Here is a 115,343-nt window from a genome sequence, read left to right as displayed (position 1 = left end):
GTGGAACGCATGTTCGACAAGGAAACGAACATCGCGGCCCTCCGTGCGCTGTACCGCTCCGCCTGCCCGCCGCAACGGGCGGAAGGGAGCTGAGAACCCGATGCGCCGCCGCGACCCCTTGTATCTGACAGTCAGCCTGGATGTGGAGGAAGAGGGCCTGTTCGGCGGCCGTTACGCCCGCCGCTCCCCCAGCGTAACCAATACCGCGCACCTCTTCCGTCTGAACCCGCTGCTGGAACGGGGCGTGCGGCCCACGCTTTTCTGCGCCCACAGCGTGCTGACCGATCCCGCTTCACGCGCGATTCTGGCCCGCTTGCGGGACGATGCCGGCGCGGAAATCGGCGCGCATCTGCACCACTGGAACACGCCGCCCCTGCACCTGGAAAACGACGGCGCAAACCTGCCCGACACGGCGGAACGCGTGCCTTCAGCGGCTATGCCCGCGCCACTCATGGCCGCCAAGCTGGACACGCTGTTCCGGGCCGGGGCCGAATTTCAGAGCGCGCCGCTGACCTCCTTCCGTATGGGCCGCTGGGATCTGCACCGCGCGCACTGGCCCCTGCTGGCTCAGGCCGGCGTGCTCTGCGACGCCTCGGTGCGTCCCCTGCACTGCGCGGCCGACGCCGACGCCGACGCCGGGCCGGACCATTTCGGCGCGCCCCCCGATCCCTACTGGGTGCCGGTGGGGGACGGACATATCTTTGAAGTGCCCTTGACGGTCACCCCCCTGCTCCGCCCTCTGCCGGGGCTGCTGGCGGCCCTGCCCGGCAGGGCGGGCAAAACGGCACGGGCGGGCCTGAAAAAATGGGGGGCCCTGGCCCTGTTGCCCGTCTATCACCCGCTCTGGGCCATGCGGGCCGTGACCCGGCTGTTCACGAAACGCGGGGGCCGCGCGCTGTCGCTGACCTGGCACTCTTCGGAAATGCTGCCCGGCGGCACGCCGCATCTGCCCGACGCGGCATCTGTGGAACGCCTGATGGCCAAAATTGAAGCCTACCTGGACTGGCTGCACGAACACTGGGAGGTTCGCAGCCTGACCATGAACGGACTGCGCTGCGCGTTAGGGACCGCGGCGCCCTGTCCGCGGCCCGGCGCGGCATGCGACTGGACAACGGGGAAGGAATAGGGGAGAAGGATTCCGGAAAGGCGAAGCAACCAAGGGGAGCGATTGAGGAGAACCCGCATGACTGAACAGAACCATCCTGTCCCGCCGGAGGCGCGTGACCCTCTTCCCGCCGGTCTGCCGCATGTGGCCTGCGTGCTGCTGTGGTATCCGCTTTTCACCCAGCCGTTCATTTTTCGCGAAGTGGAAGGCCTCAGGCAACATCTGCCGCTGACCGTCTACAGCCTGTACAGCCGCAATCTGCGCCACTGTTCCACGGAAATGCGGGCGGCGGCGGACAGCGTGCGCGCCTTCGGGGCCGGAGCCCTGTTCCGTTTCACCTTGGAAATACTGCTTTTGCTGCTGACCCGGCCTCTGCGCTTCTGCCACTTGTTCCGGCGCAGCCTATTCCATCGCTGGCGCAGTCTGGAAGTACTGGGCGAGAATCTCTGGGCTTTTGGCGCGGGCTGCTATCTGGGACGTCTCTTCCGTGAGGAAGGCATCGACCTGATCTACGCGCCGTGGCCGCGCGGCACGGCAACGGCAGCCTGGGTGGCCGCCGATATCGCGGGCATTCCCTTCGCCACTTCAGCACGCGGCGACAACCTTGAGCCCGCGGACCCGGATCTGGCGGACAAGCTGGGCGCGGCGCTTTTCGTGCGCGCCAACAACGCGGCGGATCAGGCCCGCATTGAGGCCTTCGGTCAGGGTCAGGCCAAAGGCAAGGTGGTTCTGGTTTACAACAGCCTGACCCTGCCGGATTGCCCGGATGGCCCGGATGGCGAGGACGGCGCGCGACGCCTGGAGCATACGCCCGTGCGGCTGCTGGCCTTGGGGCGTTTTGACGTGACCAAGGGATTTGACGTTCTGCTGAAGGCCTGCGGCATCCTGCGGGAACGCGGCCTTGACTTCAGCCTGACCCTGGCCGGAGGCGGCGGCAAGGTCATGGGTCTGGGACATCTGGGCGCGGAACTGGTCAGAATGCGCAAGGATCTGGGGCTGGAAGAGCAGGTCGCCATGCCGGGTCTGATTTCCCACAACGAACTGCCGCGCATTCTGAGCGAGCATGATATTTTCGTGGCCCCCTGCGTGGTGCACGCCTCGGGCCGTCGCGACGGCATCCCCAATACGGTCATTGAAGCCCTGGCCTACGGCCTGCCGGTGGTCAGCACCACGGTCAACGCCCTGCCCGAGGTGGTACGCGACCACGACACCGGCCTGGCCGTGGCCCCCGGCGATCCCGAAGCCCTGGCCCAAGCTGTGCTCTGGCTGGCCGGACACCCGGAGGAAGCCCGGCGCATGGGTCGTAACGGCGCGCGCCTGGCCCGGGAAATGTTCGATCCCCACACCAATAATCTGCGGTTGGCCGAGCTGTTCATCAGCCGGTACGCCCACTGGGAAAAAACATGTGCGGCATAGCCGGCATCTGCCGTGTGGACGGCGCAACCCTCGCCCCGGAGGCCGCAATCAGGGTCAAAGCCATGACCGACTGTCTGGCCCACCGGGGACCTGACGGCGAGGGCCTCTGGCAATCCGGTCCGGTCTGTCTGGGGCACCGGCGGCTTTCCATCATTGACCTGTCCGGCGGCGGCCAGCCCATGCACAGCGCCGACGGACGTCTGAGCGTGGTCTTCAACGGCGAGATCTACAACTTCGCCGAAATCAGGGACGAACTGACGGCGGACGGCGCGCGCTTCCAGAGCAATTCGGACACGGAAGTCATTCTGGAGGGCTACCGTCGCTGGGGCGCGGACTGTCTGGCGCATTTCGACGGCATGTTCGCCTTCGCCCTCTGGGACGCGGAGCGCCGCCGCCTGTTCTGCGCCCGCGACCGTTTCGGCAAAAAACCCTTTTTCTATACAGTGCAGCGCAACGCCCTGTACTTCGCCTCGGAACTCACGGCCCTGACCCGCGTGCCGGAGCTGGCCTTCACAGTGGACCCGCAGGCGGTCATGCGCTACCTGGCCTATGAGTACGTGCCCACGCCCCTGACCATCTACGCCGAGGTCCGGAGCCTGCCGCCCTCCCATCTGTTGCTGCTGGAAAAAGGGCGGATCAGCCTGGGGCGTTACTGGGACATGCCCGTGCCGGACGAAACCGACCCCAGGGACGAGGGCGAACTCTGCCGGGAGCTGAACCGCCTGCTCTCCCGGGCCGTACGGCGGCGCATGGTCAGCGACGTGCCGCTGGGCGTCTTTCTTTCCGGGGGCATTGATTCCTCCATTGTGGCCGGGCTCATGGCCCGGCAGTCCGCCACGCCCATCAAGACCTTTTCCATCGGCTTCACCGAGGCCAGCTACGACGAATCCCGCTACGCCCGCATCGCGGCCAGGGCCTTCGGCACGGACCACCACGAACGGGTACTCTCGGCCGAGGAATGCGCCGACGAGTTGCCCGGCATCGTCAGCCGCATGGACGTGCCCATGGCCGACGCCTCGGTGGCGCCCACCTGGCTGCTTTCGGGCGTCACGCGCGAAAAGGTCACCGTGGCCCTGGGCGGGGACGGGGCCGACGAGCTCTGGGCCGGGTATGAACACTACATCGGCTTCAAGGCGGCGGAGTGGTACAACACCCTGCCCGCCTTCGTCCGGCGCGGGATCATCGAACCTCTGGCCCGGCATCTGCCCGCATCGGCCGGATACATCAATCCGCGCCTGGCCGTGGACACCTTTCTGCGCGGGGCGCACGCTCCGGCCTGGGAGCGCGTGCAGACCATGCTCACGGCCTTTACGCCGGACATGCAGCGCGAAATTCTGTCCGCCCCCTGGCTGGAAGAACATGGCGATTTCCTCCGTCCGGAACGCCTTTTCGCCCCCACCCGCGAACACTACGAGCACTGGCGGCCGGAAAGCGCGGCTGCCCCGCTGGCCCGCGCCTTTCACGTCTATGCCCGCCAGTTCATGCTGGACGACATCCTGGTCAAGGTGGACCGCTGCTCCATGCTCCACTCCCTGGAAGTGCGCGCGCCCTTTCTGGACCGGGATGTGGCCGAATTCGCGGCCCGGCTGCCCGTGCGCCACAAACTGCACGACTTCAAGCGCAAATATCTGCTCAAAAAAGCCTTTGCCGACCTGCTGCCGCCGGAGATCCTGCACCGCAACAAACGCGGCTTCCAGATTCCCGTGGCGGCCTGGCTGCGCGGGCGGATGCGCCCGCTCATGGAAGACCTGCTCGGCGAAACGCGCCTGCGCGACCAGGGCATTTTCAATCCCGCGGCCGTGCGCGCGCTCATGGACGCGCACATCTCGGGCCGGGCGGATTTGCGCAAGCCGCTGTGGACCCTGCTGGTCTTTCAGCTCTGGTGGCAGGCCAGGCGGGCCTTTTAGCCGCCGGCGGCAAAAAACCGCGCCCGGCGCGAACCTTGTCAGTATAAACCTAATGCTTATAGTATAGTGGTGTTACGGTACGGAAAATGCCCCGCGGCACAGCTTGAAGACAAGGAGAATATGTAATGACCAGCCAGATAAAAACCGTTTTACTGCTGGCCCTGCTTTCCGGCATCATCATCGTGCTGGGCGGCCTGATGGGCGGCCGCACCGGCGTGATCATCGCCTTCGGCCTGGCCCTGGTGATGAATGTGGGCAGCTACTGGTATTCGGACAAAATCGTGCTGTCCATGTATCATGCGCGGGAACTGGCCCCCGAGGAAGCGCCCTATCTGCACAGGATCGTGGAAGAACTGGCCGTCAACGCGGGCATTCCCAAACCGCGCGTCTGCGTGGTGCCGGAAGAAGCCCCCAATGCCTTCGCCACGGGCCGCGACCCGCAGCACGCGGTGGTGGCCGTGACCGAGGGCCTCATGCGCCTGCTCTCACCCGAGGAACTGCGCGGCGTGGTGGCCCATGAGGTGGGCCATATCGTCAACCGGGACATCCTCATCCAGACCGTGGCCGGGGTGCTGGCTTCGGCCATTGTGACCCTGGCCAACATCTTCCAGTTCACGGCCATTTTTGGCGGCAACCGCGACGGCGAAGGCGGCGGCAACCCCATCGGCGCGCTGGTCCTGGCCCTGCTCGCGCCCATTGCGGCCGGTCTGATCCAGATGGCCATTTCACGTTCGCGTGAATATCTGGCCGACGACACGGGCGCGGCGCTCTGCGGCCAGCCTCTGGCCCTGGCCGGGGCCCTGGCCAAACTGGGCGCGGCCAGCGGGCAAATTCCCATGCGGGAGGGCAATCCCAGCACGGAACAGATGTTCATTGTGGCTCCGCTGTTCGGTAACGGCGGCATGGCCAACCTGTTCAGCACGCATCCGCCGCTGGAGGAACGCATCCAGCGCCTGCGGGCCATGGCGGCCCGGCGCTGACTCCTTTCACCATCCGTTTCACAACAAAGGTCGAGGTTATGAAATCACGCGCCCTTCCGGGAATCATGCTGGCTCTGCTGCTCGCCGCCTGCGGCGGCAAAAGCGCGCCTGTGGAGCAAGCCGCTCCCCAGCCTGCGCCCTGCCCCTTCGTCTATGTCTACGCGCCGGGCAATTACATTATCGACATCGCCGGAGGCGCGGATGTGGTGTTGGACCCCATGGCGCAGGATTTTCCGCTCTTCTGCGCGCCCACGGACGCCCGCGCGGCGCTTAACGCCGAAATCGCGGCGGGCCGCCTGCCCGCGGGCGACTGGCGCATCTACCGGGTGGAAGGCCAGTTTGACGATCTGGCCCAGAAATCCGGCCCTAACCAGTACTCGCTCAAGCGCATGGCCCCCATTGTGGACTGGGTGACGGAAAATATTTAGCGTGGATTTCCACGTTGAAACGGCTCTGAACGCGGCGCCAAGCGCGCGAGAAGGCCCGCTCCTGTACCGAGGAACGGGCCTTTTTTGATTTGCAACAGCGCCGGAGTAAGGTACTCCGTTCTATGACCGATAGTCCGAATTCAGCGTCACATACTCATGTCCCAGATCCGAGGCCTGGAAGGTATAGCCGCCGGGGCCGCCGCCCAGGTCAATCTCCACGTCCACATCCTTGGCCTTGAGCAACTCGGCCAGCTTTTCCTCCTGATCGTCATTGACCGGACGGCCCAGACGGAAGCGCTCCACCCCGCAGAGGCGCAGGCCCACCTTGGAGGGATCAAATTGCGCGCCGCTGTACCCCACGGCCGTGACAATGCGGCCCCAGTTGGCGTCGCCGCCGTAGATGGCCGTCTTGACCAGCTGGGAATGGCCCACGCTGCGGGCCACCAGTTCGGCGTCCTTGTCGTCGCGGGCTCCGGTCACCGTGATGTGGATGACCTTGCTTGCGCCTTCGCCGTCCATGACCAGCATGTGCGAGACCGTGCCCAGAATGGCCGTCAGGGCCTCCTCCAGCAGAGCCAGATCCGCTTCGGAGCGGGCGGCCACGCCGGACGCGCCGTTGGCCAGGCCCAAGATGGTGTCGTTGGTGGACGTGTCGCCGTCCACGCTGACCCGGTTGAAGGTCTTGTCTACGGCCCGGCCGAACATGGCCTGCCACGGCGCGCGCTCCACGTCGGCGTCCGTGAGGGCCACGCAGAGCATGGTCGCCATGTTGGGGCAGATCATGCCCGCGCCCTTGGCCATGACCGTCAGGCGCGCCGTGCCCCCGGAAAGCGTCACCTCGCGCATGGCGAACTTGGGAAAGGCATCCGTGGTCATGAAGGCACGAGTGAAGCCCTCGGCGTCGCGGCTGCCCAGGCTTTGAACCAGGGCGGGCACGGCGTCGCGCCAGAGATCCATTTTGAGATGCGCCCCAACCACGCCGGTGGAAACGGGCAGAATTTCCCGCGGCGTCAGGCCCGCGGCCTCAGCCACCATCTTCTGCGTGGCCCGACAGTTGTCCAGGCCTTCCTCGCCGGTGCAGGCGTTGGCCTGGCCGGAATTGGCCAGCACCGCGCGGGCCGTGCCGCATGTGCCGAGGATTTCCTGACAGACCAGGACCGGCGCGGCCTTGAACAGGTTTTGGGTGAACATGCCGGCCAGCACGCAGGGCCGGTCGGAAACAATCAGGCCCAGGTCGTCGCGGCCCGCCTTCTTGAAACTGGCCGCCGCGGCTCCGGCTTTGAAACCTTTGGGAAGATCGTCGATCATGGAACGCCTCGTGCGTGAAGGTGAGAAAAAGCTTTGGGGGAAGGAAACCTTGTTTCAACAAGGTTTCCTTCCCCCAAGCCCCCATCCTTCCAAAAACTTTTATCCGGTCCGCGTACAGCTTCAAAAGCGCTGCACTCGCTCCGCTCGACGACGGAAGAACATCCAAATAAAAATTTTAGGGGGTAGGGGGTCGGGGGAGGAGACCTTTTTTAAAAGGGGCCCTCCCCCGCAAAAAAACATCTTCAAGCCATTAGTTCTTAGCCTTTTGAATCTCTTCAGCCAAGGCCGCAGGCACGCGTTCGTAATGGTCGAACTGCATGGTGAAGGTGGCGCGGCCCTGAGTGCGCGAACGCAGGTCTGTGGCATAGCCGAACATGGAGGCCAAGGGCACCTGGGCACGCACGCTCTGCGCGCCGCCGGCGCGGGCTTCCATGCTCTGCACGCGGCCGCGACGGCCGTTGAGGTCGCCCATGACGTCGCCCAGATATTCTTCGGGCGTGACCACTTCCACGTCCATGATGGGCTCCAGCAGCACCGGACCGGCCTTGTGCATGGCGTCCTTGATGGCCATGGAACCGGCCACGTAGAAGGCCTGTTCCGAGGAGTCCACTTCGTGATAGGAGCCGAACACCAGGTTGACCTTGAGGTCAACGCAGGGGAAGCCCGCCAGTACGCCGGACTTCATGGCGTCCTGAATGCCCTTGTCGATGGCCGGGATGTATTCCTTGGGAATCACGCCGCCGGTGATCGAGTTGATGAACTCATAGCCCTTGCCCGGATTCGGCTCCACCTCAATGACGCAGTGGCCGTACTGGCCGCGGCCGCCGGACTGCTTGGCGTGCTTCATGTCCGACTTGGAGGGCTTGGAGATGGTTTCGCGGTAGGCCACCTGAGGCTTGCCCACATTGGCGTTGACGTTGAACTCGCGGGTCAGGCGGTCCACGATGATTTCCAGATGCAGTTCGCCCATGCCGGCGATAAGGGTCTGGTTGGTTTCCTCGTCGCCCTTGACGCGGAAGGAGGGGTCTTCCTTGGCCAGCTTGTTCAGGGCGGCGGAAAGAGCGTCACGGTCGGCCTTGGTCTTGGGCTCGATGGCCACTTCAATGACCGGTTCGGGAATATTCAGGGATTCCAGAATCACTTCGCGCTTTTCATCGCAGAGCGTGTCGCCGGTGGAGGCGTTCTTCAGGCCCACCAGAGCTACGATGTCGCCCGCGCCGGCCCACTTGATGTCCTCGCGCTTGTTGGCGTGCATCTTGAGGATGCGGCCGATGCGTTCCTTCTTGCCGGTGTTGGCGTTGTACACGCTGCTGCCCGATTCCAGGCAGCCGGAATAGATGCGGAAGAAGGAGAGGTGCCCGATGAAGGGGTCGGAAAAAAGCTTGAAGACCAGACCGGCCAGGGGCTCCTTGTCGTCGCAGTGGCATTCGATGATTTCATCTTCCTTGCCGGGCACGTGGCCGGTCATGGGCGGAATATCCACGGGCGAAGGCAGATAGTCCACCGTGGCGTCCAGCAGAGGCTGCACGCCCATGTTGCGGAAGGCCGAACCGCAGAGCACCGGCACGATGTTGCGGGCGATGGTGGCCTTGCGGATGCAGGAGATGATCTCCTCTTCGCTGAGGGTTTCCCCGCCCAGATACTTTTCGAGCAGGGCTTCATCCTCTTCGGCCACGGCTTCCAGCAGTTCGTGGTGTTTTTCGTCAAAGAGGTCCTTCAACTCGGCGGGCACGTCCTCCTCGACGAATTCAGCGCCCTTGGTGGTCTTGTCGAAACGGATGGCCTTGCCGCGCACCAGATCCACCACGCCTTCAAACTTGTCCTCAGCGCCGATGGGCAACTGCAGGGGCACGGCCTTGGCGCCCAGACGGTCGTGGATCATGTCCACGCAACGGAAGAAATTGGCGCCGATGCGGTCCATCTTGTTCACAAAGCAGATGCGCGGCACGTGATAGCGGTCGGCCTGACGCCAGACCGTTTCGGACTGCGGCTCCACGCCGGCCACGGCGTCGAACACGCAGACAGCGCCGTCCAGCACGCGCAGGGAGCGCTCCACCTCAATGGTGAAGTCCACGTGGCCGGGGGTGTCGATGATGTTGATGCGGCAGTCCTTCCAGAAGCAGGTGGTGGCGGCGGAGGTAATGGTGATGCCGCGCTCCTGCTCCTGCTCCATCCAGTCCATGGTGGATTCGCCGTCGTGGGTTTCGCCGATTTTATGGGAAACGCCGGTGTAAAAAAGGATACGCTCGGTGGTGGTTGTCTTGCCGGCGTCAATATGGGCCATGATGCCTATATTGCGCTGTTTGTCTACGGGAACAGTGCGGGACACGGTATTTCCTCCATACTGCGGAAGGGGTGGTACCAAACCGACGCCGCTTCCTTGCGGACGCGGCGTCGGCGGCATGCGAATCTGATCGTGGCGGCCTTACCAGCGGTAGTGGGAGAAGGCCTTGTTGGCGTCGGCCATGCGGTGGGTGTCTTCACGCTTTTTCACCGCGCCGCCGCGACCGTTATAGGCATCCAGCAGTTCGGCGGAAAGTTTGGCGGTCATCCCTTTTTCACCGCGCGAACGGGAATAGTTGATCAGCCAGCGGATGGACAGGGAGACCTGACGCTCGGGACGCACTTCCATGGGCACCTGGTAGGTGGCGCCGCCCACGCGGCGGGCCTTGACTTCCATATGCGGCTTGACGTTGTCCAGGGCCTTTTCAAAGGCGCGCATGGGATCTTCGCCCGTCTTTTCAGCCAGGGTTTCCAGGGAGCTGTAAAAAATCTTTTCAGCCGCGCCTTTTTTGCCGTTATACATCAGCCGGTTCACGAATTTGGTGACCAGACGGCTGGAGTACAGCGGATCGGGCAGCACTTCCCTCTTGGGAACAGGACCTTTACGAGGCATGGGGTTTCTCCTTCATGCGTATATTGCGGCGTCACCAACCCCGCGACGCGCCGGCGCCCAACCTGAAAGCGGGCGGCCGTGGCGCGGCGCATGGCGCACGCCGGACGGATGGTCAAAAGTGAACGGAATCGAAAACCTACTTGGGTCGCTTGGCGCCGTACTTGGAACGGCTCTTGCGGCGGTCGGCCACACCGGAGGTATCCAGGGTGCCGCGCACGATGTGATAACGGACGCCGGGAAGGTCTTTCACACGGCCGCCGCGGATGATCACCACGGAGTGCTCCTGCAGGTTGTGGCCTTCGCCGGGGATGTAGGCCGTCACTTCAATGCCGTTGGTCAGGCGCACACGGGCGACCTTACGCAGGGCCGAGTTCGGCTTTTTCGGGGTGGTGGTGTAAACGCGGGTGCACACACCGCGACGCTGCGGGCAGGCCTGCAACGCCGGGGTCTTCTTGCGTTTCACCACGGCCTTCCGCTCAATGCGGATGAGCTGATTGATCGTGGGCATGTATTCCTCCATAAGGAAAGTTACACAGGGAAAACTCCAAGGGGTTGGACATAGCCCAGACGAGGCCGGACTGTCAAGGGGCGCGGCGATTTTCAGCGGGCGGACGCATCTAAAAAATCTTATTTATCGACTTGATCGCCCGAGAGACGGACAAAAAGGGGCAAAGCCACCTTTGTTCCGCCGGAGCGCAGCGCAGGCGGATGGCTGGCGTCGGGAGCATCCTAAAAAATAAGATTTTTCGGTGCCGGCAAGGCTGGTTTTGACGGATAATCACGACAAATAAGAGGCCGGCAAAACTAAAATTAAATCCGTCCGCCCTGCGATTTTCAGCAGGGCGGACGGATAAAAAAGCGGGCTTGTCTCCATCCGCCCTTCGGGCGTCAAGCCTCTCCCCCGCCGCCGTGCGCGCTTACTCCCTGCCGCGCATTTCCATGACCAGAGAATGCAGGGTCCGGGTCTGCGCGGCCAGATCCGCCACGGAGCGCGCCGCGTTGTTCATGGCCTGGGCGGTCTGCCCGGCCACGCTGTCCACCTCGTTGATGGCGTCGGCCATCTCGCGGCTGGAGGCGGCCTGCTCCTCGCTGGCCGTGGCAATGGCCCGCACCTGGGTGGCCGCGCCGTCCACAATGGCGACGATTTCGCGCAGGGCCTCGCCGGACCTGCCGGTCAGTTCCGTAGCCTGCTCAATGGTCTGCACGGTCTCGTCCACCTGGCGCATGTTCTTGTCCGCGCTCTGCTGGATGGCGCGCACGGCATTGTCCACATCCGTGGTGGACGCCATGGTTTTTTCGGCCAGCTTGCGCACCTCGTCGGCCACCACGGCGAAGCCGCGCCCGGATTCGCCCGCGCGCGCCGCCTCAATGGCCGCGTTGAGAGCCAGCAGATTGGTCTGGTCCGCGATATCCGAAATCACGCCCATAATCCGGTTTACCGCCTGGGCGTGCTGGCCCAGGGTCTGCATATCCTCTTTGAGCTGACGGGATTGTTCCTGCACGCTGCGGATGCTCCGGGTCACATCCAGGACGACGTCCGCGCCCTCCTCGGCCTTCTGACGCGCATCGGCGGAAAGCTCCGCCGCGGAGGACGCGTTGCGGCTCACCTCAATCACCACGGAACTCATCTGCTCCATGGCCGAGGCGGTTTCGGAAATCTTGCGGGCCTGCACCTCAGCGCCCTGCTTGGACTGAATAATGCCGGTGGACAGCTCGCCCGAAGCACGGTTTGCGTTGCTCACCACATCTTCAATGCGTTGGCAGGCCTCCAGAATCAACTCGTTTTTGGCCGCCGACTCCCGAGCGGCCTCCTCGGCCGAGGTCAGGGCCGCTTCGGCTTCCCGGCTTTTGGCCATGGCCATATCGGTCTGTTCGCGGGCTTCCTCAATTTTATGCTTGAGCGTGCCGACCATCACGCCCAGCGCCGCGTTCAACTGGCCTACTTCGTCTTTCTGAATGATGCGCGGCTCACGCAGATTGCCGCCTGCCACTTCCTGGGCGTAGAGCACCAGGGCGCGCAGGGGCCCGGCGATGCTGCGGGTGAGGAACACGGCCAGCAGCACGCAGACCAGCAGGATGCCGCCGCTCATCAGCAGGGCCACGCGCCGACTCTGAACGAGGGTGTTGTCCAGGGTGGCGTTGGAGCGGGCGAGATCCTCGTCCACCAGCTTGATGGCCTTGCCCAAGCCCTCGCGGATCAGGACCAGGTTTTTGGCGATTCCTTCCCTGTACCGCCTCTGGGTGGCCGCGGCATCGCCTTGTTCATGGGCTTCGATAATCCCCGGCACAGAGGCGTGCAAACCCAGATGCGGCTTTTCCAGCGCGTCCAGAATCGGAGCCACGGCGGGCAGGCGCTGCTCCAGCTCCCGGCGGCCGTCGCTGTAAAACCATTTTCCAAAGGCGCACTGGCGGCCGTCGGTGACCACATTGAGCTTGGTCACCGTATCATCCAGAATGTAGGCCGCCACCTCGCCAGCCCAGATGAAGTGGGCATTTTCCGCCTTGAGCAGAGTCAGTTCGGACTCGCTGCTGCGGTCCAGATCGTCGGACACCCCGGCAATGTTCTCAATGATGTTGAAGTTGTAACAGGCATACAGGCCGAACAACAGGACAATGCCGCCAAAAGCGATGCCCAGCTTGTAGACCAAGCGGATGTCTTTCCAGCGCATAACCTCTCCTGAGGAAAATATGGGAGCCTTCGCCGCGCGGAGGCGCGGCTGACCCTCTTGTTCTGCTATACGGCGGGCTTTGTCCAGGGATTAGAGCGGGACTCGATATTTTTTTCCGGCTCAGAACGAAAAAGGCAGGCCGATCAGAATTTTGAAATCGTGCTCGGACTGGAAGCCGTTTTTGTACACGGACCAGCTGGGCGCGTCCGTGCCGTTGCGGTATTCCGTGTAATGCAGCTTGACGAAGGCTCCCGCCAGCGGGCCGTCGGGCTTGACGTAGCCCAGATCGCCGCTCACGGCCCATTCCCGCAGGCGCTCGGACGCGCCCCAGCCACGGCCGTCCCAGCCCACGGCCCCGCTCACGCCCAGGTAAAAGCCCGGCACGGGCAGGATATCGTCCAGCCGCCGTTCCACGCCCGCGAACACGGCTTTTTCGTCGTCCGCGTTCCAGTCCGAACGATTGTCCCACCAGACCTCATACGCGCCCTTGGCTCCGCCGCTGCGGTCCGCCAGGCGGTAGGCGAACTGTCCCTGGCTCCAGGGACCGGACATGGGCGCGCTGGTATAGGTGCCTTCCAGGCGAAAGGTCCACATGTCCAGCTCATAGAGGCCGAAAAGGTAATGCTGGAGGGCGATGCCGTCGAAATTGTCATTGACGCCGCCGTCATCGTCGCTGTCGGTCATGGCGTAGAGGTGGTAGCCGAATTTCAGCCGCCCCGGTCCCGCAGGCAGCTCCCAGCTGCTTTTGAAATGCGCGTTGTGCAGATGCCCCGGCGACTGCCCGTAGGCCGCCTCCAGAGTGATGCCGCTGTCGAAGGCGTAGCGCGCGCCCAGGCTCCAGACGCCGGGCAGATGGCTTTCGCCGTCGTTTTTCATCAGCTTGTACTCGTCCAGGAACCAGGGGGCCTTGTAGGTGTCGGCCAGCATGCCGGCCACGGAAAAACGCCCGAAATCCAGGCCCGCGTTCACGCCCCGCCAGGAACCGGGCATGATGGACCAGTTCACGCCCAGCACGCCGGGGCCTTCGGGCTGAAGCCAGCCAACGCGCAGCCAGGCCGGACCGGCCTTGGCCTTGAGCGCGGCCTTGTAGATGGAAAGACCGCTGAGCGTGAAATGCCTGCTCCAGTCCGGATGCCAGGGATCCCGCCAGGGCTCGAAGCCCATTTCGTGGTCCGGCGCGCCGTAATTGAACAGATCGTGAGAGGTGAACACGCCGAAATCAAAACCCAGGTGATCCCAAGCATAGCCGGAAACCAGATCCAGATTGGCCTGAAGAGAGCCGTGGCGCAGATTGGTGCGGTAGGTCTTGCGTTCCACGTCGTAGCGCCGGCGGTCGCGGCCGAAGAAATACAGGCCGCCGCTGACGCGGGCGTCATGCCAGAAGGGACGGAGCGGACTGTCCGCGAACAGGCCGGGCGGATCGGCGACCGCGTGCTCCGCGCTGTCCAGGGGTTTCACGGAATCCGCGAGATTCGGGGGCGTCGCGGCGACGGGGGTGGGTCCCGGCAGGCACAACAGGCCCAGAAGGCAGCACAGAACCGCCGCCAGCCACACGCCGTGCCGCTGCCTGCGAAAATCACCCGGAATGCGGCTACCGTGCCGTTGCGCCACAGGCTAAGGCTCCCTGACGGAAGTCGGCCGCGCCGCGCCGGAGGCGGCGGAAAAGCCGCCTCCATCACAAAGGGCATGATTCGCCTGAATATAGGCCAGACATTCCCGTTCGGGCAGGGACGGGCTGTAGCGCCAGCCCTGGAAGATGTCGCAGCCTTCTTCGCGCAGGATGGCGACCTGTTCGTCATTTTCCACGAATTCGGCCACGCAAAGCATGCCCCGCGCCCGGCAGAGGCGGGTGATGGAAGTCACGATATCCCGGCAGATGGGGTTGGTGACCAGTTCCTTGGTGATCTCGCCGTCGATCTTCACGTAATTCACCGGGAACTGCTTGAGATACTTCAACGAGCTGTGGCCCATGCCGAAGTCGTCAATGGCGATGGAAAAACCCAGATCATGCAGGCGCGTCAGCACCCGGCTTTCCGGCGAACCGGAGTCCAGAGCCCTGGATTCGGTCACCTCCAGGCTCATCAGCGCGGGCGGCAGCCCCCAGCGCCGGGTCATCGCCATGAACTGTTCCGGCAGGGAGTCCTGCAATTGCAGCGCGGAGACATTAACCGCCATGCTCAGATCCGTCAGCCCCGCGTCCAGCCACCGCCTGCGCGTACGGCAGGCGGTTTCGAAAATCCAGAGTCCCATGGGCCGGATCAGACCGGATTCCTCGGCCAGGGTCACGCCCACAGGCGCGGGAATAGCCCCGTAAACCGGATGCCGCCAGCGCAGCAGGGATTCCACGCCCACCACCCTGCCGGTCAGGGCGTCAACCTGGGGCTGATATTCCAGGGAAAGCCCCCGGGCCTCGCGGCTCCCCTCTTCCAGATCCGCGATCAGGCTGCGGGCCAGGGTGCCCGCGTCGTCCTGCAGACGGCTGTAAGGCGCGCCGTCCCCGGCGTAAATCCTTTCGGCCAGGGTGGCGAAGGCCGCATTGGTGCGCCGGATGTTGACCTTGTTGGTCAGCACCACAAAAGGCGCGTAAATACAGATGCCCAGAGAGAGATTCAGCAATTGCAGCAGGGTGCCGCTCAGAGAGCCGGTGGTCAGATAGCCGTTGAGCAGAACGGGCGTGGTCCATTCCAGGGCCACGCTCGCGCCCGGCACCAGACCGTAGCTTGCCGCCAGATAGCTGACGCCGGCCAGTAGCAGCGGCGTGCACACAAAGGGAATCAGCATCAGGGGATTGAGCACCACGGGCAGGCCGAACAGCAGGATTTCATTGATATTGAACACGCCCGGCAAGAGGGAGAGGATGCCCAGCCCCCGGCTGGTGCGGGTCTTGCCGAACAGAATCAGCGCGCCCGCCAGGCAGATGCTTGACCCGGAACCGCCCATGAACACGAACACGTCCATGAAATTTTTGGTCATAATGTGCGGCAGGGGCAGACCAGCGGCGGCGGCCGCTTCATTGGCCAGCATGGCCGCGCCGTAAATGTCGTGGGTGATGGGGTCCAGCACGTTGGCCCCGTGGATGCCCATGAACCAGAGCACATGCAGGGACAGGATGTAGAGCAGGCTCCGCTCCAGGCCGTCATGCAGGGCGTCGAAGGGCAGACGGATGTAATGATGGGCCAGTTCGTGCACGGACGAACCCGCGCCGTGCAGCAGCGCGCCCACGCCGGCAAAGACCAGCAGGGTCAGAATACCGGGCAGAAAGGAATTGAAGGTCCGCGGCAGGGCGATGTCCGGCGCGCCGCCGCGCAAGTGCAGATGGAGTTGCTTGAAGGAAAAGAAAAACAGAAACAGCCGGGTGGAGGCCAGGCCCACCAGCAGGGCCACAAAAAGACCGGCAACGCCGAACCAGCGCAGATATTCCGGTGAGGTCGACTGCGGGAAAAGACAGAACAGGGCCGCCAGATTAACAAGCCCGGCAATGACCGGGTTGGCCCGGAAAATCCGGCTGCCGCTGTTGAACTGGTCCACCAGGTGCTGGCCGATGGAAAAAACCAGACTCAGGGACATAATGGCGAACGTGCCGCTGTAGAGCGTCTCGCCGAACAGGGTCCAGCGCGGACCGAAACAACGGACCATGAAATCCTTGTAGGCGGCAAGGGGAAAGCTGTTCAGCAGAATCGCCAGAGAGCCCAGGAACATGAAGGGCAACATGACGATGAGCGCCGAACGGACAGCGGCCAGGGTGGGAATGCCCGCCGCCTTGTCGGCCAGAAAGAGCGCCGGGCTGACCAGGCGGTTTCGGAGGATGGCGGCAGCATCCGTCAGTTTCACATTCACGGGAACCCTTGGGCGCGGCGGACATCCCGCGCTGGACGGGCGAAGCCATGGCAACAACCCTGGCGGGGCTGACTTCGGTTGGTGGACGCCCGGCGCGGCTGTCCGTAAAAATGACGCAACAAAACACCCCACAGCGGGATATCCCGTTGTTGCACCGAAAAGCTTCTCTCAACATAGCGATAGGCCGTGCTTTGTCAATGCGCAACGCGGCGTTTGCCAGGGCCGGAGCATCTCGTTTCGGCGTTTGCCGGCCTTTTATGTTTGCCGGGATGCTCCGTCGAAACCAGCCGTCCATCCGCGCTTCACTCCTGCGGGGCAAAGACGGCCCTGCCCTTTTTGTTCGCTCCCGGGCTATGGGATCACTCTACATAAAGATTTTTCAGATGCGTCTGTCCCGCGGCGTTGGGAACGCCGTCCACGGCTGAAACGCGAAACGCACGCGACAGGGTTCAAACGCCGGAGGCGCTTCTACGGACAGGGCGTCAGAAACGAGGCCCGCTCCTCGCGCACAATGCCCAGCACTTCCTCCAACTGGGCTAGGCTCGGGCGGCCGTGGTTGCCGGACAGCAGGCGCAGCAGGCTGTCCACGGTCTCCAGACGGGTCGCGGCGAAGCGCGCGTCGCCGAGCAGGCCGCGCCGCGCCAGCAATTCCACCAGCTTGCCCTGGTTGGTGCTCAACGCCGCGTGCACCTTGTGGAGCGGCTCCAGAGTGTCGCTTTCGGCGGCGGCCAGCACCATGACGGACGTGGTGTACAGGCGTTCCAGAAAAAGACCGTACAAATGCGCTCCCAGCAGGCGCAGGTTGGCTTCGCTTTGGGAGGCGGCCCGCAGCATGGCCCGTACCTGGGCCTCGCTGCGCCGCACGATGATTTCCCGCCCGGCGGCGCTGGTGGGATTTTTGGCCAGGATATTTTTTTCCTTTTGCGTCAGGGCGGGCAGATGGGTCGCTGGACTCAGCTTGCGCAAGAGACGGTTTTCGCGCGCCGCGTCCTCGGCCTTGCCGAAGAACAGGGCACAGGCCTGATCCGAAGCCGCCATGCCGCTGAGCACCGCCGCCTGATCCCAGTCGCCGGGCTGGGGGCAGATGCCGTTGGGCACGGACAGTTCCGCCTGATAAGCGAAACCCGCGGCCTTGAGCAGGCCGATATCATCCAGGCTCTGGCGCAGCGCGCGGATGTCCAGCAGGGGACGCATCTCCGCGACCACGGCGGCGGGTCCGGCCTGTTCGCCGGATCTGGCTGTGTTCACGGAAGGCAGGGCGATGCCCTCTTCCAGACCGGAACCGGGGTCGTCGGTGTCCGGCGCAAGGGCGGCCTCCCTGTCCCAGCCCGGGGCCGGATGCGCCTCGCGGTGTTGCGCGCTGACGGCCCCTCCGGCGCGTGACGCGGACTGCCCGCCCGGCGTCTCCCGCGCGGCCGACGTGGACGCGCCGAGACCGGCGGCCCGCGCGGGCGCAAGCGGCGAACTCAGACACAGGGCGAGACAAAGCATCAAGGCAAGACATGAAAAATAAAATGCGGAACGCGGCATGCTTCCTCCGGGCGAGTGCGCCGGCCCATCCACGCAGGGTCCGTGCGCCACTGGAGCAGATTACCGTTACAAAGGCACATCCTTTAAAGACGCCCACTAATGACGCGGCCCGGCTCTTTTCAGGGCCGGGCCGTCATGATTACTCTTCGGCCAGAGCCTCGGCGAAACGGGCTCGCAAGGCCTGCAATTTGGCCTTGGCGTCCAGCAGCTGCCCGGCGCGTTCGCGCTCGCGCGCCACCACTTCGGCCGGGGCGCGGCTCACGAAGCTCTCATTGCTCAGCTTCATGTTCACGCCCACCACGTCCTTTTCCAGCTTGGTCAGTTCCTTGTCCAGACGGGCTAGTTCACCGGCCAGATCCACGGCCCCGCGCAGGGGCACGATGACCTGACAGCCCTGGACCACGGCCGAGGCCGAAGCTTTGGGCGCGTGCACATCCGCCCCCAGCTCAAGGGATTCCAGACGGGCCAGCGTCGTCATCAGGCCCCGGTTTTCCTCCAGCAGGGCGGCCTGCTCCTCATCCGCGGGATGGAGCAGCAGACCCACCTTGTGGCCGGGGCTGATGCCCAGCTCGGCCTTGATGGTGCGCACGGCCACGATCACGCCCTGGATCAGTTCCATGCGACCGGCCTCGGCCTCGCGCGCGCAGCCGGGCCGCAGCGGCGGGTAGGGTTCCAGGGCCAGATCCGTGGGCCGCTCCCCGGCAGGCACGGGCAGAGCGCGCCAGATCTCGGCGGTGACAAAGGGCATGATGGGGTGCAGCAGCACCAGCAGCTCGCGCAGCACCAGCCAGAGCACATACTGGGCCGCGGCCTTGCGCACGGGGTCATCGGACTGCATGTCCGGCCCCATATCCGGTTTGACCAGTTCCAGATACCAGTCGCAGAACTCGTTCCAGAGGAATTTGTAGCCGACTTGGGCCGCATCGTTGAAGCGATAGTCCGTGAGGGCCTGGTCCATGTCCAGTTTGACCATCTCCAGACGGTGCAGAATCCACTGGTGGTGCAGGCCCTGTATGTTTTCCAGGTTCACGGACGCGGGCGCCTGCTCCGGCAGATTCATCAGGGCGAAGCGAGCGGCGTTCCAGAGCTTGTTCACAAAATGGCGGTAGCCTTCGATGCGCCCTTCGGACAGGCGGATATCCCGGCCCATGGCCGCGAAGGCCGTCAGCGTGAAGCGCAGGGAGTCGCAGCCGTATTTTTCGATCATCAGCAACGGGTCAATGACGTTGCCCGTGGATTTGGACATCTTGCGGCCGGTGGCGTCGCGCACCAGGGCGTGCAGGTAGACGTCGCGGAAAGGCGGCTGCTTCATGAAGTGCTGGCCCATCATCATCATGCGGGCCACCCAGAAGAAAATAATGTCAAAGCCCGTGACCAGCACCGAGGTGGGATACCAGCGCGCCAGCTCCCTGGTCTGTTCCGGCCAGCCCATGGTGGAGAACGGCCAGAGCGCCGAGGAGAACCAGGTGTCCAGCACGTCCTCGTCCTGTTCCAGATGGTCCGAGCCGCACACCGGGCAGACGTCAGGCGCTTCCTCGGCCACGATCAGCTTGCCGCAGGCCCGGCAGGTCCAGGCCGGGATGCGGTGGCCCCACCAGATCTGGCGGCTGATGCACCAGTCGCGGATGTTGTCCAGCCAGTGGTAATAGGTCTTGAGCCAGGATTCCGGGAAAATTCTGGTCAGTTCCGGCACTGCGGCGCGCGCGGCCGGGGCCATCTTGGTGGCGGCCACGAACCACTGGGTGGAAACGTGCGGTTCCACCACCGTATGGCAGCGGTAGCAGTGGCCCACGGCGTGCTCCAGTTCGGCCACGCCCACAAGATCTCCGGCGGCCTCAATGTCCGCCACGATCCTCTCCCGGCACTCCTGCTTGGACAGGCCCGCGTAAGGCCCGGCCTCGGCCTTCATCACGCCGTTTTCGTCAATGACCTGCACGAATTCCAGATTGTGCTTTTTGCCCAGCATCCAGTCGTTGTGGTCGTGGCAGGGCGTCACCTTCAGCGCGCCGGTGCCGAATTCCCGGTCCACGTAACTGTCCGCGATGATCGGCACTTCGCGCCCGAGCACGGGCACGCGCGCGGTCTTGCCCACCAGGTGGGCGTAGCGTTCGTCCTCGGGGTGCACGCAGACGGCCGTGTCGCCGGGGATGGTTTCGGGCCGGGTGGTGGCGATGACGATGGAGCCGGAACCGTCCGTGAGGTGGTAGCGCACGCTCCAGAGCCTGCCCTTGCTCTGCTCGTGTTCCACTTCGTCGTCGGCCAGGGCCGTATGGCAGCGCGAGCACCAGTTGATGATGTAATCGCCCTTGTAGATCAGGCCCTCATCGTACAATTGCACGAAAACCTTGCGCACCGCCGCCGAAAGGCCCTCGTCCATGGTGAAACGCAGGCGCGTCCAGTCCACGGAAGCGCCCAGGGCGCGGATCTGATCCAAGATGCGGTGGCCGTAATCCTCGCGCCATTCCCAGACCCGTTCCACAAAAGCCTCGCGGCCCAGGTCCCGGCGGGATTTGCCCTCCTTGGCCAGAGCGCGTTCCACCACGTTCTGGGTGGCGATGCCCGCGTGGTCCGTGCCCGGCACCCAGAGCACGTTTTTGCCCTTCTGGCGGGCGTGACGGCAGAGCACGTCAATAAGCGTGAGATTCAGGGCATGGCCGATATGCAGCGCCCCGGTGACGTTGGGCGGCGGAATGACGATGGAATAAAGTTCGCCGGGCGCGTCCGGATCGGGCGTGAAAGTTTTCGCCTCTTCCCAGTGCTTGCGCCACCGGGCTTCCACGTCATGGGGCTCATAGCCCTTGGGGAGGGTATCCGCCATCTTGCTTTCTCCGTAAAAGGCGGCGATAGTGCCGGCTTATGCAGCCCGCGCAGCCGATCCATATCTTATGGGACGCATCCCACATCTGGGGCCTGATGGCCTGGCGCGCACTGCGCGCGCTGGGACTGTCCTGCCGCCTGGTTAAGGGCCAAGAAATAGCCGAAGGCGCGCTTTTAGGCAAGCCGGGTTCCCGCCGGGACGCCGGGCGCGCCGCTCCGCCTCCGCTGCTGGTGGTCCCCGGCGGCAACGCCCGCCTCAAGGCCCTGGCTCTGGGCGAGGCGGGGCGCGCCGCCGTGCGCGCCTATCTGGAACGGGGCGGCAGCTATCTGGGCTTCTGCGGCGGCGCGGGCCTGGCCCTCAGCCACCGCGACCCGCGCGAGGGACTGCAACTCTGCCCCTGGTCCCGCGCCGCCTATCCCCAGCGCCTGCACCATCTGATTTCCGGCCATGTGCGGGTGTGTGCCCGCTCCGGTGAAGAACTGGCCCCGCCCGGAAACGCCCGCGACAAAGACGGTGCGGTCCTTTCCCTGCCGGTCTGGTGGCCGGGACGCTTCGCGGCGGAAAATACGGAAGGGGTGCGCGTGCTGGCGGCCTATACCGCTCCGGACGCGGACTTCTGGCTGGCGGACCTGCCCCTGCAACGCATCCCGGCGCACGTCTTCGAGGCATGGCAGGCCCTCTACGGAGTCAATCTGTCGGCGGATTTTCTGACCAACCAGCCCCTGGTGGTCAGCGGCGCGTACGGGCGGGGCCGCTACGTGCTGAGCTATTCGCATCTGGAAACCCCGCAGAGCCCGGACGCCAACGCCTGGCTGGCCCATCTGCTGCGCCGTCTGGCCGGCCTGGAACCCGGGCGGGAGCTGGTGCCGGGCTGGGAGCTGGGCGAACCCGCCCCGGCCTGGCCGGACTACAAATCCGCCGCGCCCCTGCTGGACGCCCTGCGCCGGACCCGCGCCCTGCTGGATCTGGCTGTGGAGCACCACCTTTTTTTCCGGCGCGCGCCCTGGCTCTGGGGCTGGCGCACGGGCCTGCCCGGCGCGGCCTGCAACAATCTGCACGCGGCGCTCTGCACCGCCGTGAGCAGCGCGCCCTCCGGGTGGGCGCTGGACTACTGGCGCGGCATCCGCCCCCGCTTCGCGGAACTGGCCGCGCTGTTCGCGGCCGGGGCCGAGGGCTATCTGCTGGCCTGCCGTCTGGCCGAAACGCTCTCCCCAACCCTGCCCGACGCCGTGGACAAACGCGGTCTGGACAATCAGCGCGAGGCCCTGTTCGGGCATCCCATGCACGGCGGCGGCCTCATCGAGGAACTGCTGGCCATGACGGAAGAGCTCATCTATCTGTCGCAGGACGCGCCCGGCGCATAAGCCCCCGGCGTCGGAATCAGGCGTCCCGCTTCCGGCGCATGAGCCTGTCGGTCAGCCTGTACATCCGCGCCAGATCCACGGGTTTGGCGAGATGGGCCGACATGCCCGCCTCATGACAGGAACGGACGTCTTCATTCAGGACGGCGGCGGACATGGCCACAATGGGGACGCCCCGCCCGTCGGCGCGGCCCAGGGCGCGGATGCGCCGGGTGGCTTCCAGCCCGTCCATCACCGGCATTCTGCATGTCCATGAAAATCATGTCGTAAAGGCCTTCCGGCGCGGCCGCGAAAATTTCCACGGTCTGGCGACCGTCCTCGGCCTCGTCCACAACGCCGCCGACCTCAGTCAGAAGCGCCACGGCTATCTCGCGATTCAAGGCGTTGTCATCCACCAGCAGAAAACGCCTGCCGCTGAAGTCATATGCCGCCACGACGGCCGGAAGATCCCTTTCCTGCTGATGGTGCGTTTTGGCCATGCATTCTTTCAGGATATGCAAAAGATTGGACTTCATCAGCGGCTTGCAGATAAAACCGTCCACCCCCGCGCTCAGGGCCGCCTCTTCATACTCCGTCCAGTCATAGGCCGAAATCAGTGATGATCGTCACCTGCGGCCCCACACAGGCCCGAATCAACCGGGCGGTTTCAATGCCGTCCACATAATCGTATTCAGCGCGCACCGCGGCCTCCACGATCTCTGTGCGCCGGAGCTCGTTGACATTGCGGCTGAGCAGCAGGACGCGGTCCGGCTCGCCGCGCGCGTCCGTCAGCAGACTGAGACAGGCCTCATGCCATTCAAAGCCGAACAGGCCGTTGCGGAAACGCATCTCAAACTTTTTTTCCCGACAGCCGGAGGCGGCCATGCCGCGTAGCGCCTCCATGGAGAGCACGGCATCCCATCCGGCCCGGTCGGAGGGATAAACACAGCTGTCCGCATAGAGCCGGAACAGTTCGCTGTACGGCCCGGGAATTGTCCACCAGTTCACGCAGAGTCAGGCCAGATAGGTTCATGCAGTTCTCCCGGCATTCCGCAGAATATGGATGTGTGAAGCTGGAAAAACAGGCCGCTTTTTCAGAAGCGCGGCGCACTGTCGGCCGCAGTTACCTCAAAAAAAGGGGGGTACAGTTTTTTTCAGCGCTTCAGATCATCCCCAGCCGCATGAACAGCCAGACAAAACCGGTCAACGTGAACATGCTCAGGCCGTTAGAGAGCACAGCCGTGAGTGCGGCCTCCTCGGGCACGGCGCTGTAGACTTCGGCCAGCACCGTAGCCACCAGAGCCGTGCCCGTGCCGCTCATGATCACGCCGATGGCCAGCCAAGCCCCGGAAATGCCCAGCAGCCACATAATGCCCCAACAGAGCAAGGGGTGCAGCAACAGCTTGCAGGAAATCAGCCAGACCTGACGCAACGCCGCGTGCCCCTCGGCCCGGCGCAGGGCCAAGGCCAGTTTCTGTCGCAGGTCCAGGCCCAAGGCCAGCAACATGCAGGGGGCCGCCGTATAGCCCACCAGACTGATGGTGCGGTCGAGCGGCGCCCAGAGTCCCAGGCCGGACAGGGACAGGGCCGCGCCCGCCAGGGTTCCCAGCAGGATGGGATTGCCCAGCACGAAAAGCCGCAGCAGAGCCATGAATCCGGAACGGGAACCGTCGCCCCAGGCCGCCGCGCCTGCCAGCATGTCCAGCCGGGCCTGGCCCATGATCATCACGATATTGGGCGTCAGGGTGGCCAGACCCGCGATGAGCAGGGCCTCCTGATTGCCGGGCAGCAGATTGGTCACAATGGGCAGGCCCACAAAAGCCGTATTGCAGGCGCTGCAACTGAGCGCCGAGATCACGGCCGGGCCTGTGCCGCGACGGCAGACGAGGCGGTCGCCCCAGTAGCCCAGAGCGAAAACGATCAGCTGCGAACCGATCAGGCCGAGCCAGAAGCCGCCGTGGGTCAGATCGCGAGGATGCGCTCCGGCCAGAATATGCAGAATCAGCAGCGGCAGGGCCAGTTTGAGCACATAGACGCCCAAGGCCGCGCCGGCGCTCTCGGGCAGCACGTCCCGCGCGCGCAACAGCACGCCCATGCCGATAATCAGAAAAATGGGAACAACCGCGAACAAGGCTTCCAGCATGACCCCCTCCCCCGCGTCGCCTGACGGACGCATTCCCGCCGCTGCCGCAACACGTGGCAGCCGGACGACGGGAGTGATCATGGACCTGGAGGAAAAGCTTGTCCAGCAAGTATTGTTTGAACAATCAAACAGTACCCAGGAGAGGGTCCTCCCCTTTTCAGAGCCTGTGGCGTCAGCGCACCTTGAAGCCACCCGCTCTTCAGCATAACCCCGCGCGGCGGCGTCATTTTGCTGCAACGCCGCCTTCCGCGTCCCGCGCTCTTCCGTCTTTCCTCATACCCCGCGGCATTGTTTGGGCAAACAAGCAAAACTTGCCGACGAACAAAAAAAGTTTATAATGAAAACTTTCGGACAAACGGCATGGACGAGCGCGCAAGGGACGTATTCAGAAGCAACGGCAAAGCCCGCTTTTTTGGGGCTTCCCGTCTGTGGAGCAGAGTTATGCTGAACGAAATGGTGAGGAACTACGGCACACTGGGCAAAGGACTCAGCGCGCGCGACAATATTGTCATCAAGGGCATGAAGGCCCTGCATCTGCTCGCGGCCACGGCCTGGGCCGGCGGCGCGCTTTCCATGCAGGCGCTCAGCTTTCTGCGGCTGTCGTCGGCCGACCCGGAATTTGCCGCGCAAGTAGCCGTATGTCTGCATTTTGTGGACACCTGGGTGGTCATGCCGGGGCTGGCGGGCTGTTTGCTGACGGGCCTGTTCTACTCCAGCTGCACGGCCATTGGTTTCTTCAAATTCGCCTGGATCGGCTACAAATGGCTGATCAGCCTCTGCGCGGGCTTCTGGGGAACCATGTTCTGGGGGCCGTGGGGCGACGACCTCATTGCGCGGCTCGTTCCTCTGGGCCTGGACGGGCCACTGCGTTTCGTGCGCGCCTGCATTCTGCCGGAAAGCATGTGGGAGGGCGCGTTGCAATTGGCCATCATTCTTTCCATGTGCCTGATTTCCGTATACCGGCCCCTTTCCTTTCATCCCCTGCACGATAACCGCCACCATGCGGCCTGACGCCGTGCGGCCCGCCGAAGCTCCCCCATTATGGACATCGCATCGCTTATCCGCACCGTGCCCGATACCCCCAAGCCGGGCATCCTTTTTTACGAATCACGCCCCTGCTGAAGTCCGGGGCGGCATTTCGCCATGTGACCGACCTCATGTACGAGGCGGCGCTGCCGTGGCAGCCGACCGTCGTGGCGACGGTGGACGCGCGCGGCTTTCTTTTTGCCGCGCCGCTTGCGCAACGTCTGGGCGTGGGGCTTGTGCCCGTGCGCAAACCCGGCAAACTCCCATACAAGACCATTTCCGCGTCCTATGATCTGGAATACGGCTCCGCCACGCTGAATATGCATACGGACGCCCTGACCCCGCGGGACAGAGCGCTGATCGTGGATGACGTTCTGGCCACCGGAGGAACGGCGGCGGCGACCATGAGCCTTGTCCGGCGGCTGGGAGCCTCCGTCGCGGGCTGCGCCGTGCTGCTGGAGCTTGACGCCATGGGCGGGCGCAAGGCGCTGGAAGGCGTGCCGTTTTTCACCGTGCTGCACGTCTAGAACGCGGCACCGGATTTCGGGACAGCCAAAGAAAGGAAGAACGCGCCGGCTTCAGGCTCTCTGTATCGTTACCGATCCGGGCGTACTGATGACACAGCGCCGCCGCCCGTGGGTTCCAGGGGCGGCGGCGCTTGTCTGACAGCGTTTTTTTTCAAAAAAACGTCTTTATATTTTCCTGACTTCCGTATACCAGGCCGCCGCTTCGGCCAGCAGTTCATTGGTGCGCGCGGCCAAGGCCTGCGGGTCCTTGAGGTAGCCGTCCAGCAGCAGGCTGGCGTCAAAAAGGCTCCGGGTCATTTCCGCCAGGATCCGGTCCTGCCCGTCAGCCTTGAACATGCGCAGCATGTTGCGCAGCAGGGGATGATCCCGGTTGACCTCCAGCACCTTGACCGGCAGGGAGTCGTCCTTCTGCATGACCTTGAGCAGTTTTTCCATGGACGAGCTCATGCCGCCGTCGGGCGAAACCAGCACCGCCGGACTGTCGGCCAGGCGGTGCGACACGCGCACTTCCGTCACCTTGTCGCCCAGAATTTCCTTCATCCGGGCCAGCAGCTTGTCAAAGGAAGTATTGTCCTCCTCGGAGAGCGGCGCGGCGGCCTCTTTTTCCGGCTTTTCCTTGTCCGCGAAAGAGGCCAGGGCGTCGTCGGCCGCGTTTTCAGCGGCCTTGAAGTCCCATTCCTTATATTTGCCCAGCCCTTCCATGACGAACTCGTCCACGGGTTCAAAAAGGTAAAGCACCTCAATGCCCTTCTTGCGGAAAAGCTCCATGTGCGGATTGAGCCGCGCGGCCTCGCGGTTGGGCGCGGCCACGTACCAGAAGGTCTTCTGGCCTTCGGGCGCGCGGGCCATATATTCGTCCAGGCTGGTCAGGGCGTCGGCGTCGGGCAGGGTGGAGGAATTGAAGCGCAGCAGGGCGCTGACCCGCTCCCGGTTGGGGAAGTCATGATAGCCCAGCTTGAAGATCTTGCCGTGCAACTGCCAGAAGCGCTTGTACTTCTCCGCATCATCCTTGGCCATTTTTTCCAGATGGCTCAGGGTCTGCTTGACAATGACCTGATTGATCTTGCGCAGGAGCACGTTTTCCTGAAGCGTTTCGCGCGAGATGTTCAGGGGCAGGTCTTCGGTGTCCACCACGCCCTTGAGGAAGGCCAGGTATTCGGGGATCAGCTCCTTGTTGCGGTGCTGGATAAGCACGCGCCGGGCATAGAGATCCAGGCCCCAGAAGTCGCGGTCCGCGCCGAAAAAGTCCTGGCCGGAATCCGGGATGTACAGCAGGGCGTTGAACTGCACGGGCGCGTCCACGGCGATATGCTGCACGTCCAGGGGAGCCTTGGCGTCATAGCTCAGGGCCTTGTAGAAATCGTCGTACTGCTCCTTGGTCACGGAGGACTTGGGCTCACGCCAGAGCGCGGGCTGGGTGTTGACGCGCTCGCCGTCCACAAACACCGGGAAGGGCACAAAGGCCGAATGTTTGCGGATGGCCGACTCCACCCGGAATTTTTCCAGAAATTCCACGGCGTCGTCCTTGAGATGGGCCTTGACCACGGTGCCGCGTTTGGGTTCTTCGGCGTCAAAGGGCTCCACACTGTACGAACCCAGGCCGTCGCTGATCCAGACATGGGCCTGGGCGTCCTTTTCAAAAGCCGGGCGCGAGGTCACTTCCACCCTGTCGGCCACCATGAAGACCGAGTAAAAACCCACGCCGAAACGCCCGATGATGTTGGCCGCGTCGGCCGCCGCGGCTTCGCCATCCGCCGCGCCGCCGTCTTTGCCGTCGCTCTTTTCCTTGCCGGAGCGGGATTCGGCGGCCAGACCGGCCAGAAACTCCTCGGAGCCGGACTTGGCGATGGTGCCCAGATTTTCGGCCAGCTCCCCGGCGGTCATGCCCAGGCCGGTGTCGGCGATGATCAGGGTTTTGGCGTCCTTGTCGATGCTGATCCTGATTTCCAGGGGCAGATCCGGCTCGCGCGGGCTTTCGCCCCGGTTGACGCGGAAGCGCAGCTTGTCCAGGGCGTCCGAGGCGTTGGAAATAAGCTCACGCAGAAAAATTTCCCGGTTGGTGTACAGGGAATTGGTAAGAATATGCAGCACCTTGCGCACTTCGGCGCGGAATTGGCGGGTCTTTTTGCCGGCTTCGGCCATGACGAACCTCCTGAAAAAAATTATTTTTAAAATAAGACCGGTCCGCCCCGCGTCAAGGGCAAACCGATATTGGTAACTCCTTGCCTTTTAAGCGGTATCACGCTATCTGGCTAAAAGAAGTCGTAAGGAGGGCTTATGGACGTCGTGATGCTTTCACGGCTGCAATTTGCTGTAGCCGTTTTTTTCCATTTTATTTTCGTTCCGCTCACTTTGGGGCTTTCCGTGATTCTCGCCTGGATGGAGACACGCTATGTGCGCACCGGGGATGAGATCTGGAAACGCCATGCCAAATTCTGGGGCAAACTTTTTCTCATCAACTTTACTCTGGGCGTGGTGACCGGCATCACCCTGGAATTCCAGTTCGGCACCAACTGGTCCCGCTACTCCGAGTATGTGGGCGACATTTTCGGCTCGCTGCTGGCCATTGAAGCCACGGTGGCCTTCTTCCTGGAATCCACCTTCCTGGCCGTCTGGCATTTCGGCTGGAACAAGCTGGGCAAAAAGGCCCACTGCGCCTGTATCTGGCTGGTGGCCATCGCGGGCAACCTCTCCGCGCTCTGGATTATCCTGGCCAACGGCTTCATGCAGCACCCCGTGGGCTATGTGATCAACGAGGCCGCCGGACGGACCGAGCTTTCCAACTTCTGGGACGTGGTCTTCAACGGCTATGCCTGGGGCATGTACGCCCACACCGTGCTGGCCTCCTGGGCCGTGGGCGGCTTCTTCGTGCTGGGCGTCTCGGCCTGGCATCTGCTGCGCAAGAGCAATACCGAGTTCTTCCGCCGCTCCTTCCGGATGGTCGCGCCCTACACCCTGGCCCTCACTCTGATCCTGGCCCTGAGCGGCGACCAGCAGGGCAAGGCCGTGGCCGAGCACCAGCCCGCCAAGCTGGCGGCCATGGAATCCCACTGGGAAACCGCCCGGGACGTGCCCTTCTATCTGCTGGTCTGGCCTGATCCGGAAAACGAACGCAACAGCGTGGAAGCGCTGGGCATCCCCGGCCTGCTGAGCTGGATCGCCTACGAGCACACCGACGCGGAAGTCAAGGGCCTCAAGGACTTCCCCAAGGAAGACCGCCCGCCGGTTTCGCCCGTGTTCTGGTCCTTCCGGGGCATGGTGGCGCTGGGCATGCTCTTCATCCTGCTGGCCCTGGGGGCCACCCTCCAGCGCAAGCGCGAGATGCCCTGCTCCGGCCTGCTCAAGGCCCTGGTCTGGAACATCCCCCTGCCGTACATCGGTCTGATGCTGGGCTGGGCCGTGGCTGAAATCGGCCGCCAGCCCTGGATCGTCCACGGTCTGATGCGTACCACCGACGCTGTTTCCCCGGTGCCGACGAGCAGCGTGGCCATTTCGCTGGGGGCTTTCATCGTGGTCTACTCGGTGCTGGGCATTCTGGATATCTATCTGCTGCGCAAATACGCGCTCAAGGGCCCCGACGCCCAGGAGGCATAAGTCATGTTGGAAACCATCTGGTTCGTGCTCTGGACCCTGCTCTGGGCCGTATATTTTGTGTTGGACGGTTTTGACCTGGGGCTGGGCACCCTGCTGCCCTTCCTCGGCAAAACCGAACAGGAGCGCCGCTTCATGTACAACGCTGCCGGGCCCTTCTGGGACGGCAACGAAGTCTGGCTGATCTCGGCCGGCGGCGTGACCTTCGCGGCTTTTCCCAAGGCGTACGCGGTGATGTTCAGCGCGCTGTATGCGCCCCTGCTCATCCTGCTCTTCGCCCTGATCTTCCGCGCCGTGTCCTTTGAATTCCGCAACAAGGTGGAAAGCGACGCCTGGCGTTCCCTCTGGGACGGCGTGCACTTTGTGGCCAACCTGGCGCCCTGCATCCTGCTGGGCGTGGCCTTCGCCAACCTGTTCATGGGCATTCCGGTGGACGCCCAGGGCGTCTACCACGGCAGCCTGCTCGGGCTGCTGAACCTCTACGGCCTGGCCGGGGGCGTGTTCTTCCTCTGCATGTTCGTGCTGCACGGGGCCATCTGGCTGTCCATCAAAAGCGAGGGCGATCTGCAGACCCGCGCCCTGGCCGCGGCCACCTTCGTCTGGCCCATCATGCTGGCGCTGCTGGTGGCCTTCCTGATTCTGACCGCCTTCTACACCAAGCTGTACGACAACTATCTGGCCATGCCGGTCCTCTTCATCCTGCCCCTGCTGGCCCTGGCCGGTCTGCTGGGCGCGCGCTGCATGCTCAGCAAGGGCAAACTCTGGCTGGCCTGGGGCTGCAGCGCCCTGTTCATCATCGGCGTGACCTTCTTCGGCGTCATGGGCATGTTCCCCGGCATGATCATCTCCTCGCTGGATCCCGCCGCCACGGTGACGGCCTTCAACGGCTCTTCCAGCCAGCTGACCCTGAAGATCATGCTGGGCGTGGCCCTGGTCATGGTGCCCATTGTGCTCATTTACCAGTTCTGGATGTACCGCCTCTTCTCGCATCCGGTGACGGCCAAAGATCTGGACGACCACGCGTATTAATTGCCGGGCTGTGCCCTGTTCTTCAGCAAGCCGCGCCGGAATTCCGGCGCGGCTTTTTACACACGGAGCTCATCATGAAAAAATTCAAGATCATTATGCCGCTGATTCTGGCGCTGGGCCTGTTCGCCCTGGCGGGCTGCGCCCCACGCGACCATGCGCCGCCGACCTTTGAGGAGCAACAGGCCCAGGCGGCCAAGGCGCAGTGCAGCGAGGAAGCCACGGCCATGAACAGCGAAGGCGTGCACAACTCCAGCAATCCGTTCTGGGCCTCGTATTTCGAGATGTGCATGCACCGTCTGGGCGTGACCGATGCCGAACTGAAAAAAATGTGGTATTGAGGGCCCGCCCCGGCAGGATGGCGATCACGATGCGGCGGCCGCAACGGCGCGGGAAAACGCGGCCATGAGCCTTGCGGCTCTCTGGGGCCTGTTCCTTGCCGCCTTTGCGGCCGCCACGCTTTTGCCCGCCCAGTCCGAACTGGCTCTGGCCGGTCTGCTGGCCACCGGGCATAAACCTGTGTGGCTGCTCATTGCCGTGGCCGCGGCGGGCAATACGCTGGGCGCGGCCGTCAACTGGCTGCTGGGCCGCTGTTGCGTCCGCTTTCAGGACAGGCGCTGGTTTCCGGTCAAAAAGAAAAGCCTGGGCAAGGCCGAAACCTGGTACCGCAGATACGGGCGCTGGTCCCTTTTATTGAGTTGGGCGCCGGTCATCGGCGATCCCCTGACTCTGGCCGCCGGTCTCCTGCGCGAGCCGTTCGGCTCCTTCATCCTGATTGTGGGGCTGGCCAAGCTGGGCCGTTATCTTGTGGTGGCGGGCGCGGCCCTGCGGTGGCTCGCATAGCGGGAGCCATTCTCCCCAACGACAAACGCCCCTTTTCCGTGAGGAAAAGAGGCGTTAACATCAGAATACCGTTAAAAACTACTTCTTCTTGCCGTTCTCGGGCGCGTCGGCCTTGGGCTGCTCTTTCGGCTGCTCCTTTTCCTGCGGCTGAGCGGCGGGAGCCGGGGCCGCTTCAGGCGCGGCCGGTTCGGGCAGCGGCTTGAAATCGATCTTCTGCTTGTTCACTTCAGCGATAACAGCTGCGGTCACGTCCGCCTTGGGATTGAAAGCGGCGGCCACTTCGGCGCTGAGGATGATGTCGTAGCCCTGCTGTTCGCGGTAGGCGTTGAGAACGCGCTGAATGGTGTCATAAAGCAGATTGACCACATTCTGCTGTTCGGCCTGCATGCGTTGCTGCGAAGCCATGTACACGCCCTGCAGTTCTTTCTGCGCGGCCTCGTCCTTGGGATCTTTTTCCAGACGAGCCTGAATGGCGTTGAGTTTTTCCTGCATGCCGCTCTGAAGGCTTTCCAGGAATTTTACGCCGGCCTTGCCCGGCTCGCTGTCGCGCATGATGCGCGCCATATCCACGACCGCCAGTTTGGGTTGAGCATCCTTGGTTTCCGTCTGCTGGCAGGCCAGCAGCATGAAACTCAACACAAAAACCAGCGGCATAAAAAGACGGATTCGCATGGTAATGAGCACTCCTCTCAAAGCGTTGTTGCCTCTGGATACGTTTTTTTCACGCTCAGCTCAACAGTTTTTTCCCCGCGCGGGTCCGGCGGCCCTGGGGACTGTTTCTCAATGGGGTTTTCCGTTGCCCCACAAATTGCGCCGTATCCAAGGCGTCCGGCTGAAAGAGGCACGGGAGCGGCGCCGGGTCGCCCAAAAACTGAGGCCAGGCAACAGCGAACCCGCTGGAACGGAACACCCCGCCAACAACGCCATACCAATGCGGCCAGGAACACCGCGCTGCATACAGCCGCTCGGCCCGACTTATAAGAAAGCAGCAAAAAATTTCCTCAGATTTTCCGCCCTGCCATCTGCACCATATTAAAATAATTACCCGCTCCAGCTTCCATCATGGGGATATCGCCTTGGGCATGAGGATTGGGAGACTTGAGCCATTCCTCCCACGCCTGCCTGCATGAATCCATCTCACGGCAATGCGTTATTGTTATTCCGGGTTCCTTTTCCCATAATGCCCGCCACCAGTTACGGGAATAAAAATACCACTCCGGCGTCCAGAAGGGTTGAATTTCCTCCGGCAGCCGCCCTTCGGGGAAGTCTTGGATAAATCCGGGCACGGCTACCGCCATGAACCCGCCTCTTTTCACAAAAGACAGGAGTTTCGGCAGCATAGCCTCGTTGCCGCCAAAGTACTGGTACGAATCCACGCTTATGATCATGTCGAAATATTCATGGGCAAACGGAAGCTCTTTCGTGGCGTCAACCAGGAAGGGAAATATCTTTGCGTCAAGTCCCAGGCTTGCGAAGCGTTGTGCATTCTCGGCGGGTGAAATCCACAAGTCCGCCGCAAACACCGTCACATCGTATTTTTCCGCAAGCAGGATGGAAGAAAGCCCCGTGCCGCAACCCAGGTCAAGAATGCGCATGCCTGCGGCAAGCGGAAGGAAGGAGGCCAATTCTTCCGTAATGCGCATGGCATTCGGCCCCATCATGGCATCAAGAAGAAAGTTCATGTCATAACTATCTGTAAATATTGTATTCATATTCCACTTCCTGATGCAATAACCTGCCTGATGACACACCAAGCCATACAGAACATCACACGCTTCCTTTTCTTGTTTCAGAAAAGAGAATACGCAGTTGAGATATCAACGCGCTCAGAAAACAATATTGCAGCTATTCGAGGCTGATGACGCCTTTTACCTTCGCTTGTCGGTTTGCCTGAGAAAGGCCCTGGCCTTTTTCATCCCGCCGATATTCTCAAACATCCCGTTCAGTTTTTCGCTTTCAAGCTGCCGGGAAGAAAGTCCGCGATAGCGGGTTTCTCGTTTGAGTTTCTGATAGTTTGCCCAGCGTCTTTCATCCAATGCCCCTGTTTCCAGCGCCCGCTTCACCGCGCAGCCCGGCTCAGCGCCATGCGTGCAGTCATCAAACCGGCATTGCATTGCAAGGTTTTCAATATCCGCGAACGACCGGGACAAATCGACGAACTCCACGCCAAGCTCGCGCATACCGGGGGTATCAATGACAATGCCACCCTGGGGCAAAAGCAGGAGTTCCCTGCGCGTCGTGGTGTGCATACCCTTATCGTCCTGCCCCACCTGTGAAGTGCGCAAGACTTCCTTCCCGGCCAGGAGATTGATGAGCGTGGATTTTCCCACTCCGGATGAACCGATAAAAGAGGCTGTAATGCCCGGCTTGAGATAGGAACGCAGGCCGTCATGCGAGCTTTGATCGTTGATGGAAGTGGTCACGACATCCACTCCGGGAGCCAGAGCCGAGATTTCATCCAGAATATGCGATACGTCAGCGTATAAATCAGCTTTGGTCAGGATAATCACCGGCAAGGCGCGACTGTTCCATGCAACTGAAAGATAGCGTTCCAAGCGGCTTAGATTGTAATCGTTATTCAGCGACATACAGATGAAAACAATATCAATATTTGCCGCAACTAGTTGCGTTTGTTCCTCCAGACCAACCGCTTTTCGGGTAAAGGCACTTTTGCGTTGTAAAACATGGTGAATGACCGCATGGCCCGCATCAGCTTCCGGCAGGCTCAGCATGACAAAGTCCCCCACGGCCGGATAGCGGGACAGGGCAATTGCGTTGTGACGAAATTTGCCGGAAATTTCAGCCAGTTTTTCGCCCTGGTTCGTCATCACCTTGTACAAGCCTTTATGCTGCGAAGTGATTCTTGCCAGATGCCGGTCCGGGTACAATGCGGCCTCGGCAAAAAAGCCATCCCCGGCTCCATAATCAATCAGAATATTCATGCATTCTTTCCTTTTCATCAACGTGGCAAATGATTGCACCTGCAACCATACTACGTATGGCTGTAGTGTACATGCTACTTTTGCTTTCAGAAAAGAAAAAGCGCCCCGACCAGCGTCAGGGCGCCCGAATGCTAGCCGTTTCTGGCGGCATTAATAATCTTGTATATAGCCTTTTCCGACAAAAAATATTCTTCCGCCAGTTCCGCAACAGAACATCCGGCCAGGCGTCTGGACAGAATCTCCCTGTTTCGTGCCTGAAGTGCCTTTTTTGTCTGCGTATTTGCACCCCACGGCAGTTTGTTGTCCGCTCTGCGTGGGATATAAATATACGCTCCGTCTATATACTGCTGAACCGCCCTCAATAAAGAATGCGGCAAAACATCATTTGCTTTTTTATAGCCCATTATGCTCCTCCTAATTGATATCAGGATTGAGCAAGAGCTATTGCCTAAAAATTTATGGTATTATGCAATAGCCCCTGCTATGCATAACGAACAGAATCCGATAAAGTAAACATCAAATTCCCTTGCCAAAAGCGTGTTGAAAATTAAGCGGAATACGATACCGGCCTGTCGGGAACACATCCGCAAGAAGCCGCCGACGCGGCAACAACCAGCCCGGTCGCAATAAAAGGCAATGGCCGGTGCAGAGATAACAGAAAAATCGCTTGTGTCAACACGCCTGGGGCCTGTTTCTAAATTGAGGAATTTTGCCTTTGCAGCGAGGAAAGCAAACTTTTTATGAAAGGAGTATACTCTTAACGGAGTCGACAAAAAGCGCACCTTGCTTAGCCGTCGGCAGCTTCGCCGCCTTACGGATAACGACAGGAGAGATGACGAAGCTGCAAAGCAAAAGAACCAATTAGAGACAGCCCCTAACGCAGTTCGGCATACTGCCCCTTCATCCGCCGCACCTTGGCCACATAGAAACGCGTTTCGCGCACCGGCAGCCGCGCTGTCAGGTCTTCGTACAATTCCTCGGCGCTCATGGCGTTGATCCGCGCCACGGCCTCCCCGCCGGTCTTGCCGTAAAGGCGCAAAAAGCGGTTGGGCCCCATATTGTAGGCGGCCACGGCGCAATATTCGCGCGCCAGCGGGTCGCTCACATCCTGGAAATAGCGGGTCAGCAGAATATGCAGATAGGCCGTGCCGTAACGGATGTTGATCTCGGGCACGCGCAGTTCGTCGAAGCTCACATCGCCGGGGCGGCCGTAGAGAAAACGGTGCACCTCGTCGCTGGCCGTGCTGGGCAGCAACTGCATGAGGCCCATGGCCGATTTGCCGCTGATCAGGGTGGGCGAAAAATCGCTTTCGCTGTGGATGATGGCGTAGACCAGTTCGGTGCTGAGGTGGTAGCGGCGGGCGAAATTCTCCACCAGTTGCTGATAGCGTCGCGCGCGGGAAAACAGGTCGCCGCGCTCGAAATACGCGCCTTCCGGCAGCATTTCCTCAGCCGCTTTTTTGGCGTCCTCAGCCGTGCGCGGGCTCAGCGGCGTGTAGCCGGAAAGCAGGGTTTCCGCCGCCTGCCAGCGCAGGGGACGGCCGCGCGCGTCCAGGGCGTCGCCGTACTGGCGGGGCTGGGCCGTCACCAGCAACGGCATGGACACGCCGTCCAGAGCCAGCAGGGGCGCGAGGTCCGCCGGCGCGGCCGCCTCGTCGAAAAACAGTTCGTCGCCGCCCATGTCCAGGCGGACGCCGCTCTTCTCAAAGCTGATGATCTGCTCCGCTCCGGCCTGTCCCGCCAGCGCGGTCAGGGCGGGATCGTCCTCCCCGGTCCCGCGCGCCGCGTCCGGAGAGGCGGCGGCCCGGCGCACCGCCCAAAGGCGCGTGCCGTCGCCGAGCGGCAGAATAGGCTCAGGCAGGTCCTCGGGCCGCAGGCTGACCACATGGGCGCTGGCCCGGCGGCGCACTTCCGGCCCTTCGCTCTGGGGCACAAAACCCGCCAGCAGGCCCAGCAGAAGCAGGGCGCCTCCAAGGCTCAGCGAAAGAATCACGAGGGTTTTGCGGCGTAGCATAGAGAACATCCTTATGGCAGGGTTCCGGCATGGCCCGTCCAGGCCGTCCGGGGGAGAGGCTGCGCTTTTCTCTTGCAATTCTTTTGCCACGCTAAAAAAACTCTATTATTTCAATTTATTGTCAAGGAAAGAAAAAAATTCACAACCTGTCGGTCAAAAAAATGAACCCCCATTGACCGGATTCATTTTCCGCACTATGCTCAGTGTTCCTGAAAAAGTGCCCGCCCGCCGCGCCAGTCGCGCTGAAATCCGGCGGGCAAACCACCATGCCGCGGAAAAGGCCGGGCCCATCGTGTCGCAACATTCACCACAAGCCATTCGCGAGGAGATCGGGCGTCTTCTGAAATACGCCCCCCCCGAAATGCGCGCCGCCGTGCTGGGCGTCCTGCCCGCGGCCAAACGCACCCTCGACTCCGGCTATCACCCGGAAGTGCGCGGCGTGCCGCTCAAAAGCTGGCGCTGCCTGCTGCATCTGCTCTCCTCCGTGGCCTCCATGCAGAGCGACACCGAAACCCTGCTGCGGGTTTCCAACGACCTGCTGGGCATTGCCGACCACATGGCCCCGCCCGACGAAGTGCTGCGCCAGAGCGCGGAAATCCTGGTCCACGCCCTGCATGCCGAAATGTACGTCTGCCGCCTCAGAAATTCCAGAGGCGAGTGGGTGACCCGCGCGGCCAACAACATCCATGGCCAGAGCATCCCCATCGTGGCCCCCTATCTGGATGAGAATCTGCGCCGCCATCCGGTTATGAGCGCCATCATGGACGGGCACGTGCGCTACGTGGTTTCCAACAATCTTCAGGGGCTGGAGCGCGGCGGCGGCTCTTTCGACTGCGTGGTCTACAAGGAAGGCTACCGTTCGCGTCTGGCCTTTGTGCTGCGCGAGCGCAACAACCGTCCGGCCTTCGGGCTGGTGCAGCTCTACACCAAGCGCGAATACGGCTTCGAGGCCTATGACGAACGTTTTCTCGCCAAATGCGCGCGCATCGTCTCGCTGACCGTGGGCCGCCGCGTGGCCGTGGCCCGCGACACGCTGGAGAAAGCCGCCGGGGCCATGGCCCATTACGGCAACAACGCCCTCAACGTCATGCGCAACCAGGCCGAGTACTGCGGGGAACTGGTGGAGGACATTGACGCAAACCTCACCCGCGCCCTGCGCCTTTCGCGTGAGCTGCTGGCCGAATTTCCCTCGGATTCGCGCGGCCGCCGCCTGGCTCTGGAGCTGGAAAGCATCCTGGCCCGCGCGGACCTCACGGAACTGGCCGGGCATCTGGGCGGCGTGCTGGAAGGCACGCGGCGCATGACCCGGATCATCAATTCCCTGAAAAAATCCGTGGAACGTCCCCGCCTGATGCACTACGCCCTGGGTCACGACGTGCTCAAGTTGGAAGACGACGTCCGGCACGAGGACTGAAATGCACGCCAGAAAAATCCTTCCCTTTCTGTCCACCCTGCACGGCTACAGCTTGGGAGATCTGCGGGCCGATTTCACGGCGGCCTTCACCGTGACGCCCATGGCCATCCCCCAGGCCATGGCCTACGCCATGATGGCCGGGGTGCATCCGCAATACGGCATTTACGCCTGCATGCTGCCGGTGATCGTGGCCGCGCTCTGGGGGTCCTCGCGCTTTCTGGCCGCCGGGCCCACCAACGCCATTTCCATGATCCTGTTTTCCACCATGGCCACGGTGAGCGTGGGCGGCGTGCTGCTGTCCGGCCTGCCCGAAGAGGCGCGCATGCCCTACATCTTCGGCCTGGCCCTGCTCTGCGGGCTGCTTCAGGTGGGCATGGGCCTGGCCCGCCTGGGCGATCTGGCCAACTACATTTCCCATTCCGTCATGGTGGCCTTTGCCACGGGCATGGCCTTTCTGATCGCGGGCAGCCAGATCAAGGCGGCTCTGGGCCTGCCCGGCGCGCAACCGGCGGGCTTTTTCCCCCAGATCTGGCTGGCAATGCGCCAGCTCGACCAGACCAACTGCTGGAGCCTGCTTCTGGCCCTGCAGACCATCTTCCTGATCCTGGTCTTCAGCCGCTGCATCTCCCGGCGTTTTCCCTCCACCCTGGCGGCCCTGGCCATCGCCACCCTCACAGCCATGACCCTCGACGCGCAGAGCAAGGGCGTGACCCTGGTGGGGGCCATTCCCAGCATCGTGCCGCCCCTCTCGCTGCCGCCCGCCCTCAGCCTCGGCCTGTTCAAGGACCTGTTCATGCCCGCCCTGGCCATCGCCCTGCTGGGGGCCGTGCAATCCCTGGCCATCGGCAAACAGATGGCCGCCATCAAGGGCGACAGTTTCAGCGGCAGCCAGGAACTCATCGCCCAGGGACTGGGCAACATCACGGCCGGTCTGACCTCGGGCATACCGGGTTGCGGTTCCTTTACCCGCAGCGCGCCCATGGTGACGCTGGGCGCGCACACCCGCATGGGTTCCGTGTTTTCCGGTCTGCTGGCCCTGCCCATGCTCTTTGTGCTGGCTCCCATGATCAGCCGCCTGCCCATGCCCGCTCTGGCCGGAGTGCTACTGCTCATTGCCGCGCAGAGCATCGACCCGCGCGCCATCCGCCTCTGCCTGGTGGCCACGCGCGTGGACCGCGCTGTGCTGCTGCTGACCTTCGCCGCCACTCTGGTGCTGCATCTGGAGCAGGCCGTTCTGGTGGGCGTGCTGCTCTCGCTGATCCTCTACATTTACAAGACCTCGCACCCGCGCGTGCTCCGTCTGCGGCCCAATGATCCCCTGCTGCGCAACGCGCCGCCGGACATGCCGCCCGGCGTGGCCGTCTATGTCATCGAGGGCACGCTCTTTTTCGGGGCCATCCACGAGTTGGAACGCCAGCTGGAGGAAGTGGACCGCGAGCCCGCCCGCCTGGTGCTGCTGCATCTGACCCGCGTGTTCTGGCTGGACGCCTCGGGCGCGCACGCCCTGGAACAATTCGTGGAACGCTGCTACGCCCGTTCCCTGCCCGTGATCCTGGTGGTGGGCGGCCGCAACGTGCGCGACATCCTCCGGCGCACCGGCATTCTGGACCATCTCAGTTCAGGTTTCGTGGCGGACAGCATGGATCAGGGCCTGCAACTGGCCTCCGGCCTGCTGCAACGGATCACCTGCCGGGGCGACGTCTGCGACCTGCCGCCCGCCGGACAGCCCCAGGCAACGTCCGGGCCTTCCTCCAACCTGAGGTGACTATGCGCGCCGCCAGATTCTTTCCCTTTCTGGAGACCCTGAGGACTTACACGACCCGCGATTTCCGGGCGGACTTCATGGCCGCGCTGACAGTGACGCCCATGGCCATTCCCCAGGCCATGGCCTACGCCCTGATCGCCGGGGTGCATCCGCAATACGGCATCTACGCCTGCATGCTGCCGGTGATCGTGGCTGCGCTCTGGGGTTCGGCCCGCTATCTGGCCGCCGGACCCACCAACGCCATCTCCATGGTGCTTTTTTCCACCATGGCCACGGTGAGCGTGGGCGGCGCGCTGCTCTCCAGCCTGCCCGAGGAAGCGCGCATGACCTATGTCTTCGGCCTGGCCCTGCTCTGTGGGCTGATCCAGGTGGGCATGGGCCTGGCCCGGCTGGGCGATCTGGCCAATTTCATCTCCCACTCGGTCATGGTGGCCTTTGCCACGGGCGCGGCCCTGCTCATCGCCGCCGGACAGCTCAAAACCGTGCTGGGTCTGACCGGTCCCAAGCCCGCCGGATTTTTTCCTCAGATCGGCATGGCCGTTCAGAATATCAATCAGATCAATTACTGGAGCCTGGGTCTGGCCCTGCTGACCATCGCCCTGATCCTGGCCCTGCGCCGCATTTCCCGGCGCTTTCCGGCCACCCTGGGCGCGCTGGCCCTGGTGGGGGCCGTGGGCGCGCTCTTGCAGGTCAAAGAACGCGGCGTGGCCCTGGTGGGCCCCATTCCCAATGTCATCCCGCCCTTTTCCCTGCCTCCGGCTTTCGACCTCACGGCTCTGGGCGATCTGTTCATGCCCGCCCTGGCTATCGCCCTGCTGGGCACGGTGGAATCCCTGGCCATCGGCAAACAGATGGCCGCCGTCAAGGGCGACAGCTTTGACGGCAGCCAGGAGCTCATCGGCCAGGGCCTGGGCAACATCGCCGCGGGCCTGACCTCGGGCATTCCGGGCTGCGGCTCCTTCACCCGCAGCGCGCTGGTGGTCACCTCGGGCGGCAACACCCGCATGGGCACCGTGTTTTCCGGCCTGCTGGCCCTACCCATGCTCTTTGCCCTGGCCCCGCTGATGAGCTGGCTGCCCCTGCCCGCCCTGGGCGGCGTGCTGCTGCTGATCTCTTTCCAGATGATCGACCGGGAGGCCATCCGCCTCTGCCTGGTGGCCACGCGCATCGACCGCGCCGTGCTGCTGCTGACCTTCGCCGCCACTCTGATCCTGGATCTGGAACGGGCCATTTTCGTGGGCGTGCTGCTCTCGCTGGTGCTGTTCATCTACAAGACCGCTCATCCGCGTGTGCGGCGGCTGCGGCCCGACGATCCCCTGCTGCGCAACGCGCCGCCGGACATGCCGCCCGGCGTGGCCGTCTACGTCATTGAGGGCACGCTCTTTTTCGGGGCCATCCACGAGCTGGAACGCCAACTCTACGAGGAAGACCGCGAGCCCGCCCGTCTGGTGCTGTTGCACCTGACTCGCGTATTCTGGCTGGACGCCTCGGGCGCGCACGCTCTGGCCCAGTTTGTGGAGCGCTGCTACGCCCGTTCCGTCCCCGTGATCCTGGTGGTGGGCAGCCGCAATGTGCGTGAAATTCTCCAGCGCACCGGCATTCTGGACTATCTCAGTTCCGGCTTTGTGGCCGAAACCATCAACGAGGGCCTGCATCTGGCCGCCAATCTGCTCAACCGGGTTTCCTGCCGGGATGGCCAGTGCGTATTCCCCGCGCCGGACGGCCCGCCGCCCGCGCCGCCCGCTCCCGTCGCGCCGGGCGGAAGCATTCCCCCGGCCGGGGAAGCCGGAGCGGCGGCCGCGACCGTCCCGGCCGGTCAGTCCCGCACTGTGGCCGACGCCGCGTCGGAGGATGCCGGTCCGAAGGAAGCGGAACGTTCATGAGCAAAACCGCTTCGCTGCCGCGCTGTCCGGCGAATCCCGAAAGCCTGCCCTTTGGCCCGGACAAGCCATGGCTGGCCCCGCTGGCCGGGTACAGCGACCTGCCCTTCCGCCTGCTCTGCCGGGAATACGGGGCCGCCGTCTGCGTGACCGAAATGGTCAGCGCCAAGGGACTGGTCTACCAGAGCCCCGGCACCAACGATCTGCTGGCCAGCCTGCCCGAAGATCAGCCTCTGGTGGTCCAGTTGTTCGGCGCGGAGGCGGATTTTCTGCGCCGGGCCGTGGCCCTGCTGCGCGAGGCGGGCTACGGCTGGTTCGATCTGAACATGGGCTGCTCCGTGCCCAAGGTTTTGCGCCAGGGCGCGGGCGCGGCCATGCTGGGCGACGTGGAGAACAGTCTGGTCGTGGCAAAAGCCATGCTGGAGGAAGCCGGAACGGGCCGGGTGGGCTTCAAACTGCGCCTGGGCCTGGACGCCGCGCGCCCGGTGCTGCCGGAACTGGCCCTGCGCCTGGAAGACCTGGGCGCGGGCTGGCTGACCCTGCACCCGCGCACCGCCCGTCAGGGTTTCGGAGGCACGGCGGACTGGGACGCCCTGACCCGCCTGTCGCCGCGCCTTTCCCTGCCGCTGCTGGCCAGCGGCGACCTGTTCAGCGCCGCCGACGGTCTGCGTTGCCAGGAGCGGACCGGAGCCACAGGCGTGATGTACGCGCGCGGGGCCATGCACGATCCGGCCATTTTCGCCGCCCATCTGACCCTCCGCCGGGGAGAGCGGCCCGCGGAAGCCACGCCCGCCGCCTTGCGGGCCATGATCCTGCGCCACATGGATCTGGCGCGCGCCCTCTGTCCGGGCAAGGCCGCGCTGTGGAAGATGCGCTCGGTGGTGCCGCGCTACGTGCGGGCCCTGCCCGGCGCCCGGGCCTTGCGTCAGCAGCTCTGCCGCTGTACAGATTGGTCGGAGCTCACGGACGCGCTGGAAAATTTTCTGGCCGCCGCTTCTCGCTGATCTCCTCCTTTTCGCCACCGCCGACTCTCAAGGAGCTGGTATTATGGACGTTATCCGCGCCAAAACCGCGGGTTTCTGCATGGGCGTGAGTCTGGCCCTGCAAAAGCTGGACACGGCCCTGGACGAAGCAGCGGCCGTTGAGGGGCCGCAGGGCCGCATCCGCACCCTGGGGCCCATCATCCACAATCCGCAGGTGCTGGCGCACTACGAGGCCAAAGGCGTGCTCTGCGTGCGCGACGCCGCCGAGTTGCGGCCCGGCGACCGGGTCATCATCCGCGCCCACGGCATCCCCCGTCAGGTGGAGGAGCGCGTGCGCGCGGGCGGCGCGCTGGTTGTGGACGCCACCTGCCCCAAGGTCAAAAAGGCGCAGCTGGCCATCGCGCGGGCCACGCGGCAGGGAGCGACCCTGCTGCTCTTCGGCGAGGCCGATCACCCGGAAGTGCGCGGCCTGGTCTCCTACGCCCACGGCCCGGCGTATGTTTTCGGCAGCCCGGAGGAACTGGCCGGGCTGCGTCTGGACCCCGGCCGCGCCCATGTGCTGGCCTCCCAGACCACCCAGGACCGTAAAACCTTCTCCGGTCTGGAAGCGGCTCTGCGCGCCCGATTCCCCGGCCTGACAGTACTCTCCACCATTTGCGACGCCACCCGCGAACGCCAGGAGGAGGCCCGCAGCATTGCCTCCTCGGTGGATGTCATGGTAATCGTGGGAGGCAGACAGAGCGGCAACACCCGCCGTCTGGCGGATGTGGCGGCGTTGAGCGGCATCGACACCTTCCATGTGGAGAGCGCGGATGAGCTTGACGCCAAAAGATTTACGCAAAAAACGCGCGCAGGCCTAACGGCCGGCGCATCTACGCCGAAAAGCCTTATTGATGCCGCTGAAAACTGGCTGGCGTCATTGTAGGCCCGGCACGACCATCCACCGGGCCGCCCCGCGCGCGGAACAAACCGGAATATCGGGGCTTTCCCCGCCGCATCATATGTAAGAGCGTCTTTTCGGAGGCAGTATGGCTCAGACCAATATTCTGCTGGAAGCCGGCACCAATGAGCTGGAAGTGGTGGAATTCTACCTGGATGAGGCCGCAGCGCCCTCAGTTGGAGAGGGTTTAGAGAATGTGGAGGCCGATCCGCAGGCGCCCGCCGACGCGGGCTTCTACCGGGGGTATTACGGCGTCAACGTGGCCAAGGTGCTGGAAATCATCCGCATGCCCAAGGTCACGGAACTGCCCGAAGTGCAGCACCCCAGCGTGCTCGGGGCCTTCAACCTGCGCTCCCGGATCATCCCGCTGGTAGACCTGGCCATGTGGCTGGGCAAGACCCACACCCAGACCGACGAGCAGCCCAAGACCATCGTGACGGAGTTCAATAACGTCACCACGGCCTTCATGGTGTCCGGAGTCAACCGCATCCACCGCATCAGCTGGGAAAAGGTGGAACAGCCCAACAAATACGTGGCCGCGGTGTCCAACAATACGGTCATCGGCGTGGTCAAACTGGAGGAACGCATCGTCTTCCTGCTGGACCTGGAAAAAGTGGTGGCCAACCTCAATCCCAAACTGGGCCTGCGCCTGGACGACCTGGGCGAGGACTGGGACAACACCGGCTACCGGGCTCTGGTGGCCGACGACTCGGCCCTGGTGCGCGAAATGCAGCGCGACCTGCTGGAAAAGGCGGGCTTCACCGTGGAGGTCGTGGAAAACGGCCGCGAAGCCTGGGAACGTCTGGAAGACTTCAAGCGCCGCGCCGAAGAGGGCAACCGCCCCATTACCGATTTTGTGCATGTTATGGTTTCGGACATTGAAATGCCGGTCATGGACGGTCTGAACCTGACCCACCGCATCAAGACCGACCCCATGCTCAAACAGCTGCCGGTGGTGCTCTTCTCCTCCCTGATCACGGACAAGCTGCGTCACAAGGGCGAAAGCGTGGGCGCGGACGACCAGATCTCCAAGCCGGAAGTGACCCAGCTGGCCAAACGGGCCATGGCCCTGATCAGGGACCGGGAACGCGCCCAGACCGAAACAGCCTGATTTTTTTCATATCCCTACAAAAATGTAGCTATTACGGGGAATGCGTCGCGAATTCCCCGTTTTTTGCGTCCGCCCCGTTTGCAATGCCGCATTCTCCGGTGTATATTCGCTCTGACATATTCGGCGACGGAGGGTGCGGAACATGGCTGTTGTACTGGGCACGGCCGGGCATATTGATCACGGCAAGACCTCTCTGGTGCGCGCCCTCACCGGCATCGACTGCGACCGCCTGGAAGAGGAAAAGCGCCGGGGCATCACCATTGAGCTGGGCTTCGCCTGGGTGGACCTGCCCGGCGGCGAACGTCTGGGCATTGTGGACGTGCCCGGTCACGAGCGTTTTGTCAAAAACATGGTGGCCGGGGCGGCGGGCGTGGACTTCGTCATGCTGGTCATCGCCGCGGACGAGGGCGTCATGCCCCAGACCCGCGAGCATCTGGAAATCTGCTCCCTGCTGGGCATCCGCAACGGCTTTGTGGCCCTGACCAAGACCGACATGGTCGAGGCGGACTGGATCGCCCTGGTCAAAGAGGACATCCAGCGCTTTCTGCAAGGCACTTTTCTGGAGAACGCGCCGGTCTTTCCCGTCTCCTCGGCCACGGGCGAAGGCCTGGACGCGCTCCGCGCCCATATCCTGCAATGCGCCGCCGAGCTGCCCCCGCGGCGGCGCGGCGACATCTTCCGCCTGCCCGTGGACCGCGTGTTCAGCATGAAGGGCCACGGCACGGTCATCACCGGCACGGTGATTTCCGGCGCGGTCAATACCGGGGAAGAAGCCCGCTTCATGCCGCCGGACCTGCCCACCCGCGCGCGCGGCCTGCAACGCCACGGCAAGCCCGTGGACACGGTGGCGGCGGGCCAGCGTTGCGCCGTCAACGTGCAGGGCCTGGAGGTCACGGAAATTGAGCGCGGTTTTGTGCTGGCCCGGCCCGGCGAACTTTTCCCCTCCCGGCGCTGGCTGCTCCGCCTGACCTGCCTTTCCTCCGCTCCCCGGCCGTTGCGCCAGCGGGTGGAAATCCATTTTCACCACGGCACGCGCGAATGCCCGGCCCGTGTGGTTTTCCGCGACCGCGACAAGCTGGCCCCCGGCGAAACCGCCCTGGCCGAAGTGCGCTTTGCCGAGGATATGGTGGGCGTGTTCGGGGATCACTGCGTGCTGCGGGCCTATTCGCCCCTGCGCACCGTGGCCGGAGGCGTTCTGGTCAGCCCCCTGCCGCCGGAGCTGCGCCGCAAGGACCCGGAACTGGCCGACAAGCTGAACCTGCTGCGAAACCTGCCCGGCCTGCACGAGCGCGCCTGCAACGGCAAGGCCGAGGAACGCGCGGCCCTGACCCGCGCCGTTCTGCTCCTGCGCGGCAGGGATGGGGCCGACGAGGCCCGGCTCAAGGTCCTCACCGGCCTGCCCGCGTCCGCCCTGGAATCCGGTCTGAATCTGCTGTCCTCCAAGGCCGAGGCCCTCTGCTGGGACAAGGAGAGCCGCCTCTGGATCAGCCAGGCGGCTTTCGCGGACCTGCTGGCGGCCTGCCTGGCGCGCGCGGCGGACCTGCACCGCAAGGACCCGCTCAAACCCGCCTTTTCGCGCAACGCCCTGTCGGCCGGCTGGAGCAAAAACCTGCCGCCGCGCCTGATCCAGAAAGTGCTGGACGCGGCTCTCAAGCAGGGCCGTCTGGCCGTGGAAGGCGAAGGCCTGCGCCTGGCGGAGCATAAAGTCACCCTGGCGGCGGATCAGGCGGGCCTGCGGCAAAAGCTGCTGGAGGCCCATAAACGCGCGGGGCTCACCCCGCCCAACGCCAAGGATGTGCTGGAAGAGCTGGGCGTCAGCGCCAGGGAGGCCGCGCCCGTGCTGCGCCTGCTCTGCGAGGAGGGCGCTCTGGTCAAGGTGAAGGACGGCCTCTACTACGACGGCGCCGCGCTGGGCGGCATTCTGGAACAGGTGCGCCACTGGTTCGCCGATCACGAAAATCTGGATGTGGGCGGCTTGAAGGAAATTCTGGGCCTGTCCCGCAAATACCTCATCGCCCTGCTGGAATACATGGACAATGAACGGATAACCGTACGGGTCGGCGATCAGCGCCGCTACCGGGGACGCTGACTTCCCGGCGGGAACGGCATTTGGCCATAGCGGCTTGGAGGTTGTACTTTTTGCCCCGCGCCAAAAATTTTGCCCTTCGGGCACAAAGAATTTTGCCTGAGCGGCGATGGACCGCCTCCGATGCGGGCAGGGGCCGGGGGGCTTGCGCAGCCCCCCAGGCCCTTTGCAAACCCTGCTCCCCGCATGGCGGGCATTACAATACCCACGCGCGGCGTAAAACGGAACTTGCCCGCGTGCGGGCCGTGCTCCTAAAGCGCCGCGTGCCAATTTCTGGAAAATCCCCCGCTTATTTTTCCGGCCTCCTGATCGCCGGAAAAACCGCGCGTTTCCCCCTCAAGGACACAGGGCATGCCTGTGGAACGGTGTATGTATCAGTCTATAACAATTAAGGAGTAATATATGCCTGAAAAAATTCTCATTGTGGGCGGCGTGGCCCTGGGTCCCAAAGCCGCCTCCCGCTGCATGCGGCTGATGCCCGACGCCGAAGTGACCCTTGTGGACGAAAACGTCTACATTTCCTACGGCGGTTGCGGCATCCCCTACTATGTTTCCGGCGAAATCCAGAATCTGGACGACCTGCGCTCCACGCCCTACCACACCGTGCGCGACCCCGAATTTTTCCGCGCCATGAAGGGCTTCACCGTGCGCAACCAGACCCGCGCCCTGACCATTGACCGCGCGGCCAAGACCCTGCTGGTCAAGGACGTGGTCAGCGGCAAGGAGGAAAAGCTGCCTTACGACAAGCTGGTGCTGGCCACGGGCGCGAGTCCGCGCGTGCCGCCGGTGGAGGGCAAGGACCTCAACAACGTGCTTTCGCTCACCCGCCTGGAGGCCGCCGACGCCATCCGCTCGGCCTGCCAGGAAGGCAAGGTCAGCGAGGCCGTCATCGTGGGCGGCGGCTTCATCGGTCTGGAGGCCGCCGTGGCCCTGGCCGACATGTGGGGCGTCAAGGTCAGCGTGGTGGAAATGATGGACCAGATCCTGCCGGGCGTGCTCTCCCACTCCCTGGCGAAGATGGCCGCCCATGACTGCGAAAGCCACAAGGTGAACGTCTACACTTCCGAAAAAGTGCTCAAGCTGGAAGGCAAGGACGGCGCGGTGAGCAAGGTGGTCACGGACAAGCGCGAACTGCCCGCCCAACTCGTGATTTTTGCCGCCGGTTTCGTCCCCAACGGGCAATTGGCCAAGGACGCGGGCCTGGAAGTGGCCTCCTTCGGCGCGGTGGTGGTGGACGAGCACATGCGCACGTCCGACCCGGCCATCTACGCGGGCGGCGACTGCGTGTGCATCAAAAATATCATCACCGGCAAGCCGGGCTATCTGCCCCTGGGCAGCATGGCCAACCGCCAGGGCCGCGTCATCGGCACCAATCTGGCGGGCGGCGACGCCACCTTCCCCGGCTATGTGGGCGCCTGGGCGGTGAAACTTTTCGAGCTGTCCTTCTGCGGCGCGGGCCTTACCGTGGAACGCGCCCGCAAGGAAGGCTACGACGCCATCGGCGTCAGCGTGGAGCAGCTGGACCGCGCCCACTTCTATCCCGAAAAGAACATGATGAGCCTGGAACTGGTGGTGGACAAGCCCACCCGCCGTGTGCTGGGCATCCAAGGAGCCTGCTCGGCGGGCGACGCCCTCAAGGCTCGCGTGGACGCCGTGGCCAGCGTGCTGCAATACGCCAAGCCCACGGTGGAGGACATCTCCAACCTGGAAATTTCCTACGCGCCGCCCTTCGCCTCGGCCATGGACGTGGTCAACGTGGTGGCCAACGTGGCGGACAACGTGCTGGCCGGGCGCTTCAAACCCGTGACCGGCGACGAATTCATGGAGTTGTGGAAAAAACGCAACCAGAACCACATTTTCTTTATCGACGCCCGCCCGGCCAAGGCCGGTCAGGCCGTTCAGGCCGAGCATCCGGAATGGCACTCCATTCCGCTGGAGGAAATCGCGGCCAGGGTCAACGAAGTGCCCAGAGACCGGCCCGTGGCCCTCATCTGCAATACTGGCCTGCGCGCCTATGACAGCCTGCTGGTCCTGGCCCGCAACGGCATCACCGACGTGGTCAATTCCACGGGCGGCATGCAGGCCGTGGCCAAGATGGGTCTGAAACCGTAAGCCGCCGCTTGCATCCGGCATCCACGGGCTCCGCTCCCGCGTCCCAGGGGCGCGGCGCGGAGCCCGTTTTTTCGTATCTTGCCCGGCCAGGAGGAGGCAGGCATGTCCCGAGCGAAAAACGCGCGCCGCGATTTCCGGCGCAAGGACGATCCGGTCCGCTCCGCGCGGCCGCCCGCCACATGTGAGACGCCGTCCGAAATGCCGGACGCGGACGCGAAAAACGTCTACGGCGTTCCCCGGCGGCTGTTGGGCATCCTGCTTGCGATCATCGCGGCGCTGGGTCTGTTCATGCTCTTCCGGGAACTGCTGGAGGACAGCTTCATGGGCCTGATCCGCATGGCCCGTTCGGACAAACCCATGAGCCTGCTGGAGGCTGCGCCCCGCCTGGGCTTGCTGCTGGGGCGCAAGCCCGCTTCGGTCGAGGAATTCACGGCCTTCTGCCGCTATGCCCGGCCCGGCGAAGCCCTGGAGGTTCTCAAAACACTGCCCGCGCCCGCGCTGGGACAGGGCCTTCCGCTGCATGCCCTGGTGGAAAACACGGACAATCACGCCGTGCTGCTGCGCCTGCTTCAGTCCGATTCGCCCCTGCGCGCCCAAGTCAACGCCCGCGACGCACGGGGTCGCACGCCCCTGCACCTGGCCGCGCGCAAGGCCGATCCGCTCTTTCTGCTGATACTGCGTAACGCCGGAGCCGAACCCAATGTCTACGACGCCTCCGGCATCTCGCCCCTGGCCGAACTGCTGGCCGCGCCGGACGAGGCCGTGGCTCGGCACACGGAGGCCCTGATCAGGGAGGGCATGGCTCTGGGCTATCCGCCGCCGCCCAAGCCTCCGTCAGACCGGGTTGACTCTCCTCGCCAGTGGGCCGTTCCGGGCCATCCGGAAGTGGCTTTGGCGCGCTGGCTGGCCGAACTGTTTTCCCGGCTGAATGACAGGGGGTCCGGCTTCTTCAATCTGGCCGAGCAGATGGAAACCCGCGCGGACAAGGACTATGTGGCCGTTCTGGCCGCCGTGCTCAGGACCATGGGCGTCAACGGCGCTCCCGACACCCTGATTCCCGCCCGCGACCTGCCCGTGCCGCCGCCTTCCCTGGCGGAACGACATTACATGAATGCCCTGTCCCCGGCTCCGCCCACGCCGGATTCCCTGTTGCAAACCGAGCGCCGGGGCCCCGGTGAATGGCGCTGGCTGCACCTCCGGGAAAACACCGGTCCGCGTATGGCGGCCGTCAAATGTCTGTTGCCCGAGGCCCGCTCCGCGACCATTGACTGGCTGTCCGGCCTGGCCGCCGGGCGTCCGGCGGAAGAGCCGCCTCTGAGCATGGAGTGGAACGCCTGGGATATTCCTCCGGAAACCACTGTGGCCCTTGCTGTGAGCATTTTTGGCAAAGACGGGGCTCGGGGCGGCGGCGACCGCTTTGCGCGGCTGGAACGCGACCTGAATGCGCGCCTGCGTCGGCTGGGCCTGGAGGCCTTGCTGCGTTTCAACGCCGAAGCGGAGCAACGCAATCCCGTATTGCTGACCGGACAATTGCTGGACCTCACGCCCAAGGACAGCCTGCGCTCCTGGCTGGACAAGCGGATAAAGGCGCGGGGCAAAAAAGACAGGGCCAACAGCCTGGACACGCTCTGCGCTCTGCGCCTGGAACTGCCGGACACGGCCTGGCGCGCGGTGGGCGGGCATCTGACGGCGGCGGCCTATCTGAAAAAAGTCAGCTTTTCCAAACTGGTCACCCGGCCTCCGGGCTGGTGCCGCCGGGGGAAGAGCTATGAACCTCTGCGGACCTGGGCCGCGCGGCCTCTGGCGGGCCGTCCCGGATCCATCGAAAGGGACAGGGCCATGAGAGACTTTATGGCGGCCCGCAATCTTATAGAAACCGGCCGCAGCGACGGCGGGGCGCGGCGCGCGCCCCGTCCCGCCCGGGATCCCGGCGAGCCGCTGACGGCCGTGGCCGGAATCCTGGGAGAGGTCAGCGCGGAAACAGGACTATGCATGCTGCGGCTGATGCTGGACGCTGGCGCACGGCCGGAACAGGTCAATCTGCACGGCGTCCTGCCCCTGGATGCGGCCCGCGCGGCCGGCGCGCCGCCGGAAGTCCTGCACCGGCTCGAAACCGCCCCCGCGGAACAAGCGCCCGCAACCCGGATTACTCCGTAGCGGCGGCGTCCCCTTCCGCCGCGCCTGCCGGACCGTCCTTCACGGCCTCCGGCCCGAACAGGGCGAACATGGCCTGTTCCACCAGGCGCTGCCCCAGTTCTCGCCGGGGATTGAGCCGGGCCATGACCTTGAGCCCCCAGATCTGGGCCTGCAAAAACCAGGCGGCCCCCTCAATGCTGAAAACGCGGGACAGCCCTGGAGTTTCGGCCAGCGCCCAACTCAGTTCCGTGCGGATGTCGCCCATATGCTTCCGGAGTCGTTCGGCGAACTCCGGTTCGCCGGCATTGGCTTCCAGCACGCCATTGACCAGAAAACAGCCCCGGTGCAGGGGGTCGTCAAAACATTCGATGGCCTTTTCCAGCACGGCCCTGATCCGCGCCTGTCCCGGCGGCATGCCGTGCAGCAGACGCTGCAGATCCGCCAGATGTTCTTCGGCGTAGGCGTCCAGGGCGGCCAGCAGCATGCCCTTTTTGCTGCCGAAGCGGGCGTACAGGCTGGCGGCCTTGGCCCCGGTGCTCTCCACCACGGCGCTGATGGGCGCGTCGAAGCCCAGCTGCCAGAGGCAGTTCACCATGTCCTGTTTAAGTCTGGCGTCGTCATGCAGCGGCGGTCTTCCCATGATCATGCTCCTTGCGCGTGAAAATATCGCTTGACAAGCATAGCGTTTTTTAGTTTTTTAACAATCGTTAAATAATTAATCCGCTTTTTCATTTCGTCCACCTCAACCCGTGAGTGACACCATGAAAAATATCCGCTCCGCCGCCCTGCTTCCGCTCTTTCTGTTCGCCGCCCTGTTGTTTTCCGGCGTTCCCGCCGCCGCGCGCGCCGATCTGCCCGCCAAAGGCGCGCTTAAAGCGCAGGCCACCCAGGCCCTTATCGACAGTCTGGACAAAAATCTGGTGATCATTGACGTGCGCACCCCCGGCGAATTCTCTCAGGGCCATGTGCCCGGCGCCCTGTCGCTGCCGGTGGAGGAACTGCCCGCGCGTCTGGAGGAAGTGCCTATGGACAAACCCGTGCTTTTCGTCTGCCGTACCGGCCGCCGGGCCAGCTATGCCTATGAGATGATCCGCAAGGCCCGCCCCGCGCAACAGGCTCTCTGGTATCTGGACGGCGCGCCCGAGTATCGGGCCGACGGCGCCTACATGTTCCACTGATTATACAGTAATAAGCGGGCGGCCGTGCCGTCCGGAAGGATAGAACATGCGAAACTTTGACGACATCATCATCGGCTTCGGGAAGGGCGGCAAAACCATCGCCGCCGCGCTGGCCGACAAGGGTCGGCGTGTGGCCATGATCGAAAAATCGGACCGGATGTACGGCGGCACCTGCATCAACATCGCCTGCATTCCCACCAAAACCCTGGCGCACGAGGCCAAACTGCTTTCCGGACGCGAGGAACGCGACTTCGCCCAAAAAGCCGCTGACTACGCCTGCGCCGTGGCCCGCAAGGACGAAGTCACCGGTTTTTTGCGCCAAAAAAATCTGGAAATGCTGACCGGCAAGGGCGTGGCCGTGCTCACGGGCCAGGCCTCTTTTGTTTCGCCTCACGAAGTGGAAGTGCGTTTTGCCGACGGGCATGCGGAACGGCTGGCCGGCGAGAACATCTACATCAACACCGGCGCGTACAGCGTGATTCCGCCCATTGAGGGCCTGGCCGAAAGCGCCAACATCCACACCAGCGCCAGTCTGCTGGACCTGAAGCGTCTGCCGCGCGAGCTGGTGATTCTGGGCGCGGGCTACATCGCCCTGGAAATGGCCTCCATGTATGCGGAATTCGGCTCCCGCGTGACCATGCTGGAGTACGGACGGCGCTTTCTGCCGCGCGAGGACGAGGATGTGGCCCAGAGCGTGCGCGCGGCTCTGGAGGCGCGCGGTGTGCGCATATATCTGGGCGTCAGCGCCCAGGCGGTGCGCGATGTGAACGAAGACGGCACGACGCGTACCGAGCTGCGCTGCCTGATGAGCATGCCGGGGGGCGCGGAAGAGGAACGCATCTTCAGGGCCGACGCCGTGCTGCTGGCCACCGGACGGCGGCCGCTGACCCGGGAACTCAACCTGGAAGCCGCCGGGGTCCGCCTGGACGAGCAGGGGGCCATTGCCGTGGACGGGCAGCTGTGCACCTCCCAGCCGCATATCCGGGCTCTGGGCGATGTCAAGGGCGGTCTGCAGTTCACCTATATTTCCCTGGACGACTTCCGCATCGTGCGGGACGCGCTCTGGGGCGAAGGCAAACGCGACATCGCCAATCGCGGCCCCGTGGCCTACGCCGTGTTCATGGACCCGCCCCTGGCCCGCGTGGGCCTGAGCGAAGAAGAGGCCCGTGCCCTGGGCCGGAAGATCAAGGTTGCCCGGCTGCCCGCGGCGGCCATTCCCCGCGCGCGCCTGCTGGGCGAAACCAGCGGCATGCTCAAGGCCGTGACGGATGCGGCGAACGGCGAGATTCTCGGCTGCGCGCTGCACTGCGCGGACGCCGGGGAAATGATCAACACGGTCACCGCCGCCATGCGCGCCGGACGGGACGCCGCCTTTCTGCGCGACATGATTTACACCCATCCTTCCATGACCGAGGCGCTCAATGAACTTTTCGGCCAGATCAGTTAGAGCAATTTCATATTAAAAAATGTGCATTGCTCTGGTGGCCGCGAAAGCGGCAAGCCGCAACCTAGCCCAAAGACAAACCACGCTTTTCCCGCAGGATGGGGGCGGCGTCAGCATTGAAATCGAACACAAATTCAATGCGAATCCGTATCAGGATCTGTTACCCTTGAGCAACACAGACTCCCCGCCACTGCTCCCTCCCGCCTCCCCCACCGCCGGAAACCTCGGGAGGGTTTCCGGCGGCTTCCTGTAGCCCTAGCCAATACGTTGTAATCGCAATAGAAAAAAATTTCACAACCTCCGCGTTTTTTAACTGTTCAATCAAACAATTCTGTGCTATGGCTGCTGACAACAGTTTGGGCGCGGGAAATTTTTCCGGTTTTCGCAATGGACGGGCAGACGCGGATCGGCTAAACTGGTCCATCCCGGACTGACGGCGGGCTTCCGTCCCCGTTGTCCCTGAACGGGCGACATGCCCGGCGCCGACGCCGGATTTCAGCCCGCGCCGATGAAAAAATTTCGTCTTTCGCGCGGCGTTTTTCCGGTTTCGTCAACCTCGCACCTCACCGGGCCTTTCGTGGAGGTCCGGAGCCGACATTGAAACAACATTGCGCGCCCGCGCGGCGCCAAGGAGGAACAGATGGCTAAAATGAAGACCATGGACGGCAATAACGCCACAACGCATGTTGCCTACGCTCTCTCCGAGACAGCGGCCATTTACCCCATCACGCCGTCCTCGGTCATGGGCGAGGTTATGGACGAAATGGCCGCCAAAGGCCGCAAAAACGTGTTGGGCCAGACGGTCATCGTGCGCGAAATGCAGTCCGAAGCAGGCGCCGCGGGCGTTGTGCACGGCATGCTGGCCGGCGGTTCGCTGACCTCCACCTATACAGCTTCCCAGGGCCTGCTGCTGATGATCCCCAACATGTACAAAATCGCCGGCGAACTTCTTCCCGGCGTTTTTCATGTGGCGGCCCGCGCCCTGGCCACCCACGCCCTGTCCATTTTCGGCGACCAGTCGGACGTCATGGCCTGTCGCCAGACGGGCTTCGCCTTCCTCTGCGCCTCCTCGGTGCAGGAATGCATGGACATGGCCCTGGTGGCCCATCTTTCGGCCATCGACTCCAGCGTGCCCTTCTGCCACTTCTTTGACGGTTTCCGCACCTCGCACGAGGTGCAGAAAATCGAAGTCATCGACTACGACGACATCAAGAGCCTGGTGAACTGGGACAAGGTGGAGGAATTCCGCGCCGGGGCCATGAATCCCGAGCACCCGCACGTGCGCGGCACCGCCCAGAACCCTGATATCTACTTCCAGAACCGCGAAGCCGCCAACCTCTATTACGAAGCCGTGCCCGCCATCGTGCTGGAAAACATGAAGAAGGTGGAGTCCATCACCGGGCGTAAATACCACCTCTTCGACTATGTGGGCCACCCGGAAGCCGACCGCGTGATCATCAGCATGGGTTCCTCCTGTGAAGTCATCGAAGAGACGGTCAACTACCTGAACGGCCTCGGCCAGCGCGTGGGTCTGGTCAAGGTGCGCCTGTTCCGTCCCTTCTCCACCGAGCATCTGCTGCGCGCCATCCCGGCCACCGTGGGCACGCTCACCGTGCTCGACCGCACCAAGGAGCCCGGCGCGCTGGGCGAACCCCTCTACCAGGACATCTGCACGGCCTTCCTTGAAAAGGGCGACGCCCCCACCATCGTGGGCGGCCGCTACGGCCTGGGCTCCAAGGACTTCACGCCGGGCATGGCCAAGGCCGTGTTCGACAACATGCTGGCCCTCCAGCCCAAGAACCACTTCACCGTGGGCATCCATGACGACGTGACCAACCTCTCCCTGGACGTGGAAGAGGAAATCGACACCGTGCCCGCGGGCACCGTGCAGTGCAAGTTCTTCGGCCTGGGCGCGGACGGCACCGTGGGCGCCAACAAGCAGGCCGTGAAGATCATCGGCGACAACACCGACATGTACGCCCAGGCCTACTTCGCCTACGACTCCAAGAAATCCGGCGGCTTCACCGTGTCGCATCTGCGCTTCGGCAAGCAGCCCATCACCTCCTCCTACCTGATCACCCAGGCCGACTACATCGCCTGCCACAAGGCCGCCTATGTGACCATGTACGACATCCTGGAAGGCGTGAAGGAAGGCGGCACCTTCGTGCTGAACTCCAACTGGTCCCTGGCCGACCTGGAGAAGCACCTGCCCGCCTCCATGAAGCGGACCATCGCCCGCAAGAAGCTGAAGTTCTACAATATCGACGCCGTGAAAGTGGCGCAGGAAGTGGGCCTCGGCGGCCGCATCAACATGATCATGCAGACGGCCTTCTTCAAGCTGGCCAATGTCATCGACTTCGCCAAAGCCGTGGAGCTGCTCAAGGAATCCATCAAAAAGACCTACGGCCTCAAGGGCGACAAGGTCGTGAACATGAACATCGCGGCCGTTGAAAAGGCCAGCGGCGCTCTGGAAGAAGTCAAATATCCCGCCTCCTGGGCCGACACCACCGAAGGCGCGGAGGTCTGCCACTGCGGCGACGACGACTACATCCGCGAAATCGTGCGGCCCATCCTGGCCCAGCAGGGCGACAAGCTGCCCGTGTCCGCCATGGAGCCCGCCGGTCTCGTGCCCCTGGGCACCACGGCCTGCGAAAAACGCGGCGTGGCCATCAACATCCCCGAATGGCAGACGGCCAACTGCATCCAGTGCTGCCAGTGCTCCTTCGTCTGCCCGCACGCCGCCATCCGGCCCGTGCTGGCCACCGAAGCGGAACTGGAAGGCGCGCCCGCGAGCTTTGAGACCAAGGACGCCATCGGCAAGGAACTCAAGGGCCTCAAGTTCCGCATCCAGGTCTACCCTGAAGACTGCCTGGGCTGCGGCTCCTGCGCCGAGATCTGCCCGGCCAAGGAAAAGGCCCTGGTCATGAAGCCCCTGGAAAGCCAGCTGGACGCCCAGAAGACCAATCTGGAATTCGTCGAAGACCACATCAGCCTCAAGGACAACCTGCTGCCGCGCGACACCGTCAAGGGTTCGCAGCTCCAGCAGCCCTTGCAGGAATTCTCCGGCGCCTGCGCCGGCTGCGGCGAAACCCCGTACGTCAAGGTGCTCACCCAGCTCTTCGGCGAACGCATGCTCATCGCCAACGCCACGGGCTGCTCGTCCATCTGGGGCGCTTCCTCGCCCACCACGCCGTACTGCACCAACAAGGACGGCTTCGGTCCGGCCTGGGGCAACTCCCTGTTTGAAGACGCCGCCGAATACGGCTGCGGCATGGGCTTGGCCTATGTGCAGCGCCGCAACCGCCTGGCCATGCTGGTGGAAGAGGCCCTGAAGGAAGACGGCCTTTCCTCCGAACTCAAGGAAGCCCTTGAAGGCTGGCTCGCCCACAAGGACGACGCCGACGGTTCCCGCAAGTTCGGCGAGATGGTTCTGGCCAACCTGGACGGCTTTGAAAGCCCGCTGGCCCACGAACTCTGGGATATGTCCGACCTCTTCACCAAGAAGAGCGTCTGGATCTTCGGCGGCGACGGCTGGGGCTATGACATCGGCTACGGCGGCCTGGACCATGTGCTGGCTTCCGGCGACGACGTCAACGTCCTGCTCATGGACACCGAAGTGTACTCCAACACCGGCGGCCAGTCCTCCAAGGCCACGCCGCTGGGCGCGGTGGCGCAGTTCGCCGCCGCGGGCAAGCGCACCGGCAAGAAGGAACTGGGCCGCATGGCCATGACCTACGGCTATGTCTACGTGGCCTCCGTGTCCATGGGCGCGGACAAGCAGCAGGTGCTCAAGGCCTTCCGTGAAGCCGAAGCCTACAAGGGTCCTTCGCTGATCATCGCCTACGCGCCCTGCATCAACCAGGGCCTGCGCAAAGGCATGGGCAAGAGCATGGAAGAAGCCAAGATGGCCGTGCTGACCGGCTACTGGCCGCTGTACCGCTACAATCCGGAACTGGCGCTTGAGGGCAAGAATCCCTTCCAGCTCGACTGCAAGGCGCCCAGCGCCAGCCTGCATGAGTTCCTGGAAGGCGAAACCCGCTACGCCTCTCTGGACAAGACGGATCCCGCGGTGTCCAAACAGCTCAAGGACGATCTGGCCAAGGCTTATGCCGAGCGCTACGCCCTGCTCAAGCAGTTGGCGGATCTGCCCTATCCCCAGGTGGATGTGAAGTAGCAAGGTACAAAGAGCCGGTCGCGCGTCCGGGGCCAGCCCGCCGGACGCGCGACCGGCATGCACGAAGCGCGGCCCGTGGCGGGCGGCGTTGCGGTATATGGCACAGACAGGGCGCGGCAGAAAAGCCGCGCCCCTTTTCACATCACGGGGTCCGGCACGGCCGACGACGGCAGCGCCCCGCCGCCGGCATCCAACACCGGCCAAGGAGTTCCTATGAAGCACAACGCACTCTATGTCACGGCCACGGGGCCGCTGACGGGCAAAAGCGCCATCGCCCTGGGTACCATGCAGATGCTCAGCCGCCACATGCGCAATGTGGCCTTCTTCCGGCCCATCATCAACGAGCCGCAGCTGGATGACCGCGATCCGGACATCAACCTCATGCTCGAGCATTTCAAGATCGGCATGGACTATGCCGACACCTTCGCCTACACCCATGCCGAGGCGCGTGAAATCATCAATCAGGGCTCGCGCAACCTGCTGCTGGAAAACATCATCCAGAAGTTCAAAAAAATCCTTCTGGAGCACGACTTCGTGCTCTGCGTGGGCACGGACTTCCTGGGCAAGGACCCGATCTTCGAATTCGAGCTCAACGCCGAAATCGCGGCCAATCTGGGCTGCCCGGTCATGCTGGTGACCAGCGGCGACGAGGCCAGCTCCGAAGAAATCCGCCAGTCCCTGCAAATGACCATGGACAGCCTGGGACCCTACTCCCTGGACGTGGTGGCCACCATCATCAACCGCAGCCACCTTTCCCAGACCGACCTGGACGAACTGCGCGACCAGTTCGGCGAGGACGGCCGCCCGGCGCTGATCTACGCCGTGCCCAATGACCCCACCATCGGCCGGGCCACCATGGGCGACGTGAAAAAAGGCCTCAACGCCGAGGTGCTCTTCGGCGAAAACCGCATGGACACACTGGTGGGCGACTACCTGGTGGCGGCCATGCACGTGGACAATTTTCTCCGCTACATCGCCAAGGACCAACTGATCATCTCGCCAGGCGACCGCACGGACATCCTGCTGGCGGCCATCGCCTCGCGCCTGTCCTCGGCCAAGCCGGACATCGCGGGCGTGCTGCTCACCGGCGGCCTGCGCCCGCCGGAAGAAGTCTGCAAGCTCATTGAGGGCTGGACCGGCGCGCCCCTGCCCATCCTGCTTACCGAGTACCACACCTACCGGACCATCACGGCCCTGCAGGAGGTCTACGGCCTCATCGAACCCGGCGACATGCGCAAGATCAATACGGTGCTGGGCCTCTACGAGCACCACGTCAACGGCAAGGAAATCGCCAGCCGCCTGGTCTGCAAACGCAGCGGCCGCATGACCCCCATGATGTTCGAATTCGAACTCATCGAGCGGGCCAAGAGCGCCAAAATGCGCATCGTGCTGGCTGAAGGCGAAGAGGAGCGCATTCTGCGCGCCACGGACATCCTGCTGCGCCGCGAAGTGGCCGACATCACCCTGCTGGGCAATGTGAACGCCATCCGCCAGAAGGCCAGCGAACTGGGCCTGGAAATCAGCGGGGCCACGCTCATCGACCCGGTGCAATCGCCCAAGTTCGACGACTACGCCCAGACCTATTACGAACTGCGCAAGGCCAAGGGCATTACCCTGGAACACGCCCGCGACGTGATGAGCGACGCCACCTACTACGCCACCATGATGGTCAAGAAGGACGACGCCGACGGCATGGTTTCCGGCGCGGTGAACACCACGGCCCACACCATCCGCCCGGCCTTCGAGTTCGTCAAGACCAAGCCGGGCTATTCCGTGGTGTCCTCGGTCTTCCTGATGTGCCTCAAGGACCGCGTGCTTGCCTTCGGCGACTGCGCGGTGAACCCCAATCCCACGGCCCAGCAGCTGGCGGAAATCGCCGTGGCCTCGGCCCACACCGCCGAAGTCTTCGGCATTGAGCCGCGCGTGGCCATGCTGTCCTACTCCACCGGCACCTCGGGCAAGGGCGCGGACGTGGACGTGGTGGTGGAAGCCACCAGGATCGCCAAGGAAATGGCCCCGGATCTGGCCCTGGAAGGCCCCCTCCAGTACGACGCGGCCATTGATCCCACGGTGGCCAAGACCAAACTGCCCGACAGCAAGGTGGCCGGCAAGGCCACGGTGTTCATCTTCCCGGATCTGAACACCGGCAACAATACCTACAAAGCCGTGCAGCGCGCCGCCCAGGCCGTGGCCATCGGCCCGGTGCTTCAGGGCCTGAACAAGCCGGTCAACGACCTCTCGCGCGGCTGCACCGTGCCGGACATCGTCAATACGGTGGCCATCACCGCCGTGCAGGCCGCGGCGGAAAAAAACGGCAAGAAGTAAAAAAGCAATCTGCTCTAAAAAATGTCCGGGGCGGGAAGGCTGAAGCTCTTCCGCACGGGCATTTTCCCCTCAACACCAAGGCAGGAAAAAGGACGGCATATGAAAGTACTGGTGATCAACGCGGGTTCCTCGTCGTGCAAATATCAGCTTCTGGAAATGGACACGCAGAGCGTGCTCTGTTCCGGTCTTGCCGAGCGCATCGGCCAGACCAGCGGCCGCCTGACCCACAAAATCGCGCCTGACACGGACAAGGAGAGCAAGCTGGTCCGCGAGGCGGCCTTCCCCACCCATGTGGAGGCCATGGAACTGGTCATCGCCCTGCTGACCGACCCCGAGGTCGGCGTGATCAAGGACAAGGGCGAAATCTTCGCCATCGGCCACCGCGTGCTGCACGGCGGCGAATCCATCACGGACCCGGTGCTGGTGGACAGCCACGTCAAGGACATCATCAAGGACTGCTTCCTGCTCGGCCCTCTGCACAACCCGGCCAACCTCATGGGCATTGAAGTGGCGGAAAAGCTCTTCCCCGGCGTGCCCAACGTGGCCGTCTTCGACACGGAATTCGGCATGGGCATGCCCCCGGAAGCCTATATGTACGCCCTGCCCTACGAGCTGTACGAGGAACTCAAGATCCGCCGCTACGGCTTCCACGGCACCTCGCACAAGTACATCGCCCGCAAGACGGCGGAATACCTGGGCAAACCCCTTAACGAACTGCGCTCCATCACCATGCATCTGGGCAACGGCTCGTCCATGAGCTGCGTCAGGGACGGCAAGTGCTTTGACACCAGCATGGGCCTGACCCCCCTGGAAGGCCTGATCATGGGCACGCGCTGCGGCAGCATTGACCCGGCCATCGTGCCCTTTGTGATGGAAAAGAAAAGCCTTTCCCCGGCCGAAGCCGACACCCTGATGAACAAGAAGTCCGGCCTGCTGGGTCTGTGCGGTTATACGGACATGCGCGACGTGCATGCCCAGGTGGAAAAGGGCGACAAACGCGCGGCCCTGGCCCTGCAAATGCTGGTGCGCAGCATCAAAAAGACCTTGGGTTCCTACATCTTCCTGCTGGACGGCAAGGTGGACGCCCTGGTCTTCACCGCGGGCATCGGCGAAAATGACGACATCGTGCGCGCCGCCGTCTGCGACGGCCTGGAGAGCTTCGGCATCAAGCTGGACCTCAAGGAAAACGGCACCCGCAAGCCCGGCGCGCGGACAATCTCTCTGCCGGACGGCAAGATTCCGGTGCTGATCATTCCCACCAACGAAGAATTGCAGATCGCCCTGGCCACGCTGGAAGTGCTGGGCAAATAAGCGCGCCCTTTACGGAAAGCGCGGATAAAGGCCGCCCTTCGGGGCGGCCTTTCAGATTAATGACAAAGCCCGCTTTGCGCGGCGCAAAACCGGAATCCGGCACCCGGCGGGTCCGGGGACAGCAAGCCTCACGGGTGGAGCTTCCTCCGAACTTTGCTCAGAGCGCGGCGCAGCAACCAGCCCGTCGCGCCCGCCGCCAAGCAGGGCAGCCAGACCCAGCGCCACTCCGAAATCAACACCTCCAGTCCCTTCCTGCCGAAAAAAACGTGCAGATTGAGAGGCGAGACCCGGATGGGCCGCCAGTCCAGAAAATACCGGTCCGTGTCGAAGGGCCAGAGCGCGGCCACGCCCAGCCCGCCGTTGGTCATGGCATCCAGCAGAATGTGGCTGGCCGCGCCCGCCAGGGCCACACCGCAGGCCGCCGGGCGGGAGCAGCGCAGCCAAGGGGCCAGCGCCGCGCCAAGCAGTCCCAGGAGCAGCGCAAAGAGCAGAGAGTGGGAAAAGCCCCTGTGCCCCAGCAGGTCCGCGTAACGGATGCCCAGCTTGAAGCCGATCACATCCAGATCTGGAAGAACGGCACAGAACACGCCGAAAAGCAGCAGGCGCGGGGGAACGACGCGAGGGCCCAGGGCCGCCGCCAGGGCCAGCACGGGCGCGGGATGGGAAAATACAGTGGGCATGGAGCCTCCTTTACCGGCGCGCGAGGCGTGCTTGCCGTGCGGCGGCCGGGGCGATGCCAGCCGACGGCGGGAATATCGCCCCGTCTCCGCCGCGCGGCGTTCCCGGCAAAACAGCACGCCCGGCCCGGTCTGTCAAATTTCCCTGTAACGCGAAATTTTCTTGCACCCGGCGGCGACACGGCATATCTAAACATTGTCTAACAATTCCGCAGCTCCCCATCCCGCCGGGAGGAAACCACAGGTTCGCCATGTCACGCAGTTCCCGTCCCCTGCCGTTCCGGGCCACGGCCCGCCTGCTGTCCTTCGTTTTTCTGCTCTGCCTGGCCGCCGCGCCGCTCGGAACAGGCCGCGCCGTCGCGGCTCCGGCCGTGCCGCCCCACGGTTTTGTAGGCGTCTGCTCGGCCATTCTGTATGATCTGGACAACGACGCCATCCTCTTCGAGCAAAACGCCGACGAGCGCATTCCCCCGGCTTCGCTGACCAAGGTGCTCTCCATGTTTCTGGCTCTGGATTACATCAGCGCCGGGCACGCCGCCTTTGACAGCCCGGTGGACGTCAGCCGCGCCGCGGCGCGCACCGGCGGTTCACGCATGGGGCTCAGAAACAACGAACGGGTGCCCCTGGAAGAGCTGCTCATGGGCATGGCCGTGTCTTCCGGCAACGACGCCAGCATGGCCGTGGCCGAATTTGTGGGCGGCTCGGCCCCGGCCTTTGTGAACATGATGAACGTCAAGGCCCGCATGCTGGGCATGCGCGACAGCCGGTTTTGCAATCCGCACGGCCTGCCCGCCCGGGACCAGTACACCACGGCCCGCGACATGCTCACCCTGGCCCGGGCCTATCTGAAAACCTACCCTTGGGCGCTCAAATTCCATAACACCCATGTACTCAACCATCAGGGCCGGGTCACCTGGAACAAAAACCCCCTGCTCGGCCAGTATCCCGGCGCGGACGGCCTGAAAACGGGCTGGGTCAACGCCTCGGGCTATAACCTGATCTTCACGGCCAGCCGTGGGGAAAAACGCCTGCTGGCCGTAATTCTGGGCGCGCCCGACGTGCGCGTGCGCGGCAGCGAGGCCTGCCGCCTGCTGGATGCGGGCTTCCAGGTTCGCGACAATCAGGCCGTATCCGTAGCCGCCGCCCTGCCGCTGATGCCTCTGGAAAACTATCGTCTGGATCTGCGCAAAACCGCCCACGAAGCGGGCCGCCAGTATGCCCAGGCCAAGCCTGAAATGCGTAAACAGGGCAAACACGCCCGCCAGAGCAAAGAGGTCAGAAGCAAAAAACACAAAAACCGCAAATCCGACAAGCAGCGCGCCTCTCGCCAGAGCCGCCAGTCCGCGCAGAATGCGCGGGCCCACGCAGGCTAACTCGCTTCAGCAGAGATCCTGTCCCATACACGCGGAAAGCCGCCTGACATCAGGTGGCTTTCCGCGTTGTAAAACGGGTTCATGCATCAGGCCAGAAAGAGGCGCAAACCGGCGTAGCCCACGGTATGCGACGCGTCGCCCGAGGCAGAGGCCGAAGTGTCGTGAGCGATGAATTCCGCCCTGGGTTGGCCCAGCAAACGGGCGGCAAACAGGGCCAGAGCCAGCGGTCCGGCCCCGCACATGCTGATGCGCTCACGCGCCACCGTGGCCAGCAGGCCTTCGGGGTCGCAGGCCAGAGCCCGTTCCAGGGCCAAGGCATCCTTTTCCACAGTGCGGCGCTCGTCTTCATAGTGGTTCATGTCCGAACTGACAATGACGCCCGCCGATTCCCCACGCGCGCGGCACTCCGCCAGCGCGGCGGCCAAGGCCCGCCCGGCGGCGCTCAGGGCCGCCGCCTGCTGCGTGCCCACGCAGACCGGCACGATGCGCAAGGGCCGCTCCGCGCCCGACGCTACCTGCAGGAAGGGCAGAATCACCTCAATGGCATGCTCTCCCAGATGGGACCGGGTGTCCGCGACAAAGCCGCCGCTGCCTGCATTCGTTTCGATGAGGGCGGCGGCCAGATCCGCATCCACGGTCAGCGGTGCCAGGGGCGTGAGCCACGCGCCCTCGGGCCAGACGCCCAAGGCCTGCCCCTGCCCCGTGTGGTTGGGACAAAGGAGAACCAGGGTGCGCGGCAGGTCCACGCCCGCCAGAGTCGCTCCCAGTACCCGTCCGCAATAGACATAACCCGCGTGGGGCAGCATCAGGCCCCAGGGAGAGGCTGCCCCGCCCCGTTCAGCCAGGGCGGCCCCGCCCTCAAGATACGCGCGCGCCTCCCGCTCCAGAGCCTCGGGCGCGGCGGGGTAAAAACGCCCGGCGGCTATGGGCTGACGGATCAACATAACGCCGCCCGCCTACGCCAAGCCGCCCAACAGCAGATAATGCGTCTCCATGTACTCCAGCAAACCCTCGCTGCTGCCTTCGCGTCCCAGACCGCTGTATTTCACGCCGCCGAAGGGCGTCTCGGCCGAAGCCAGGGTGGCGTCGTTGACGCCCACCATGCCGTATTGCAGCGCCCCGAACAGACGCCAAGTGCGGGCCAGATCGCGGGTGCAGACGTAAGAGGCCAGACCGTAGCTGGTATCGTTGGCCAGGGCCACGGCTTCCTCTTCCGAAGCAAAAGGCATGACGGCGGCCACGGGTCCGAAGATTTCGCCCTGAAAGATCTGCATGTCCCGCTTCAGGCCGGCAATCAGGGTGGGTTCGTAAAAATTGCCGCCCAGCGCGTGACGGTGCCCGCCCGCCAGCAGACGCGCTCCCCTGGTTTCGGCGTCGCGGACCAGACCGTCCACCCGCTCCACGGCGCGGGCGTTGATCAGCGGCCCCATGTCCGTGGCCGGGTCAAGGCCGTCGCCCACGCGCAGGGCCTTGATCCGCGCGGTCAGCCCTTCCACGAAACGCTCATGGATGCCCTCCTGGACCAGAAAACGGTTGGCGCAGATGCAGGTCTGCCCGGCATTGCGGAATTTGCAGGCCATAGCCAGATCAAGGGCCGCCTTGAGGTCCGCGTCGTCAAAGACCAGGAAGGGCGCATTACCGCCCAGTTCCAGGGACATGCGCTTGAGGGTGGGCGCGCAGTCGGCGGCCAGTTGTTTGCCCACCTCGGTGGAGCCGGTGAAGCTGACCTTGCGCACTGCGGGATTGGCCGCGATTTCGCCGCCGATCTCCGACGCCGTGCCGGTCAGCACATTGATGACCCCGGCGGGAATGCCCACGCGCACGCCCAGCTCGGCCAGCGCCAAAGCGCTGTACGGCGTGCGGCCCGCCGGTTTTATCACGATGGTGCAACCCGCGGCCAGGGCGGGCGCGGTCTTGCGCGGCAGCATGGAGAAGGGGAAATTCCAGGGGGTGATGGCCGCCGCCACGCCCACGGGCTCATGCCGGGTAAGGCCCTGCGTGCCCGGCCTAAACGAAGGCGTCACGTCGCCGCAGACGCGGCGGCATTCTTCGGCGAACCAGGGGAAATAGGACGCGCCCTGCAGAATTTCGCCCTTGGCCTCGGCCAGGGGCTTGCCTTCCTCCAGGGTCAGAATCTTGGCCAGATCCTCCAGATTGTCCCGGATGGCCTGTTCCCAGTCCCGCAGGTACGCGCCGCGCTGCAAGGGCGTGAGCGCGCGCCAGGCCGGAAAGGCGGCCGAGGCCGCTTCAATGGCCCGCCGGGTTTCGGCCGCGCCGCATTTGGGCACCGTGCCCAGCTGTTTCTCATTGGCCGGATTGGTCACGGCCAGCACGCTTTTGTCGTCCGCGTCGCACCATTGGCCGTTGATCAGGCACTGCCGGCGGAACAGGCTTTTGTCTTTCAAAATGGCAAGCATGGATTCAGGCATGGAAAACCTCTTTATATTTCATCCGGCGTCGCGCCGGGTTCAGAACAGCATTCTGCCGCCGAGCCAGTGGTGTTTGACGCGTCCGCGCAGGCTCTGTCCCAGAAAGGGAGTATTGCGGCTTTTGGAGTGCATGGTCTCGGGGCCGGGGGTCCAGACCTCGTCCGGATCCAGAAGAAAGAAATCCGCCGGGTCGCCGGGCGCGAAGCCGTTCCAGGACAGACGGAAGATTTCCGCCGGGCCACGGCACCAGAGGCGCTGCAGGTCGGCTTCGGCCAGAACGCCCTCGCGCACCAGACCCCAGGTCAGGCTCACAGCCAGGTCCAGGCCGGTGAAACCGCAGGGGGCTTCGTCCAGAGTGCCTTCCTTTTCATGGGCCGCGTGCGGGGCGTGGTCCGTGACCAGAATATCGATGGTTCCGTCCTTGACGGCCCGGCGCAGGGCCTCGCGGTCCTCGGGACGCCGCAGCGGCGGGCTGACTTTGGCGGCGGTGTTGTAGCCCTCCAGCGCGCTCTCGTCCAGAAGCAGGTAGTGCGGGCAGGTTTCGGCGCTGACCCTGACCCCGCGTGCCTTGCCCCAGGCAATGACGTCCACGGTGAGTTTGCCCGAGACATGCGCGATGTGCACGGGCAGGTGCAGATATTCGGCCAGCATGATATCACGCGCGGCCTGCACGGCCTCGCCCACGTCGGGCTGACCCTTGACGCCCAGCAGGCCACTCACGGCCCCCTCGTTCATCAGCCAGCCACGGGCCAGGCAGGGGTCCTCGCAGTGGTCGATAAAGGTCAGGTCCAGGTCCGCCGCGTATTCCATGATCCGGCGCAGCAGTTCGGCATTCTCCAGCGGGCGGCCGTCGTTGGACACAGCCACGCAGCCCGCCTCCTTCAGTTCCGCCAGAGGGGCCATTTCCTCGCCCTTGAGGCCCACGCTGGCCGCCGCGATGGGGTGCAGGCGCGGGCCGTGCGGATGGCTCAGACGGGCGCGTTCCAGCATGAAGCGGGTCACGGACGCCGCGTCGTTGACCGGCCTGGTGTTGGCCATGCACATGACCGCGCCGAAGCCGCCGTGGGCCGCCGCGGCCAGGCCCGAGGCAATGTCTTCCTTGTATTCGAAGCCCGGCTCGCGCAGATGCACGTGCGCGTCGATGAAGCTGGGCATCAGCACCAGCCCTCTGGCGTCGAACTGCTCACAGCCTTCGGGCGCGGCGTGGCGGCCCGCCGGGGTCATGGTCACTATCTTGTCCCCGTCCACCAGCAGATCCACCGGGGCTTCCAGATGACGGGCGTTTGTAATGCAGAGCGTCATGCGTTTCCTCCGTCATTGCGCGTGGCCAGCAGATAGAGCACGGCCATGCGCGTGGCGACGCCCGCAGCCACCTGATCAAGCACCAGACTGGCGGGCGCGTCGGCAATCTCATTGGAAATCTCAAGCCCCCGGTTCATGGGGCCGGGATGCAGCACCTTGGCCTCGGGCCGGGCCAGCTCCAGATGGGCCGCGCCCAGGCAGAAGCGGCGCGAATACTCCGCCAGATCGGGCAACAGGCCGGCCTGCTGGCGCTCCAGTTGCAGACGCAGGCACATGACCGCGTCCACATCGCGCACGGCCCGCCCGAGGTCGGAAAAGACCTCCACCGGCCAGTTTTCCACCCCGGCGGGCAGCAGGGTGCGCGGCGCGCAAAGCCGGACCTTGACCCCCAGCAGGTGCAGCAGATGCACGTTGGAGCGGGCCACCCGGCTGTGGGCGATGTCGCCCAGAATCAGCAGGCTGCGGCCCGCAAAGCTGTCCCCCCAGGCCTGGCGCAGGCTGAAGCAGTCCAGCAGAGCCTGGGTGGGATGGGCGTGCCAGCCGTCGCCGCCGTTGACGATGCCGCAGGGCAGCAGGTCAGCCATGAAGGCCGCCGCGCCGCTGCTGGAATGCCGGATGACGATGACGTCCGGCCCCATGGCCTGCAGGGTCAGGGCCGTGTCCTTGAGGCTTTCGCCCTTGTTCAGGCTGGAACCGGACTTGGCCAGGGAATAGGTGTCGGCGGAAAGGCGCTTGCCCGCCACGTCAAAGGAGGTTTTGGTGCGGGTGCTGTTTTCCACAAAAAAAAGCACCACGGTCTTGCCCTTGAGCGTGGGCACCTTCTTGACCGGGCGGCGGTTGATTTCCTGAAAGCTGGCGGCCAGATCCAGCAGATGGCGGACGTCTTCGCCGCTCAACTGGGTCACGTCCAGCAGGTCCTTGTGCTGCCAGTGATAGCGGTTGTCGGTATTCATGGGCGTGGGGACTGAAAGTTAAAAAAAAGCCCCGCTGGAACCAACGGGGAACAGATCGGCGCGCGGCCGGGCCGCATCGGCGCGGACTCGGACAGCAGCCCGGGACGGCGCGAGGCATGGGCTTTACACAACTTCATGGCCAAAAATGTTAGGCGCGCGGCGGGCCTTTGTAAAGGAAAAATCCGTAGCGGACAGGACCGGCCCCCCCTCAGAAAACCTTCAGCCCGTGCAGCAGGATGATGACGATCAGCAGGGGCGTCAGCGTGCGGCAGGCCCGGCGCAGCAGCCGCGCCAGTCCCTGCAGGGGCAGATTGCCGCTGTTGGTCAGGGCGGCGACGAATTCCCGTTCCGGCCAGACATAGCCCGCGAACAGGCTGGTCAGCAGGCCGCAGACCGGCAAAAGCAGATTGGAGGTGGCGAAGTCGTAAGCGTCGAAAAAGGAGAGGCCGAAAACCGTCCACGACGACCAGATTCCCGTGGAGAGTGTGGGCGGAACGCCCAGCGCGGCCACGCCCAGGGTCACCAGCAGGGTGGCTCTGGGACGGGGCAGTTTGCAGGTTTCCAGCAGCCAGGCCACGGGAATTTCCAGCAGGCAGAGCATGGCTCCGGTGGCGGCCACGGCCGAGAGCACGAAAAAAAGCGCGGTGAAGAACTGCCCGCCGGGCATGGAGGCGAACACCGCCGGAATGGTCAGAAAAAGCAGGCTGGTGCCCGCCGTGGGTTCAAAGCCGAAGCTGAACACCGCCGGAAACACGGCCACACCCGCCAGCAGGGAGACCAGCAGATCGCAGACCATCACCCGCAGGGCCAGGGCGGGTACGTGGGTGTCGGCCTGGAAATAGCTGCCGTAGGTGATCATGCAGCCAAAGCCGATGGACATTTTGAAAAAGGACAGGCCCATGGCCATCAGCACCACGTCGCCGTCAATGCGCGCGAAGTCGGGCATGAAGAGAAAGCGCAGGCCCGCCTGAGCGTTGGGTAGCGTGAGGCTGCGGATACAGACCGCCACCAGCAGCAGAAACAGCAGGGGGATCAACACCCGCGTGACGCGCTCAATGCCCGCCGAGGCTCCGCGCATGATCACGGCCGCGATGCAGCCCAGCACCAGCCACTGCCAGAGCAGGCTTTCCCACGGGTTTGCCAGCAGATCCCCGAAAATGCGGGCCGCCGCTTGCGGGTCGGTGGTGGCCACGCCGCCGCTCACGGCCTTGGGCACATAGGCGAAGACCCAGCCCGCCACGTCGCTGTAAAAAGCCAGAATAAGGGCGGCGGCCAGCACGGACAGGCCGCCCGTGATCCGCCAGATCCGCGCGGACGCCCCGGACATTCCAGACAGACCGGGTCGGGGCGGAGTCAGCATGACGAAGGTTTTATAGGCGTTGGCGCGGGTGCGCCGCCCCATGATCATCTCCACAATCATCAGGGGCAGGGCCACAACCAAGGTAGAGAGCACGTAAATCAGCAGAAAGGATGCGCCGCCGTGCTGCCCGGTGAGGGCGGGCACCTTCCAGATATTGCCCAGGCCCACGGCCGAACCCAGCGTGGCCGCCAGAACCCCGAGCCTGGAAGCGAAAAGATCGCGTTTCCCCTGTGCCGCTGCCGCCATAGCTCCTCCCGAAAAACAGCCGTCACGCGGCTATACCGCCGCGTCCAGCAGCAGATTGTCCCTGTGGATGACTTCGGGATAGTGGGCGTCGCCCAGAATGGCTGCCACTTCGTGACGTTTGAGGCCCATAATTTTTTTGAGGTCCGCCGCACTGTAGTTGGAAAGCCCCACCCCCAGGCTCCGGCCCTCGTGCAGCACGCGCACCAGCGCCCCTTTCTGGAACGCGCCCTCCACCTGGCGCACGCCGCCGGGCAGCAGGCTGCCGCCTTTGCGCAGCAGCGCCTGCGCCGCGCCCGCGTCCACAGTCACCCCGCCCGCCGGTTCCGACTGATAGGCCAGCCAGAATTTGCGGCGCGGTATGGCATGCCCGGCCGGGCGCACCCAGGTTCCGGGAATCGGCGTCGCGCCGGAGTCCGCGCCCGCCGCGAAGGCACGGCTTAGCACGTCGGGCGCGCGGCCGGGCAGAATCAGGGTGGGCACGCCGATCTGGGCGGCGCGCCGCGCGGCCAGCAGTTTGGAATACATGCCGCCTGTACCCACCGACGTTTTGCCGCCGCAAAGCTGGCCGAGATCCAGGGCCGCCACGTCGTCAATGTGCTCCATGACCGGCGCGTCGGGTTCCCGCTGGGGATCGGCGGCCAGCACGCCGGGCGAGGACGTCAGGTTGACGAAGAGATCCGCGCCCGTGAGATTGACCAGCAGGCTGGCCAGGCAGTCGTTGTCGCCGAATTTGAGTTCGCTGACCGACACCGTGTCGTTTTCATTGACAATGGGCAGCACGCGCCACTGCAACAATTCCGCGAAGGTATTACGGGCGTTGAGAAAACGCTGGCGCGAACGCAGGTCGTCGCGGGTCAGCAACACCTGCGCCGTGGGCATGCCATGAACGTGAAAAGCCGTATCCCAGGCCTGCATGAGGCGGCCCTGACCCACGGCCGCCGCCGCCTGCCGGGCCGCCAGGCCCGTGGTTTCCACCTGCCGGCCGCGCGCGGCCAGGGCTGTGCGTCCGGCGGCCACCGCGCCGGAGGAGACCAGCACCAGACGCCGCCCGTCGGGCAGGCCCGTTCCCGGCGCGGCCAGCCGGGCCAGCTGCCCGGCCAGACTGTCCAGCACAGCGGCGTTGAGCCCTTGCGCGTCGGTCAGCACGGCGCTGCCCACCTTGATCACCACCACACGGGCCTGCGCCAGCACCCGCGCCCGCTCCCGCCGCCAGTCCTCCGGCCTTTCCATCGCCGCCTCCACTGCAACCGCACTTGAGCAGATTCCCTTTGAAACGCAATGCTTTTTCAAAGGTTCATTCAGCCGAAAAGCGCGGTTTTCGGCTGAATCCACGCCGCTTCGCGACGCGCCGCACAAGATGCGGCGTCAGAGCATTTCAACTTTGAAATACTCCGGATACAGAGCATACGCATTTTGAAACGCGCGCCGCTTCCGGCCCGTCTTCCTCACTCGCGCGTGTAGATCACCTCAATATCCGGAAATTCCTCGTCCTCTTCCGTCTCTTCCAGTTGGTGGCGCAGCAGCGGCTCATGCCGGGCCAGTTCATCACGCAGCCGCCAGAGCTCGGCAATCAGCGGTTCCAAGCCCTGCGCCTCCCGGGCGGAAATGAAGAAAATCCTCCGCTCGTCGGCCTCGGCACGGGCTTTCAGGGCCTCCAGGCGCTCCGCATCCGCCAGATCAATCTTGTTGATCACCTCAACCTGTCCCCGTTCAGCCAATACCGGATCAAAACGCCGCAATTCCTCATTGACCAGCTCGAATCCGGCCCAGGGGTCCGCGTCGTCCACATCCTCGATGCTCAGCATATGCACCAGAAAGCGGGTGCGCTCCACATGCTTCAGGAAACGGTGCCCCAGCCCCTGCCCGGCGTGCGCTCCTTCAATGAGTCCGGGAATGTCGGCAATGACCATGCGCTTGTCCGGGTCCACTTCATCGATCATCACGCCCAGATTGGGCGTGAGCGTGGTGAAGGGATAGGCCGCGATCTTGGGCCGGGCCGCCGAGATCCGCGAAATGAGCGTGGACTTGCCCGCGTTGGGCAGGCCGATAAGCCCGGCATCGGCCAGGATTTTCAGCTCCAGCCGCAGGGTCAGCTCCTCGCCGGGTTCGCCGGGTTGGGCGAAACGCGGCGCGCGCATGGTGGAGGATTTGAAATGCTCGTTGCCCTTGCCGCCGCGCCCGCCGCGCGCCGCCAGCACAAGGCTGTCCGGTTCGCTGAGGTCGGCCAGCAGGCGTTCGCCTTCCGGCCCCTCGGCAAAAACCAGGGTGCCCACCGGCAGGCCCAGCACCAGGTCCTCGCCCTTTTTGCCGTCGCACTGGCTGCCCTGGCCGGGCTGGCCGTTGCGGGCCTCGTAAAGCCGCTTCAGGCGGAAGTCGTACAGAGAAAGCAGGCGGCTGTCGGCCCGCAGATACACGGAGCCACCGTCGCCGCCGTTGCCGCCGTCCGGGCCGCCGCGCGGCACAAACTTCTCGCGCCGGAAGGACAGGCAGCCGTGGCCGCCCTTGCCCGCCCGGACCTGTATTTTCGCTTCATCCACAAATCGCATAGTGTGCCTCTGATCCACCGGCGCATCGCGGCTCCGGCTTGTATATAAATCGTGGCCGCCGGCCGTTCAACGGCAAGCGGCGTCAGTATGTCCGTAAAAATGCAAAAAGGGAAGGAACCGCGCCCGAGTGCGGCTCCTTCCCCAAACAAATTCCACGCGGCCGCGAAGTTATTGAGCGGCCGCTTCCACATGCACGCGCGTCAACACGCGACGTTTGCGGACATATTTTTCAAAGCGCACCACGCCCTCCACCTTGGCGAAGAGGGTGAAGTCCCTGCCCATGCCCACGTTGTTGCCGGGGTACACAACAGTGCCCAGCTGACGCACGAGGATGTTGCCGGCCAGCACACGCTGACCGCCGAAACGCTTGACGCCGCGGCGCTGACCCGCGCTGTCGCGGCCGTTGCGCGAAGAACCGCCTGCTTTCTTATGAGCCATGATAGCCTCCTGAGCGCTGAGCCATCAAAACGCGCGGCCCGCTCCCCCTCGGATTCCGGCCCGGGACGCGATCACTGATCGCCGCCGGGCGGGGACCGAAAAAAACGGACGCTCGCTCCGAAAAGCCAGCCTAGCTGTTGATGCTTTTGACGCGAATGGTGGTGCAGTCCTGACGGTGCCCGCGCAAGGTCTTGGAATCCTTGCGACGACGGCGCTTGAAGACCATGACTTTGGGGCCGCGCCCCTGTTCCACCACTTCCGCCGTCACGGCGGCGCCGGCAAGATAGGGAGCGCCGACTTTGCAGTCCGCGCCGCCGACCATCAGCACCTTATCCAGAGTAACGTCGCTGCCGGTCTGGGCCGCGAGTTTTTCCACAACAATCTTGGAACCTTCTTCGACGCGGTACTGTTTTCCGCCGGTCTCGATAATCGCGTACATGATCAACCTCCAAAAAGAGAAAGGTATATTTGCCCGATCAGACGAAAAATGTCAAGGCCTCGTCCGCAATCATTTCAGACAAATTCCGCCCGTGCCTGTCCGGACCGGCCTTGGCAAAACCTCCCCGGCGCTGCTATCCTGTCCGGCATGAGCGAAATTCTCACTGTGACCGTGGACAGTCTGGCCCACGACGGGCGCGGCATCGCCCGCGTGACGACGGACGGGAACGACGGGCGCGGCGCGGCGGTCTTTGTGACCGGCGCGCTGCCGGGGCAGATCGTCCGGGCGCGGGTTGTCCGCCGCAAGACCCGCCTGCTGGAAGCCGACCTGCTGGACGTGCTGCGCCCGGCAGCGGATGCCGTGCCGCCGCTCTGCCCGCATCAATCCGTCTGCGGCGGCTGCCCCCTGCAAATCATACCCTACCCGGCGCAGTTGCGCTGGAAGGAAAACCTGGCTCTGGAAGCCCTGAGCCGCATCGGGCGTCTGGACCGTACTCTGCTCAACAGCGTGTGGGAAGCCCCGCGCCCTTCGCCGGACCACACGGCCTTCCGCAATAAAATGGAATTCGCCTTCGGCCCGGGCGCGGACGGCGGCCTGGTTCTGGGCCTGCGCCGCCGCGGCGGCGCGGAGGTCGTGCCCGTGCCGGACTGCGTTCTGCCGCCCGCCGGAGCGCGGGACATTCTGGAGGCGGCCCGGAGCATGGCGGAAACAAGCGGCCTGCCGCCGTATGTCGCGCCCGCTTCCCGACGCAACGCGGGACGGAGCAAGGGCATTGACGCCGCCGGGGCACACGGCTTCTGGCGCTTTCTGATCTTGCGGCACGGGCAGAAAGGCGACGACCCCGCGCCCCGCTGGTGGGTCCTGTGCGTCACCAGTCCCGGCGGCGCGGCGGGCCGGACGGCGGCGCGCGCCCTAGGCGAACGTCTGCTGCAACGCTTCCCGGACCTGGCCGCCTTCATCCATGAAGAGCGGCAAAGCCCCGACCCCTTGGCGGCCGGGGAGCGCCGTGTGCTCTGCCTGAACGAACGGGGGCGGGAAGAGGCTGAAGCCGCTCTGCTGCATCTGCCCTTGGGCAGCCGCCTGTTCGGCCTGGACGCGGCGTCCTTCTTTCAGGTCAATACCGGGGCCGCGCAAAGTCTGGCCCGTCTGGCTACGGAAATGCTGAACGCCGGAGGCGTGGAAAAAGGTTCATCCCTGCTGGATCTGTACTGCGGCGTGGGCGCGCCGGGCCAGTTGCCGGCCCCCGCCTTCGAACGCCTGATGGGCCTGGAATACGACAGGCGCGCCGTGGCGCTGGCCCGGCGCAATGCGGAACAGGCCGGTCTGACGCACTGCCGTTATGAAGCGGGTGACGCGGCGGTTCTGCTGGAGCGTCTGCGGCGCGACCGGTCCGCCGCCTGGGATACGGTGCTGGCCGATCCTCCGCGCGCCGGACTGGCGCCCAGAGTTCTGGACAGCCTGCTCAAGCTGCGCCCCCGGCGCATCCTCTATATATCCTGCAACCCGGCCACGCTGGCGCGGGACGCCCAGGCGCTCCAGACGCATTATGAGCCGGCGCGTCTGACGGGCGTGGATCTTTTTCCGCATACTCCGCACCTGGAATGCCTCAGTCTCTGGCGGCTTCGGGGCTGAACGCGCGGCGGAAATATGCGCAGATGCCGAATGTTTCGGCGCAAAGCCGTTGACGCGCCGCCGAGGCTGTGATAATTTACACAGCGTTAGGGGTTTTACAGCGTGCGGAATGTACGCGCCGCTGACATTCGCGGAGGCGGCCCGTGTCATTCAAAGACATTCTCAAACAACAGCAGAGCGGCATGGAAGCCCTGGCCACCACCGGGGTCATCGGTCTGCATCTGGTCAGCGGGCCGCTGGTGGGTTTCGCCATCGGGTACGGCCTGGATTACTGGCTGGGCACAGGCCCCTGGTGCAAATTGTGCTTTCTGTTGCTGGGCATTGCCGCCGGTTTTTTGAACGTCTACCGCGACACGCAGCATCTTTTGAAAAAAATTGCGGCCGAAGACGCCCGCCGCAAGGGGCTTGTCCCGCCGCCCGATACGCCGCCCACGGATGAGGCTTCCACGGCGCGGCGGACGGCGGAAACGCAACAAAGCGGAGAGACGGATGGCCGTGCAGGCGCTGAGAACCATGACGCACAGCCTTGACGCCTGGCTCTGGCGGCGGGGCATCAGCCACCCGGTTATCCGGCCGCTGGTGCGGAACGAACTGCTGCTGACGGCCCTGTTTCTGCTGGGCGGCGGCATCGCCTTCGCCGCGACGCCCTGGTTTTTCTGGTTCGGCGTGGGGCTGGGCATCATGGCCCTGACGTTCTGGAGTCTGGCGCGCTTTTTTCTGCGCGCGGGTCTGGGCGAGTACAGCACGGCTTTTCTACGCGTTGTGCTGTTGCGCTGGGGCGGCAGACTGCTACTTCTGGCCGGGTTGCTCTACCTGGCGCTGGTAGTCTGGAAAGCGCCGGTGACGGCCATCCTGGGCGGCCTGACCGCCGGGGCGGTCACAGCCCTGCTCACCTTTGCCGTGGTTTCGCGCGAAGGCCGGGACGCATCCGGCCGGGGTTGAGCGCCGCCCTTGGCGGCACGTCAAACGGGGCGATATTATTGGGGAAAAGGCTGCGGGCATTCGCGCCGCGCGGTCTTGGAAAACACGGTTCAGCTTGTTTCACACAGGAGGCTGGCTCATGGCAGGTGGTTTGCCGCATCCGGTATTGCTCTCCACATTTATGGGCATGGACGAGATCACCCTGGGCGGGCAGGTGATCGAATTCAAACACGTCTTTTATTCCTGGGTCTGTATGGCCATCCTTTTCACGGTGGCCTTCATCATGCGCCGGCGGCTGACCCTTGTGCCGGGAGGACTGCAGAATTTCTTCGAGGCGCTGATTGATACCATTGAGCGTTTCGTCTGTTCGACCATGGGCGAAGTGGGACGCAAGTACGTCCCCCTCCTGGCCGGTATGTTCATCTATATTTTCGGCATGAACCTCATGGGCCTGATCCCCGGTTTCGACGCGCCCACAGCCAATCTGAACACCACGGTCTGCATGGCGCTCTTCGTCCTGGTCTACTACAACGCCGTGGGCCTGATGCGCTGGAAAAGCCATTACATTCATCAGTTCACCGGGCCGTCCAAGTTTCTCATTCCGCTGATGTTCCCGCTGGAAGTGGTTTCGCATCTCTCCCGGCCGGTTTCTCTCTCCCTCCGTCTTTTCGGCAACATCCGGGGCGAGGAAATCGTCATGGTTCTCTTCTTCGTCATGGCCCCCCTGCTGGGCACCCTGCCCATCTATGCCCTCTTCCTTCTGGGCAAGACCATGCAGGCCTTCGTCTTCTTCATGCTGACCATGTTCTACATCAAGGGCGCTCTGGAAGGCCCTGAACACTAGAAACACGCATTACCGCTCTCCCGCGGCCCGGAAAAGGGGCCGCGGGTGGAGCGCCGCAGCAGCCGCCCGAGCACGCGGCCCGGAAAACGGCATAAAACTGCTCGCATCTTGGGGGAATGGTCGCACGCGACCCAACAATAAACCAGTGGAAGGAGTGCTCTCATGCGTAAATTTCTGATGATCGCCCTGAACACCGTGGCGCTGCTGGGCTTGGCCAGCATGGCTTTTGCCGCCAATCAGCTTGACTCTGCCGCTCTGGGCTATACCTGCCTGGCCGCCGCTCTGGGCATCGGCATCGCCGCTTTCGGCTGCGGCATCGGCATGGGCCTGGGCCTCAAGGGCGCCTGCGAAGGCGTCGCCCGTAACCCTGACGTCAGCGGCAAGATCACCGGCACCATGATTCTGGCCTTCGCCTTCATCGAATCTCTGGCCATTTACGCCCTGGTCATCAGCTTCATCCTGCTCTACGCCAATCCTTACGCGTAGTCCGCATTCGACCGCAGCAAAAGGGAGGCTTCGGCCTCCCTTTTTTATTGCCGTGGAACATTTTTATTTTATATAGCCAGCCAGCATATCCGGGCTTATATGCCCGCCTCCGCTCCAGCCAAGACATGTACTCCAAAAAATTACTCCTCGTATTATATCAAATAAATGGCTGACAGACAGACATTAGAAAAGAAACCACGCCCGCAGCTCTGCGCCCAAAGTTGTTTGCCTTTGAAAAAATCTGCCTTTTCAAAGAATTTTTCACTGAAATTAATAAATTTTAGCTAATCAATCATTATTTCGGCAAATTGCACACTACCACGAAGCACAGAGCCGTTTAATATTGAAACGCCCTAGCCACCCGTCTCGATTTTCACCTTATTAAGAAAATTAGCGTCTTGCCATAATGGCTAAACAAGCACAGGATGCGCGCCTCCGCCGGGCCTGCGGGAAAGCCCGCTTGCACTGCGGTCTGTTTTCAAGTATTCTGAGTAATACTTTATTTCACAAGTCAACATTAACGAATCCATTTCGAGCAATAAAGGCACCGCCCATGGTCACGCAACCCAAAAGCAAGCATATCCCCCGCGCCACCATCCAGCGCCTTGCCACCTATGTGCAGGTGCTTGAAAATTTCGCCCGCGACGATGTGGAAGTCATTTCGTCCAATCCCCTGGCCGAAGCCTGCGGCGTCAACGGTTCTCAGGTGCGCAAGGATCTGGCCTACTTCGGGGAATTCGGCATCCGTGGCGTGGGCTACCATGTGACATCGCTTATTGCGGCCATCACTTCGGCGCTGGGCGTGGACCGCGAATGGCGCATGGCCCTGATCGGCGTAGGCAACCTGGGCAAGGCCATCCTGAACCACGGCGAATTCCGCGCGCGTGGCTTCAACATCGTGGGCATCTTCGACTGCGACCCATTCAAGATCGGTGAAATCGTGCATGGTCTGGAAGTGCATTGCACCAAGGACCTCAAAAGCATGGTGGTCGAACTCGGCATTGAGATCGGCATCATCACCACCCCGCCGGAACGCGCCCAGCGCGCGGCCCAGCACCTGATGGACGCGGGCCTGACCTCCATTCTCAACTTCGCCCCCGCGCGGATCAAGGTGCCGGAACGCGTGCATGTGGAATATGTGGACTTCTTCCACCATCTGTACGCGCTGGCCTTCAATCATACCCAGGCCCGTTATTGAGCGGATATGCCTCACGACTGAGCAGGGCCGGAGGCCGTTTTCTGGACGCTCTGGCTTTTCTGAGCCGTCTTGCGCCGCCCCGGCCCTGCAACGCGCGGTCCCTGGCCGCCTGCGTGCCGTGGTTCGCGCCCGCGGGCCTGGTTCTGGGCAGCCTGTACACGTTGGCGGCCTGGCTGTTTCTGACTCTTCTTTCCGCATCACCCGCCACGATGCTTTTTTCCGGGGCAGTCTGGCCTGCCGCCGCGCTGGCGGCCTGGCTCTGGCTGGCTCTGGAACTGTGGAGCACGCGCGGCCTGCACTGGGACGGGCTGGCCGATCTGGGCGACGCCTGTGGCAGCGGCGCGACCGGCGCGCGGTTCTGGGAGATTCTGCGTGACAGCCGCCTGGGGGCCTTCGGCGCATTGAGCCTGCTGCTGATTTTCAGTGGCCAATGGCTGGCGCTGACTTGGCATCTGGCAGCCGGACACTGGCTGCCGCTCGTCCTGGCCCCGGCCTGGGGCCGGGCCTGCGCGGTCTGGCTGGCCGCGTCCGCGCCGCCCCATGACCCGGATTCTCTGGGCGGCCTGGCCTGCGCCGGGGCCGGTCCGGCCGTGCGCCGGATTTACCGGCTGGCGGCCTTTCTGCTGACCTGTCTTTTAATGGCGCTGGGCCTCAGTCTCTGGCAGGGACTGGTCCTGCTTGGAGCGCAATACTGGCTCACGCGCCGCCTGGCCGCCACGGCGCGACGCCAGGGCGGACTTTCCGGCGACTTTCTGGGCGCGGCCATCGAACTGGGGCAGTTGTGCTTTCTGCTGGCAACGCTGTAGAATAAGGTCAGGCGGCGCATCGTGCCGCCAAAACCAAGGAGTACAGCATATGAACTTCAAAGAACTGGTGGAGGCGGCCCGCACCTGCCGCCGTTTTGAAGAGGACAAGCCCCTGAGCATGGCCGATCTGGACTGGCTGGCGGATTGCGCGCGCATGGCCCCTTCGGCTCGCAATGCCCAGGAACTGCGTTTCATTCTGGTGGGGCCGGGCGAAACCTGCCAAAAACTGTTCAGCCTGACCCGCTGGGCCGGCGCGCTCAAAGACTGGGGCGGCCCGCATCCCGGCGAGCGGCCCACGGCCTTCATCGCCGTGCTCATGCCCGAAAGCGGCAAGGAACTGCTCTGCTACGATACGGGCATCGCCTGCCAGACCATCCAGTTGGCGGCCACCAGCCGGGGCTGGGGCTGCTGCATCATCCAGGCCTTTGATCACAAAGCCGCGCCGGAGTTGCTGGGCGTGCCCGAGGGCATGAAAATCGCCCTTGTGCTCGGCCTTGGCGTGGCCAAGGAAAAACGCGTGCTGGCTCCCATGCCCGCCGACGGTTCCTTCGGCTACTGGCGCGACGCGGAAGGCGTACACCATGTGCCCAAGCGGCCGCTGGACGAATTGGTGCTCAAACGTTTCTGAGCCCTGGCCTAAGCGCGTCACCGGGCTATTCCGGCGGCGCGCTTAGGCATCAGCGTCCGTCTTGCCGTAACGCTCCAGCCAGTGGCCGAGCAGTCCTGCCAGATACGTGTCTCCGTCGGCATAGGCCTTGCGCCGCGCCCTCTGGACCAGAACACGCCGTGACGGCTCATCCTTCCGCGCAGCCTGCATATATTCCTCTATGCCGCGCGCGAATTGCGCCATCTGCTCGTGCAGGCCTGCCTTGCGCAGCAAGCGCAGCAGGCGGTTCCTCACGTCCGGCTGAGAAAAAAAATGCATGGCGCGCACACCGGCCGCCAAAGCTTCGCGCCGCTTCCCTTCAGCCTCCAGTTGATCCATAAGCAACAGCCAGCCCCCGCGCCAGAGCGGTTCACGCTCCAGTTGCGCGGCGCAGGCCGCCGCATCAAAATCCGTCCCGCTGAAGGCCGCGCCCAGCTCACGCTCTTGTGCTTCGGGCAGAGCCAGCCAGCACGAAAGCGTGGGACCGATGCGCATTTCATAGCCGTCCAGACGGGCCAGGCAATGCATATCCGCCTGAATATTCTGCACCCGGCGCTGATAAAAAAGTCTGCTGTTTTGCAGATCGTACTCAAAACGGCCCGGCGTCTGGCTGGTGTGGTGGTACAGCACGCTTTCCCCGGCGACAGTCAGACTGTAACCACGATCGGTCAGCGCATAGCAGAGATCCAGATCCTCAAAGCCGTTTTGGTAGCCCTCGAAAAATCCCCCGCACTCCGCAAAAACCTCTCGCCGGATCACCAGCGCCGCGCCGGTAATGGCCTGCAAAGGACGCTTCTTGCGCAAGACAGGGTGGTTGCCGGGAAAGTGCTCGTAAAGATGGCTGACTTTACAGAAAGGTGAAAACGTGACGCCGCAGTGCTGAGCCGTACCGTCGGGATAGAGCAGCAACGGTCCGGCCGCGCCCAGTCGCGCATCCTCGAAAGCCGCGCGTAGCGGCGGCAGCCAGCCGGGCGTGCAGGTGGTGTCGTTGTTCAGAAAAAAGAGCAGATCGCCGTCGGCGGCGCGCGCGCCCAGATTGCAGGCTTTGGCGAACCCCAGATTTTCCGGCAGGCGCAACGCCCGGAAATCCGCGCCCCAGAGACGTTGCCCCAAGGGTTCAAGCTCACGGGTCGTGGCGTCCGTGGAACCGTTGTCCACCACCAGCACTTCCAGATCCTCGCCGATGGAACACTCCGCCAGAGAGCGCAGACAGGCCGCCGTCATCTCCCAGAGATTCCAGGCCGGAATAATTACGGAAACGCGCATGACCGCCTCGCTTTAGCCGCTCAGGCCATACTGTCCCGCTCCCGGTGGAACTTCCGGGCGACGGCCACAAAATTGGGCGCCCAGCACGGCACGGCGGGCGCGAAAATATGGGTATACGCGGCCCAGACCCGGCCCCGCGTCAAGCCGTCACGGGCCGCGCCGTCTATATGGCCCATGCCCTTGCCCCGCGTGAGTTCCAGAGCACAGAGGGGCGCGTCCTTTTCCCACCGGCAATGCGAATAGTGAAATTCATGCCCGCGCAGAACCAGGCCTGACGGAAAAAAGGGATTCTCGCTCCGCACCGTGCCCTGCACATAGCCCAGGCCTTGCGGTCTGGCGCAGAACCGGGCCGTCACCGGAAAAACATTGCTCATGGGCCAGAGCCTGCCTTCACGCTCAATGCCTTGGGCCAGCAGCATGAAACCGCCGCATTCCGCATAGATGGGCAGTCCTCTTTCGGCCAGGCGGGCCAGAAGAGGCAGACGCGGCGAACGGCTCAGCTCCGGCGCGCAGTCTTCGGGAAAACCGCCGCCCAGATAGAGGCCGTCCAGATTCCGCCAGGGGTCAAGGGGGTTGGGGGCGTCCCCGTTCGCGCCGTCCAGCAGGGAAAGGCGGACCAGTTCCGCGCCCGCGTGAGACAAAGCCTCGAGATTTTCCTGGTAATAGAACCAGAGCGCCGCGTCGCGCACATAACCGATGCGCGGGGCCGGAAGCTCCACCGGAGCACGATCGTGGTCCACGGGTCCGGAGAGGACTTCCACCCCGCTTCCGGCACTGTCCTCCACGTCCCCGGTCTGGTCCGCGTCCGCCAGAAGCGGCGCTGCCCGGGCCGCCGCCAACACCTCTGCGAGGTCCAGGTGCTCACGCGCCAGAGCGGCCAGTTCGTCCAGTCGGCGCTGCGCGTCTTCGGCCAGAGCGTCGCCGTGGCAGGCTATGCCCATATGCCGTTCGGGCAGGGGATTCTTCGCCAGGCGCGGCAGCGCGCCCAGCACGGGCAGGTCCGTATAGGTTTCGAGGGCGTGGCGCAGCACGCTTTCATGCCGGGCCGACCCCACCTGATTGAGCACCACGCCGCAAAACCGGAGGCCCGCTTCGAAATTGAGCATGCCCTGAACCAGCGCAGCCGCCGTGCGGGTCATCTTGGTGCAGTCCAGACTGAGCAGAATGGGGCACGCCAGAACGCGGGCCAGCTCCGCCGTGGAGCAGGAACCCTCCACGTCCAGACCGTCGAACAGGCCCCGGTTGCCCTCCACCAGCCCCAGCGCATCCCGCCCGCCGCCTGCCAGCGGGGCCATGGCGCGGACAAAAAGCGCGCGTAGCCGCGCGGGCGGCAGAAAAAAGGGATCCAGATTGGTGGCCGGCCGCCCGGCGGCCAGAGCCAGCCAGGCCGCGTCGATATAATCCGGCCCCTTTTTAAAGGGCTTGACCGCCACCCCGGCGGCGGACGCGGCCCGCGCCAGCCCCAGGGTGAGCAGCGTCTTGCCGCCCCCGCCGGACAGCGCGGACACGCAGAGCCGGGGCAGAGAGATGGAAAACTCCGGCGCGGTGGAGGAAAGAGCGCCCATAAGCCTCCGGAAGGGGGCCGTCTCCCAAAAGACGGACTTTGTTCCCTGGCAAGACAGAAGCCCATTGCAGGCCAGGGATGGTACTCTTACGGTACAGACCTGGACCGTAATGGGCTTCGAACGCAGTCCAGGGAGCAAAAAGCGCTGTTGGAGAGCCCCCTTAATGTTTGAAGGAGCGCTGGCCCGTAAAGACCATCGCCACCTGCGGCTGCGCCTCATTACAGGCCATGATCACCTCGGCGTCGCGCAGCGAACCGCCGGGCTGGGCAATGGCCGACACGCCCTGGGCCACGGCGGCGTCCACGCCGTCGCGGAAGGGGAAAAAGCCGTCGGAAACCAGGCGCGAACCCGACAGTCCGCCGCGCGCCTCGGCCGTGCGCGCCTCAATGTCGGCCAGCTTGCCGGCCAGAGCCGGATCTGCGGCAGCCTTCTGCTTCAGCTCGTAAAGCGAAAGCCCCAACTCGCGGAAAGCCAGGGTGTCAGCATACTTGGTATAGGCCTTGTGCACGGCCAGCTCCACGCACCCCACGCGGTCCTGCTCGCCGGTGCCGATGGCCAGGGTGGCTCCGTCGCGGGCAAAGATCACGGAATTGGAGGTCACGCCCGCTTCCACGGCCCAGGCGAAGCGCAGATCGGCCAGTTCGGCCTTGTCCGGCGCGCGCGCCGACACCTCAAGGCCGTCCTTGGTGGAGGCCGTGGCGGGCAGAAAGTCCGCGTCCGTAAGAATGCGGTTCACAAAAGATTTCTGTACGATGATGCCGCCGTCGGCCAGACTCTTGATGTCCAGAAAGGCCGAACGCGTCAGTTCTTCCAGACGTCCCAGACCGGGCAGTTCCATGATGCGCAGATTCTTGCGGCGTTTGAGGACCTCCACCACACCGTCTTCAAAGGCGGGCGCGGCCACCACTTCGAAATAATTGGCCGCCACCATTTCGGCGGCCTCGCGGGTAAAGGGCCGGTTGACCACCACCGCGCCGCCGAAGGCCGCGATGCGGTCGCACCAGAACGCCCGCTCCAGGGCCACGGCCACGCCCTCGTCGGTCCAGGCCGCGCCGCAGGGATTATTGTGCTTGAGAATCGCGGCGGCCGGGCGTTCGGCAAGGTATTGCAGAATATTGGCCGCGTTGTCCACGTCCGTGAGGTTGGTCTTGCCGGGATGCTTGCCGGCCTGGATCATCTGGGCCTCGGTGAGGGCGGAGACGATGCCGTTGCCCGGCCCGCGCCAGCTCAGGCCGCCGCAGCTCAGGGAGCCTTCCTTCAGAGCGTAAAGCGCGGCGGGCTGATCGGGATTTTCGCCGTAGCGCAGGCCTTTTTCTTCCTGATCCAGGGTCCAGACGCGCTTCTCATAGACGAGTTTCTCCTCGCCCAGAATAATGGTCATGGTTTCGGGAAAAGCGTCCTTGCGGACGGTGCTGTACATGGCCTTGAGATCCGACATGCTGCCTCCGATGTTGTGGCCGGTCGTGGAAGGAGCCTGCATAGCACAAAACGCCCGCCGGGGCCAGACCCGCCCGGCCCCGCCCGCCGCTCCCGCGTTGACGAAGCCGACGCAACAACATACAAACAGCCCGACGGGAAACTGGCTGTGGATCCCGCGAGAGCGGACGGCCATGGCGTCGATCCGGCACTCTCACCACGCTGCCCTGGAGGTCACATGGAAAAACTGCTCGCCCGGCTGGCACAACAACTGGACGCCATCGACGAAGCCTCGCTCATGTCGCTGTGGAGCAAATACGCCACGGCGGCCAGCCGCTTCGAACCCACCAAACGCTGGGAGGAAGCGGCCCTGATCTTTTCGCTGATTCAGGCCAAACGCTGGAAGAACCAGTTGTTCAACTACTACTGGTCGCGGCAGAGCCGTCCTGACGCGCAGGACCCGGCCGGAGCGACGGAAGGCCTGGCGCCGGATTTCGAACTGGAGCTCGCGGACGTTCCGGCCGCCAACCAGAGCGACCGGCACGAAGAAAACGCGCGGCGCTGCCGGGTTTTGGCCTTCCGCCCCGCCGTGGCCGACGGCGATGCCGATGCAACAAAGCAGGACGACTAGGGCAATTTCACGTTGAAATCGCTCCAGCGGCTTTTCCCCTCTCTTGTCCGCCTTTCCCGGAAACGGCGTCCCTGCGCCGCCGGTATTTGACTTGCCTTGCCATCCGGGATAGGTATCATTACGGCTTTGCGTGCCGTGCCGCCCTTGGGCGGCGCTTTCGCGGGCGGTCCGGCTGTTTCAAGGCGGATGCGCCCTTCCCGCGCGTGAGCCCGCATCTTACTGAACTACGGATTATTTATACGTTATCGATCCGGGCCCGTGAGTGGAACAAAACGGTTTTCCGCTCACTGACGCCGCCAATGGCGGCGCATCGGCCTTGGGGCCGATGCTTACTGATTTGTCCGAAAATCAGTACAACCAGACCGCCGCGAGCGGACTTCCAGGCAGGTGAAACCATGGCGAATACGGTCATCATCGGCGCGCAGTGGGGCGACGAGGGCAAGGGCAAGATTGTGGACATGCTCAGCGCCCAAAGCCAGGTCATTGTCCGCTTTCAGGGCGGCAATAACGCCGGACACACCATCAAGGTCAAGGGCGAGGAAACCATCCTGCACCTCATCCCTTCCGGCATTCTGCACGACGGCAAAACCTGCCTGATCGGCAACGGCGTGGTGCTGGACCCGGCGGTCTTTCTCAGCGAGGCGGATCACCTGGCGGCCCGCGGCATTGACGTGTCCCCCGCGCGTTTGGGCATCAGCAAGAAAACCCATCTGATCATGCCCTACCACAAAAGCCTGGACAAAGCCCGCGAAGTCAAGCGCGCCGGGCACAAGATCGGCACCACGGGCCGGGGCATCGGCCCCTGCTATGAAGACAAGGCCGCCCGCGTGGGCCTGCGCGCCGGGGATCTCGCCGATCCCGGTCTGGTGCGCGAAAAGGTGCGCCACGCCCTGCTGGAAAAGAACGTCCTGCTGCGCGATCTCTACAAATTCGACCCCCTGGACGAGGCGGCGGTCTGCGACGAACTGCTGGGCCTGGCGCCGCGCCTGCTGCCCTATCTTACGGACGTGGACGCCCGCATCCACGAGGCCATGCTGGCGGATCAGGACGTGCTCTTCGAGGGCGCGCAAGGCATCCACCTGGACATCGACCACGGCACCTATCCCTTTGTGACCTCCTCCAATACCGTGGCGGGCAACGCGGCGGCGGGCAGCGGCGTGGCGCCCACGGCCCTGAACCGCATTGTGGGCATCGTCAAGGCCTACACCACACGCGTGGGTTCCGGCCCCTTCCCCACCGAACTGCTGGACGACACGGGCAGTTATCTGCGCACCAAGGGCCATGAGTTCGGGGCCACCACGGGCCGTCCCCGCCGCTGCGGCTGGCTGGACGCCGTAGTGCTGCGCGAAACCGTGCGCCTCAACGGCCTCACGGACATTGCCCTGACCAAGCTGGACGTGCTCCAGAACCTTCCGGCGCTGCAAATCTGCGTGGCCTACGAATACGAAGGCCACCGGCTGGAATATCTGCCGCAGGAGGAAGGCGCGCTGGGCAAGGTGACGCCCGTTTACGAAGAACTGCCCGGCTTTGAGGACGACATTTCCGAATGCGCCTCTTTCGAGGAACTGCCGGACACGGTGCGGGGCTACATCCGCCGCATTGAGGAACTCACCGGTGTGAAGGTCTCCATGATTTCGGTGGGCGCGGACCGCCGCCAGACCATCGTGCGCTGAACCCGCGCCAGGCGGCAGCCATGAACGCAACCCTGCTTCCCGCCGTGGCCGATCCGGCCTTCGACCGGCTCAAGGCCGTGCTGAACCGGTTGGGCGGCGCGCCGCCTCAGGTGCTGCTGCTGGAAGGCGGCAGCGAGGAACAGCGCCTGGATCTGGCCCGTTACTGGGCCGCGCGCTGCAACTGCCCCCAGGCCGCAAGCCGGGAAGACGGCGCGCCCTGTCTGGCCTGCCCGGTCTGCCTCCAGATCGCCTCGGGCGAGTATCTGGATCTGGCCGCCTATGACGGGCGCATCAGCAACCGCGAGGATGAGGAAAATCCCGGTCTGGTGCGCTCCTTCAACATGCAGCGGGTGCGTGAGCTGAAAAGCCGACTGCGCGACGCGCCGCACGGCCAGGGCCGCCGGGTGGTGCTGCTCATGGGCTTGAACCTGAACCGCGACGAAGCGGCCAACGCCCTGCTCAAAGCCCTGGAAGAACCCTCGCCCACCACGGTTTTCGTACTTCTGGCTCCGCAACGGGAACAGCTTCTGCCCACTCTGGTGTCGCGCTCGTTCTGCCTGACCCTGCCCTGGCCGGACAGCCGGGCGCGCGACGCGGCCCTGGCCCCTTGGGAAGAGCTGCTGGCCGCCTTTCTGCGCGACGGACAGGGTTTTCTGGACAAGGTTTCCGCACGGGGAGCCATGGACCCAGCCCTGGCGGGACGCCTGCTGCTGGCCTGCCAGAAATCCCTGAGCCGCGTGCTGGCCGACGAGGCCGAAAGCCCGCTGGACATCAGCCTGGCCGCTCTGGACGCGCGCGGCCGGGCCGTGTGCTGCCGCTGGCTGGCCGAAGCGCAGGACATGCTCCAGTACGGCGTCACGCCCGCCCGTGTGCTGGAGGCCCTGACCGCGCGGCTTTTCGTGCTGCGTCAGGACGTTGCGGGCAAGCCGTCGCAGAGTCATTGACGCATTTCATGCCCGAACCGCTCACGCCCCGCGCGTCAGTCTGAGCCAGCCCAGCAAAGCCGCCCCGGCCGTCAGGCAGGAAATGGCGCCCGCCGCCGTTACCGCTCCGTCCCAGAACGGCAGGGAGCAGAGCAGCATGGAAAAGCTGCCGCAAAGCAAAGCCCCGCTGTTGATGAGCGAGGTCACCGCGCCGTTGTCCCCCCGCACGCAATTCATCAGCAGAACCGTGGAAGGCGGCCGGATGGCGCTGCCGCAGAAGCTTATGGGCACATACAGCAAGGCGAAACGCCACGGTCCGCTGTCGCCGAAGAGCAACAGCAGGCCTCCGGCCAGACAGACCAGCAGCAGATGGGCGGCAATGACCGCGTCCCGCCGCCAGTGCCGGAAAAGCCGCATGTGCAGCAGGGGGCCCAGCAGGCTCATGCCCGCGTTGAAGGCGAAAAACCAGCTGTACTCCTGCGCGGACAGGCCGAACCGGCTCTGAAAGACATAGGACGAAACCGCCAGATAGGCCATGAAAGGCATGCTCATGGCGGAAAAGAGCAGGAGCGGCGCGCCGAAACCCGGCGTGCGCAAGACCACGAAAATCCGCCCCAGGGCGCGGAAGACCGAACCCTGTGTGGCAACGGCGCGAGTTTCCCGCAGGGCCAGGCCGCCGGCCAGGGCCAGCAGGCCGCACGCGGCCAGACACCAGAAAATGCCCCGCCAGTCGGTGAACAGCAACAGGCCGCCGCCCGCCACCGGAGCCAGCATGGGAGCCAGGATGGTCACGGTCTGAATCCAGGTGACGACCTTTTCCATGGCCTTGCCGCGCAGAATGTCCTTGACCACGGCCAGAGACATGGCGCTGACCGCGCCGCTGCCCACGGCCTGAAGGCCGCGCCAGAACAGCAACGGGCCGATGGAAGCGGCCAGGGCGATGCAGACGCTGGACAGGACGTAAAGCGCGCTGCCGGTCAGCAGGACGGGCCTGCGGCCGTATTTGTCGCTGAGCGGACCCCAGACCAGCATGGACAGGGCGAAGAGCAGCATAAAACTGCTCACCGTAAGGCCGGCCAGACTGTAGGAAGTGTCCAGGGCCTCGGCCATATGCGGCAGGGCTGGCAGATACATGTCCGTGGAAAGCGGGGCGAAGGCGCTTAAAAAGGCCAGATAGGCGATCAATCGGCGGTTGCCCCAGGCGAAGACGCGCCTGGACATACGGGGGACTCCTCTCGCGCGTCGCCTCGCGCCGCAACGGGTCCAAGGCATGCCGCGCAAAACAGACAAAAAAGCCCCCCGCCACAAGGGGAGCTTTTTTGTCATGCAGGTTTTCCGGAAAAATTGTCGGCAGCGCCCGCGCGGGGCGCTATTTCCATAAGTTGCCGTATTTGGCCGCTATGCCGTCGGTGCGCTCCACCAGCCTGTCCACCAGGGCGTCCAGATCGTCGTAATTGACCGTGCCCACTTCCCTGGCCAGCAGGTAGCCGAGATAGCCCTTGCCCTGACTGAACACCCAGCACACGCCGTACACCGAGCCCACGCCAGGACGGCCCGGAAATTCCGGGGCGGTGCTCACCAGCAGCCGCAGCTTGGGCATATCCTTTTCTTCGTCGTCATTGAGCGTGAACAGATTGCTCTGATTGAAGCGTTCCTTGAGCCTGGTGCCCAGGCGCGCGCCAATGCTGTCCGTGCCCTCAAGCTGCACGCTGACCACGGAAACGCGGTCCGCGCCCTTTTCCGGCTTGTCCTGTACGGGTTTGCCCGCCTGCGGCGCGGCGGCGGTGGCGGCCATGGAATTGCCCGCCAGAGCCAGAACGCAGACAACAGCCAGAATGCGGAAAATGTTTTTCATGTATTTTTCCCTCGGAGAAACAAAACTATGGTCAGCCCGCCGTGCCGGAAAACCCGGAGCAAAACGTGCGGAGCGCGTCTGTCTGTGAAGAGTCTACACAATCTTTAGAAAAAGGCCAAGGGGTGGAAAGGGGGGCTTCCCCAGGAAGACGTATCCGCAGAACGCGCAGAGGACGCACAGAACCGCAGCCCGGCGGCATATCCCCGTAAAATCTGCGCCGGGCGCGCCCTCCTCACTCTTGAGCCGCGCGCGCGGAAAGGCTACACTGCGCCAATTCTTCCCGAGCGAAATCCATCCGCAAGGAGCAATCCCATGCAGCGCACACTCATCATTGACGCCCTCAACGCCGAAAAGGCGCGGAACGACATCACCCTCTGCGGCTGGGTGCGCACCCGCCGCGACGCCAAGGGCTTTTCCTTTGTGGAGATCAACGACGGCTCCTGCCTCGCCAACATGCAGTGCATTGTGGACGAGGGCACCGAGGCCCACGCGGCTCTGGGCGAAGCCAATACCGGCGCGGCCCTGGCCGTAAGCGGCGAACTGGTGGCCTCGCCGGGCAAGGGCCAGAAATGGGAAGTGCGGGCCAAAGGCGTCACGGTCTTCGGCCTGGCCGATCCGGAAAGCTTTCCCTTGCAGAAAAAACGCCATACCGACGAATTCCTGCGCGGCATCGCCCATTTGCGCGCGCGCACCAACAAATACGGGGCGGCCTTCCGCATCCGTTCCGAGGCCGGGCGCGCGGTGCATGACTTTTTCCACGGGCGGCGTTTCGCCTGGGTGCACACGCCCGTGCTCACCGGTTCGGACTGCGAGGGCGCGGGCGAGATGTTCCGCGTCACCACCCTTGCGCCGGGCGAAAAAAACACGGACGGCGACTTTTTCAACCGTCCCTGCAATCTCACCGTGTCCGGCCAGCTGGAGGCCGAGGCGCTGGCCCTGGGCCTGGGGCGGGTCTACACCTTCGGCCCCACCTTCCGGGCCGAAAACTCCAATACCCCGCGCCATGCCGCCGAATTCTGGATGATCGAGCCGGAAATGGCCTTCGCGGACCTCACGGACCTCATGGAACTGGGCGAAAGCCTTACCCGCCACGTCATCGAGCACGTGCTGTCCCACTGCGAGGCGGACGTGAAGCTCTTTGACAATTTCGTGGACAAGGGCCTGCTGGAGCGCCTGCACGGCATGCTGCGCCAGCCCTTCGCCCGCGTGCCCTATGCCGAGGCCATCCATATTCTGGAGGACAGCGACAAGGAATTCGCCTTTCCCGTGACCTTCGGCGTGGACCTGCAAACCGAGCACGAGCGCTATCTGGCCGAGGAGCACTTTCAGCGGCCGGTCATCGTCTATGATTATCCCAAGGAAATCAAAGCGTTCTACATGCGTCTCAACGACGACAACGAGACCGTGGCGGCCATGGACATGCTGGTGCCGCGCATCGGCGAACTCATCGGCGGCTCCCAGCGCGAGGAACGCCTGGACCGCCTGGAGGCCCGCATCCGCGAACTGGGGCAGAAGCCCGAGGACTACTGGTGGTATCTGGATTTGCGGCGCTTCGGCAGCGTGCCGCACGCGGGCTTCGGCCTGGGCTTCGAGCGCCTGCTGATGCTGCTCACGGGCATCACCAACATCCGCGACGTGATTCCCTTCCCGCGCACGCCGGGCAATCTGGAGTTTTAGGCGCAGCCCTCAATCACAACCGCCCGCCTTGTGGATGCACACAAGGCGGGCGGGTTTTTTATGTTCCGTGGTATTCCGGCCGGGCCGGATCAGATATCCTTGTAGCGGCCGCCGTTGGCCGCCGAGCTGACCAGATAAGCGTAACGCCGCAGCACCGGGTAAGGGCAGTCCTTCCTGGGCCGGACCAGTTCGGCCCGGCGCTTTTCCAGTTCCGCCTCGTCCACCAGCAGATCCAGCTTGCGTCCCGGAATGTCGATATGGATCATGTCGCCCTCGCGCACCAGGGCGATCACCCCGCCGTCGGCGGCTTCCGGCGAAATATGGCCGATGGCCGCGCCGTTGGTGCCGCCGGAGAAGCGGCCGTCCGTGAGCAGGGCCACGTCCTTGCCCAGGCCCATGCCGGTGATGGCCGCTGTGGGCGAAAGCATTTCGCGCATGCCCGGCCCGCCGCGCGGGCCTTCGTAGCGGATCACCACGCCGTCGCCGGGCTGGATCTTGCCGTCCAGAATGGCGTGCATGGCGTCCTCTTCGGATTCAAAAACCCTGGCGCGCACGTCGCGGCGCATCATTTCCGGGGCCACGGCGGACTGCTTGACCACCGCGCCGCCCGGCGCAAGGCTGCCGCGCAGGATGGCGATGCCGCCCTGTTTGGAATAGGCCTGCCCGATGGGATGGATCACGTCCGGATCCTCAATATGGGCATTGAGCGCCTTGAGGTTTTCGCCCACGGTTTTGCCGGTGACGGTCAGGCAGTCCTTGTGGATCAGGCCCAGCTTGTCCAGTTCGCTCATCACCGCCGGGATGCCCCCGGCATTGTCCAGATCGACCATGAAATGCTTGCCCGCCGGGGAAAGCTTGCAGAGGTTGGGGCTTTTGCGGCTGACCTCATCGAAAACTTCCAGGCCCATATCCAGACCCGCCTCGCCGAACACGGCGGGCAGATGCAGCACCGTATTGGTGGAGCAGCCCAGGGCCATGTCCACGGCCACGGCATTGGCCACGGATTCGGGCGTGACAATGTCCAGGGGGCGGATGTTGTTCTTGAACAGATCCATGACCCGCATGCCCGCGGTCTTGGCCAGGCGCACGCGGGCCGCGCTCACCGCCGGAATGGTGCCGTTGCCGGGCAGGGCCACGCCGATGGTTTCGGCCAGGCAGTTCATGGAATTGGCCGTGAACATGCCCGCGCAGGCTCCGCAGCCGGGACAGGCCCGCTCGGCCATGCGTTCCAGTTCGTCCTCGCTCAGAGTGCCGCTGCGCACCCGACCCACGGCCTCAAAAACCGTAATCAGGTCGCCGCGCGTGTGCGGCCCGAGATTGCCGGGCAGCATGGGCCCGCCGGAAACCAGCACCGAAGGCAGGTTCAGGCGCATCATGGCCATGAGCATGCCGGGCACGCATTTATCGCAGTTGGGGATGAAGACCAGAGCGTCAAAGGCGTGGCCCCGGGCCATGATTTCAATGGAATCCGCGATGAATTCGCGCGACGGCAGGGAAAAACGCATGCCCTCGTGGTTCATGGCGATGCCGTCGCACACGGCGATGGCCGGGAACTCCAGGGGCGTGCCGCCGGCCATGCGCACCCCGGCCTTGACGGCCGAGGCCAGAGAGTCCAAATGCATGTGGCCGGGCACCACCTCGCTGGCGGCGTTGACCACGCCCACCAGGGGGCGCTCCATTTCCTCCCTGGTCAGGCCCAGGGCGTAGAGCAGGGAACGGTGCGGGGCTTTTTCCAGCCCGCTCTTCATCTTTTTGCTGCGTGCATCATCCATGGCGGCAATCCTTTGAGGTAAAGAACTCACGACCCGGCGCAATCACGGCGCAACGGGCAACGGTCCTGTCATACGGCAAAAGTCCGCGCCCGTAAACACGCGCGGCGCGGTGAGGGCAGGGCCACGGGCGCTGCAACCGGGAGTCAAGCCTCAGGCCGTGGCCGCCGGGCCGGAATAATGCACGTGCACAAGCCGCAAGCCCTGACCGGGCCGCCGGACATAAACCTGGCTTTCGCGGCCGCTGGTGCGCCGCTCCGCGCCGCCTTCCCGCAGCGTCGCCGTGAATTCCCAGTCAAATTCCGCCACCGCCGCGTCGCCGTAAACATGGATGACCGGCTCGCCCGTGAGCCGGAGGTCGCGCGTGGAAAACCTTTTGGCCATGGTATTCCGGTAAAAATTCTCCCTGATCTCGTCCCAGCCGCGCTCATGTCCGCGCGGATGGATAAAGGAGGTCTCCGGCGCGACGGCCCAGACCTGTGCCGCCAGTTCCGGCTTGTCCGCGTGGATGATGGAATTGCGGTACATTTCGATTTTCTCGCGCAGTTCCTGCCCGGCATTGTCCTGATGGCTCATGGCGTTCCCTCCGGATTCGCGCGCGGCTCCGGCGCTGATGCCGGGACCGCGCGACGGTTGCTGTTAGAATGTTCCCTTGCGGGGCGGATTGCCGGAAAAGTCGGCGATCACATACTCGCCGTGCTCAAGACAAATGGAAGTGAACACCGGATTGTCCGCGCTGCCGTAAATGCCCTTGATCAGCGGCTGGGTGTCCAGAACGCGCTCCTTCACGGCCCTGTCGTCCGCCAGCGTCATTTTGCCCGTCAGGCGCAGCCAGGTCATGTCCGGCTTTACGGCGCAGATTTCCACGGCCGGATTGGCCTGCATCTGCTTGAAGACATCCTTGTCCCTGGCCGTGCAGAACCAGAGCTTGCCGTCCTGCTCAAACTGGTACTGAAAGGCGCGCACTCTGGGCTGCGCGCCCTCCACGGTAGCGATAAAGCACATGGGCGCTTCAGACAGAATCTGCGTGATTTCCCGCAATTCCTTACTCATGACGTTCTCCTTGCGACGGGGGCGACGTTTCGTCCCGTTTCAGATTTTCCAGCACCTTGCAAAGACCGTTGACGCAGGCCTCTTTTTCCTCCCGGCTCATGCCGTCCCAGGCCGTGCGCAGCATGTCAGCGGAGATCTCCTCCTGCAGGCCGCGTAGGCTTTCGCCCCTGGCGGTAAGCGCGATGCGCTGCACCCGCGCGTCGCGCGGATCAGCTTCCCGGCGGCAATACCCACGTTCCTCCAGCGTGTTGATCAGGCCGGTGACCGTATTCTTGCGCCTGTCGATGGCCGTTGCCAACGCGCCCATACTCAGCGGGCCATGCGTGAACAGGGCGTGCAGCACCGCGCCGTGCGCGGGCAGCAGGTCCGTGACGCCGCGTCCGGCCAGGGCCTTGAGCAGAAAGGCGTTGGCCTGCTCGCGCACGGCGGCGGTCAGGGCAATGATGGCGTCGGTACTGTGTTCCATGCTGCTTTCACTCCAATTTGTTCTGCGCAGAACTAATTTACAGGGCCAAATTAGTTCGCCCACGAACTAGTGTCAAGGTTTTTCTCCGGCGATAAAAAACGTTGTGTTCCGGCCAGTCTTCCGCCGCGAGCGGGCGGCGTTCGCCGCAAAAAGCCCTTTAGGCTTTTCGAGAAAATGTGTAGATTGCCCGCATGCAAAGCTCCACGCCCACTCTGGCCCGCCGTTATGCGTTCAAGCTGCTGGCCAATGTGGCCTCCGTGCCGGTGTACCTGGCCATGGAGGCTATCCTGCCGCGCGCTCTGGGCCCGCGAATGTACGGCAATTACAGCTTTGCCACCAATCTTTTTCAGCAACTTTCCGGTTTTCTGGACATGGGCACCTCCACCTGCTTTTACAACGCCCTGTCCCGCCGCCAGAACGAAACCGGACTGGTGGGCTTTTACCTGCGCGTCAGCCTGCTGGTGGCCCTGATCAGCCTGCTGGCCGCGCTCTGCATGCTGATTCCGCCGGTGGGCGAAGTGCTGATGCCCGACGTGCCGCTCTGGCTGGCGCCCCTGGCCGCGCTCTGGGCCTTCCTGACCTGGTGGGGCCGTGTGCTGCGTTCCATGAACGACGCCGTGGGAGCCACCGTGTCCTCGGAAATGGTGCGCACCGTGGTTTCCCTGCTGGCCGTGGTCCTGCTGGGCGCGCTGTTCTGGGGCGACTGGCTGAACATCCACAGCCTCTTCGCCCAGCAATACCTGATGCTCGGGGCCACGGCCCTGGGCTACTGGCTGGTTACGCGCCGCCACTGGCGGCAGCTGGACGTGCGGGTGCATTTTCGCCCGGACAAGGCGCGCAACCGCGCCTACTGCCGCGAATTTTTCGACTACAGCCACCCTCTTTTCGTCCAGGCCCTGCTCTCCTTTCTGCTGCTCGCCGCCGAACGCTGGCTGCTGCAGTGGTTTGACGGCAGCGCGGAGCAGGGTTTCTTCGCCCTGTCCCAGAAAGTCAGCATGGCCTGCTTTCTCTTTGTCTCGGCCATGACGCCCCTGGTCATGCGCGAGCTTTCCATCGCCTGGGGCCAGAAAGACCGCGAGGCCATGGCCCGCCTGCTGACCCGCTTCGCGCCCCTGCTCTATGTGGTGGCGGCCTATTTTTCCTGCTTTACCCTGGCCGAAGGCCCGGCCCTGGTGAATATCTTCGGCGGCGCGGAATTTACGGCGGCCATCCTGCCCGTGCAGATCATGGCCCTCTACCCCCTGCATCAGGCCTACGGCCAGCTGGCCGGATCGGTCTTTCACGCCACGGGCCGCACCCGCGTGCTGCGCAACATCGCGGCCCTGGAATGCGTCTACGGCTTCGCCACGGCCTGGTTTCTGCTGGCCCCGCCGGAGCTGCTGGGCCTCAACCTGGGGGCCGTGGGTCTGGCCCTGAAAACCGTCTGCGTGCAGTGCCTGACCGTGAATCTCTACCTCTGGCTGGCCTCGCGTTTCATTCCCCTGAATTTCCGGCGCAATCTCGCCCATCAGATCTGGAGTCTGGCGGCTCTGGCCCTGCTGGCCTTCGCCTGCCGCCAGCTGACCATTGATCTGGGCTTCGGCGACCTGGATTCCTTCGGGCGCTTCTTCATCTCCGGCGTGCTGTACAGCCTGCTCTGCCTCGTCCTCTGCCTGGCCGTGCCCCAGATGCTGGGGCTCTCCCGCCGGGAACTGCGCGAGCTGTTCATCCGCCTGAAGAAATCCCGCCGGACAGCGCCGTAGGGCTGCCGACAACGTCGGCACAATCGCCGCGAAGCGCGGGTTTGTCATCAGTCCGTCATAAGACTGCTTGCATTCTTGCCGCGCCGGGACTATCGTTTTTTCTACCGGCTGGGGGAGCCCATTATGGCTGAGAAAGGGTGTTCGCGCCCTGACCCCTAGAACCGCGCATGCGCGCGGCTCTGCACCTGACGCAGATAGTGCTGACGAAGGGAAGCTGGCCGACCTGCCGCCGCAGGTTCGCGCTCGCCCGCAGACATTCCGGTTTGCGGGCTTTTTTGTTTTCCGGAGGGTTGGACATGGATGTGATCGTCAACGGCGAAACCGAAACCTGCGCCGAGGCCGCCAGCGTGGCGGACCTGCTGCAAACGCGCGGGCATGACCCCAAAACCGTGGTGGTGGAGCACAACGGGAACATCGTCTCCGCCGCCGCGTTCGCGGGCACGCGGCTGCGTGACGGAGACAGGCTTGAAATCGTGCAGTTTGTGGGCGGCGGCTAACCCGGCCTTCCCCTTTTTCCGTCGGCCGCGTCAGGTTTCGCAACGCGTCTTGGCCGCAGAGGCGGCCCCACTCCACACGGCGCGCCGCCTGCCTTTCTCAGCGGCGAAAAAAATTTTAAAGTCGGTTTTTTCTTTTTTCGGCTCAGACATATCATGACGGAGAAAATAGATGAATGATCCCTTTGTGGTCGGCGGCGTGACCCTCAAAAGCCGTCTGTTCATCGGCACGGGTAAATACAGTGCCGACAGCCTAATCCCGGCCGTGGCCGAAGCCTGCGGCGCGGAGGTCATCACCGTGGCCATGCGCCGGGTGGAAAAAGGCCAGCAGGGCATTACGGCCCACATTCCCAAAACCATGCGCCTGCTGCCCAACACCTCGGGCGCGCGCACGGCGGACGAGGCCGTGCGTCTGGCCCGCCTGGCCCGCGCCGCGGGCTGCGGCGACTGGGTCAAAATCGAGGTCATTTCCGACACCCGCCACCTCCTGCCCGACGGCTATGAAACCGCCAAGGCCACGGAAATGCTGGTCAAGGAAGGCTTCACCGTCCTGCCTTACATCAATCCCGACCTCTATGTGGCCCGCGCCTGTGTGGAGGCCGGAGCCGCCGCGGTCATGCCGCTGGGAGCGCCCATCGGCACCAACCGGGGCCTGCGCACCAAGGAAATGATCGCCATCCTCATTGAGGAACTGAACCTGCCCGTGGTGGTGGACGCGGGCATCGGCCGCCCCTCCCAGGCCTGCGAGGCCATGGAAATGGGCGCTGCGGCCTGCCTGGTGAACACGGCCATCGCCTCCGCCGACGATCCCGTGCGCATGGCCGGAGCCTTCAAGGCCGCCGTGGAGGCCGGGCGCAACGCCTGGCTGGCGGGCGCGGGCACGGTCAGGGCGCGGGGCGCGGGCGCGGAAGCCTCCTCGCCGCTTACGGGTTTTTTGAGATAGAGCATTTTCACAAGGACCACACAGATGGAAAATTTCCAGGAATTTTTGCAGGCCTGGCCCGCTGAACGCCGGGCTCAGGGCGCGTCCGAGGCCACTTCGGACAAGGTGCTGGCCGTGCTGGACAAGGACACGCTGCAACCCGCCGACTTTCTGACCCTGCTCTCGCCCGCCGCCGGGGAACACCTCGAGGCCATGGCCCGCAAGGCGCACGACCTGACCCTGCGTTATTTCGGACGGGCCGTGAACATCTTCACCCCGCTGTACATTTCGGACGTCTGCACCAACCAGTGCCGCTACTGCGGCTTCAACGCCAAGAACAAGCAGCCCCGCCGCCACCTCAGTGTGGACGAGGCCTACGCCGAGGCCAAGGCCATCGCGGACATGGGCTTTCAGCATATTCTGCTGCTCACCGGCGACGCGCCCAAGCTGTCCTCGCCGGAATACATCGCCTCGGTGGCGCGGCGGATCAAACCGCTTTTCGCCTCCGTGGGCGTGGAGGTCTACTCGCTCACCGAGGCCGAATACAGCCTGCTGATCAAGGCGGGCGTGGACTCCATGACCATGTTTCAGGAGACCTACAATCCCGAACTCTATGGCTGGCTGCACCCCGTGGGCCCCAAGCACGACTACGGCTTCCGCCTCAACGCGCCGGAACGCGCGGCGCGCGCGGGCATGCGCTCTCTGGGCGTGGGCGCGCTGCTGGGTCTGGAATCCTTCGAGCAGGACGCGTTCTGCACAGGCCTGCACGCCTGGTGGCTGCAACGCAACTTCCCCGGCGTGGACGTGAGCGTGTCCATCCCGCGCATCTGTCCGCATGAAGGCGAATTCGACGTGCAGCATGGGGTGGACGACCGCCATCTGGTGCAATACGTCACGGCGACGCGCTGCTTCCTGCCGCGCGCGGGCATCACCTGCTCCAGCCGCGAAAGCGCCTTCATGCGCGACCATCTGGTGCCGCTGGGCGTCACCCGCGTGTCCGCGGGCGTGTCCACGGCTGTGGGCGGCAGGGCCACGGAAGACAAACACAATCCCGGCCAGTTTGAAATCACCGACCACCGCAGCCTTGCGGAGATGATCGACGCTCTGGCGGGCAACGGCTATCAGGCGGTGATCAAGGACTGGGAAGATCCGGCGGCGTAACGCCGTCAACGGCGCGTTTGCGAACGCGCGTTTTTTCAGCTCTGCACGCGGGACCGCGCCAATGCCAATGCCGGATGTGGAAGCGCTTCTGAAGCGACACGGATTTCCCCTGTATATATATGCCAGGGGGGTGATCTCCGGGCAGATCGCCCGGCTGAAAGACGTCTTCAGCGGCTTCGACATCCTGTATTCCATGAAGTGCAACCACAACGATGCCGTCTGCCGTCATATCACGGCGGACGGCATCGGCATTGACGCGGCCTCAAGAAATGAAGTGCTGGCGGCACGGGTTCTGGGCGTTCCAAGGGATAAGATCCTGTTTTCCGCCCCCGGCAAAAGCGATGAGGATCTGGCGGAAACGCTGGATGACTGTCTGATCATCGCGGATTCCTACAACGAGCTGCGACGCATCGACGCCCTCTGCGCCGGACGGGGCATAGTCCGCCCGGTCGGCTTGCGCGTCAGTCCGGCCATTGCCTATGGTCCGGGGCTTTGCCCGGCCGTCTGTCCCGGCCTGCCCGACAAGTTCGGCGAAGATGAGGAAGAGCTGCCCGCGTATGGGGATTTTTTGCGCGGCCTGAAGCACGCGCGTCCGGCGGGCATCCATATCCATGTGCGCAGCCAGGTGCTCAGCGCCGAAGCTCTGGGCGCGTGTTTCGAGCACGCGGCGCGCTTGGCGCGCGTCTGGAACCGCGATCTGGGCCTGCCCCTCGAGTTTGTCAATTTCGGCGGCGGACTGGGCATTCCCTACGTCGAAGACGCGCCGTCCCTGGACCTTGCGGCCTTGCGCGGGTATCTGGCGGGCCTGCTGCGGACCCCTCCGCGCGACGGCGACGCCCCGGTGCGCCGCTATATGGAAAGCGGCCGTTTTCTGGTGGGCAAGGCGGGCATCTTCGCCACCCGGATTGTTGACGTCAAGCGCTCGCGGGGCAAGACGTTCGTCATCGCGGCGGGCCTGCTCAACCATTTTCTGCGCCCAGCCATTGCCGGACTGCTGGCCGCCCTGCCGCTCGAACGGGCCTACGACGGCCCCTGCGAACCCTTGTGGAGCGGCCGCGGCACGGTGGCTCCCAAGGCCTTCGGTCGGCCCGCGCCCGCCCGGACCGTCACGGTCTGCGGCAATCTGTGCACCGCCATGGATACCGTGGCCCGGGACATCGTTCTGGAAAACGCCGTCGTGGGGAATGTGCTGGTCTTTGAAAACGCGGGCGCGTATGCCGCCGCGCTGAGTCCGCACGATTTTTCCGGCCGGCCGGGGGTAAAGGAAATCCTGTGGGGCTGAGAACCGCCCGCGAAGCGCAAAGGAAATGCTATGGGTAACAGTCTGCGCCAAGGCCTGAGCCGCTACTTTTTGCCGGAACAACTGAACAAACTGCGCGCCGCGCGCGTGGGGCTGGCCGGGGCCGGGGGTCTGGGGTCCAATGCGGCGCTCATGCTGGCGCGCTGCGGGGTGGAGGACCTGCTGCTGCTGGACGACGACGTGGTGGAGCCCTCCAACCTCAACCGCCAGCAGTACTGGCCGCGCCATCTGGGCAGGCCCAAGGTGGAAGCCCTGGCGGAGGTGCTGCGCGAGCTGAACCCGGACATCCGGGTGGAGGCGCGACGCCTGCGCCTGAGTCCGGCCAATCTGCCGGACATCCTGCCCGCCTGCCCCATCTGGGTAGAAGCCCTGGACGACGCCGAGGCCAAAACCATGCTGGTGGAACACGCCCTGCTGAACGGCCGCATGGTGGCCAGCGCCTCGGGCATGGGCGGCTACGGCGGTCCGGCCATGCAGAAACGCCGCCTGGGCCGTCTGACCCTGGTGGGGGATTTCAGCACCGACATCCTTACGGCGCCGCCCCTGGCCCCGCGCGTGACCGAGGCCGCCGCCCTGCTGGCCGACGCCGTGCTGGAGTTCGTGCTGGGAATGGACGAATAAGGCCGCGCGGCGGGTCAGGGCAGAGGTTTGGCGGAAATTTCGCGGTAAACGCCCCTGGCCGGGTCAAATGCAATGACCCGCTCCGCCCACGGCTCGCCGGACTCGCGGAAACCTTTGCCCCCGGACAAATCCGGAGCGATGACGCGGAAAGCATCCCAAGAGCGTCCGGCGATGCCGCGTTGTTCGACCCTCACCGCCGGACCCGAAGCCGAACTGTAACCCGCGCTGAAAAAGCCGAGCGGCGTGTAGAAATTATCCCCGCAACCCAGAAAAAGCTGGGCAGCCCACAGATCCAAATGCGGGTCTTCGTTGAGGATGAAATCCATGATGCCGTCATGGTTGAGATCCGTGGGAACGACATTGCGGGTTTCGCCCTTGTACGTGGATTTCAGTTGCTGCTGCCGGGGCCAGTTTTCCCTTTTTTTATACGTCGTCGCGAGCCGCTCCGGGTCAAGAGGCAGAACGGTGATAATTTCCAGCTCTTCCCAGCGTTCCTTAGCTTCCTCCGCACCGACGCGGGCCTCGGGCCTTCCCACCCGGCGGATGTCCGCCGCGAGCCGGGCCACTTCGCCGGGCTCGACTTCTTTCCGCTCCCCGGCGTACTTCAGGTCTTCCAGCTCCCGCGCTTTCCCGGCGTCGTCATAGGACATCAGCTCCAGATAAAAGAGCGGGGCGTCGGCGGGCATACCCGCGCCCCGGCATTGCGGCGATCTGGAGGCCGCGTCGGCCGCGCCGCACAGCAGCGCCGTCTGCGCCAGCAGGACCAGCAGGACCGCAACAAGGCCGCGCAAACGCCGTGAATGAGCAAGAACCCCGCGCTCCATACGGTTTCCCTTCAAATGGCGGCTGCACTGATTGCGAAAAGACGGTCCGCGTGCTCTCAGGCCGTCGCCGGCCCTTCTGCCCGCAATTGTTCCAGCACATTGGCGTCGGCGGGCAGAAAGCCCAATTCCAGGGCCTCGGAGGGCGTCACCCAACGCAGATTCTGGCCTTCCGCCGGGCAAGGTTCGCCGCGGAAAGCCATGACGTGGAAAAAATGCAGGCGCACCCGGAAGCCCCGCTCGGCGTAGCTGTGCTCCAGGCTCTGCCAGAAACGGGATTCACGCACGCCGATGCCCAACTCCTCGGCCAGTTCGCGGGCCAGAGCCTCGGACGGCGTCTCGCGCGCTTCCAGTTTGCCGCCGGGAAATTCCCAGTAGCCTTCCAGGGGCTTGTCCGTGGGCCGCTGCGCGGCCAGAAAACGTCCGCCCCGCCAGATGATGCCCGCCGCCACCTCAATGAGCTGCGGGCCGTCGCTCTTTTCCGTCATAATATGCCCTTGTCCGAGGCAAATTTTTTCAGCCTCTTACTGCAAAAAGCCTTTAGCAAACCCCTCCAGAAACCAGAGGGCAATCAAACCAAACAAGCCCTCAGCGATCAACATACAAGCAAGATTAATGTACCGGGCTCGCCATGCGAGGAGAATGCCCCCTATAAACCAGGCCAACGGCGTCACATAAGGCGTCACACAACGAAGGCTCTCCATTGTCCCCACAAAAGCAAACGGATAGGCTATAATGGACATGACCGCCAGTTGCCACACCCACGAGGTTTGCGCGGCAGGCGCGCTTTCTCTGTCCTGTGCAGCATCTATTTCGTCGTCGGCCATCACATCCTGCTCACTCAGTCCCGGCTTTGATGGTCGCTATTTTTTCTTCCAGGCCCGCCATTTCTTCCAGCAGGTCCTCGCCGCGCCGCTTGCATTCCTCAAAACGTTTGAGCAATTCGCCGGAACGGCTGTGGTCCGCGTACACCTCGGGATCGGCCAGTTGCGCTTCCACCGCGCCCTGTTCGTCCAGCACGCGGGCCAGTTCCTCTTCCAGGGCTGTGTATTTGCTTTGCAGGGGCTTGAGTTCCTTGTGCAGGGCGTTACGCCTTTCGGCCTGTTCGCGCTTGAGGCGCTTCTGCTCCTCGCGCGACAGGACAGGCGCGGCCTCCCCCATTGTTTCGGCCTTGAACTTCGGCAGGCCCGCCGCGCTCAGGGCCGCGCCACCCTTGCCCTCCGTTCCCGCGAGGCGTGCCCGACGCGCCGCGTCATAGGCCGCGAAACCGGCGTGCACCGTGAGGCCGCGCTCGTTCAGCTCCCAGGCTTCGGCCCCCACCTGCGAGAGCAGCCAGCGGTCGTGGGCCACCATCAGCAGGGTGCCGCTGAATTTTTGCAGGGCCGCGACCAGCGCCTCGCGGCTTTCCAGGTCCAGATGGTTGGTGGGTTCGTCCAGCAACAGAAAATTACAGCGCTTCAGAAACAGGCTGGCCAGGACCAGACGGCTTTTCTCGCCGCCGGACAGGGCGCTGACCTGGCGGTCGAAGTACTCCTGCCCCAGCAGGAAGAGGCCCAGCACGCTCATGAGCTCCTCTTCCGTGGTATGCGGGTCCGAAAGGCGGCGGATTTCGCCCAGCACCGTGGTATCCGGGCGCAGGGTGTCCATCTGGTGCTGGGTGTAATACCCCAGGCGCATCTGGGAAGCGGTGACAAGATTGCCGCCGCAACGCTCCAACTGCCCGGCCAGCAGCTTGAGCAGGGTGGACTTGCCGCAGCCGTTATGCCCCACCAGAGCGATGCGGCTGCCCCGGTAGAGAGTAAAGGTCAGCGGCGGCCACATGCTTTTGCCGTCCGGAAAATGAAAGGCCAGATCGGCGGCGGCCAGCACGATTTTTTCCGAGTGTGGAGCCTCGGGCCAGGAAAACGCCAGCTCCCGGCGCTTGGGTTCGGGCCGGTAGTCTTCCAGCTCTTTTTCCAGCTTCTTGGCCATCTTCTGGCGCGATCCGGCCTGGCGGGCCTTGGTGGCCTTGGCCCGGAAGCGCTCCACAAAGGCCATCTTGCGGTTGAGTTCGTCCTGAAGGGCGCGGGCCTCGCGCTCGCGCTGGGTGTTGTACTCCTCCTGCAAAACCAGGAACTGGGTGTAGTTGGCCTTGCGGAACACCGGCCGGGACAGCCCCAAGTAGAGCACGTGCGTGCCCACATTGTCCATGAACATGCGGTCGTGGGCCACAAAAACCAGCGCGCCCTTGAAGTCCAGCAGAAAGGATTCCAGCCATTCCACGGCTTCCATGTCCAGATGGTTGGTGGGCTCGTCTAGCAGGAGCACGTCGGCTCCGGCCGTGAGCACGCGGGCCAGCTTGGCCCGTTCCCGCCAGCCGCCGGAGAGCTGGCGCAGGGTGCGCCCCCACTTGGCCTCGGAAAAACCCAGCCCGGACAGCACGGCCTTGGCCCGGTGCTCGGGATTGTAGCCGTACATGGCCTCCAGTTCGCTCTGGCGGTGCATCAGCGCGGTGAGCCGGCTTTCGTCGCCGGATTCGGCGGCCTGCTCCCACTCGGCCCAGAAGTCGTTCCAGTCGTGCAGCACGTCCAGCACAAAAGTCAGCAGGGGGGTATCCAGAGCCTGCTCGGACAGTTCCTGCTCCACAAAGCCCAGGCGGCAGCCCTTGGGCAGCAGCACCCGGCCCCCGTCCGGGGATTCCACCCCGGCCAGCAGACGCAGCAGGGTGGATTTGCCCGTGCCGTTGGGTCCGCAGACGCAGAGGCGCACGCCGGAATCCACCTCCAGCGAAAAATTGCTGAAAATGTCCCGGCCGCCGAACGATTTGGAAAGTTCCTGAATGGTTATCTTCACAGCCAGCCCTCGCGCCGGTAGCCTTCCACGGCCTCGGCCATGCCTTCGGCCAGGCTGACCCGCGGCGCGTAGCCCAGCTCGCGCCGGATGCGCGACGCGTCGCAGAGCCAGCCCGTCTGCCGGGCCTCGCGGTATTTGTCCAGATTCCAGTTGGGCGCGCGCGCCGGGGTGCGGCCCGTGAATCCGCGCGCCAGACGCGCCCACAGCAGACCGCCGCAGGAGGCCAGCCCCGCCGTGACGGCCATCAGCGGCAGAGGCAGATGGAGCACACACAATTTGCCGCGCCCCAGAGCCTCGCCCATGACCCGGCAGAAGCGGGACATGTCGTACAGCCCGCCGTCGTTGACGTGGTACACGCCGCGCGCGGCGGCCCCGCAGCAGAGCAGCACGGCCTGGGCCATGTCCCGCGCGTGCACGGCGGAAACCGGAAACTCCCGGAACGCGCCGGGGCTCACGGCAAAGCCCCTGGCCGCGCCCTTGAACACGGGCAGCAGGCCCCTGTCGCCGGAGCCGTAAATTATGGGCGGGCGCAGGGTCACCAGCCGGTCCCCCAGGGCGCGGCCCAGAATCTGCTCCACCAGCAGCTTGGACCAGCCGTAGGCGGAGACCGGCGCGGGCAGCACGTCGTCCGCCACGCCGGGCGGGCAGTCCGACGGGCCGCTGGCCGCCAGGCTGGACACCAGCACGAAGCGCGCCGGGCCGCCTTGGCCGGAGCCTTGTCCGGCCGCATCCACCTCGGCCAGAGCGTTAACGATGACGCGCGCGGCCAGGGCGTTGGCCCGCAGATAGTCCTGCCAGCCCAGGCCGAACAGCAGGGCCGCCATATGGATGACCACATCCTGTCCGGCCAGAGCGGCAGCCAGGCCGTGCCCGGTGCCCAGGTCAGCCCGCGCCACAGCCACGTCGCCGGGCAGATGTTCCGTACGTGAGGCCGCGCGGGTCAGGCAGGTGACGCGCGCGCCGCTTTCCAGCAGGCGCGGCAGGAGATGACGGCCCACAAAACCCGTGCCGCCGGTAACCAGCACCTTTTTGCCGCTCAGGTGGGAAAAACCTTGCTCCGAGGGTGCGCTCATACGGCGATCTCCCGGCGGTAAATGCGGTAGCGCTTGGTGATCCGGCCCGAAAAATCCTCAATAAGATCGTCCACGGCCACATTGTCCTCCAGCACCCAGGAGCCCTCCACCCACTGGAAGTCCGGCTTGCTGCGGGCTTTTTCCAGCATGAAGTCCAGCAGCAGCAGAGGCAGGCCCAGCAGGCGGAACTCCTCCTTGATGCCGAACAGCATGATGCGGTAGCCGCCCCGGATTTCCGCGCGCGCCTGCCACCAGTGCCAGAGCGCGGACAGCCCCAGCTTGCCGTTGAGGCGCTTGAGCAGAGGATTCATGTCCGGCAGGGCCACCATACCGGCGGCGGGCTCGTTGTTATGAAAAAAGAGCACGAAGAATTCCGGGTCCAGCACGCTTTTGAGCTCTTTGACGTGGTGTTCGGCCTCGCCGTCGGACAGGGGCGAAAAGCCCCAGTTCTTGGCCCAGGATTCGCGGTAGATGTCCAGCATGATCCGGATGTCGGCGGCCAGTGTAGCCTTGCCGGAGGTACGGCAGGTGAAGCGGGCCTCGGCCTTGAGGCGGCCCACTTCCTCCCGCAGCCAGTCCGGCGGCGCGAGGCGTTCGCGTTCAATGAGATAGGCGAAGAGATCCTGCTCCTTGCGCAGATGCCAGCCCTCCAGCAGTTCCGCGTAATAGGGCGGATTCCACGGCATCATGATCACCGGCGGCAGCTCGAAGCCGTCCACCAGCAGGCCGCAGGTGTAATTGGCGGAAGGGTTCAGCGGCCCGCGCATGAAACGCATGCCCTGTCCGGCCAGCCAGTGCCGGGCTTCATCAAGCAGGGCGTGGGCGGCCTCCGGATCGTCCAGGCATTCAAAAAAACCGAAGGCTCCGCAGGCTTCCCCAGCATAGGCATTGTATTTTTCATCCACAATGGCCGCAATGCGACCCACGGGCCGTCCGTCGCGCAGGGCCAGAAAAAGCTCGCGCCGGGCCGACTCCCAGAAGGGATGCGCGCCTGGCGTGAGCAGTTCGCGGTCCTGGCTTTTGATAGGCGGCACCCAGAGGGGCTGGTCCGCGTAGACGGTCCAGGGCAGATCCACGAAGGTGGTCAGATCCTGTTCGGAACGGACCGGAATGATGCTGACGGCCATGCGTCCTTAATCCGTAAGCAGCGCGCCGCGCAACTCGGCCGGAGAACGCGCGCCCAGCCTTTTGCAGGCCGCGGGCAGTTCCGCCGCCAGGGCGAAGGCGCTGTCCGGCCGCATGAAGTTGGCCGTGCCCACCTGCACGGCGGCGGCGCCCACCAGAATGAATTCCAGCGCGTCCTCGGCGCTGACGATGCCGCCCATGCCCACCACAGGAATTTTCACCGCCCGCGCCACCTGCCAGACGCAACGCAGGGCCACGGGCTTGATGGCCGGACCGGACAGGCCGCCCACCACATTGGCCAGGGACGGACGCCGCGTGCGCAGGTCCACGGACATGCCCAGCAGGGTGTTGATGCAGGAGATGCTGTCCGCGCCCGCGTCTTCCACGCTGCGCGCCATGAGCGCGATATCCGTGACATTGGGCGAAAGCTTGACCATCACATGCTTGTGCGGCGCGCGCTCGCGCACGGCGGCGGTGACGGCGGCGGCCAGCCTGGGATCCTGGCCGAAGAGCACGCCGCCCTCCCTGACGTTGGGGCAGGAGACGTTGACCTCCAGCGCGGCCACACCCTCCTCGCCGTCCAGACGGGCGGCCAGTTCCCCGAATTCCGCCGGAGATGTGGCGTACATATTGACAATGACCGGCGTTTCGCGCCAGGGCAGCCGGGGCAGCTTGTCCCGGCAGAAGGCCTCCACCCCGTCGTTCTGCAGGCCCACGGCATTGAGCATGCCCGCCGTGGTCTCCACAATGCGCGGACAGGGATTGCCCTCGCGCGGCTGAAGCGACAGGCCCTTGACCACAATGCCGCCCAGAGCCGCCAGATCGCCGTAGGACGCGAACTCCACGCCGTAACCGAAGGTGCCCGATGCCGTGAGCACCGGGTTTTTCAATTTGAGATCGTGACTTTGCCCTTTCAGGGTGACGGAAAGATCCATGCTGTTTCCCGATGGTGTAATCAACATTCGTTCAACGGAATAAAGCAGCCGCGCCCGATCCGCCCGGCGCGGCTGAATTATGTTCGCTGGCAAGGAAAACAGGCTTTTTATGGAGGGAGTGTACTCTTATGGCACTCAACCGGAATAAAAAGCGACGTTTGACAAAGCCAGCGGGCAAAAGGCAGTCGCGCCTACAGTTCGATGTGGTGGGACCAGAACACCGGCCCCTGATTGCACACCTGAATCAGGCCGCCGCGCTTGGCGGGCACCGGCCAAGCCTCCGTGGTGCGGACCACGCAGCCCAAGCAGGCCCCCACGCCGCAGCCCATACGGTTTTCCAGCGAAAGCTGGGTGCGCACGCCCAGCTCCCCGGCAAATTTCTGCACGGTACGCAAAAAGGGCAGCGGCCCGCAGGCCAGCACCAGGCCGTTCTGCTCCGCGTATTCGCGCATGCGCTCCTGCAGGGAAAAAATGAAATTGTCCAGATCGCCGGGCGTGTGCTCGCGCAGACTGTCCAGGGGCACATGCTCGTTGATGCTGTCCACCGGGTAGCAGCTGAGCGGCTCGCGGTGGCCGAAAAGCATGGTCACGTTCCAGGGTTTGGGGTGCTCGTTGACGTAGCCCACAAAGGGCACGATGCCCATGCCCCCGGCCAGGAGCAGGGTGGGCGTGTCCGGCTCCACGGCGAAGCCGTTGCCCAGCGGGCCCCAGACCCGCACCGTGTCGCCGGCCTTGAGCTCGGCCATGCGCCGGGTGCCCCGGCCCTGTACCTGGAAAAAACAGATCATGTGACGGGCGGTCATGTGGCAGATGCCCAAGGGGCGAGCCCAGGGAATTTCCAGGCCGAACGAGGTGGGCCGGACCATGACGAACTGGCCGGGACGCCACTGCTCCCATTCGGGATGGGTCAGACGCAGGGCGAAGAAACGGCTTTCCTGGCCGGTCTGGCCGAAAGGCACCAGATCCAGCACCGTAAGCAATGAAGAGCGCGGTTGGGACATGTTCTGGTGTATAAACCCACTTGCCAAGGCGGTCAACCGAGCCCACGCGCGGGGCGGACGGGGAACAGGGCTTTTCATGCGCGGCACGACGCTGTAGCATGGGCGCGCGCCCCCTGACGGGGGGCGCAGGAGATAAAGAATATGCAAACAATCTATGCCGCCCGTCGCGACCGGCTGCGCCGGGCCATGCGCGCCAGGGGTCTGGACGCCCTGCTGGTCAGTCAGGCCGCCAACCGTTTTTATCTTTCGGGTTTCGAACTCCACGATCCGCAGTGCAATGAAAGCGCGGGCCGTCTGGTGATCACGGCCGACGGCCGGGACTGGCTGGCCACGGACGCCCGTTACCTGGACGCCGCCGGCCGCCTCTGGGACAGGGACAGCGTTTTTATTTACGGCGGCGACGCGGCCAGAGATCTGCACAGCCTGCTGCGGCGCTGCGGCGGGCGTGTGGGTCTGGAGGCGCGGGGCGTCAGTCTGGCCTTTGCCCGCGCCTTGAGCCAAGCCGGGGCCGATCCACGATTCGAGGCCGCCGACGGTCTGGTGGAGCGCTTACGCCGGATCAAGGAACCCTGCGAAATCGCGGCCCTGGAACGCTCTTTCGCGCTCAACCACAAGCTTTTGCAGTGGGTGGAAGGCCAACTGGAACCGGGGAGGACTGAAGCTGAACTGAGCTGGGCCATTGAACGTTTTTTCCGTGAGAACGGGGCCTCGGAGCTGGCCTTTGCCAATATCGTGGCCGTGGGCCGCAACGCGGCCCTGCCCCACGCCATTCCCGGCGCGGACGCGGTCACGGAAAACTGTCCGGTGCTCGTGGACGTGGGCTGCCGGGTGGACGGCTATTGCTCGGACCAGACCCGTACCTTCTGGGCGGGCGACGCGCCCACGCCGGAATTCAGGCGCACCATGTCTCTGGTGCGCGAGGCCCAGGAAGCGGCCCTGAAAAAAATGCGGCCCGGCCTGCCCCTGGCCGAAGCCTACGCCCTGGCCCGCGCGGTCTTTGAAAAAGCCGGGGTGGCGGACGCCTTCACGCACGGCCTGGGCCACGGCGTGGGCCTGGAAACCCACGAGGCCCCCAGCCTGTCCCCGCGCGCCGAAGGCCTGCTGGAACCGGGCATGGTGGTCACGGTGGAGCCGGGCCTGTATTACCCGGCCTGGGGCGGCGTGCGCTGGGAATATACCGTTCTGGTGGAAGAGGACGGCGTGCGAATTTTGTAACTGACATGCTGAAGTAAAGGAGTCCGCATGGCGGCGATTTTTCTGGTGGGAGCCCGCGCGGCGGGCAAAACCACAGTGGGTCTGGAACTGGCCCGCCTGCTGGCCTGCCCTTTCACGGACACGGATCAGCATCTGCGCGAACGCCTGGGCCGCACAGTGGCCGAAGTGGTGGCCGCCGAGGGCTGGCCGGGCTTCAGGGCCCGCGAAAGCGCTGCCCTGCGTGAGGTGGCGGATTCACATGCCTTCGGCGATGTGGTCGTGGCCACGGGCGGCGGCATGGTTCTGAACCCGGAAAACCGCCGCTTCATGCGCGACCACGGCACTGTCTTTTATCTGGCGGCCCCGGCGGAAGCCCTGGCCCGGCGGCTGGCCCGCGACCCGCTGGCGGCGCAGCGCCCATCGCTGACCGGCCTGGATATTGTTGAGGAAATGCGGCAGGTGCTGGCCGAGCGCCGCCCTCTCTATGAAGAGGCCGCGCACCACATTCTGGACGCCACGGCGGAACCGGCCGACGTCTGCGCGGCGGCCCTGCGCCTGCTGGACATGGCTCCGGTCAAAGCCTGAAGCCGGGCCGATCCATGTCCAGCGGCCCCCCGCCCCTCATTTCCGTCATCATGCCCGTATACAACGCCGCCCCCGGCCTGGAGGCGGCGTTGGCCGGATTATGGGCTCAGCGCCCCGCTCCGGACGCGCCCCTGCCCCCTTTTGAAGTGATCGCCGTGGACGACGGCTCCACGGATGACGGCCCGGCCCTGCTGGAGGCCGCGGCCGCGCGGGAAACCCGGCTGCGAGTGCTCCGCCGTCCCCATCAGGGCATCGCCAAGGCGCTCAATGCCGGTCTGGCCGCCGCGCGCGGCGTCTACCTGGCCCGCATGGACGCCGACGACACGCTCCACCCGGAGCGCCTGGCCCGGCAGGCCGCGCATCTGGACGCCGACTCCGCCCTGCACCTTTCGGCCAGTTGCGTGAACTTCGGCGGCGACGCGGTTACAGCCCACGGCTTCGCCCATTTCGTGGACTGGCAGAACAGCCTGCGCACGCCTGAGGATATCGCCCGGCAGCGCTTCCGCGATACGCCGGTCTGCCACCCCTCGGTCATGTTCCGGCGTGAAGCCGTGGAACGCTGGGGCGGCTATGCCGACGGGGACTTTCCCGAAGACTGGGAACTCTGGCTGCGCTGGCTGGACGCGGGCGCGCGCATGGAGAAGCTGTCCCCGCGCCTGCTGACCTGGAACGACCTGCCGGACCGGGCCACCCGCGCCGACGCCCGCTACCGCGAGGCGGCCTGCAACGAACTGCGCGCCTTCTGGCTGGCCCGCGCACTGGCCCGCGCCAACCCCTTTCATCCCGAGGTCTGGGTGCTGGGCGCAGGGCGCATGGCCCGGCGGCGCCTGGCTCCGCTCTGGCAGCACGGCATACGGCCCGCGGCCTACATCGACATTGACCCGCGCAAGATCGGCAACCGCGTGGGCAACGTGCCCGTGCTGCCCCGCGCGGCCCTGCCGAAACCGGGACGCTGCCGCATCCTCAATGCCCTCACGGCCCACGGCGCGGCGGAAGAGGCGGCCCGCTGGCTCGAAAGCGCGGGGCATGGCCCGGACGACTGGCTGCTGGTTTGAGCCCGAGCTCGCCCCTTTTTGCTCCACCGCCCGTAAATCCTTTACCACCGCGTGTTTTCCGCTTTTCAGCTCCGTCGCCGGACAAACTTTTTTGTGAAGTTTGCGAAATTTGTCACCAATACCCTTTGACATAACAGGCCTGTAGGGCTATGGTGCAAGGGCTTTATGTATCAAATCCTTCACACCGCCATTTCTTAGGGAGGATGGGCATGCTGGATCTCAATATCACGCTGGTTTTTCAGCTGGTGAACTTCTTTATCGCCATCTTTGTGCTCAATATCCTCCTGATCCGGCCTATCCGCACCATTATCAAAAAACGCAACGGCGTCATGGACAACCTTGCCGGTGAAGCCGACAATTTTGAATCCCAGGCCGCCGAACGCCTCGCCAACTACGAAGCCGAACTGGCCCGCGCCCGCCAGGACGCCGGCCTCACCCGCGAAGAAGGCCGCAACGCCGGCCTGACGGAACAGCAGAGCATTGTGGGCACCGCCCAGAAGAGCGCCCGTGAAATTTTGGCCGACACCCGCCGCAGTCTGCGGGAGCAGGCCGAAGCCACGCTGAGCGAGCTGCGCAATCAGGTGAGCGATTTTTCCGCCCGCCTGGCCGACCGTCTTATCAAGAACTGAGCTTCGGTTTTTACCGCGGTTTCCGGCTTCCCGCGGAGACGGCGCATCCGCCGGTCCCGTGAAGACCGACAAACCGCAGCCGCAAGGCAGCATGTTTACAAGGTACTGTGGTGCTCCGCAGGATCATTTCTCAGACCGTAGGGGGTGTGTTTTGAGCAAATGGAAACACTTCGGGTTTGTCCTGCCGCTGGCGCTGGCCGTTGCCGTGATCGCCACGGAAGCCGCCGCCGCTGAAGCCGGGCACGCCGCGCCGCGCTGGGGCGATTTCGGCTGGCGCGTGCTCAACTTCGTGATCTTCGCGGGCATCCTCTGGTATTTCGTGGGCGGGCTGGCCAAGAAATTCTTCAAGGGGCGCCGCCAGATGATCCGGGAAACCCTGGATGATCTGGAAGAACGCCGGGCCAAGGCCAAAGAGCATCTGGCCGCCGTGGAGGCGCGCATCGCCCGTCTGGATGAGGAGCGCAAGGCCATCCTGGAAGAAAGCCGGGCGCAGGCCGAGAACCTCAAGCAGGGCATTATGGAAGAGGCGCGCCGTCAGGCCGACCAGATTGTGGAGCAGGCCCGCCTCACCGCCGAGAATGAAGGGCGTTCCGTGCTGGCCGAGGTGCGCGCCGCCCTTGCCGACGAAATCGTGGACGCGGCTGAAAAAGCTCTGCGCGACAAGCTGGGCGCCGCTGAACACGACAAACTTATCGCCAACTCCCTTAACAAGGTGGTGCTCCATTGACTGACACCGTGGTTGCACGCAGATACGCCAACGCGATATTCGCGTTAGGCCGGAAGGAAGGGGACGACGCCCTCACCCGGCACGGGGATTGCCTCGCTGCCCTGGGTGAAATGATCGCCGTCGCGCCGGGACTGGACATGACGCTGAAAAGTCCGGTCATCAGCGTGGATGAAAAAAAGGCGGTCATGGGCAAATTGCTGGACAAGCTCAAAGCCGACCGGATCATGCGCAATTTCTGTTTCCTGTTAGCCGACAAGGAACGCCTGGCCTTCCTGCGCGAGATCGCCAACTGGTACGGCAAGCTGCTGGATGAGGCCAAAGGCGTAATCCGCGGACGGCTGACCACCGCCGTGAAACTTTCCGCCGCCAAACAGGCTGAGCTCAAGGCCGCGCTGCAGGAAAAAAGCGGCGCCGACATTGAGCTGACCTTCGCCGTGGACAAAGACATCCTTGGGGGTATGGTGCTCAACATGGGAGATCGGGTGCTGGACGCAAGTCTGCGCGCGCAATTGGGGATCCTGCGGGAGACTTTCAAGAGGGGTGAATAGCACATGCAGATCAAAGCGGAAGAAATAAGCAAGATCATTGAGGATCAAATCCAAAACTACGAGCAGCGCGTGGAAATGAGCGAGACCGGCACCGTCCTCTATGTCGGTGACGGCATCGCCCGGGTCCACGGCGTACAGAACGCCATGTCCATGGAACTGCTGGAATTTCCCGGCGGCGTCATGGGCATGGTGCTCAACCTCGAAGAGGACAACGTGGGCGTCGCCCTGCTCGGTTCGGACGTGGGCATCAAAGAAGGCGACCCGGTCAAACGCACCGGCAAGATCTTCTCCGTGCCCGTGGGCGACAAGGTCATGGGCCGCGTGCTCAACCCTCTGGGTGAGCCCATCGACGGCCTTGGCCCTATCGAATCCACGGAAGTGCGTCCTGTGGAAATCAAGGCCCCCGGCATCATCGCCCGCAAAAGCGTGCATGAACCCATGCCCACGGGCCTGAAGGCCATCGACGCCATGACGCCCATCGGACGCGGCCAGCGCGAGCTGATCATCGGCGACCGCCAGACCGGCAAAACCGCCGTGTGTATCGACGCCATCCTGGCCCAGAAAGAAACCGACATCCACTGCTTCTATGTGGCCATCGGTCAGAAAAAGGCTTCGGTGGCCCTGGTGGCCGACACCCTGCGCAAGTACGGCGCGCTGGAATACACCACCATCATTTCGGCCACGGCCTCCGACCCGGCTCCGCTGCAGTACATCGCGGCCTACACCGGCTGCACCATGGCCGAGTACTACCGCGACAGCGGCAAGCACGCCCTGATCGTTTACGACGACCTTTCCAAGCAGGCCGTGGGCTACCGCCAGATGTCCCTGCTGCTCCGTCGTCCCCCGGGACGTGAAGCTTTCCCCGGCGACGTCTTCTACCTGCACTCGCGCCTGCTCGAACGCGCGGCCAAGGTTAACGACAGCCTGGGCGCCGGTTCCCTGACGGCCCTGCCGATCATTGAAACCCAGGCTGGCGACGTCTCCGCGTATATCCCGACCAACGTGATCTCCATCACTGACGGTCAGGTCTATCTGGAACCGAACCTGTTCAACGCCGGTGTGCGTCCGGCCATCAACGTGGGCCTTTCCGTGTCCCGCGTGGGCGGCGCGGCCCAGATCAAGGCCATGAAACAGGTGGCGGGCACCATGCGCCTGGACCTCGCCCAGTACCGCGAACTGGCGGCTTTCGCCCAGTTCGGTTCGGACCTGGACAAGGGCACCAAGGCCAAGCTGGACCGCGGCGCGCGTCTGGTGGAGCTGCTCAAGCAGCCCCAGTACCAGCCCATGCCCGCCCAGGAACAGGTGGCTTCCATCTGGGCCGCCACGCACGGTCACATGGACGATGTGCCGGTGGATCAGGTCCGCCGTTTTGAGACCGAGATGCTGACCTTCCTGCGCGACACCAGGAAGGACGTGCTGGACGCCATTAAAGACAAAAAAGTCATTGACGAGGCTGTGGAAAGCGCGCTCACCGAAGCCGTTGCCGCCTTCAAGCAGGGCTGGCAGGCCTGAGGCCGCCAAACGGGAGACCTGACATGCCTTCACTCAAAGACGTAAAAATGAAGATCGTAGGGGTCGGCAAGACCAAGCAGATCACCAAGGCCATGAATATGGTGGCCTCGGCCAAGCTGCGCGGTGCCCAGTCCCGTATCGAGCGCTTCAGACCCTACGCGGCCAAATACCGCCAGGTGCTCGCCGAATTGTCGCGCAAGGTGGAGGGCAACGCCCACCCCCTGCTGGCCGAGCATGAGGAAAAGAAAAACTGCGCCATCGTCATGGTCACTTCGGACCGCGGCCTGTGCGGCAGCTTCAACGGCAACATCATCAGCGCCGCCCTGAAGCTCGCCAAGGAGAAAACCGAGGCCGGCATGCAGGTCAGTTTTACCTGCGTGGGCCGCAAGGGCCGCGACGTGGTGCGCAAAAGCGATTACGCCATGCTCACCGCCTACGGCGACCGCATGGGCAGCATTGACTTCCCCTTGGCCAGCTCCGTGGCCCAGGAAGTCATCCACGGCTATGAAACCCTGGCCTTTGACGAAGTCTGGCTGGTTTACGGCGAATTCGTGTCCATGGGGCATCAGCCGCCGCGCACGCTTTGCCTGCTGCCGTTGAAGACGCCGGAGGCCGAGGAAATCGCTGAGGAAGCCGGGGAGGCCCGTTGCGAGTACGTGTACGAGCCGCATGAGGAAAAGCTGCTGGCGGAACTTCTGCCGCGTTACGTCAAGGTGCAGGTCTACCGTGGCCTTCTGGACACCTCGGCCAGCGAGCACGCCGCCCGCATGGCCGCCATGGACAACGCCACGCGCAACTGCAACGAGATGATCAACATGCTGACCCTGCTTTACAACAAAACGCGGCAGGCCTCCATTACCAGCGAACTCATCGACATCGTCGGCGGCGCGGAAGCGCTGAACGGTTAAGGAGCCAAACATGAGCAAAAACATCGGTAAAGTCGTTCAGGTTATCGGCGCCGTGGTGGACGTTGAGTTCAGCGACGGCAACCTGCCGAATATCTTCACCGCCCTGGAGATAAAAAACCCGAACAACAGCGACGCTCCGGAGCTGATCTGTGAAGTGGCGCAACATCTGGGCGACAATGTGGTCCGCACCATCGCCATGGACGCCACCGAAGGTCTGGTGCGCGGCATGGACGTGGTGGATACGGGCCAGCCCATCATGGTCCCCGTGGGCAAAGCCGCGGTGGGCCGCATCCTGAACGTCATCGGCCGCCCGGTGGACGAACTGGGGCCGGTCAATGCCGAGAAGTACTACCCCATCCACCG

Annotated in this window: 102 protein-coding genes (2 of these 102 only partly in view); 56 read left to right on the top strand and 46 right to left on the bottom strand. The window is 64.1% G+C overall.

Annotated features, from left to right (window positions below):
* The 6 genes from FYJ44_RS03210 to FYJ44_RS03185 form a co-directional block, all read left to right on the top strand.
* Positions 1-93: the 3' portion of a glycosyltransferase gene (locus tag FYJ44_RS03210; RefSeq protein WP_154509093.1), read on the top strand. It extends 1,239 nt beyond the left edge of the window; 93 of the gene's 1,332 nt are visible here — the last part of the coding sequence; the start codon falls outside the window, past its left edge; it ends in the stop codon at positions 91-93.
* 7 nt (positions 94-100) lie between these two features.
* The gene (locus tag FYJ44_RS03205; protein WP_229772470.1) at positions 101-1,126 is read left to right on the top strand and encodes a polysaccharide deacetylase family protein; all 1,026 of its coding nucleotides are present in this window, start codon (positions 101-103) and stop codon (positions 1,124-1,126) included.
* A 57-nt stretch (positions 1,127-1,183) separates the two neighbouring features.
* Positions 1,184-2,521 (top strand): glycosyltransferase family 4 protein, encoded by a 1,338-nt coding sequence (locus FYJ44_RS03200; RefSeq protein WP_154509091.1) that lies wholly within the window; start codon positions 1,184-1,186, stop codon positions 2,519-2,521.
* Positions 2,509-4,428 (top strand): asparagine synthase (glutamine-hydrolyzing), encoded by a 1,920-nt coding sequence (gene asnB / locus FYJ44_RS03195; RefSeq protein WP_154509089.1) that lies wholly within the window; start codon positions 2,509-2,511, stop codon positions 4,426-4,428. The genes FYJ44_RS03200 and asnB overlap by 13 nt, the downstream gene beginning before the upstream one ends.
* Positions 4,429-4,553: 125 nt before the next feature.
* Positions 4,554-5,408 carry a zinc metalloprotease HtpX gene (locus FYJ44_RS03190; RefSeq protein ID WP_154509087.1) on the top strand — a complete coding sequence of 285 codons (855 nt, stop codon included), beginning with the start codon at positions 4,554-4,556 and terminating at the stop codon, positions 5,406-5,408.
* 38 nt (positions 5,409-5,446) lie between these two features.
* Entirely contained in the window at positions 5,447-5,836 is a 390-nt protein-coding gene (locus tag FYJ44_RS03185; RefSeq protein ID WP_154509085.1) for a DVU_2496 family lipoprotein, read from the top strand.
* Between the two features lie 120 nt (positions 5,837-5,956).
* On the opposite strand, the gene argJ is transcribed toward FYJ44_RS03185, so the two are convergent.
* From argJ to FYJ44_RS03140, 9 genes are all read right to left on the bottom strand, one after another.
* Positions 5,957-7,141 (bottom strand): bifunctional glutamate N-acetyltransferase/amino-acid acetyltransferase ArgJ, encoded by a 1,185-nt coding sequence (gene argJ, locus FYJ44_RS03180; RefSeq protein WP_320860727.1) that lies wholly within the window; start codon positions 7,139-7,141, stop codon positions 5,957-5,959.
* A gap of 253 nt (positions 7,142-7,394) precedes the next feature.
* Positions 7,395-9,473 carry an elongation factor G gene (fusA, locus tag FYJ44_RS03175; protein ID WP_288230054.1) on the bottom strand — a complete coding sequence of 693 codons (2,079 nt, stop codon included), beginning with the start codon at positions 9,471-9,473 and terminating at the stop codon, positions 7,395-7,397.
* Between the two features lie 96 nt (positions 9,474-9,569).
* Positions 9,570-10,040 (bottom strand): 30S ribosomal protein S7, encoded by a 471-nt coding sequence (gene rpsG, locus FYJ44_RS03170; RefSeq protein WP_154509081.1) that lies wholly within the window; start codon positions 10,038-10,040, stop codon positions 9,570-9,572.
* A 136-nt stretch (positions 10,041-10,176) separates the two neighbouring features.
* On the bottom strand, positions 10,177-10,548 hold the full coding sequence (gene rpsL, locus FYJ44_RS03165) for a 30S ribosomal protein S12 (protein ID WP_008683436.1): 372 nt from the start codon (positions 10,546-10,548) through the stop codon (positions 10,177-10,179).
* Between the two features lie 409 nt (positions 10,549-10,957).
* On the bottom strand, positions 10,958-12,709 hold the full coding sequence (locus FYJ44_RS03160) for a methyl-accepting chemotaxis protein (RefSeq protein ID WP_154509079.1): 1,752 nt from the start codon (positions 12,707-12,709) through the stop codon (positions 10,958-10,960).
* A gap of 120 nt (positions 12,710-12,829) precedes the next feature.
* On the bottom strand, positions 12,830-14,320 hold the full coding sequence (locus tag FYJ44_RS03155; RefSeq protein ID WP_288229738.1) for an OprD family outer membrane porin: 1,491 nt from the start codon (positions 14,318-14,320) through the stop codon (positions 12,830-12,832).
* Positions 14,321-14,323: 3 nt separating this feature from the next.
* The gene (locus tag FYJ44_RS03150) at positions 14,324-16,546 is read right to left on the bottom strand and encodes an EAL domain-containing protein (protein WP_326833662.1); all 2,223 of its coding nucleotides are present in this window, start codon (positions 16,544-16,546) and stop codon (positions 14,324-14,326) included.
* A 468-nt stretch (positions 16,547-17,014) separates the two neighbouring features.
* Positions 17,015-18,076: a hypothetical protein gene (locus tag FYJ44_RS03145; protein WP_229772469.1), complete on the bottom strand. Its 1,062-nt coding sequence runs from the start codon at positions 18,074-18,076 to the stop codon at positions 17,015-17,017.
* 139 nt (positions 18,077-18,215) lie between these two features.
* Entirely contained in the window at positions 18,216-20,894 is a 2,679-nt protein-coding gene (locus FYJ44_RS03140; RefSeq protein WP_154509077.1) for a valine--tRNA ligase, read from the bottom strand.
* 38 nt (positions 20,895-20,932) lie between these two features.
* On the opposite strand from FYJ44_RS03140, the gene FYJ44_RS03135 reads away from it, so the two are divergent.
* The gene (locus FYJ44_RS03135; protein WP_154509075.1) at positions 20,933-22,258 is read left to right on the top strand and encodes a BPL-N domain-containing protein; all 1,326 of its coding nucleotides are present in this window, start codon (positions 20,933-20,935) and stop codon (positions 22,256-22,258) included.
* 16 nt (positions 22,259-22,274) lie between these two features.
* On the opposite strand, the gene FYJ44_RS03130 is transcribed toward FYJ44_RS03135, so the two are convergent.
* Positions 22,275-22,487 (bottom strand): response regulator, encoded by a 213-nt coding sequence (locus FYJ44_RS03130; protein ID WP_195840936.1) that lies wholly within the window; start codon positions 22,485-22,487, stop codon positions 22,275-22,277.
* Between FYJ44_RS03130 and FYJ44_RS14410 the strand changes: the two genes are divergently transcribed.
* On the top strand, positions 22,468-22,854 hold the full coding sequence (locus tag FYJ44_RS14410; RefSeq protein ID WP_195840935.1) for a hypothetical protein: 387 nt from the start codon (positions 22,468-22,470) through the stop codon (positions 22,852-22,854). The genes FYJ44_RS03130 and FYJ44_RS14410 overlap by 20 nt on opposite strands.
* On the opposite strand, the gene FYJ44_RS03120 is transcribed toward FYJ44_RS14410, so the two are convergent.
* Positions 22,835-23,242 carry a hypothetical protein gene (locus FYJ44_RS03120; protein ID WP_154509069.1) on the bottom strand — a complete coding sequence of 136 codons (408 nt, stop codon included), beginning with the start codon at positions 23,240-23,242 and terminating at the stop codon, positions 22,835-22,837. The two genes, FYJ44_RS14410 and FYJ44_RS03120, sit on opposite strands and share 20 nt — an antisense overlap.
* Before the next feature lie 154 nt (positions 23,243-23,396).
* Complete coding sequence (locus FYJ44_RS03115) at positions 23,397-24,377, bottom strand: AEC family transporter (RefSeq protein ID WP_154509067.1); 981 nt, start codon at positions 24,375-24,377, stop codon at positions 23,397-23,399.
* A 441-nt stretch (positions 24,378-24,818) separates the two neighbouring features.
* Between FYJ44_RS03115 and FYJ44_RS03110 the strand changes: the two genes are divergently transcribed.
* Positions 24,819-25,388 (top strand): hypothetical protein, encoded by a 570-nt coding sequence (locus FYJ44_RS03110; RefSeq protein WP_154509065.1) that lies wholly within the window; start codon positions 24,819-24,821, stop codon positions 25,386-25,388.
* Positions 25,385-25,930 (top strand): adenine phosphoribosyltransferase, encoded by a 546-nt coding sequence (locus tag FYJ44_RS03105; RefSeq protein ID WP_326833664.1) that lies wholly within the window; start codon positions 25,385-25,387, stop codon positions 25,928-25,930. Before FYJ44_RS03110 ends, FYJ44_RS03105 begins: the two co-directional genes overlap by 4 nt.
* A 165-nt stretch (positions 25,931-26,095) precedes the next feature.
* On the opposite strand, the gene htpG is transcribed toward FYJ44_RS03105, so the two are convergent.
* Positions 26,096-28,072 (bottom strand): molecular chaperone HtpG, encoded by a 1,977-nt coding sequence (gene htpG / locus FYJ44_RS03100; RefSeq protein WP_154509063.1) that lies wholly within the window; start codon positions 28,070-28,072, stop codon positions 26,096-26,098.
* Between the two features lie 135 nt (positions 28,073-28,207).
* Between htpG and FYJ44_RS03095 the strand changes: the two genes are divergently transcribed.
* The 4 genes from FYJ44_RS03095 (at position 28,208) to FYJ44_RS03080 (ending at position 31,390) form a co-directional block, all read left to right on the top strand.
* Positions 28,208-29,524, top strand: coding sequence for a cytochrome ubiquinol oxidase subunit I (locus FYJ44_RS03095; RefSeq protein WP_154509061.1), 1,317 nt, complete (start codon positions 28,208-28,210; stop codon positions 29,522-29,524).
* A 3-nt stretch (positions 29,525-29,527) separates the two neighbouring features.
* On the top strand, positions 29,528-30,550 hold the full coding sequence (gene cydB / locus FYJ44_RS03090; protein WP_154509059.1) for a cytochrome d ubiquinol oxidase subunit II: 1,023 nt from the start codon (positions 29,528-29,530) through the stop codon (positions 30,548-30,550).
* A gap of 74 nt (positions 30,551-30,624) precedes the next feature.
* Complete coding sequence (locus FYJ44_RS03085; protein WP_154509057.1) at positions 30,625-30,888, top strand: hypothetical protein; 264 nt, start codon at positions 30,625-30,627, stop codon at positions 30,886-30,888.
* A gap of 64 nt (positions 30,889-30,952) precedes the next feature.
* Positions 30,953-31,390 carry a YqaA family protein gene (locus tag FYJ44_RS03080; protein WP_154509055.1) on the top strand — a complete coding sequence of 146 codons (438 nt, stop codon included), beginning with the start codon at positions 30,953-30,955 and terminating at the stop codon, positions 31,388-31,390.
* A 78-nt stretch (positions 31,391-31,468) separates the two neighbouring features.
* Here FYJ44_RS03080 and FYJ44_RS03075 read toward each other — a convergent pair whose 3' ends face one another.
* The 5 genes from FYJ44_RS03075 to FYJ44_RS03055 all read right to left on the bottom strand — a co-directional run bounded on the left by FYJ44_RS03075 (position 31,469) and on the right by FYJ44_RS03055 (position 36,346).
* A complete protein-coding gene (locus tag FYJ44_RS03075) occupies positions 31,469-32,062 on the bottom strand; it encodes an OmpH/Skp family outer membrane protein (protein WP_154509053.1) in 594 nt (197 codons plus the stop codon).
* 329 nt (positions 32,063-32,391) lie between these two features.
* Positions 32,392-33,102, bottom strand: a complete 711-nt coding sequence (locus FYJ44_RS03070; protein WP_154509051.1) for an SAM-dependent methyltransferase — start codon at positions 33,100-33,102, stop codon at positions 32,392-32,394.
* Between the two features lie 156 nt (positions 33,103-33,258).
* Complete coding sequence (rsgA, locus tag FYJ44_RS03065; protein WP_154509049.1) at positions 33,259-34,332, bottom strand: ribosome small subunit-dependent GTPase A; 1,074 nt, start codon at positions 34,330-34,332, stop codon at positions 33,259-33,261.
* Between the two features lie 131 nt (positions 34,333-34,463).
* On the bottom strand, positions 34,464-34,736 hold the full coding sequence (locus FYJ44_RS03060; protein ID WP_154509047.1) for a CD3324 family protein: 273 nt from the start codon (positions 34,734-34,736) through the stop codon (positions 34,464-34,466).
* 470 nt (positions 34,737-35,206) lie between these two features.
* Positions 35,207-36,346, bottom strand: coding sequence for a transglycosylase SLT domain-containing protein (locus FYJ44_RS03055; protein ID WP_154509045.1), 1,140 nt, complete (start codon positions 36,344-36,346; stop codon positions 35,207-35,209).
* Positions 36,347-36,542: 196 nt separating this feature from the next.
* Between FYJ44_RS03055 and FYJ44_RS03050 the strand changes: the two genes are divergently transcribed.
* From FYJ44_RS03050 to FYJ44_RS03010, 9 genes are all read left to right on the top strand, one after another.
* Positions 36,543-37,760, top strand: a complete 1,218-nt coding sequence (locus FYJ44_RS03050; protein ID WP_229772468.1) for a hypothetical protein — start codon at positions 36,543-36,545, stop codon at positions 37,758-37,760.
* A 1-nt stretch (position 37,761) separates the two neighbouring features.
* Positions 37,762-39,525 carry a SulP family inorganic anion transporter gene (locus FYJ44_RS03045; protein WP_154509043.1) on the top strand — a complete coding sequence of 588 codons (1,764 nt, stop codon included), beginning with the start codon at positions 37,762-37,764 and terminating at the stop codon, positions 39,523-39,525.
* Between the two features lie 2 nt (positions 39,526-39,527).
* Entirely contained in the window at positions 39,528-41,408 is a 1,881-nt protein-coding gene (locus tag FYJ44_RS03040; protein WP_154509041.1) for a SulP family inorganic anion transporter, read from the top strand.
* Positions 41,405-42,409, top strand: a complete 1,005-nt coding sequence (locus tag FYJ44_RS03035; RefSeq protein ID WP_154509039.1) for a tRNA dihydrouridine synthase — start codon at positions 41,405-41,407, stop codon at positions 42,407-42,409. The genes FYJ44_RS03040 and FYJ44_RS03035 overlap by 4 nt, the downstream gene beginning before the upstream one ends.
* Before the next feature lie 43 nt (positions 42,410-42,452).
* Positions 42,453-43,313: a 4-hydroxy-3-methylbut-2-enyl diphosphate reductase gene (gene ispH, locus FYJ44_RS03030; protein ID WP_154509037.1), complete on the top strand. Its 861-nt coding sequence runs from the start codon at positions 42,453-42,455 to the stop codon at positions 43,311-43,313.
* A gap of 103 nt (positions 43,314-43,416) precedes the next feature.
* Positions 43,417-44,439 (top strand): chemotaxis protein, encoded by a 1,023-nt coding sequence (locus tag FYJ44_RS03025; RefSeq protein WP_154509035.1) that lies wholly within the window; start codon positions 43,417-43,419, stop codon positions 44,437-44,439.
* Positions 44,440-44,581: 142 nt separating this feature from the next.
* Positions 44,582-46,528, top strand: coding sequence for a selenocysteine-specific translation elongation factor (selB, locus tag FYJ44_RS03020; RefSeq protein WP_154509034.1), 1,947 nt, complete (start codon positions 44,582-44,584; stop codon positions 46,526-46,528).
* A 399-nt stretch (positions 46,529-46,927) separates the two neighbouring features.
* The gene (locus FYJ44_RS03015) at positions 46,928-48,637 is read left to right on the top strand and encodes an FAD-dependent oxidoreductase (protein WP_154509032.1); all 1,710 of its coding nucleotides are present in this window, start codon (positions 46,928-46,930) and stop codon (positions 48,635-48,637) included.
* A 102-nt stretch (positions 48,638-48,739) separates the two neighbouring features.
* A complete protein-coding gene (locus tag FYJ44_RS03010) occupies positions 48,740-50,794 on the top strand; it encodes an ankyrin repeat domain-containing protein (protein WP_154509030.1) in 2,055 nt (684 codons plus the stop codon).
* Here the strand turns inward: FYJ44_RS03010 and FYJ44_RS03005 are convergent.
* Positions 50,784-51,413 carry a TetR/AcrR family transcriptional regulator gene (locus tag FYJ44_RS03005; protein WP_154509028.1) on the bottom strand — a complete coding sequence of 210 codons (630 nt, stop codon included), beginning with the start codon at positions 51,411-51,413 and terminating at the stop codon, positions 50,784-50,786. The genes FYJ44_RS03010 and FYJ44_RS03005 overlap by 11 nt on opposite strands.
* 121 nt (positions 51,414-51,534) lie before the next feature.
* Between FYJ44_RS03005 and FYJ44_RS03000 the strand changes: the two genes are divergently transcribed.
* The 5 genes from FYJ44_RS03000 (at position 51,535) to FYJ44_RS02980 (ending at position 61,205) form a co-directional block, all read left to right on the top strand.
* Positions 51,535-51,951, top strand: a complete 417-nt coding sequence (locus FYJ44_RS03000; protein WP_154509026.1) for a rhodanese-like domain-containing protein — start codon at positions 51,535-51,537, stop codon at positions 51,949-51,951.
* 46 nt (positions 51,952-51,997) lie between these two features.
* Entirely contained in the window at positions 51,998-53,398 is a 1,401-nt protein-coding gene (locus tag FYJ44_RS02995; protein WP_154509024.1) for an FAD-dependent oxidoreductase, read from the top strand.
* A gap of 637 nt (positions 53,399-54,035) precedes the next feature.
* On the top strand, positions 54,036-57,569 hold the full coding sequence (nifJ, locus tag FYJ44_RS02990; protein ID WP_154509022.1) for a pyruvate:ferredoxin (flavodoxin) oxidoreductase: 3,534 nt from the start codon (positions 54,036-54,038) through the stop codon (positions 57,567-57,569).
* A 213-nt stretch (positions 57,570-57,782) separates the two neighbouring features.
* Complete coding sequence (gene pta / locus FYJ44_RS02985; RefSeq protein WP_154509020.1) at positions 57,783-59,894, top strand: phosphate acetyltransferase; 2,112 nt, start codon at positions 57,783-57,785, stop codon at positions 59,892-59,894.
* A gap of 99 nt (positions 59,895-59,993) precedes the next feature.
* Entirely contained in the window at positions 59,994-61,205 is a 1,212-nt protein-coding gene (locus FYJ44_RS02980) for an acetate kinase (protein ID WP_154509018.1), read from the top strand.
* A 128-nt stretch (positions 61,206-61,333) separates the two neighbouring features.
* Here the strand turns inward: FYJ44_RS02980 and FYJ44_RS02975 are convergent, their stop codons facing one another.
* On the bottom strand, positions 61,334-61,885 hold the full coding sequence (locus FYJ44_RS02975; RefSeq protein ID WP_154509016.1) for a metal-dependent hydrolase: 552 nt from the start codon (positions 61,883-61,885) through the stop codon (positions 61,334-61,336).
* A gap of 248 nt (positions 61,886-62,133) precedes the next feature.
* Between FYJ44_RS02975 and FYJ44_RS02970 the strand changes: the two genes are divergently transcribed.
* Positions 62,134-63,255 (top strand): D-alanyl-D-alanine carboxypeptidase family protein, encoded by a 1,122-nt coding sequence (locus FYJ44_RS02970; protein ID WP_154509014.1) that lies wholly within the window; start codon positions 62,134-62,136, stop codon positions 63,253-63,255.
* A gap of 86 nt (positions 63,256-63,341) precedes the next feature.
* Here the strand turns inward: FYJ44_RS02970 and amrB are convergent, their stop codons facing one another.
* The 9 genes from amrB to rplU all read right to left on the bottom strand — a co-directional run bounded on the left by amrB (position 63,342) and on the right by rplU (position 72,968).
* Entirely contained in the window at positions 63,342-64,199 is an 858-nt protein-coding gene (gene amrB, locus FYJ44_RS02965) for an AmmeMemoRadiSam system protein B (protein WP_154509012.1), read from the bottom strand.
* A 12-nt stretch (positions 64,200-64,211) separates the two neighbouring features.
* On the bottom strand, positions 64,212-65,684 hold the full coding sequence (locus FYJ44_RS02960) for an NAD-dependent succinate-semialdehyde dehydrogenase (protein WP_154509010.1): 1,473 nt from the start codon (positions 65,682-65,684) through the stop codon (positions 64,212-64,214).
* 39 nt (positions 65,685-65,723) lie between these two features.
* The gene (locus FYJ44_RS02955) at positions 65,724-66,986 is read right to left on the bottom strand and encodes a dihydroorotase (RefSeq protein WP_154509008.1); all 1,263 of its coding nucleotides are present in this window, start codon (positions 66,984-66,986) and stop codon (positions 65,724-65,726) included.
* Entirely contained in the window at positions 66,983-67,939 is a 957-nt protein-coding gene (locus tag FYJ44_RS02950) for an aspartate carbamoyltransferase catalytic subunit (RefSeq protein WP_154509006.1), read from the bottom strand. The genes FYJ44_RS02955 and FYJ44_RS02950 overlap by 4 nt, the downstream gene beginning before the upstream one ends.
* Before the next feature lie 208 nt (positions 67,940-68,147).
* Positions 68,148-69,545, bottom strand: coding sequence for a sodium-dependent transporter (locus FYJ44_RS02945; protein ID WP_154509004.1), 1,398 nt, complete (start codon positions 69,543-69,545; stop codon positions 68,148-68,150).
* Between the two features lie 30 nt (positions 69,546-69,575).
* Positions 69,576-70,775: a glutamate 5-kinase gene (proB, locus tag FYJ44_RS02940; RefSeq protein WP_154509002.1), complete on the bottom strand. Its 1,200-nt coding sequence runs from the start codon at positions 70,773-70,775 to the stop codon at positions 69,576-69,578.
* 215 nt (positions 70,776-70,990) lie between these two features.
* Positions 70,991-72,091 (bottom strand): GTPase ObgE, encoded by a 1,101-nt coding sequence (gene obgE, locus FYJ44_RS02935; RefSeq protein ID WP_154509000.1) that lies wholly within the window; start codon positions 72,089-72,091, stop codon positions 70,991-70,993.
* A 168-nt stretch (positions 72,092-72,259) separates the two neighbouring features.
* Complete coding sequence (rpmA, locus tag FYJ44_RS02930) at positions 72,260-72,529, bottom strand: 50S ribosomal protein L27 (RefSeq protein WP_154508998.1); 270 nt, start codon at positions 72,527-72,529, stop codon at positions 72,260-72,262.
* Positions 72,530-72,659: 130 nt separating this feature from the next.
* On the bottom strand, positions 72,660-72,968 hold the full coding sequence (gene rplU, locus FYJ44_RS02925; RefSeq protein WP_154508996.1) for a 50S ribosomal protein L21: 309 nt from the start codon (positions 72,966-72,968) through the stop codon (positions 72,660-72,662).
* 147 nt (positions 72,969-73,115) lie between these two features.
* Here rplU and FYJ44_RS02920 point away from each other — a divergent pair, with 147 nt between their 5' ends.
* From FYJ44_RS02920 to FYJ44_RS02885, 8 genes are all read left to right on the top strand, one after another.
* Positions 73,116-74,600 (top strand): class I SAM-dependent RNA methyltransferase, encoded by a 1,485-nt coding sequence (locus tag FYJ44_RS02920; RefSeq protein ID WP_195840934.1) that lies wholly within the window; start codon positions 73,116-73,118, stop codon positions 74,598-74,600.
* A gap of 143 nt (positions 74,601-74,743) precedes the next feature.
* Complete coding sequence (locus FYJ44_RS02915; RefSeq protein ID WP_288229771.1) at positions 74,744-75,130, top strand: AtpZ/AtpI family protein; 387 nt, start codon at positions 74,744-74,746, stop codon at positions 75,128-75,130.
* Complete coding sequence (locus tag FYJ44_RS02910) at positions 75,114-75,542, top strand: hypothetical protein (RefSeq protein WP_229772467.1); 429 nt, start codon at positions 75,114-75,116, stop codon at positions 75,540-75,542. The genes FYJ44_RS02915 and FYJ44_RS02910 overlap by 17 nt, the downstream gene beginning before the upstream one ends.
* 118 nt (positions 75,543-75,660) lie before the next feature.
* Positions 75,661-76,365, top strand: a complete 705-nt coding sequence (gene atpB / locus FYJ44_RS02905; RefSeq protein WP_154508990.1) for a F0F1 ATP synthase subunit A — start codon at positions 75,661-75,663, stop codon at positions 76,363-76,365.
* A 162-nt stretch (positions 76,366-76,527) separates the two neighbouring features.
* Positions 76,528-76,851, top strand: a complete 324-nt coding sequence (gene atpE, locus FYJ44_RS02900) for an ATP synthase F0 subunit C (protein WP_008682519.1) — start codon at positions 76,528-76,530, stop codon at positions 76,849-76,851.
* Positions 76,852-77,404: 553 nt separating this feature from the next.
* Positions 77,405-78,049: a redox-sensing transcriptional repressor Rex gene (locus FYJ44_RS02895; protein WP_154508988.1), complete on the top strand. Its 645-nt coding sequence runs from the start codon at positions 77,405-77,407 to the stop codon at positions 78,047-78,049.
* Positions 78,046-78,855, top strand: a complete 810-nt coding sequence (locus tag FYJ44_RS02890; protein WP_229772466.1) for an adenosylcobinamide-GDP ribazoletransferase — start codon at positions 78,046-78,048, stop codon at positions 78,853-78,855. The genes FYJ44_RS02895 and FYJ44_RS02890 overlap by 4 nt, the downstream gene beginning before the upstream one ends.
* Positions 78,856-78,904: 49 nt before the next feature.
* Positions 78,905-79,483: a nitroreductase family protein gene (locus FYJ44_RS02885; RefSeq protein WP_154508986.1), complete on the top strand. Its 579-nt coding sequence runs from the start codon at positions 78,905-78,907 to the stop codon at positions 79,481-79,483.
* Positions 79,484-79,525: 42 nt separating this feature from the next.
* On the opposite strand, the gene FYJ44_RS02880 is transcribed toward FYJ44_RS02885, so the two are convergent.
* From FYJ44_RS02880 to FYJ44_RS02870, 3 genes are all read right to left on the bottom strand, one after another.
* Positions 79,526-80,767 (bottom strand): glycosyltransferase family 2 protein, encoded by a 1,242-nt coding sequence (locus FYJ44_RS02880; protein ID WP_154508984.1) that lies wholly within the window; start codon positions 80,765-80,767, stop codon positions 79,526-79,528.
* 20 nt (positions 80,768-80,787) lie between these two features.
* On the bottom strand, positions 80,788-82,332 hold the full coding sequence (locus tag FYJ44_RS02875; RefSeq protein WP_154508982.1) for a cobyrinic acid a,c-diamide synthase CobB: 1,545 nt from the start codon (positions 82,330-82,332) through the stop codon (positions 80,788-80,790).
* A gap of 160 nt (positions 82,333-82,492) precedes the next feature.
* Complete coding sequence (locus FYJ44_RS02870) at positions 82,493-83,770, bottom strand: IMP cyclohydrolase (RefSeq protein WP_154508980.1); 1,278 nt, start codon at positions 83,768-83,770, stop codon at positions 82,493-82,495.
* Between the two features lie 216 nt (positions 83,771-83,986).
* On the opposite strand from FYJ44_RS02870, the gene FYJ44_RS02865 reads away from it, so the two are divergent.
* The 3 genes from FYJ44_RS02865 (at position 83,987) to FYJ44_RS02855 (ending at position 86,996) form a co-directional block, all read left to right on the top strand.
* Positions 83,987-84,379, top strand: coding sequence for a hypothetical protein (locus FYJ44_RS02865; RefSeq protein WP_154508979.1), 393 nt, complete (start codon positions 83,987-83,989; stop codon positions 84,377-84,379).
* A gap of 395 nt (positions 84,380-84,774) precedes the next feature.
* A complete protein-coding gene (locus FYJ44_RS02860; protein ID WP_154508977.1) occupies positions 84,775-86,052 on the top strand; it encodes an adenylosuccinate synthase in 1,278 nt (425 codons plus the stop codon).
* 20 nt (positions 86,053-86,072) lie between these two features.
* On the top strand, positions 86,073-86,996 hold the full coding sequence (locus FYJ44_RS02855; protein WP_154508975.1) for a DNA polymerase III delta subunit-related protein: 924 nt from the start codon (positions 86,073-86,075) through the stop codon (positions 86,994-86,996).
* 21 nt (positions 86,997-87,017) lie between these two features.
* Here the strand turns inward: FYJ44_RS02855 and FYJ44_RS02850 are convergent, their stop codons facing one another.
* Positions 87,018-88,196 carry an MFS transporter gene (locus tag FYJ44_RS02850; RefSeq protein WP_154508973.1) on the bottom strand — a complete coding sequence of 393 codons (1,179 nt, stop codon included), beginning with the start codon at positions 88,194-88,196 and terminating at the stop codon, positions 87,018-87,020.
* 148 nt (positions 88,197-88,344) lie between these two features.
* Positions 88,345-88,830 carry a hypothetical protein gene (locus FYJ44_RS02845; protein WP_154508971.1) on the bottom strand — a complete coding sequence of 162 codons (486 nt, stop codon included), beginning with the start codon at positions 88,828-88,830 and terminating at the stop codon, positions 88,345-88,347.
* 312 nt (positions 88,831-89,142) lie between these two features.
* Here FYJ44_RS02845 and asnS point away from each other — a divergent pair, with 312 nt between their 5' ends.
* Positions 89,143-90,507: an asparagine--tRNA ligase gene (gene asnS, locus FYJ44_RS02840; protein WP_154508969.1), complete on the top strand. Its 1,365-nt coding sequence runs from the start codon at positions 89,143-89,145 to the stop codon at positions 90,505-90,507.
* Positions 90,508-90,596: 89 nt separating this feature from the next.
* Here the strand turns inward: asnS and ilvD are convergent, their stop codons facing one another.
* From ilvD to FYJ44_RS02820, 4 genes are all read right to left on the bottom strand, one after another.
* Positions 90,597-92,279 (bottom strand): dihydroxy-acid dehydratase, encoded by a 1,683-nt coding sequence (gene ilvD / locus FYJ44_RS02835; RefSeq protein WP_154508967.1) that lies wholly within the window; start codon positions 92,277-92,279, stop codon positions 90,597-90,599.
* Between the two features lie 150 nt (positions 92,280-92,429).
* Positions 92,430-92,852: a YybH family protein gene (locus FYJ44_RS02830; RefSeq protein ID WP_154508965.1), complete on the bottom strand. Its 423-nt coding sequence runs from the start codon at positions 92,850-92,852 to the stop codon at positions 92,430-92,432.
* A gap of 63 nt (positions 92,853-92,915) precedes the next feature.
* The gene (locus FYJ44_RS02825; protein WP_154508963.1) at positions 92,916-93,329 is read right to left on the bottom strand and encodes a pyridoxamine 5'-phosphate oxidase family protein; all 414 of its coding nucleotides are present in this window, start codon (positions 93,327-93,329) and stop codon (positions 92,916-92,918) included.
* Positions 93,322-93,795 (bottom strand): MarR family winged helix-turn-helix transcriptional regulator, encoded by a 474-nt coding sequence (locus tag FYJ44_RS02820; protein ID WP_154508961.1) that lies wholly within the window; start codon positions 93,793-93,795, stop codon positions 93,322-93,324. Before FYJ44_RS02820 ends, FYJ44_RS02825 begins: the two co-directional genes overlap by 8 nt.
* 191 nt (positions 93,796-93,986) lie before the next feature.
* Between FYJ44_RS02820 and FYJ44_RS02815 the strand changes: the two genes are divergently transcribed.
* From FYJ44_RS02815 to thiF, 6 genes are all read left to right on the top strand, one after another.
* Complete coding sequence (locus FYJ44_RS02815) at positions 93,987-95,537, top strand: lipopolysaccharide biosynthesis protein (protein WP_154508959.1); 1,551 nt, start codon at positions 93,987-93,989, stop codon at positions 95,535-95,537.
* Between the two features lie 296 nt (positions 95,538-95,833).
* A complete protein-coding gene (gene thiS, locus FYJ44_RS02810) occupies positions 95,834-96,034 on the top strand; it encodes a sulfur carrier protein ThiS (RefSeq protein ID WP_154508957.1) in 201 nt (66 codons plus the stop codon).
* Between the two features lie 169 nt (positions 96,035-96,203).
* Positions 96,204-96,974 carry a thiazole synthase gene (locus FYJ44_RS02805; RefSeq protein ID WP_154508955.1) on the top strand — a complete coding sequence of 257 codons (771 nt, stop codon included), beginning with the start codon at positions 96,204-96,206 and terminating at the stop codon, positions 96,972-96,974.
* Positions 96,975-96,998: 24 nt separating this feature from the next.
* A complete protein-coding gene (gene thiH, locus FYJ44_RS02800) occupies positions 96,999-98,114 on the top strand; it encodes a 2-iminoacetate synthase ThiH (RefSeq protein WP_154508953.1) in 1,116 nt (371 codons plus the stop codon).
* Between the two features lie 61 nt (positions 98,115-98,175).
* On the top strand, positions 98,176-99,396 hold the full coding sequence (locus FYJ44_RS02795; protein ID WP_154508951.1) for a diaminopimelate decarboxylase family protein: 1,221 nt from the start codon (positions 98,176-98,178) through the stop codon (positions 99,394-99,396).
* A gap of 30 nt (positions 99,397-99,426) precedes the next feature.
* Entirely contained in the window at positions 99,427-100,035 is a 609-nt protein-coding gene (thiF, locus tag FYJ44_RS02790; protein WP_154508949.1) for a sulfur carrier protein ThiS adenylyltransferase ThiF, read from the top strand.
* A gap of 14 nt (positions 100,036-100,049) precedes the next feature.
* On the opposite strand, the gene FYJ44_RS02785 is transcribed toward thiF, so the two are convergent.
* From FYJ44_RS02785 to FYJ44_RS02750, 8 genes are all read right to left on the bottom strand, one after another.
* Positions 100,050-100,859: an invasion protein gene (locus FYJ44_RS02785; protein WP_154508947.1), complete on the bottom strand. Its 810-nt coding sequence runs from the start codon at positions 100,857-100,859 to the stop codon at positions 100,050-100,052.
* 56 nt (positions 100,860-100,915) lie between these two features.
* Positions 100,916-101,344 carry a (deoxy)nucleoside triphosphate pyrophosphohydrolase gene (locus tag FYJ44_RS02780; protein WP_154508945.1) on the bottom strand — a complete coding sequence of 143 codons (429 nt, stop codon included), beginning with the start codon at positions 101,342-101,344 and terminating at the stop codon, positions 100,916-100,918.
* 36 nt (positions 101,345-101,380) lie between these two features.
* On the bottom strand, positions 101,381-101,683 hold the full coding sequence (locus tag FYJ44_RS02775; protein WP_154508943.1) for a hypothetical protein: 303 nt from the start codon (positions 101,681-101,683) through the stop codon (positions 101,381-101,383).
* A gap of 10 nt (positions 101,684-101,693) precedes the next feature.
* Positions 101,694-103,688 (bottom strand): ABC-F family ATP-binding cassette domain-containing protein, encoded by a 1,995-nt coding sequence (locus FYJ44_RS02770; protein WP_326833660.1) that lies wholly within the window; start codon positions 103,686-103,688, stop codon positions 101,694-101,696.
* A complete protein-coding gene (locus tag FYJ44_RS02765; RefSeq protein ID WP_154508941.1) occupies positions 103,685-104,761 on the bottom strand; it encodes an NAD-dependent epimerase/dehydratase family protein in 1,077 nt (358 codons plus the stop codon). Before FYJ44_RS02765 ends, FYJ44_RS02770 begins: the two co-directional genes overlap by 4 nt.
* Positions 104,758-105,888, bottom strand: coding sequence for a hypothetical protein (locus tag FYJ44_RS02760; RefSeq protein WP_154508939.1), 1,131 nt, complete (start codon positions 105,886-105,888; stop codon positions 104,758-104,760). Before FYJ44_RS02760 ends, FYJ44_RS02765 begins: the two co-directional genes overlap by 4 nt.
* A gap of 6 nt (positions 105,889-105,894) precedes the next feature.
* Entirely contained in the window at positions 105,895-106,821 is a 927-nt protein-coding gene (locus FYJ44_RS02755; RefSeq protein WP_154508937.1) for a dihydroorotate dehydrogenase, read from the bottom strand.
* 191 nt (positions 106,822-107,012) lie between these two features.
* Positions 107,013-107,822: an iron-sulfur cluster-binding protein gene (locus FYJ44_RS02750; RefSeq protein WP_154508935.1), complete on the bottom strand. Its 810-nt coding sequence runs from the start codon at positions 107,820-107,822 to the stop codon at positions 107,013-107,015.
* A 141-nt stretch (positions 107,823-107,963) separates the two neighbouring features.
* Here FYJ44_RS02750 and FYJ44_RS02745 point away from each other — a divergent pair, with 141 nt between their 5' ends.
* The 9 genes from FYJ44_RS02745 to atpD form a co-directional block, all read left to right on the top strand.
* On the top strand, positions 107,964-109,037 hold the full coding sequence (locus FYJ44_RS02745) for a M24 family metallopeptidase (protein WP_154508933.1): 1,074 nt from the start codon (positions 107,964-107,966) through the stop codon (positions 109,035-109,037).
* Between the two features lie 27 nt (positions 109,038-109,064).
* Entirely contained in the window at positions 109,065-109,601 is a 537-nt protein-coding gene (gene aroL / locus FYJ44_RS02740) for a shikimate kinase AroL (protein WP_154508931.1), read from the top strand.
* A gap of 14 nt (positions 109,602-109,615) precedes the next feature.
* Positions 109,616-110,656, top strand: a complete 1,041-nt coding sequence (locus tag FYJ44_RS02735) for a glycosyltransferase (RefSeq protein WP_154508929.1) — start codon at positions 109,616-109,618, stop codon at positions 110,654-110,656.
* Positions 110,657-110,865: 209 nt separating this feature from the next.
* The gene (locus FYJ44_RS02730) at positions 110,866-111,285 is read left to right on the top strand and encodes a F0F1 ATP synthase subunit B (RefSeq protein ID WP_154508927.1); all 420 of its coding nucleotides are present in this window, start codon (positions 110,866-110,868) and stop codon (positions 111,283-111,285) included.
* A gap of 151 nt (positions 111,286-111,436) precedes the next feature.
* Complete coding sequence (locus FYJ44_RS02725) at positions 111,437-112,012, top strand: F0F1 ATP synthase subunit B (protein WP_154508925.1); 576 nt, start codon at positions 111,437-111,439, stop codon at positions 112,010-112,012.
* Entirely contained in the window at positions 112,009-112,560 is a 552-nt protein-coding gene (gene atpH / locus FYJ44_RS02720) for an ATP synthase F1 subunit delta (RefSeq protein ID WP_154508923.1), read from the top strand. The genes FYJ44_RS02725 and atpH overlap by 4 nt, the downstream gene beginning before the upstream one ends.
* 3 nt (positions 112,561-112,563) lie before the next feature.
* Positions 112,564-114,072 carry a F0F1 ATP synthase subunit alpha gene (atpA, locus tag FYJ44_RS02715; RefSeq protein WP_154508921.1) on the top strand — a complete coding sequence of 503 codons (1,509 nt, stop codon included), beginning with the start codon at positions 112,564-112,566 and terminating at the stop codon, positions 114,070-114,072.
* Positions 114,073-114,095: 23 nt separating this feature from the next.
* Positions 114,096-114,980 (top strand): F0F1 ATP synthase subunit gamma, encoded by an 885-nt coding sequence (locus FYJ44_RS02710; RefSeq protein ID WP_154508919.1) that lies wholly within the window; start codon positions 114,096-114,098, stop codon positions 114,978-114,980.
* 10 nt (positions 114,981-114,990) lie between these two features.
* Positions 114,991-115,343: the start of a F0F1 ATP synthase subunit beta gene (atpD, locus tag FYJ44_RS02705; RefSeq protein WP_154508917.1), read on the top strand. It continues 1,069 nt past the right edge of the window; 353 of the gene's 1,422 nt are visible here — the first part of the coding sequence; it begins with the start codon at positions 114,991-114,993; the stop codon falls past the right edge of the window.

The sequence above is a fragment of the Desulfovibrio porci genome (assembly GCF_009696265.1).
GTDB lineage: Bacteria > Desulfobacterota > Desulfovibrionia > Desulfovibrionales > Desulfovibrionaceae > Desulfovibrio > Desulfovibrio porci.
Note: the sequence above shows the minus strand (reverse complement) of the source record. Positions and strands in the feature narration are given on the sequence as shown.

Coding starts and splice junctions, on each gene's coding strand:
- FYJ44_RS03205 (WP_229772470.1), top strand. CDS start 101: ATGCGCCGCCGCGACCCCTTGTATCTGACAGTCAGCCTGGATGTGGAG.
- FYJ44_RS03200 (WP_154509091.1), top strand. CDS start 1,184: ATGACTGAACAGAACCATCCTGTCCCGCCGGAGGCGCGTGACCCTCTT.
- asnB (WP_154509089.1), top strand. CDS start 2,509: ATGTGCGGCATAGCCGGCATCTGCCGTGTGGACGGCGCAACCCTCGCC.
- FYJ44_RS03190 (WP_154509087.1), top strand. CDS start 4,554: ATGACCAGCCAGATAAAAACCGTTTTACTGCTGGCCCTGCTTTCCGGC.
- FYJ44_RS03185 (WP_154509085.1), top strand. CDS start 5,447: ATGAAATCACGCGCCCTTCCGGGAATCATGCTGGCTCTGCTGCTCGCC.
- rpsG (WP_154509081.1), bottom strand. CDS start 10,040: ATGCCTCGTAAAGGTCCTGTTCCCAAGAGGGAAGTGCTGCCCGATCCG.
- rpsL (WP_008683436.1), bottom strand. CDS start 10,548: ATGCCCACGATCAATCAGCTCATCCGCATTGAGCGGAAGGCCGTGGTG.
- FYJ44_RS03160 (WP_154509079.1), bottom strand. CDS start 12,709: ATGCGCTGGAAAGACATCCGCTTGGTCTACAAGCTGGGCATCGCTTTT.
- FYJ44_RS03145 (WP_229772469.1), bottom strand. CDS start 18,076: ATGCCGCGTTCCGCATTTTATTTTTCATGTCTTGCCTTGATGCTTTGT.
- FYJ44_RS03140 (WP_154509077.1), bottom strand. CDS start 20,894: ATGGCGGATACCCTCCCCAAGGGCTATGAGCCCCATGACGTGGAAGCC.
- FYJ44_RS03135 (WP_154509075.1), top strand. CDS start 20,933: ATGCAGCCCGCGCAGCCGATCCATATCTTATGGGACGCATCCCACATC.
- FYJ44_RS03130 (WP_195840936.1), bottom strand. CDS start 22,487: ATGGACGGGCTGGAAGCCACCCGGCGCATCCGCGCCCTGGGCCGCGCC.
- FYJ44_RS03115 (WP_154509067.1), bottom strand. CDS start 24,377: ATGCTGGAAGCCTTGTTCGCGGTTGTTCCCATTTTTCTGATTATCGGC.
- FYJ44_RS03110 (WP_154509065.1), top strand. CDS start 24,819: ATGCTGAACGAAATGGTGAGGAACTACGGCACACTGGGCAAAGGACTC.
- htpG (WP_154509063.1), bottom strand. CDS start 28,072: ATGGCCGAAGCCGGCAAAAAGACCCGCCAATTCCGCGCCGAAGTGCGC.
- FYJ44_RS03095 (WP_154509061.1), top strand. CDS start 28,208: ATGGACGTCGTGATGCTTTCACGGCTGCAATTTGCTGTAGCCGTTTTT.
- cydB (WP_154509059.1), top strand. CDS start 29,528: ATGTTGGAAACCATCTGGTTCGTGCTCTGGACCCTGCTCTGGGCCGTA.
- FYJ44_RS03085 (WP_154509057.1), top strand. CDS start 30,625: ATGAAAAAATTCAAGATCATTATGCCGCTGATTCTGGCGCTGGGCCTG.
- FYJ44_RS03080 (WP_154509055.1), top strand. CDS start 30,953: ATGAGCCTTGCGGCTCTCTGGGGCCTGTTCCTTGCCGCCTTTGCGGCC.
- FYJ44_RS03075 (WP_154509053.1), bottom strand. CDS start 32,062: ATGCGAATCCGTCTTTTTATGCCGCTGGTTTTTGTGTTGAGTTTCATG.
- FYJ44_RS03070 (WP_154509051.1), bottom strand. CDS start 33,102: ATGAATACAATATTTACAGATAGTTATGACATGAACTTTCTTCTTGAT.
- rsgA (WP_154509049.1), bottom strand. CDS start 34,332: ATGAATATTCTGATTGATTATGGAGCCGGGGATGGCTTTTTTGCCGAG.
- FYJ44_RS03060 (WP_154509047.1), bottom strand. CDS start 34,736: ATGGGCTATAAAAAAGCAAATGATGTTTTGCCGCATTCTTTATTGAGG.
- FYJ44_RS03055 (WP_154509045.1), bottom strand. CDS start 36,346: ATGCTACGCCGCAAAACCCTCGTGATTCTTTCGCTGAGCCTTGGAGGC.
- FYJ44_RS03050 (WP_229772468.1), top strand. CDS start 36,543: ATGCTCAGTGTTCCTGAAAAAGTGCCCGCCCGCCGCGCCAGTCGCGCT.
- FYJ44_RS03045 (WP_154509043.1), top strand. CDS start 37,762: ATGCACGCCAGAAAAATCCTTCCCTTTCTGTCCACCCTGCACGGCTAC.
- FYJ44_RS03040 (WP_154509041.1), top strand. CDS start 39,528: ATGCGCGCCGCCAGATTCTTTCCCTTTCTGGAGACCCTGAGGACTTAC.
- FYJ44_RS03035 (WP_154509039.1), top strand. CDS start 41,405: ATGAGCAAAACCGCTTCGCTGCCGCGCTGTCCGGCGAATCCCGAAAGC.
- ispH (WP_154509037.1), top strand. CDS start 42,453: ATGGACGTTATCCGCGCCAAAACCGCGGGTTTCTGCATGGGCGTGAGT.
- FYJ44_RS03025 (WP_154509035.1), top strand. CDS start 43,417: ATGGCTCAGACCAATATTCTGCTGGAAGCCGGCACCAATGAGCTGGAA.
- selB (WP_154509034.1), top strand. CDS start 44,582: ATGGCTGTTGTACTGGGCACGGCCGGGCATATTGATCACGGCAAGACC.
- FYJ44_RS03015 (WP_154509032.1), top strand. CDS start 46,928: ATGCCTGAAAAAATTCTCATTGTGGGCGGCGTGGCCCTGGGTCCCAAA.
- FYJ44_RS03010 (WP_154509030.1), top strand. CDS start 48,740: ATGTCCCGAGCGAAAAACGCGCGCCGCGATTTCCGGCGCAAGGACGAT.
- FYJ44_RS03005 (WP_154509028.1), bottom strand. CDS start 51,413: ATGGGAAGACCGCCGCTGCATGACGACGCCAGACTTAAACAGGACATG.
- FYJ44_RS03000 (WP_154509026.1), top strand. CDS start 51,535: ATGAAAAATATCCGCTCCGCCGCCCTGCTTCCGCTCTTTCTGTTCGCC.
- FYJ44_RS02995 (WP_154509024.1), top strand. CDS start 51,998: ATGCGAAACTTTGACGACATCATCATCGGCTTCGGGAAGGGCGGCAAA.
- nifJ (WP_154509022.1), top strand. CDS start 54,036: ATGGCTAAAATGAAGACCATGGACGGCAATAACGCCACAACGCATGTT.
- pta (WP_154509020.1), top strand. CDS start 57,783: ATGAAGCACAACGCACTCTATGTCACGGCCACGGGGCCGCTGACGGGC.
- FYJ44_RS02980 (WP_154509018.1), top strand. CDS start 59,994: ATGAAAGTACTGGTGATCAACGCGGGTTCCTCGTCGTGCAAATATCAG.
- FYJ44_RS02975 (WP_154509016.1), bottom strand. CDS start 61,885: ATGCCCACTGTATTTTCCCATCCCGCGCCCGTGCTGGCCCTGGCGGCG.
- FYJ44_RS02970 (WP_154509014.1), top strand. CDS start 62,134: ATGTCACGCAGTTCCCGTCCCCTGCCGTTCCGGGCCACGGCCCGCCTG.
- amrB (WP_154509012.1), bottom strand. CDS start 64,199: ATGTTGATCCGTCAGCCCATAGCCGCCGGGCGTTTTTACCCCGCCGCG.
- FYJ44_RS02960 (WP_154509010.1), bottom strand. CDS start 65,684: ATGCCTGAATCCATGCTTGCCATTTTGAAAGACAAAAGCCTGTTCCGC.
- FYJ44_RS02955 (WP_154509008.1), bottom strand. CDS start 66,986: ATGACGCTCTGCATTACAAACGCCCGTCATCTGGAAGCCCCGGTGGAT.
- FYJ44_RS02950 (WP_154509006.1), bottom strand. CDS start 67,939: ATGAATACCGACAACCGCTATCACTGGCAGCACAAGGACCTGCTGGAC.
- FYJ44_RS02945 (WP_154509004.1), bottom strand. CDS start 69,545: ATGGCGGCAGCGGCACAGGGGAAACGCGATCTTTTCGCTTCCAGGCTC.
- proB (WP_154509002.1), bottom strand. CDS start 70,775: ATGGAAAGGCCGGAGGACTGGCGGCGGGAGCGGGCGCGGGTGCTGGCG.
- obgE (WP_154509000.1), bottom strand. CDS start 72,091: ATGCGATTTGTGGATGAAGCGAAAATACAGGTCCGGGCGGGCAAGGGC.
- rpmA (WP_154508998.1), bottom strand. CDS start 72,529: ATGGCTCATAAGAAAGCAGGCGGTTCTTCGCGCAACGGCCGCGACAGC.
- rplU (WP_154508996.1), bottom strand. CDS start 72,968: ATGTACGCGATTATCGAGACCGGCGGAAAACAGTACCGCGTCGAAGAA.
- FYJ44_RS02920 (WP_195840934.1), top strand. CDS start 73,116: ATGAGCGAAATTCTCACTGTGACCGTGGACAGTCTGGCCCACGACGGG.
- FYJ44_RS02910 (WP_229772467.1), top strand. CDS start 75,114: ATGACGCACAGCCTTGACGCCTGGCTCTGGCGGCGGGGCATCAGCCAC.
- atpB (WP_154508990.1), top strand. CDS start 75,661: ATGGCAGGTGGTTTGCCGCATCCGGTATTGCTCTCCACATTTATGGGC.
- atpE (WP_008682519.1), top strand. CDS start 76,528: ATGCGTAAATTTCTGATGATCGCCCTGAACACCGTGGCGCTGCTGGGC.
- FYJ44_RS02895 (WP_154508988.1), top strand. CDS start 77,405: ATGGTCACGCAACCCAAAAGCAAGCATATCCCCCGCGCCACCATCCAG.
- FYJ44_RS02885 (WP_154508986.1), top strand. CDS start 78,905: ATGAACTTCAAAGAACTGGTGGAGGCGGCCCGCACCTGCCGCCGTTTT.
- FYJ44_RS02880 (WP_154508984.1), bottom strand. CDS start 80,767: ATGCGCGTTTCCGTAATTATTCCGGCCTGGAATCTCTGGGAGATGACG.
- FYJ44_RS02875 (WP_154508982.1), bottom strand. CDS start 82,332: ATGGGCGCTCTTTCCTCCACCGCGCCGGAGTTTTCCATCTCTCTGCCC.
- FYJ44_RS02870 (WP_154508980.1), bottom strand. CDS start 83,770: ATGTCGGATCTCAAGGCCATGTACAGCACCGTCCGCAAGGACGCTTTT.
- FYJ44_RS02865 (WP_154508979.1), top strand. CDS start 83,987: ATGGAAAAACTGCTCGCCCGGCTGGCACAACAACTGGACGCCATCGAC.
- FYJ44_RS02860 (WP_154508977.1), top strand. CDS start 84,775: ATGGCGAATACGGTCATCATCGGCGCGCAGTGGGGCGACGAGGGCAAG.
- FYJ44_RS02855 (WP_154508975.1), top strand. CDS start 86,073: ATGAACGCAACCCTGCTTCCCGCCGTGGCCGATCCGGCCTTCGACCGG.
- FYJ44_RS02850 (WP_154508973.1), bottom strand. CDS start 88,196: ATGTCCAGGCGCGTCTTCGCCTGGGGCAACCGCCGATTGATCGCCTAT.
- FYJ44_RS02845 (WP_154508971.1), bottom strand. CDS start 88,830: ATGAAAAACATTTTCCGCATTCTGGCTGTTGTCTGCGTTCTGGCTCTG.
- asnS (WP_154508969.1), top strand. CDS start 89,143: ATGCAGCGCACACTCATCATTGACGCCCTCAACGCCGAAAAGGCGCGG.
- ilvD (WP_154508967.1), bottom strand. CDS start 92,279: ATGGATGATGCACGCAGCAAAAAGATGAAGAGCGGGCTGGAAAAAGCC.
- FYJ44_RS02830 (WP_154508965.1), bottom strand. CDS start 92,852: ATGAGCCATCAGGACAATGCCGGGCAGGAACTGCGCGAGAAAATCGAA.
- FYJ44_RS02825 (WP_154508963.1), bottom strand. CDS start 93,329: ATGAGTAAGGAATTGCGGGAAATCACGCAGATTCTGTCTGAAGCGCCC.
- FYJ44_RS02820 (WP_154508961.1), bottom strand. CDS start 93,795: ATGGAACACAGTACCGACGCCATCATTGCCCTGACCGCCGCCGTGCGC.
- FYJ44_RS02815 (WP_154508959.1), top strand. CDS start 93,987: ATGCAAAGCTCCACGCCCACTCTGGCCCGCCGTTATGCGTTCAAGCTG.
- thiS (WP_154508957.1), top strand. CDS start 95,834: ATGGATGTGATCGTCAACGGCGAAACCGAAACCTGCGCCGAGGCCGCC.
- FYJ44_RS02805 (WP_154508955.1), top strand. CDS start 96,204: ATGAATGATCCCTTTGTGGTCGGCGGCGTGACCCTCAAAAGCCGTCTG.
- thiH (WP_154508953.1), top strand. CDS start 96,999: ATGGAAAATTTCCAGGAATTTTTGCAGGCCTGGCCCGCTGAACGCCGG.
- FYJ44_RS02795 (WP_154508951.1), top strand. CDS start 98,176: ATGCCAATGCCGGATGTGGAAGCGCTTCTGAAGCGACACGGATTTCCC.
- thiF (WP_154508949.1), top strand. CDS start 99,427: ATGGGTAACAGTCTGCGCCAAGGCCTGAGCCGCTACTTTTTGCCGGAA.
- FYJ44_RS02785 (WP_154508947.1), bottom strand. CDS start 100,859: ATGGAGCGCGGGGTTCTTGCTCATTCACGGCGTTTGCGCGGCCTTGTT.
- FYJ44_RS02780 (WP_154508945.1), bottom strand. CDS start 101,344: ATGACGGAAAAGAGCGACGGCCCGCAGCTCATTGAGGTGGCGGCGGGC.
- FYJ44_RS02775 (WP_154508943.1), bottom strand. CDS start 101,683: ATGGCCGACGACGAAATAGATGCTGCACAGGACAGAGAAAGCGCGCCT.
- FYJ44_RS02765 (WP_154508941.1), bottom strand. CDS start 104,761: ATGAGCGCACCCTCGGAGCAAGGTTTTTCCCACCTGAGCGGCAAAAAG.
- FYJ44_RS02760 (WP_154508939.1), bottom strand. CDS start 105,888: ATGGCCGTCAGCATCATTCCGGTCCGTTCCGAACAGGATCTGACCACC.
- FYJ44_RS02755 (WP_154508937.1), bottom strand. CDS start 106,821: ATGGATCTTTCCGTCACCCTGAAAGGGCAAAGTCACGATCTCAAATTG.
- FYJ44_RS02750 (WP_154508935.1), bottom strand. CDS start 107,822: ATGTCCCAACCGCGCTCTTCATTGCTTACGGTGCTGGATCTGGTGCCT.
- FYJ44_RS02745 (WP_154508933.1), top strand. CDS start 107,964: ATGCAAACAATCTATGCCGCCCGTCGCGACCGGCTGCGCCGGGCCATG.
- aroL (WP_154508931.1), top strand. CDS start 109,065: ATGGCGGCGATTTTTCTGGTGGGAGCCCGCGCGGCGGGCAAAACCACA.
- FYJ44_RS02735 (WP_154508929.1), top strand. CDS start 109,616: ATGTCCAGCGGCCCCCCGCCCCTCATTTCCGTCATCATGCCCGTATAC.
- FYJ44_RS02730 (WP_154508927.1), top strand. CDS start 110,866: ATGCTGGATCTCAATATCACGCTGGTTTTTCAGCTGGTGAACTTCTTT.
- atpA (WP_154508921.1), top strand. CDS start 112,564: ATGCAGATCAAAGCGGAAGAAATAAGCAAGATCATTGAGGATCAAATC.
- FYJ44_RS02710 (WP_154508919.1), top strand. CDS start 114,096: ATGCCTTCACTCAAAGACGTAAAAATGAAGATCGTAGGGGTCGGCAAG.